102 protein-coding genes (1 of these 102 running past the window's edge) are annotated in these 115,343 nt (G+C 44.3%); 28 read left to right on the top strand and 74 right to left on the bottom strand.

From position 1 onward, the window contains the following. The 10 genes from AC23P2_RS12760 to AC23P2_RS12715 all read right to left on the bottom strand — a co-directional run. A protein-coding gene (locus AC23P2_RS12760; protein WP_487773555.1) for a TonB-dependent receptor crosses the window boundary here: on the bottom strand, nt 1-2,613 show its 5' portion. It extends 159 nt beyond the left edge of the window; the window shows 2,613 of its 2,772 coding nt (coding positions 1-2,613); it begins with the start codon at nt 2,611-2,613; its stop codon lies beyond the left edge, outside the window. Nucleotides 2,614-2,644: 31 nt separating this feature from the next. Next, nucleotides 2,645-3,202: a carboxymuconolactone decarboxylase family protein gene (locus tag AC23P2_RS12755; RefSeq protein WP_487773554.1), complete on the bottom strand. Its 558-nt coding sequence runs from the start codon at nt 3,200-3,202 to the stop codon at nt 2,645-2,647. A gap of 96 nt (nt 3,203-3,298) precedes the next feature. After that, nucleotides 3,299-3,799, bottom strand: coding sequence for a hypothetical protein (locus tag AC23P2_RS12750; RefSeq protein WP_487773553.1), 501 nt, complete (start codon nt 3,797-3,799; stop codon nt 3,299-3,301). A gap of 70 nt (nt 3,800-3,869) precedes the next feature. Next, entirely contained in the window at nt 3,870-4,313 is a 444-nt protein-coding gene (locus AC23P2_RS12745) for an SgcJ/EcaC family oxidoreductase (protein ID WP_487773552.1), read from the bottom strand. Between the two features lie 171 nt (nt 4,314-4,484). After that, nucleotides 4,485-6,032 carry a vanadium-dependent haloperoxidase gene (locus tag AC23P2_RS12740; protein WP_487773551.1) on the bottom strand — a complete coding sequence of 516 codons (1,548 nt, stop codon included), beginning with the start codon at nt 6,030-6,032 and terminating at the stop codon, nt 4,485-4,487. A gap of 8 nt (nt 6,033-6,040) precedes the next feature. Then, a complete protein-coding gene (locus AC23P2_RS12735) occupies nt 6,041-6,934 on the bottom strand; it encodes a hypothetical protein (RefSeq protein WP_487773550.1) in 894 nt (297 codons plus the stop codon). Between the two features lie 62 nt (nt 6,935-6,996). Beyond that, nucleotides 6,997-8,100 carry a hypothetical protein gene (locus AC23P2_RS12730; protein ID WP_487773549.1) on the bottom strand — a complete coding sequence of 368 codons (1,104 nt, stop codon included), beginning with the start codon at nt 8,098-8,100 and terminating at the stop codon, nt 6,997-6,999. Nucleotides 8,101-8,259: 159 nt separating this feature from the next. Continuing rightward, nucleotides 8,260-8,484: a hypothetical protein gene (locus AC23P2_RS12725; RefSeq protein ID WP_472488110.1), complete on the bottom strand. Its 225-nt coding sequence runs from the start codon at nt 8,482-8,484 to the stop codon at nt 8,260-8,262. Between the two features lie 95 nt (nt 8,485-8,579). Beyond that, a complete protein-coding gene (locus AC23P2_RS12720) occupies nt 8,580-9,128 on the bottom strand; it encodes a hypothetical protein (protein ID WP_487773548.1) in 549 nt (182 codons plus the stop codon). Nucleotides 9,129-9,211: 83 nt separating this feature from the next. After that, nucleotides 9,212-9,976, bottom strand: coding sequence for a DUF2490 domain-containing protein (locus AC23P2_RS12715; protein WP_487773547.1), 765 nt, complete (start codon nt 9,974-9,976; stop codon nt 9,212-9,214). Between the two features lie 84 nt (nt 9,977-10,060). Here AC23P2_RS12715 and AC23P2_RS12710 point away from each other — a divergent pair, with 84 nt between their 5' ends. Beyond that, complete coding sequence (locus tag AC23P2_RS12710; RefSeq protein WP_487773546.1) at nt 10,061-11,209, top strand: glycosyltransferase; 1,149 nt, start codon at nt 10,061-10,063, stop codon at nt 11,207-11,209. 36 nt (nt 11,210-11,245) lie between these two features. On the opposite strand, the gene AC23P2_RS12705 is transcribed toward AC23P2_RS12710, so the two are convergent. The 9 genes from AC23P2_RS12705 to AC23P2_RS12665 all read right to left on the bottom strand — a co-directional run bounded on the left by AC23P2_RS12705 (nt 11,246) and on the right by AC23P2_RS12665 (nt 19,754). Next, nucleotides 11,246-11,662, bottom strand: coding sequence for a hypothetical protein (locus AC23P2_RS12705; RefSeq protein WP_487773545.1), 417 nt, complete (start codon nt 11,660-11,662; stop codon nt 11,246-11,248). 105 nt (nt 11,663-11,767) lie between these two features. Further along, nucleotides 11,768-12,430, bottom strand: coding sequence for a hypothetical protein (locus AC23P2_RS12700; RefSeq protein ID WP_487773544.1), 663 nt, complete (start codon nt 12,428-12,430; stop codon nt 11,768-11,770). After that, nucleotides 12,430-15,132, bottom strand: coding sequence for a M4 family metallopeptidase (locus AC23P2_RS12695; RefSeq protein WP_487773543.1), 2,703 nt, complete (start codon nt 15,130-15,132; stop codon nt 12,430-12,432). Before AC23P2_RS12695 ends, AC23P2_RS12700 begins: the two co-directional genes overlap by 1 nt. Before the next feature lie 18 nt (nt 15,133-15,150). Then, nucleotides 15,151-15,630: a hypothetical protein gene (locus tag AC23P2_RS12690; protein WP_487773542.1), complete on the bottom strand. Its 480-nt coding sequence runs from the start codon at nt 15,628-15,630 to the stop codon at nt 15,151-15,153. 36 nt (nt 15,631-15,666) lie between these two features. Then, entirely contained in the window at nt 15,667-16,356 is a 690-nt protein-coding gene (locus tag AC23P2_RS12685; RefSeq protein ID WP_487773541.1) for a TapB family protein, read from the bottom strand. A 15-nt stretch (nt 16,357-16,371) separates the two neighbouring features. Beyond that, complete coding sequence (locus tag AC23P2_RS12680; RefSeq protein WP_487773540.1) at nt 16,372-17,124, bottom strand: hypothetical protein; 753 nt, start codon at nt 17,122-17,124, stop codon at nt 16,372-16,374. A 4-nt stretch (nt 17,125-17,128) separates the two neighbouring features. Further along, on the bottom strand, nt 17,129-17,392 hold the full coding sequence (locus tag AC23P2_RS12675; RefSeq protein WP_487773539.1) for a hypothetical protein: 264 nt from the start codon (nt 17,390-17,392) through the stop codon (nt 17,129-17,131). Nucleotides 17,393-17,424: 32 nt separating this feature from the next. Next, nucleotides 17,425-18,288 (bottom strand): hypothetical protein, encoded by an 864-nt coding sequence (locus tag AC23P2_RS12670; RefSeq protein WP_487773538.1) that lies wholly within the window; start codon nt 18,286-18,288, stop codon nt 17,425-17,427. A gap of 71 nt (nt 18,289-18,359) precedes the next feature. Next, entirely contained in the window at nt 18,360-19,754 is a 1,395-nt protein-coding gene (locus AC23P2_RS12665; protein ID WP_487773537.1) for an OmpA family protein, read from the bottom strand. Between the two features lie 253 nt (nt 19,755-20,007). Here AC23P2_RS12665 and AC23P2_RS12660 point away from each other — a divergent pair, with 253 nt between their 5' ends. Both AC23P2_RS12660 and AC23P2_RS12655 read left to right on the top strand, forming a co-directional pair. Then, nucleotides 20,008-21,975 (top strand): histidine kinase, encoded by a 1,968-nt coding sequence (locus AC23P2_RS12660; RefSeq protein ID WP_487773536.1) that lies wholly within the window; start codon nt 20,008-20,010, stop codon nt 21,973-21,975. Nucleotides 21,976-21,987: 12 nt separating this feature from the next. Then, nucleotides 21,988-22,743, top strand: a complete 756-nt coding sequence (locus AC23P2_RS12655; RefSeq protein ID WP_487773535.1) for a LytR/AlgR family response regulator transcription factor — start codon at nt 21,988-21,990, stop codon at nt 22,741-22,743. 21 nt (nt 22,744-22,764) lie between these two features. Here AC23P2_RS12655 and AC23P2_RS12650 read toward each other — a convergent pair whose 3' ends face one another. Continuing rightward, the gene (locus AC23P2_RS12650) at nt 22,765-23,325 is read right to left on the bottom strand and encodes a Uma2 family endonuclease (RefSeq protein ID WP_487773534.1); all 561 of its coding nucleotides are present in this window, start codon (nt 23,323-23,325) and stop codon (nt 22,765-22,767) included. Nucleotides 23,326-23,418: 93 nt separating this feature from the next. Here AC23P2_RS12650 and guaA point away from each other — a divergent pair, with 93 nt between their 5' ends. Together guaA and AC23P2_RS12640 are read left to right on the top strand one after the other, a co-directional pair. Beyond that, nucleotides 23,419-24,945: a glutamine-hydrolyzing GMP synthase gene (gene guaA, locus AC23P2_RS12645; RefSeq protein WP_487773533.1), complete on the top strand. Its 1,527-nt coding sequence runs from the start codon at nt 23,419-23,421 to the stop codon at nt 24,943-24,945. A 91-nt stretch (nt 24,946-25,036) separates the two neighbouring features. Continuing rightward, on the top strand, nt 25,037-26,467 hold the full coding sequence (locus AC23P2_RS12640; RefSeq protein ID WP_487773532.1) for a hypothetical protein: 1,431 nt from the start codon (nt 25,037-25,039) through the stop codon (nt 26,465-26,467). Between the two features lie 161 nt (nt 26,468-26,628). On the opposite strand, the gene AC23P2_RS12635 is transcribed toward AC23P2_RS12640, so the two are convergent. The 10 genes from AC23P2_RS12635 to AC23P2_RS12590 all read right to left on the bottom strand — a co-directional run bounded on the left by AC23P2_RS12635 (nt 26,629) and on the right by AC23P2_RS12590 (nt 38,049). Then, nucleotides 26,629-28,011 carry an L-serine ammonia-lyase gene (locus AC23P2_RS12635; RefSeq protein ID WP_487773531.1) on the bottom strand — a complete coding sequence of 461 codons (1,383 nt, stop codon included), beginning with the start codon at nt 28,009-28,011 and terminating at the stop codon, nt 26,629-26,631. 109 nt (nt 28,012-28,120) lie between these two features. Next, nucleotides 28,121-28,576, bottom strand: coding sequence for a transposase family protein (locus AC23P2_RS12630; protein WP_084332128.1), 456 nt, complete (start codon nt 28,574-28,576; stop codon nt 28,121-28,123). Nucleotides 28,577-28,644: 68 nt separating this feature from the next. Then, nucleotides 28,645-29,628: a helix-turn-helix domain-containing protein gene (locus tag AC23P2_RS12625; RefSeq protein ID WP_487773530.1), complete on the bottom strand. Its 984-nt coding sequence runs from the start codon at nt 29,626-29,628 to the stop codon at nt 28,645-28,647. Nucleotides 29,629-29,747: 119 nt separating this feature from the next. Then, on the bottom strand, nt 29,748-30,836 hold the full coding sequence (locus tag AC23P2_RS12620; protein ID WP_487773529.1) for a helix-turn-helix domain-containing protein: 1,089 nt from the start codon (nt 30,834-30,836) through the stop codon (nt 29,748-29,750). A 204-nt stretch (nt 30,837-31,040) separates the two neighbouring features. Then, nucleotides 31,041-31,871, bottom strand: a complete 831-nt coding sequence (locus AC23P2_RS12615; RefSeq protein WP_487773528.1) for a carboxypeptidase-like regulatory domain-containing protein — start codon at nt 31,869-31,871, stop codon at nt 31,041-31,043. Nucleotides 31,872-31,917: 46 nt separating this feature from the next. Then, nucleotides 31,918-32,931, bottom strand: a complete 1,014-nt coding sequence (locus tag AC23P2_RS12610) for a S41 family peptidase (RefSeq protein WP_487773527.1) — start codon at nt 32,929-32,931, stop codon at nt 31,918-31,920. Nucleotides 32,932-32,940: 9 nt separating this feature from the next. Next, the gene (locus AC23P2_RS12605) at nt 32,941-34,287 is read right to left on the bottom strand and encodes a hypothetical protein (RefSeq protein ID WP_487773526.1); all 1,347 of its coding nucleotides are present in this window, start codon (nt 34,285-34,287) and stop codon (nt 32,941-32,943) included. 89 nt (nt 34,288-34,376) lie between these two features. Further along, nucleotides 34,377-35,024: a response regulator gene (locus AC23P2_RS12600; RefSeq protein WP_472488088.1), complete on the bottom strand. Its 648-nt coding sequence runs from the start codon at nt 35,022-35,024 to the stop codon at nt 34,377-34,379. Next, on the bottom strand, nt 35,014-36,846 hold the full coding sequence (locus AC23P2_RS12595; protein ID WP_487773525.1) for a sensor histidine kinase: 1,833 nt from the start codon (nt 36,844-36,846) through the stop codon (nt 35,014-35,016). The genes AC23P2_RS12600 and AC23P2_RS12595 overlap by 11 nt, the downstream gene beginning before the upstream one ends. Nucleotides 36,847-36,882: 36 nt before the next feature. Next, the gene (locus tag AC23P2_RS12590) at nt 36,883-38,049 is read right to left on the bottom strand and encodes a serine hydrolase domain-containing protein (RefSeq protein ID WP_487773524.1); all 1,167 of its coding nucleotides are present in this window, start codon (nt 38,047-38,049) and stop codon (nt 36,883-36,885) included. A 203-nt stretch (nt 38,050-38,252) separates the two neighbouring features. Here AC23P2_RS12590 and AC23P2_RS12585 point away from each other — a divergent pair, with 203 nt between their 5' ends. The 4 genes from AC23P2_RS12585 to AC23P2_RS12570 all read left to right on the top strand — a co-directional run bounded on the left by AC23P2_RS12585 (nt 38,253) and on the right by AC23P2_RS12570 (nt 42,174). Further along, nucleotides 38,253-38,855 carry a TetR/AcrR family transcriptional regulator gene (locus AC23P2_RS12585; protein ID WP_487773523.1) on the top strand — a complete coding sequence of 201 codons (603 nt, stop codon included), beginning with the start codon at nt 38,253-38,255 and terminating at the stop codon, nt 38,853-38,855. A gap of 142 nt (nt 38,856-38,997) precedes the next feature. Then, nucleotides 38,998-39,696, top strand: coding sequence for an aspartate/glutamate racemase family protein (locus AC23P2_RS12580; RefSeq protein ID WP_487773522.1), 699 nt, complete (start codon nt 38,998-39,000; stop codon nt 39,694-39,696). A 16-nt stretch (nt 39,697-39,712) separates the two neighbouring features. After that, nucleotides 39,713-41,179 carry an APC family permease gene (locus AC23P2_RS12575; RefSeq protein ID WP_487773521.1) on the top strand — a complete coding sequence of 489 codons (1,467 nt, stop codon included), beginning with the start codon at nt 39,713-39,715 and terminating at the stop codon, nt 41,177-41,179. Between the two features lie 56 nt (nt 41,180-41,235). Beyond that, nucleotides 41,236-42,174: a ketopantoate reductase family protein gene (locus AC23P2_RS12570; protein WP_487773520.1), complete on the top strand. Its 939-nt coding sequence runs from the start codon at nt 41,236-41,238 to the stop codon at nt 42,172-42,174. Between the two features lie 178 nt (nt 42,175-42,352). On the opposite strand, the gene AC23P2_RS12565 is transcribed toward AC23P2_RS12570, so the two are convergent. The 15 genes from AC23P2_RS12565 to AC23P2_RS12495 form a co-directional block, all read right to left on the bottom strand. After that, on the bottom strand, nt 42,353-43,675 hold the full coding sequence (locus tag AC23P2_RS12565) for an ammonium transporter (protein WP_487773519.1): 1,323 nt from the start codon (nt 43,673-43,675) through the stop codon (nt 42,353-42,355). Nucleotides 43,676-43,769: 94 nt separating this feature from the next. Further along, nucleotides 43,770-45,017 (bottom strand): porin, encoded by a 1,248-nt coding sequence (locus tag AC23P2_RS12560; protein ID WP_487773518.1) that lies wholly within the window; start codon nt 45,015-45,017, stop codon nt 43,770-43,772. A 376-nt stretch (nt 45,018-45,393) separates the two neighbouring features. After that, nucleotides 45,394-47,109 (bottom strand): GMC oxidoreductase, encoded by a 1,716-nt coding sequence (locus AC23P2_RS12555; protein ID WP_487773517.1) that lies wholly within the window; start codon nt 47,107-47,109, stop codon nt 45,394-45,396. 36 nt (nt 47,110-47,145) lie between these two features. Continuing rightward, nucleotides 47,146-47,778: a gluconate 2-dehydrogenase subunit 3 family protein gene (locus AC23P2_RS12550; RefSeq protein ID WP_487757320.1), complete on the bottom strand. Its 633-nt coding sequence runs from the start codon at nt 47,776-47,778 to the stop codon at nt 47,146-47,148. Nucleotides 47,779-47,950: 172 nt separating this feature from the next. Then, nucleotides 47,951-48,742, bottom strand: a complete 792-nt coding sequence (locus AC23P2_RS12545) for a cupin domain-containing protein (protein ID WP_487773516.1) — start codon at nt 48,740-48,742, stop codon at nt 47,951-47,953. 54 nt (nt 48,743-48,796) lie between these two features. Beyond that, nucleotides 48,797-49,582, bottom strand: a complete 786-nt coding sequence (locus AC23P2_RS12540) for a polysaccharide deacetylase family protein (RefSeq protein WP_487773515.1) — start codon at nt 49,580-49,582, stop codon at nt 48,797-48,799. Between the two features lie 165 nt (nt 49,583-49,747). Continuing rightward, complete coding sequence (locus tag AC23P2_RS12535; protein WP_487773514.1) at nt 49,748-51,688, bottom strand: sialate O-acetylesterase; 1,941 nt, start codon at nt 51,686-51,688, stop codon at nt 49,748-49,750. Nucleotides 51,689-51,770: 82 nt separating this feature from the next. After that, the gene (locus AC23P2_RS12530; RefSeq protein ID WP_487773513.1) at nt 51,771-52,805 is read right to left on the bottom strand and encodes a glycoside hydrolase family 43 protein; all 1,035 of its coding nucleotides are present in this window, start codon (nt 52,803-52,805) and stop codon (nt 51,771-51,773) included. A 17-nt stretch (nt 52,806-52,822) separates the two neighbouring features. Continuing rightward, a complete protein-coding gene (locus tag AC23P2_RS12525) occupies nt 52,823-54,100 on the bottom strand; it encodes a TlpA family protein disulfide reductase (RefSeq protein WP_487773512.1) in 1,278 nt (425 codons plus the stop codon). A 72-nt stretch (nt 54,101-54,172) separates the two neighbouring features. Then, nucleotides 54,173-54,931, bottom strand: coding sequence for an SDR family NAD(P)-dependent oxidoreductase (locus tag AC23P2_RS12520; RefSeq protein WP_487773511.1), 759 nt, complete (start codon nt 54,929-54,931; stop codon nt 54,173-54,175). A 96-nt stretch (nt 54,932-55,027) separates the two neighbouring features. Further along, entirely contained in the window at nt 55,028-57,130 is a 2,103-nt protein-coding gene (locus tag AC23P2_RS12515) for an alpha-glucuronidase family glycosyl hydrolase (RefSeq protein WP_487773510.1), read from the bottom strand. Between the two features lie 150 nt (nt 57,131-57,280). Further along, entirely contained in the window at nt 57,281-58,555 is a 1,275-nt protein-coding gene (gene uxuA, locus AC23P2_RS12510; RefSeq protein WP_487773509.1) for a mannonate dehydratase, read from the bottom strand. Nucleotides 58,556-58,859: 304 nt separating this feature from the next. Continuing rightward, nucleotides 58,860-59,759, bottom strand: coding sequence for a DUF6807 domain-containing protein (locus AC23P2_RS12505; RefSeq protein ID WP_487773508.1), 900 nt, complete (start codon nt 59,757-59,759; stop codon nt 58,860-58,862). A 72-nt stretch (nt 59,760-59,831) separates the two neighbouring features. After that, the gene (locus AC23P2_RS12500) at nt 59,832-60,998 is read right to left on the bottom strand and encodes a Gfo/Idh/MocA family protein (RefSeq protein WP_487773507.1); all 1,167 of its coding nucleotides are present in this window, start codon (nt 60,996-60,998) and stop codon (nt 59,832-59,834) included. Between the two features lie 50 nt (nt 60,999-61,048). Then, complete coding sequence (locus AC23P2_RS12495; protein ID WP_487773506.1) at nt 61,049-62,455, bottom strand: Gfo/Idh/MocA family protein; 1,407 nt, start codon at nt 62,453-62,455, stop codon at nt 61,049-61,051. A gap of 339 nt (nt 62,456-62,794) precedes the next feature. On the opposite strand from AC23P2_RS12495, the gene AC23P2_RS12490 reads away from it, so the two are divergent. Beyond that, nucleotides 62,795-63,946 carry a LacI family DNA-binding transcriptional regulator gene (locus AC23P2_RS12490; protein ID WP_487773505.1) on the top strand — a complete coding sequence of 384 codons (1,152 nt, stop codon included), beginning with the start codon at nt 62,795-62,797 and terminating at the stop codon, nt 63,944-63,946. 66 nt (nt 63,947-64,012) lie between these two features. Here AC23P2_RS12490 and AC23P2_RS12485 read toward each other — a convergent pair whose 3' ends face one another. The 4 genes from AC23P2_RS12485 to AC23P2_RS12470 form a co-directional block, all read right to left on the bottom strand. After that, entirely contained in the window at nt 64,013-64,438 is a 426-nt protein-coding gene (locus AC23P2_RS12485; RefSeq protein ID WP_487773504.1) for a putative toxin-antitoxin system toxin component, PIN family, read from the bottom strand. Then, nucleotides 64,422-64,625, bottom strand: a complete 204-nt coding sequence (locus AC23P2_RS12480) for a hypothetical protein (protein WP_487773503.1) — start codon at nt 64,623-64,625, stop codon at nt 64,422-64,424. The genes AC23P2_RS12485 and AC23P2_RS12480 overlap by 17 nt, the downstream gene beginning before the upstream one ends. A 68-nt stretch (nt 64,626-64,693) precedes the next feature. Next, a complete protein-coding gene (locus AC23P2_RS12475; RefSeq protein WP_487773502.1) occupies nt 64,694-66,268 on the bottom strand; it encodes an NFACT RNA binding domain-containing protein in 1,575 nt (524 codons plus the stop codon). Nucleotides 66,269-66,396: 128 nt separating this feature from the next. Further along, on the bottom strand, nt 66,397-67,071 hold the full coding sequence (locus AC23P2_RS12470; RefSeq protein ID WP_487773501.1) for a ClpP family protease: 675 nt from the start codon (nt 67,069-67,071) through the stop codon (nt 66,397-66,399). Nucleotides 67,072-67,211: 140 nt separating this feature from the next. Between AC23P2_RS12470 and AC23P2_RS12465 the strand changes: the two genes are divergently transcribed. From AC23P2_RS12465 to porV, 3 genes are all read left to right on the top strand, one after another. Then, complete coding sequence (locus tag AC23P2_RS12465) at nt 67,212-67,805, top strand: sprT domain-containing protein (RefSeq protein ID WP_487773500.1); 594 nt, start codon at nt 67,212-67,214, stop codon at nt 67,803-67,805. A 40-nt stretch (nt 67,806-67,845) separates the two neighbouring features. Continuing rightward, nucleotides 67,846-71,313 (top strand): type IX secretion system sortase PorU, encoded by a 3,468-nt coding sequence (gene porU, locus AC23P2_RS12460; protein WP_487773499.1) that lies wholly within the window; start codon nt 67,846-67,848, stop codon nt 71,311-71,313. A gap of 84 nt (nt 71,314-71,397) precedes the next feature. Next, entirely contained in the window at nt 71,398-72,600 is a 1,203-nt protein-coding gene (gene porV, locus AC23P2_RS12455; protein ID WP_487773498.1) for a type IX secretion system outer membrane channel protein PorV, read from the top strand. A 133-nt stretch (nt 72,601-72,733) separates the two neighbouring features. Here porV and AC23P2_RS12450 read toward each other — a convergent pair whose 3' ends face one another. Further along, nucleotides 72,734-74,617 carry a heparinase II/III family protein gene (locus tag AC23P2_RS12450; protein WP_487773497.1) on the bottom strand — a complete coding sequence of 628 codons (1,884 nt, stop codon included), beginning with the start codon at nt 74,615-74,617 and terminating at the stop codon, nt 72,734-72,736. Between the two features lie 64 nt (nt 74,618-74,681). Further along, nucleotides 74,682-75,131, bottom strand: a complete 450-nt coding sequence (locus AC23P2_RS12445; RefSeq protein ID WP_487773496.1) for a DUF5606 family protein — start codon at nt 75,129-75,131, stop codon at nt 74,682-74,684. Between the two features lie 113 nt (nt 75,132-75,244). On the opposite strand from AC23P2_RS12445, the gene moeB reads away from it, so the two are divergent. The 4 genes from moeB (at nt 75,245) to mnmC2 (ending at nt 77,774) form a co-directional block, all read left to right on the top strand. Then, nucleotides 75,245-76,324, top strand: a complete 1,080-nt coding sequence (moeB, locus tag AC23P2_RS12440; protein WP_487773495.1) for a molybdopterin-synthase adenylyltransferase MoeB — start codon at nt 75,245-75,247, stop codon at nt 76,322-76,324. A gap of 61 nt (nt 76,325-76,385) precedes the next feature. Further along, nucleotides 76,386-76,622, top strand: a complete 237-nt coding sequence (locus AC23P2_RS12435; RefSeq protein ID WP_487773494.1) for a UPF0175 family protein — start codon at nt 76,386-76,388, stop codon at nt 76,620-76,622. Continuing rightward, the gene (locus AC23P2_RS12430) at nt 76,622-77,098 is read left to right on the top strand and encodes a PIN domain-containing protein (protein WP_487773493.1); all 477 of its coding nucleotides are present in this window, start codon (nt 76,622-76,624) and stop codon (nt 77,096-77,098) included. Before AC23P2_RS12435 ends, AC23P2_RS12430 begins: the two co-directional genes overlap by 1 nt. 4 nt (nt 77,099-77,102) lie before the next feature. Further along, nucleotides 77,103-77,774, top strand: a complete 672-nt coding sequence (mnmC2, locus tag AC23P2_RS12425) for a tRNA (5-methylaminomethyl-2-thiouridine)(34)-methyltransferase MnmC2 (RefSeq protein ID WP_487773492.1) — start codon at nt 77,103-77,105, stop codon at nt 77,772-77,774. Nucleotides 77,775-77,827: 53 nt separating this feature from the next. On the opposite strand, the gene AC23P2_RS12420 is transcribed toward mnmC2, so the two are convergent. The 19 genes from AC23P2_RS12420 to AC23P2_RS12330 all read right to left on the bottom strand — a co-directional run bounded on the left by AC23P2_RS12420 (nt 77,828) and on the right by AC23P2_RS12330 (nt 100,427). Next, nucleotides 77,828-79,036 carry an NAD(P)/FAD-dependent oxidoreductase gene (locus AC23P2_RS12420; protein ID WP_487773491.1) on the bottom strand — a complete coding sequence of 403 codons (1,209 nt, stop codon included), beginning with the start codon at nt 79,034-79,036 and terminating at the stop codon, nt 77,828-77,830. A 154-nt stretch (nt 79,037-79,190) separates the two neighbouring features. Then, the gene (locus AC23P2_RS12415; RefSeq protein ID WP_487773490.1) at nt 79,191-79,589 is read right to left on the bottom strand and encodes a DUF983 domain-containing protein; all 399 of its coding nucleotides are present in this window, start codon (nt 79,587-79,589) and stop codon (nt 79,191-79,193) included. A gap of 99 nt (nt 79,590-79,688) precedes the next feature. Continuing rightward, a complete protein-coding gene (locus AC23P2_RS12410; RefSeq protein ID WP_487773489.1) occupies nt 79,689-80,192 on the bottom strand; it encodes a DUF6691 family protein in 504 nt (167 codons plus the stop codon). Nucleotides 80,193-80,210: 18 nt separating this feature from the next. Further along, a complete protein-coding gene (locus tag AC23P2_RS12405) occupies nt 80,211-80,783 on the bottom strand; it encodes a YeeE/YedE family protein (RefSeq protein ID WP_487773488.1) in 573 nt (190 codons plus the stop codon). Between the two features lie 43 nt (nt 80,784-80,826). Next, entirely contained in the window at nt 80,827-82,242 is a 1,416-nt protein-coding gene (locus tag AC23P2_RS12400) for an OprD family outer membrane porin (protein ID WP_487773487.1), read from the bottom strand. Nucleotides 82,243-82,311: 69 nt separating this feature from the next. Further along, the gene (locus AC23P2_RS12395) at nt 82,312-83,973 is read right to left on the bottom strand and encodes a bifunctional metallophosphatase/5'-nucleotidase (protein ID WP_487773486.1); all 1,662 of its coding nucleotides are present in this window, start codon (nt 83,971-83,973) and stop codon (nt 82,312-82,314) included. 10 nt (nt 83,974-83,983) lie between these two features. Then, nucleotides 83,984-84,412 (bottom strand): GxxExxY protein, encoded by a 429-nt coding sequence (locus tag AC23P2_RS12390; RefSeq protein ID WP_487773485.1) that lies wholly within the window; start codon nt 84,410-84,412, stop codon nt 83,984-83,986. Between the two features lie 96 nt (nt 84,413-84,508). Then, a complete protein-coding gene (locus tag AC23P2_RS12385; protein WP_487773484.1) occupies nt 84,509-85,555 on the bottom strand; it encodes a c-type cytochrome in 1,047 nt (348 codons plus the stop codon). 140 nt (nt 85,556-85,695) lie between these two features. Continuing rightward, the gene (locus tag AC23P2_RS12380) at nt 85,696-87,375 is read right to left on the bottom strand and encodes a RagB/SusD family nutrient uptake outer membrane protein (RefSeq protein WP_487773483.1); all 1,680 of its coding nucleotides are present in this window, start codon (nt 87,373-87,375) and stop codon (nt 85,696-85,698) included. A gap of 4 nt (nt 87,376-87,379) precedes the next feature. Then, nucleotides 87,380-90,340: a SusC/RagA family TonB-linked outer membrane protein gene (locus tag AC23P2_RS12375; protein WP_487773754.1), complete on the bottom strand. Its 2,961-nt coding sequence runs from the start codon at nt 90,338-90,340 to the stop codon at nt 87,380-87,382. A 501-nt stretch (nt 90,341-90,841) separates the two neighbouring features. Continuing rightward, entirely contained in the window at nt 90,842-92,260 is a 1,419-nt protein-coding gene (locus AC23P2_RS12370) for an MBL fold metallo-hydrolase (RefSeq protein ID WP_487773482.1), read from the bottom strand. An 86-nt stretch (nt 92,261-92,346) separates the two neighbouring features. Next, complete coding sequence (locus AC23P2_RS12365; protein WP_487773481.1) at nt 92,347-93,153, bottom strand: sulfite exporter TauE/SafE family protein; 807 nt, start codon at nt 93,151-93,153, stop codon at nt 92,347-92,349. A gap of 86 nt (nt 93,154-93,239) precedes the next feature. Beyond that, complete coding sequence (locus AC23P2_RS12360; RefSeq protein WP_487773480.1) at nt 93,240-93,875, bottom strand: Crp/Fnr family transcriptional regulator; 636 nt, start codon at nt 93,873-93,875, stop codon at nt 93,240-93,242. A gap of 178 nt (nt 93,876-94,053) precedes the next feature. Beyond that, a complete protein-coding gene (locus AC23P2_RS12355; RefSeq protein ID WP_487773479.1) occupies nt 94,054-95,715 on the bottom strand; it encodes a hypothetical protein in 1,662 nt (553 codons plus the stop codon). An 18-nt stretch (nt 95,716-95,733) separates the two neighbouring features. Further along, nucleotides 95,734-96,963, bottom strand: a complete 1,230-nt coding sequence (locus tag AC23P2_RS12350; protein WP_487773478.1) for a hypothetical protein — start codon at nt 96,961-96,963, stop codon at nt 95,734-95,736. A 96-nt stretch (nt 96,964-97,059) separates the two neighbouring features. Further along, the gene (locus tag AC23P2_RS12345) at nt 97,060-97,839 is read right to left on the bottom strand and encodes a LytR/AlgR family response regulator transcription factor (RefSeq protein WP_487773477.1); all 780 of its coding nucleotides are present in this window, start codon (nt 97,837-97,839) and stop codon (nt 97,060-97,062) included. A gap of 12 nt (nt 97,840-97,851) precedes the next feature. Continuing rightward, nucleotides 97,852-98,916 carry a sensor histidine kinase gene (locus tag AC23P2_RS12340; protein ID WP_487773476.1) on the bottom strand — a complete coding sequence of 355 codons (1,065 nt, stop codon included), beginning with the start codon at nt 98,914-98,916 and terminating at the stop codon, nt 97,852-97,854. 114 nt (nt 98,917-99,030) lie between these two features. Further along, nucleotides 99,031-99,240, bottom strand: a complete 210-nt coding sequence (locus AC23P2_RS12335; RefSeq protein ID WP_028525213.1) for a hypothetical protein — start codon at nt 99,238-99,240, stop codon at nt 99,031-99,033. 137 nt (nt 99,241-99,377) lie between these two features. Next, the gene (locus AC23P2_RS12330; protein WP_487773475.1) at nt 99,378-100,427 is read right to left on the bottom strand and encodes a serine hydrolase domain-containing protein; all 1,050 of its coding nucleotides are present in this window, start codon (nt 100,425-100,427) and stop codon (nt 99,378-99,380) included. Nucleotides 100,428-100,574: 147 nt separating this feature from the next. Here AC23P2_RS12330 and AC23P2_RS12325 point away from each other — a divergent pair, with 147 nt between their 5' ends. Then, nucleotides 100,575-101,897 carry a spinster family MFS transporter gene (locus AC23P2_RS12325; protein ID WP_487773474.1) on the top strand — a complete coding sequence of 441 codons (1,323 nt, stop codon included), beginning with the start codon at nt 100,575-100,577 and terminating at the stop codon, nt 101,895-101,897. Here the strand turns inward: AC23P2_RS12325 and AC23P2_RS12320 are convergent. Further along, nucleotides 101,894-102,466: a DUF6962 family protein gene (locus AC23P2_RS12320; RefSeq protein WP_028525216.1), complete on the bottom strand. Its 573-nt coding sequence runs from the start codon at nt 102,464-102,466 to the stop codon at nt 101,894-101,896. The genes AC23P2_RS12325 and AC23P2_RS12320 overlap by 4 nt on opposite strands. A gap of 280 nt (nt 102,467-102,746) precedes the next feature. Here AC23P2_RS12320 and sucD point away from each other — a divergent pair, with 280 nt between their 5' ends. The 8 genes from sucD (at nt 102,747) to porN (ending at nt 112,013) form a co-directional block, all read left to right on the top strand. Next, nucleotides 102,747-103,622, top strand: a complete 876-nt coding sequence (gene sucD, locus AC23P2_RS12315) for a succinate--CoA ligase subunit alpha (protein WP_122931681.1) — start codon at nt 102,747-102,749, stop codon at nt 103,620-103,622. 224 nt (nt 103,623-103,846) lie between these two features. Beyond that, the gene (locus AC23P2_RS12310) at nt 103,847-104,959 is read left to right on the top strand and encodes a DUF4271 domain-containing protein (protein WP_487773473.1); all 1,113 of its coding nucleotides are present in this window, start codon (nt 103,847-103,849) and stop codon (nt 104,957-104,959) included. An 11-nt stretch (nt 104,960-104,970) separates the two neighbouring features. Beyond that, a complete protein-coding gene (locus AC23P2_RS12305) occupies nt 104,971-105,753 on the top strand; it encodes a uroporphyrinogen-III synthase (RefSeq protein ID WP_183973783.1) in 783 nt (260 codons plus the stop codon). A gap of 160 nt (nt 105,754-105,913) precedes the next feature. Further along, nucleotides 105,914-106,873 carry a PorP/SprF family type IX secretion system membrane protein gene (locus AC23P2_RS12300; protein ID WP_487773472.1) on the top strand — a complete coding sequence of 320 codons (960 nt, stop codon included), beginning with the start codon at nt 105,914-105,916 and terminating at the stop codon, nt 106,871-106,873. A gap of 276 nt (nt 106,874-107,149) precedes the next feature. Beyond that, on the top strand, nt 107,150-108,265 hold the full coding sequence (porK, locus tag AC23P2_RS12295) for a T9SS ring complex lipoprotein PorK/GldK (protein ID WP_028525221.1): 1,116 nt from the start codon (nt 107,150-107,152) through the stop codon (nt 108,263-108,265). A gap of 124 nt (nt 108,266-108,389) precedes the next feature. Further along, entirely contained in the window at nt 108,390-109,196 is an 807-nt protein-coding gene (gene porL / locus AC23P2_RS12290; protein WP_028525222.1) for a type IX secretion system motor protein PorL/GldL, read from the top strand. Between the two features lie 71 nt (nt 109,197-109,267). Continuing rightward, nucleotides 109,268-110,863 (top strand): type IX secretion system motor protein PorM/GldM, encoded by a 1,596-nt coding sequence (porM, locus tag AC23P2_RS12285; protein WP_487773471.1) that lies wholly within the window; start codon nt 109,268-109,270, stop codon nt 110,861-110,863. A gap of 76 nt (nt 110,864-110,939) precedes the next feature. Further along, nucleotides 110,940-112,013, top strand: coding sequence for a type IX secretion system ring subunit PorN/GldN (gene porN, locus AC23P2_RS12280; RefSeq protein WP_487773470.1), 1,074 nt, complete (start codon nt 110,940-110,942; stop codon nt 112,011-112,013). Nucleotides 112,014-112,077: 64 nt separating this feature from the next. On the opposite strand, the gene AC23P2_RS12275 is transcribed toward porN, so the two are convergent. Further along, nucleotides 112,078-113,088 (bottom strand): glycosyltransferase family 2 protein, encoded by a 1,011-nt coding sequence (locus AC23P2_RS12275; protein WP_487773469.1) that lies wholly within the window; start codon nt 113,086-113,088, stop codon nt 112,078-112,080. Nucleotides 113,089-113,154: 66 nt separating this feature from the next. Between AC23P2_RS12275 and radC the strand changes: the two genes are divergently transcribed. After that, on the top strand, nt 113,155-113,865 hold the full coding sequence (gene radC / locus AC23P2_RS12270; protein ID WP_487773468.1) for a RadC family protein: 711 nt from the start codon (nt 113,155-113,157) through the stop codon (nt 113,863-113,865). A gap of 86 nt (nt 113,866-113,951) precedes the next feature. After that, nucleotides 113,952-114,257 carry a transposase gene (locus AC23P2_RS12265; RefSeq protein WP_487773467.1) on the top strand — a complete coding sequence of 102 codons (306 nt, stop codon included), beginning with the start codon at nt 113,952-113,954 and terminating at the stop codon, nt 114,255-114,257. A 150-nt stretch (nt 114,258-114,407) separates the two neighbouring features. On the opposite strand, the gene AC23P2_RS12260 is transcribed toward AC23P2_RS12265, so the two are convergent. Next, entirely contained in the window at nt 114,408-115,016 is a 609-nt protein-coding gene (locus AC23P2_RS12260; RefSeq protein WP_487773753.1) for an IS5 family transposase, read from the bottom strand. Then, nucleotides 114,928-115,170, bottom strand: coding sequence for a transposase (locus AC23P2_RS12255; RefSeq protein WP_487773752.1), 243 nt, complete (start codon nt 115,168-115,170; stop codon nt 114,928-114,930). Before AC23P2_RS12255 ends, AC23P2_RS12260 begins: the two co-directional genes overlap by 89 nt. Nucleotides 115,171-115,343 lie beyond the last annotated feature (173 nt).

Raw genomic sequence — 115,343 nt, 5'->3', positions numbered from 1 at the left:
GGCAGGAACGGGGCCTGGACGGTTTTCGGTAAATGTGCCGTACCACAAAAAGGCGTCTTGCCAGTGCCACGCTACGCTGAAGCCTACTTTGTCGGTCAAGCGAGCATTGCTAAACGTGACGTTGGTTTTCCATTTTGGCGTATTAAAAGCGGGAACGTTGTTGGGGTTCGCATCCAAAATATTGAACTGCGCCCAAGTTGCGTTGGCAGCCAAGCGGTAGCCTTTGTCCAACAACACCGTCACTCCTCCGCTGGCACCGTCGGTCGATACTTTATCGGCGGCATTGGTATATAATTGGAAGGTCTGACGTGTAGTCGTACTCAAAATCTCTTGGGCTGCGGCAGGATTGATGCTTCCATCGGCCGACAACACCGCCGCTGAGTTGGGACGAATCACCACTTGGTTAATCAGGAAGTTGGTATATTTTCCGTGATAATAACTTACATCAAACAACAAACGGTTGTTAATCACCCCTTTGTACCCAATTTCAAACGCCTGCATTTGCTCAGGACGAATGTAGGGAACAGCCGATTTCACCAACTTGTCTTTGTGCTTCGCAATGGCTTGGGCAAACGATGTCCCCGCCGCTGTTTCTTGCCCAAATGCTGCTCCAAACGCTCCCACCGAAGCCGCCGTAAATGAATTTTCGTAAGCATTCAAGCCTGCTGAATTTGATGGTGCTCCACCCAACAAAATCAGAGGACCGACATTAAGTTTAATGTACTGGTCAACGACCGTTGGGTTACGAAAACCCGTTTGGTAACTTACCCGAAAATTGTGGTTGGTATTGGGCGAAAACACCGCCGAAGCTCTTGGCGTAAAGTTTCCTGCAAAGCTTTGGTTTTTATCATAACGACCTGAAACCGTTAGCTTTAATTTATCTTCAAAAAGCGTTTTTGACGCTTGTACAAATGCCCCGTATTCTTTGACCCGAACTTTATTGGTTTTATCGTCAAACAACGTCCCGTTCGTATTCATGTCGTAGTAGCGCAAGTTTCCACCCGCCTGAATGCTCAACCACTCAAAGTGCGGCGTAAAATCGTACAAGCCTTCGACGTGGTACATTTTGCACAAACTCAGCACCCCAGCCCCTTCCAAACCGTACAAGTGGCTGTACTTGTCTTTGGCCGCGTCAAAAGCAGGTGTGCCTGGCAAAATCCGCCCTTCGTCAGCAAATGCCCGTGCCGCCGTGTGGTTTTGTGACGTAATACCGTTAACTTTTCCGTTGTAAGCAGCCCCGTAGCGTTCAAACCAAGTAGCATCTGCTTTGCCGATAGGTACTACATTGCCGCTCAAATCTTTTACCCACGTCCGATTGATAAATTGCCCTAACGAACGGGTATTGTACGCATTTTGAGAGTTTTCGGCCACCGAATAGGCTCGAATAAAAAAGTTGGCCCCTTTCAACTCCAAACGCTGTTGCGTAAAGCGAAAATCGCGCAACATGTTACGGCTACTGCTGGTATAATTGGCCGTTCCTTGGTTGACGTTGATTTGGTAAATGGCCTCAATTTTGTCCGAAATACGGTAGTGTAGCGCGGCATTGGCTTTTAGGCTATATACATCGTAAGTGGTTACGTCTTTTTCCAAATAACCCGTACGTGACACCCGCCCGATACCTGGCAAGGTCGAAGCAACTTCGTCTCCGTAAATGTTCAATCCGTTTTTTCCTGGGTTGTTGTTTCCTCTATTTTCAACGGGTGTATTGGGATCAATGTCACTATAATCCGTTGCATACCAGTCAGTTCCTTTGATGTACGAAGCATTCAATTTAAACGCCAAACGATTGTTAAAGGCTTTGGCATAGCGAATTGCTGTTTCAGAAAATGGCTTTGCTCCTCCTCCACTTGGGTCATTGACGTGATTGACACCTATTTTTTGCTGTACCGTAAGTCCCTGAAAATCAAATGGGCTCTTGGTTTTTGTCATCAACAAGCCGTTAAATGCCGTTGGGCCATACAGCGCCGAAGCTGCTCCAGGAATGAGCTCAATCGACTCTACATCTAGGTCAGAAACGCCGAAAAAACTACCCGCCGCAAAACCCAAACCCGCCGATTGGTTATCGACGCCGTCGGTAAGCTGCAAAAAACGGCTATTTCCGATGTTGTTAAACCCACGGGTATTGATTTGGCGCAAGGTCAAACCGCTCGTTACCATGTCCACCCCTTTCAAGCTGTTTAAGGCTTCAAACGCTGTGGCAGCGGGTGCTTGTTGAATGGCGCGGGCTTCCATTTTCTCAATGGTTACGGGCGTCCTTAAACTACTTTCTTCCACCCTTGATGCCGATACAATCACCTGATTCAGCTCGGCCACATCCGATTTTAACGCAATCGCCAAAAACTGATTTTCTTTCACCACTACTTCTTGACGTTCGTAGCCTACCATCGAAATCACCAAGGTAGCTGGCGTGGCCGTAGCCAATTCAAAACGCCCTTTGGCATCGGTCACAGTCCCGATTACTTTTCCTTTCACCACCACCGAAACCCCCACCAAAGGCTGTTGCGTTTCAGGGTCAGAAACGGCACCTGTTAGACGCGTTTGCTGGGCTAATAATAAATTGGTAGCCAATCCAATACAGCTAAAAAAAACTAAAAATGGTATATATTTTTTCATTGTTAAAAACGATTTTGACACAGAGGATACGTTATTTAGGAGCCACAAAACCACCTGGTGGGCGGGTATAACCGCGTCCCACAATCCGTTCGCCCAACGTCTGATAAAACGCTGGATCAGACGGCGCGACCGTTGCCAATCCATCCACGTACTTGTTGTAAAGGCAAAACAAAGCCGTAATCAACACCGTATCGTGAATTTCAAGGTCAGTAGCACCCGCCAAGCGAGCACGTTCAACCGCTTCGGATGTTACGGCTTTTCCATTGATTTGAGCCAAGGCGGCAATGTTCAGCAAGGCTTTCATTTTGTCGCTCACGGGAGCGGTTTCAAAATTTTGCTTTACCAAACGCGCCGTTTCCGATTCACCCAACAGCAAATCAGCGGCTTTGGTGTGCGCTGCTTCGCAAAAGTTGGTGCAGTTTCGGGAGGAAACCAGCGTCGCAATCAGCTCGCGCTCACCCTGTGTCAAGGTAGATTCTCCGCGCAACAAAATTTGGGTCAAATCTCGGATTGGTAATGCCGTATCTAAACGGTATTCGAGCAGCCCTGTAATACCAGGCAGATGCTCAGGAAGAGGAATATGTGGCATGAGTTAAAGTCATTGATTTTTAGGAAATAGACAATACTCCACCCAATACCCTACAGAGGGCAAAGGGAAACGAGCAAAACCAATAAAAGCTAAAAATCACGCTAACTCAGGGGGCGGAGAAACGACTCGCATTGTGCGAGACAAGAAGGAAGACAAGGAAGTTGTTAACGGTGTGGAGTCGGTCAGCCATTCTACTACGTAAAATACGTGTAAACGTTGAAACGAAACGTATTCTTTTAGCCACTGCCCAGCCCAAGCCTTTGACGGCGTTGGAAGTTCAGTAGTCTGATTTTTAATGTGTTGATCAATGTGTTCTGACAACGCCTCAAAATTGGCGCGGGCATCACGGTTAGGTTTACATTTGATAAAAAGTGTATCGTTGAGCATGATTTGCTCCACCATTTCATAAAATTCATTCCCTGCTTGTATGGTACCTTGGACAGGTTCGGGGGCTGTCCAATCGGTTTGGTACGGCAGTGAAACGGGTACTTTTACGGTGACAAAATCCCCTTCTTGTACGGCAGCAAGAGGTTCGTCTTTTTGTACCTCAAGCGCCACATTCCCCCCCAACCAATAGACTACCGAGTAGCCTACCATGTTGTAGAGTAAGAGCCCAAAAAGTAGTATAGAGACGAACCTTTTCACTTTATTAGTGCCTTGTTTTTACTTATTTTTTCTCAGGAAAGGCCGAAACGTGTTGTTCGATAATGAGCCATTTTCCTCCTCTTTTTTCATATACAAATAAATAGCGGACGGGCTTTTTTTCGCGGCTACCGTCGGCGGCATTTACGTCAAACATCCACGTTCCTGAGCTTGTGGCTACATCCCCAAAGATGCGTATCCGTTGGTCATTATTAACAGTCGCTACGGGCTTTTTGGCAATCAAGGTTGTCAAGAATGCTTTACGCGCTTCGGGGGTGTTGGCACTATTGATAAACGTCGGAAAAAAGACCGCGTCGCTCGCATACATTGCATTCACTCCTTCCAAGTCTCCTTTTACCAAGCCATTGTGCCAATTGGTCAATAATTGTGAAATTTCTGAAGGTGTGGTTTGGGCTGTTACAAACGTATAACTAGCCACTGTCAAAAGTAAAGTAACGATTAGTTTCATTGTTTCTAATATGACATCGCTCAATGAAGCGATTGTTTTAAATGAGTATTAAGGTGAGTTTGTCACACAAAGCCACTAAGTCGCAAAGTAATTGAGGTCACTTTGCAACTTAGCGTCTTTGCCTGCATTTTGTTCTTTTTAAGAGTTTTTCATAGAAAGTTAAGCAAGCCTTTACAAGCCAGAACCGTCGGCCTTACCGCGAGCAATGGCGTAGTCGCCAATCACTTTACCGTGCTTTAGACCTAACTCACAGTCGATACGGTAGTGAATCAAGCCGTAAATACGTGAAACCGAGGCTTCCTGTGCTTGGGCGTTAAATTTCTCTGCTTGGTTTGGGAAAATATAGCCCAATACTGTCGCTGCGGCGGCCGAAAACGTAGAGTGACCCGATGTATAAGACGGAAAATTAGGCAAACCCACCGACGTCTTCAACCCAAACTGCTGTGGGCGCGGCGTATAGTAATAATATTTTGTTTCCCAACACGCAATACCCGCATCCATTTCGGCCGTTCCGAGCAAGGCCAGCGTACGCGCCATTCTGATTTCACTAAACCTTGCCTCGTGCGCAGCATTGGCAGCGGCACGGTGCCAGTGTCCTGGAGGCGTGTAGCTACCTGCGCCGTCGGCCCAGTAGTTGGCGATGCGAGCTTGTTCGCGCGTTTGTTTATTTTGGATACTCTTCAACTCATCCAATTCTTTTTGCCATTCGGCCGAACCTACCACGTAAGGAATCACAGGACGAATTTGTTCCAACGTTTTACGGTCAAAATTCCACGTTTGAACCGCGCCGAAGTTCGGTAACATAGCAGGACGAGCAGGTGCTTCTTGGCTTACCCACGGCTCTTTTATGCCACGACTTTTGGCGGCCTCAATCATACCTGCGGTCAAAGTTTGGTTGTTAGCAGCGCTCATTCCGTCGGTTCTAGCTCGGCCCATTACTTTAGCCGCTACAGCATTACCGAGGTTGGTACCCGCTGTCAAATCAGAGGTAACGTTCATCCCTGCCCACTGACGACTCGCCAAATGTTCTTTTAATTTTGCATCCAAATAGGGCACTTCACCTGGAAACATCGCCTTTAAAATCGTCACCGAAGCTGCCGCTACCACCGCATCTTCGGAAGGATAACTTGGTAGAGTCGATACAGGTAACGCTGCTGGAATACTTGCGTCCACTTTTGAGGGAGCAGAACGCTTAAATTTGTACTTATAATTCCAAGCTGACACCAACGCATCGTACTGCGCCACTGACAAATACGCCAACGCACGCGACGTATAAGGCGGGTTGGCAAACGGAAACTTAGGATCGGCCAACGGATTAGCGGCATCGGGAACGGGATACTTTCCATCAGCCGTAGAAGCAGGCGGAATGTTGTAACGAGCCGCTAACTCACGGGCGATTTCGTTCCAACGATATACGGCGCCAGCTCCCCAATATACAACTGCTTCTTTTTGCTCTTGGCTCAGATTACTGGCCAAACCTTTCAAAGCGCTTAATTCGGCCACATAATCCGACGATGTCACTGCTGTTGGAGCAGGTACGCTGATTTCCTCAGCAGAAGCCAACAAGTAAGTTTTCCACGCCCCTGCTTTTTCATCGACACTAGCTGGGGTATAGCCTACCCGTTGTGGTTCTTCGATGGTTTTGTCGCAGGCAAACACGCTCACTAAAATTGTCAGCGTAATGCCGCTATACTTCAAATACGGTATATATTTCTTCATGGCCATTATTACTTTTTGAAATTAAACAGATACAATACCCCCACCATTATGCTCGTACTTTGCCCCATGTTAAGGCCGTTGGTTACGTAGCTTACGCGGGCGTTCATTCCCAAGGCTTTGGGCTGAAGTTTTCCGTACCAGCCCACAGTAGTGGCTTCCATGTTGTTGGTTGGGAAAGGCATGTCATTGCGGCGAATGTTGTCCCCGTTTACACAAGAGAAATTCTCCACAAACACTTCCGTCTGCCATTTTCTTTTTAAAATCCCTACCCTTGCGCCCCAATCTGTTGCGTTAGGAACACTTACTTCTGTGGTATTATACACACGGTCGTCGGCCTGATACGCATCACGATCTACGTGAATATTACTGCGCCATGAATACGTCCAATGCCCCGTTATATACGCCCCTGATTTGTGCTGATAGCTTGGCAAAATACGCGCTGATACCGTACGGCATTGAAGCCCAATCGACATGGGTAAAAAGTCGGGCACGTACTTACTCACTGGGATAGAAGCACCTAACAATCCATTGAGGGTAAAGCCTTTAACGTTTACCATTTTCCACTTGAGCCAGCCCGACAAATCTTGTAAACCTTTCTGCCCCATCAAGTTACCTGCCGATGTTTGTGTCCAAACATAAGGCAAAGCCAACATCACGTTTAGGCGATTGCTCACCCCAATGGCAGGCATTACCATCACACTCTGCGTGGTATGTGTCCCAATGTTAAGGTTTTCGCGCTTGAGGGTATTTTCCCAATATTCTTTCCAAGAACTATTGGTGTACATGGTAGCTACACACACTTGGCCTTTCGACATGTAAATCGCGTCGTTGGGCATTTGAGCCATGGCCGACAATGAGAAACAGATAGCTACTATCGTCGATAAAAGAGATAATTTTTTCATTCAATAATCTATTGATAGGTAATTGTAATTCATGAAGAAAAAGATAACGCTTTCTCTATACGTTAGAACCAACGACTAATGTTTACCGAAACCAAGTAGTCGGCAAAAGCTGCATCTCCGTGACGTACTCCAAGTGGGTCGAGGCGGTCAGAATAGCTTCTAATACGGTTGCGATAAAGTGCATAAGGCACCGTAGCGGCAGCCGAAAATTTACCCTTCATAAAAGCAACCCCAGGCTCTACCGAAATAATGTAGCCTGGGCGACGGAAACCGCTGCTTCCACCGATGGCATCAATGGCAGGAACTCCCTCAGCACGCCCACCCAACATCACCGAGAAATATTTGGCAAACGTTTGGCTCACGCCCGCACGCGCCGCAAATTGGTCAGCAACTGAAAATGTACCCGTGACTAAATCAATGGTAGTAGCTTCTGGACTACGTACAATGCCATTGGTTTCTTTGGGATTAAACAAATAAAATCCGTTGAAATAAGCCGTTGTTGTTTTAGCGATTTGCCAATACCCTTGCGTTTCGAGGCTAAAACCTACGCCACCATCACCCAGCTGAATCGACTGGTCAACGGGTTTGACGATGGTATAATCTTGTTTTTCTTTATTGAGTTTGTGAAACGCGTCTGTGACGTGGTAGTTACCCGTTGGCAATTTAAGACCACCACCGATGGCAAAATTAAACTTTGGTAGTTTGTAAGGGTTTATCATCCAATACGTTGCCGAGATACGCACATCCCCAATGCCTTGTGATTTTGTATGAAAACGTTTTTGGTCAGGATTGGCACTTACGGCATTTCCATAATGTTCGTAAAGCGAAGAACGGTCGTTGTACTGAATGGGCAAATTAACCCCCAAAGACAAGCGGGCGTTGGGTTGGTAGCTGATTCCCAAATCTAGTGCGTGCGACAAGTTGATTACTTCTGTTCCCTGTTCAACGCGGTGTTTTTGCTCTTCATCGCCCACAAAGTGTTTGTACGAACGAAAATAGCGGTAGCCCATGTTGACCTGCCACTGGGCATTTTTTTGTTTAAAATATTCGGAAGATGTCAGCGAATTAGTCGCTGCACAGCTCATGTGACGAACCGCTACGCAACCTTGCGAAAAGCTTTCATTGGCTAAAAATAAGCCGATTAATGAGTATATAATTTTTTTCATCTGGTTATGATAATCTTGAGCTTCCGTGCACAGACAAATAGCTACGTCAGAAAGCAATTTGCTCAATAACGATGGGCTTTCGTAAGCTGGCGAAAGGGGGTTGTTGAAAATGTTTGTTTTCAACCCAGCATTAACATAGATGAATTTGTTACAGGAGCATTATTGTACTACCTTTTCTAGCTGCGCCATTGGCAAAGCACACCCCACTGGCGGTATGTCTTTTACCGATGCTTCGCTAGTTGTTGGAAGGCAAAACGTACGAACTTCGTTCGGACCAGTACATAATTGCGCGCTTTTACTAGACCACTTTTTAGCTGCCTGTGTATCTCTACAGGTAAGCAGAGCCGTAGCCAATAGTAATAGTACCCCTATAAGTGTCTTCATTATGAGCTTGGGTTAATGAAAAATGGTTGTCAATAGGCGATAAATAGCCTATTTGAATGAGCTACCCTTGAGGCAGTCTTCACCCATAGATTTCATTAAACTTGCTCTGGAGGCGGACAATGAAGCAATAAGACAGCTTGAAGTAAGGAGTTTGTAGGAGTGGCGTAGTTTTCCTGACTCAACGATTCAATCACCTGAGCAGTAGGCCATTCCATGATAGAAGTGGGAAGATAAACTTTCAATAAATCGGACAAGAGCTTCACCGCTTTCCCCATTGGGCTATCGGGCGACTGCGCCGTTTGGTCGGTCATCTCTTGAATTTGATCGGCCAACTCAAAAAAGCGATCACGCGCTGTTTGGTTGGTTTTCATCGTGACGTACAGGGTGTCGTTTTCGTGGCGCTGTTCGGTCACGTTATAAAACTCATCCCCATGCCTGATTAGTCCTTCCTGCCCTTCTGCATTTTCCCAAGTTGTATTGTAAGGAAGCGTAGGAAGGTGCATTTTGAGGGTTTGCCACTCGTCGTTTTCGGCGGTCGGCGATGCTGTTCTAAAATCCTTGTCAAAAAGCAAAACGGTAACTGTCAGCCCAAACATATTGTAGAGCAGCAGCAGTAGGAGTCCGATTGCAGTTAATTTTTTCAAGGAATAATGAAACTTTACCCCAAAGGTATAGAAAACTTTAAAATACTATCACACAAACAATAACAATTTTCGTGCCTAACTTCTTACAAATACCACCAATATTGGATATCGTTCCAATTAATGGTATGATAAATATTCAGTTGCAACAAATTAAAGAAGCGATAATTCTGCGCTTTGTTTCGTACAAGGGCTTGAAAACAATACCCCATTTCCGCACGAGTGCTACCAAAATTATACCCCCCTCCCAAGTGTATCCAGTTTTCTGAAATTAAGGAACCATTGCGGGAGCTCACGGGGCCGTTTGTGGCTCCTTTGAAGTATAAAAATGCTTCATTGGAGGCCGACAGGAAAAATCCTTGTTTTTCTTTTTTGATATCGTATAAAGGCAATGTTGCCCAGACCTGATAGCGTCCAATAGACGCTTGAGAAACGATATGTGTCTGTAAATTAGTCGGTTGACGCCATTCATAGCGACCACGATGGGTAATAATAAAATTCCCTAGTTTGTGTTGGTACGTTGCTTGCGCTACCAAGCGGTGCTCGTTTTCACGGAGTCCAAAAATATTATGTCGCCCATAGGCATAGCCTGCCGCAATCGTTAGCGGTTTTGAAAGCTGATAGGTTGCCAAGCCGTGTAAAACAAGGTGTGTATGCCCACTCGGAAAGCGTTTTCCATCGACGGTTTGGCTAAAGGCATTCACTACAGAAGAGACGTTTACGTTATACCCTAGCTTTTTGGTGAATTTCCCAGCTTGGGAGTAACTAGGCGAAATTCCGTACAGCATTAAATCTTGGGCTTGCGCAGTCATGGTCAATGCACAGCCTAACACTAGGAGTAGCTTTTTCATCAAATAATGGGTCTTTGTATGGTATAAAAACCCCTCACAAAGAGTGTGCCAAAAAACTCCGCGATTCGTTTGTATCTTTGCCGCATGAGAATCTTGAATATTTGCGCTTATACTTGGGCGATTGGTGGCCCTGCCCGAATCATTTACGACCATACCACGGTGGTACTCAAACTTGGTCACGAAGTGGATATTTTAAGCCCGATTACCCCAGGCGACAAGGTTTATCCTGCTCCCGAGGGTGCTCGCGTCATTGTCTGTAAACGTACGACGCCCATCAGCAGATTTTTTCCCGAATTCTCACTTGAAGCTTGGGACTACCTTCGCAAACACATCCACGAATACGATGTCGTGCATTGCCACGGAATTTGGCATTTTGGGAGTGTCGCGCCGTTTTTGTTTAAAAACAATACGCCCAAAGCCATTACCATCCACGGGTTGCTCGACAAGTGGGCAATAAATCACGGCTATTGGAAAAAGAAGTTATTTGGAATCCTGTTCCAAAAACGTTTTTTGAAAAAAGCACAATTGATTCAGATTAACAACCACGACGAACTCAACGACCTGCACCAGTTCTTAGGTTTTCAGCATCCCAACGTCGCCATTATCCCCAACGGTATGCAGTTGGATGAATTGGCACAATTGCCCCCAAAGGGAACGTTCCGAAACCAATTTAACTTACCAGCTGATAAAAAATTGGTTTTGTTTATGGGGCGCTTGAACATCAAAAAAGGCTTGGATTTGTTACTACCTGCATTTAAAAAATATACCGAAAAACATAACGATGCCTTACTGATTTTAGCAGGCCCCGACGATGGTTATCAGGCCGAAACGGAGCGATTTATTGCCGAAAATCAGCTACAGGACAAAATGATTATGGTGGGCATGTTGACGGGAGAAACCAAAAAAGCAGCCCTGGCCGATGCCGACATTTTTACGCTTCCCTCCTACTCCGAAGGCTTTTCAATAGCGGCTTTAGAAGCCATGACGGCGGGGGTACCTTCGCTTGTTTCAGACCGCATTGGGTTTGACGGAACTGTAAACAAATATAATGCTGCCCACGAAGCCCCCCTCACCGTTGAAGATGTTCATTACGGATTAGAAACAATGCTCCAAACCCCTAAATATTGTCAAATACTAGCCAAAAACGCCAAAGAAATGGTATGGGAGCTTTACGACATCAACATTGTGGCGGGAAACCTGGTCAAAGAATTTGAGAAAATTCGTAGAAAGTAAACTAACCTTCGGGAAGCTTGGAACTTCCCGAAGGTTTTATACGTGTAACACCCCGTCGAGACCAAGCTCGGGAATCGGTCGGAGATTTTCTTCAATAATGCTGTCGGGAACGAAGATGAATTTTTTGTCAAAAATCTTACTTCCTACGTAAAAACTCACCCAATATTCATTATTGAGATGAAAAACATCGGGCATAATGGTCTCTACTTGCACCCATTGCCCCGCCCCGATTTCCGTAAAAAAATGGCGTAAGGTAGAGGTACGCTCTTGGTCAGCTTTCGATTTGGCATCGTCCCCCGAATACCCTCTTGAGGTTACAAAAACGTTGGTGATGGTGGTTTCATTCTGATTTATCAAATATACGCCCCATTCAGCTTCATTTAGCTCGTTGATACGGCGGGCAATGGTCACCACAACTCCCTCAACTGGAGTAAATTCAATGTCTTTTTTCATATTCTTGGATAAATAAAGCCCCAAAATTAACCCTTTTTGAAGCTACATTCCAAAATGAAGAGATGAGATGAGTGATAAGTGATGAGAGAAAAGTGATGAAATCTTCTATTTTTTGGTAGGTATCGTCTTGTACTGTTTCAAATCAATAAAGTATTCGGTGGGCGAAAGACTTACCAACTTGAAAGCCCCGTCGGAGGTAATCAATTGATTTTTTGGCAAATAACTTGGATAGTCTATCTGATTAAAAATGGGCAAATAATGCTCAATTCCTAACAAAAAATTGTAGGCATAGAGCGGACGGCAGTCAAACGGCACCGTGGATAAAAACACTTCTTGGGTCATTCGGCCTGCATTGATTTGGTAGAGTTGCGCTTTGAGCGTAGGCCAGCCGTAGTTGTTTTGACCAAAGACTTGGGTTTTCCCCAATGTTTTTCCACTGACTTTCGGTATGTTTTTTCGGGCAAGTGGCGCGTCGAACGTTTGACAAAATTTTTGATTAACATCGTCTATGCCACACACAAGGTACTTCCCATTGGGATAGGCGACGACAAACTCTATCCCATCGGCTACGCCATCAAAACTATCCGCATTGGTAAAGAGCCAAGTAGAAGTTTTGCGGTCAAGGTAAACGCTGAACTCTTTCTTTTGCCCCTCTTTTTGGTAAGAATAAGTGAGTTGCTCGGTAAATTTCAACGTTTTTTGGGCAAAAGCTGCGCAAGTAACTCCAAGTAACAAGAACAGAAAAAAAGAGAAATATGAGGTTTTCATCAGTTAAAAACGGGGCTTGAAGAAAAAAGGGCGTTAAAATTGGTAGGGATAGTTTCTTTGATATTTCGGACGCTTACTCCACTGAACATCTTTAGCGGAAAACCTCGCATGAAATAATCGACTCCCATTCGCAATTGTCCCGTACCGAGCGGCACAAATAACCCTAAATCTGATAAATGAAGCGGTATTTCGGTGGTGGATTCCCAGCTAATCCCTCCATTGAGTACATAGCGTTTTGCCAAATATTTCCCTTGGTATAGATAACTACCTTTGATGTTTTCTTTGTCAAATTCTCGCTTTCCTTTTCGCCCTCCCCAAAACGCCTTTTCGCTGGTCAGGTGCGTTCCATCGCTCAATTCTTTGAGATTTTTCTTGGTTTCGTTGGCCGTTTTGCGGCCTTCTGCTAGGTGTTTTTCTAAGTCAGGAAGTATTTTACTAAGTTCTGCCTTTCTATCCGCTGGGGTGGAAGGATCACGAAGTTGTGCTTTGATGCCCTCTATGGCATCTTCCGCTGCTTTTTCACCCAAAGGCCCATATTCCTCCAGCATGTTATGAACAGTCCCTGCCCAATTTTTAGGTACAGTAAGGTTTTTTACCCCCTCTTCGTCTTTAGAAACAATGTGCATAAACGCGCTATGTCGCTCACTGTACGTCTTCACCCAACCTTCTTCCGTTCGCGCCACCGATACGATGCTATCGCCCTTTACATAAAATCGAATGGCTTTGTCAGGTTCGGGATCATACGTCCAGTCAAACGTAAGATTCATACAGCGAGCGGGGGCATCCTCAAACACGCCCACGGCATACCACGCGTGCTTGACGCTGTGCGTTTCGTTGGCACATTTCCCAAACATCTGCTCGGCCGTTTTGACGGTAGCTTCCGCAAAACGCTCAAAATTGGTGTAGGGAGTCAGGCTAAAAAGAGTTTGATAGACCAATTTAGCCGCTTTTTGGATGCCAATACCTTTTTGGATGTTGTAAGGCTGATTGTGGTCGTTGGTGCCTTTTCCACCTTCCGACAACAAATAAAACCAGTGCGAAGCAACCGTGCTGTTGTTATGAACCCAACAATTACCGTTCTTTTTTTCTGCTACACAACCATTCGTATCTTGCCAATACTTCCCTTCGTAAGTATCAGGATGCGGAAGAGAAGTTCTAGTTTGGAAGGTTGATTTTGGCCATTTTAGGTTTCGGATACCGTTAGGTAAGACATACGGCGCAATCACCCAATCAGGCGTAGCGGGATATCCCCAATGTTTTATGGCAATACCCAACATATCGGCGACGGCCTCATTGAGTGAGCCAGGCTCTCCTTCTCCTACAAAATCTGCCATTCCCGAGCGTACAACTCCATGGGTAAATTCATGTCCAATCACCTCCAACGTGACCAAGGGTTTATCACCATAATTGCCAAAACCAATACGTTTTTTTTCAACTTCCCAAAAAGCCCCTTCCTTTAAGTTACCATCTTCATCGTAAGCCCGACGTATTACAAGCATCGAACCTTGGTCGTCAAAACTGTTACGTCCTAACTGTGTTTTGTAGTAGTCGATCGTCTTTTTTCCCACAAAAGCCGCATCCGCAAGCCCTTCTTTGGTGAGGCGCGGATCAATCCATTTGGTAGTAGGGTAATTGACAACCCATTTGGCCGTATCATAAACCGACACAAACGGTTCCTTGTGTGATACTAAAATGTATTTAGCCGAATCGTTATTGACGTGAATTTCGATGTTTTGAGGTCCATAATGGTACGTTTGCATTGTCGTAATCGTCGGCTTTTTTTCTTCTTTACGAGTAATCTTGTGTGAATCAAAGCATTCTAAAATGAGCGACTCACTACGTACAATATCCCCTCGATACGCATCTAAATAGTACCTTGTTTTACCTGAAATAATTTGGTGTGCAAGACGCAACTTTTGGCTAGCTACGTTCAAGTGCTGAGGAACAATGATTAAATTTTCGTAGATAGGAGCAGTGATTTTAGCCTCTTTGGGTAACTTTTGAAAAATTTGATTTTCATCAATAATTTTCCCCAAAAATTCAGGCCAACGCGATTTATCAAAAGCATCGCCTGAAGCCGCAAGGGCTTTTCCGTTTGTCTCGTGTCTTACTTTAAAATAAGCCCCAAAAACGGGATATTCTCCGACAAACTGCTGAAAAGTCGTAATTTTTAAGCCTGTTGGCAACGCAATTGTCTGTTGCTTTTGCAACTGGACACCGTACTTTTTTTGCATAAACTCCGCAAAGGTTTCAACCGTCACCTCACTCTCCCGATAAAACTGAAACGACGAAGGGACTTTTGAATACGGACTTTCTACTTCGTCAAAGTTGGTAGGCACAGGCTGTTCTTCTGACTTGGGGGTAATCGGAGCTGTTTCGGTTGGTTCGTTGGGTTCTTCGGGTTGAGAAGGGGCAGCTACACCGCCCCCTTTGGCCATTTTAAGCATTTCAGCCCGCGCTTTTTCAAATTCTCTCAACAACTCAGGCGTGGCTTGTCCCTTCGCTTTGAGTTCTTTGATTTGGTCATCGAACATCTTATTGATATAGGCAGGGTCTTTGAGCTTGGCCATTTCGGCTTCGGCTTCTTTTATTGCTTTATCAAGTTCGGCCTGCTGTTGCTTTGACGGTTTTTGCTGCGCCAAAGCCTCAACATACAATCCCAAAAACACGACCAATAACCAAACGAGCTGCTTTGCGTTCATGGCTTATCCGAATTTGAATTATAAATTAATCACAAACGTACCCGACTGTATCTCGGCGTTGGCATTGACAAAATCACTCACTTGGGCGTCAAATGTTCCTTCTATTTTTTTATTTGTAAAAGTGGTAAATCGTACTTTTCCACTTTTAGCAAACAAGGGACTATTTTGCCTTTTATAAAGTAGATTAGCATTTTTGTTGGTTTCATTGGCGGGAATCTCAAACAAATAATCCACCCCAGTTTGGATGTCTTTGCCCACCATCTGAATCGAAATTTCGTTGGCATCATCTATTTTTCCTACAATCGTCAGCAGACCGCCAACCACAGCCACTCCGCCGCTTGCGGTATTGGCTTTCCAACTTTTACCATCGACGGTTGCCGTAAAGGCATTCGTACCCGATGGCGTTGGATCATTTTTATCAGAAGTAGTTGATTTACAGGCACTAAATAAAGCCACAATCGCCAAAAGCGAGAGCATAATCAAGGAATTTGTTTTCATAATGAATGGTTGTTAGATAACGTTTCGTCTTCGATATTACTTTTCCAACTTAGTGAGCATCATAGAGGATTGTTTTTTGCCTTTTTCGTCAAATTGCTCCTGTTTTACCACCCCAACTCCCTTCGCTAAGTACTCAGTGCAGATCATCGACTTACTTCCGAGGAGCTTCATTTTGGTATTCATAGCGTACGTAATTTTCAGACAGTCAAACTTTCCAGCGGGTGTTTCCACGGTTTCAAGGCTTTCTACTTTTCGATTGGCAATTGTTGCACTGATACTCATTAGGTTCATACCGCTTGCCAGTGTGGAAGTAATATTTATGGCCGCATCGGGGAGCTTATCCCCTACTTTCATGCCTGCAGGATACACCATTTTATCGCCGTCAATATTTACTTTTATATCGGCAGCCTTTGGAATCATATCACTGCTGATATTGCGCACATCTGTGATATAATCGCCTTTATTGCATTTGCCAGAAGCTTGCCCTTTTGCCAAAAGTCGTCCTTTGGTATCAAATGTTTGAGAGTCTAACACTAGCAACATACCGCCATTGACAGGCTTCATATCTACTACTTCCGTTTTCACGGTAGCAACGGGCTTGTCTTTTTTGTCATAACTAACCATTTCAATTTTCATCCCTTTCGAGAGTTTGAAATATTCCGAACACTCTTGAGCTAGAAGCTGATATGAGCAAAAGAAAATAAGTAAGAAAAGGATTTTTTTCATTGGACAAACGTTTTTTTATTTACACTTAGCAAGCACTTCGGCGGCCAGTTTTTTGGCTAACTCGATGTTTTCATCATCATTATTGCTCACTTCTACACTCACTTGAAAAGTGATTTTACCGACCAAGACCGTGAGTTCTTTTTCTTTGATACGCCAAGAGGCCGCATCGCCTACCCCAGTGATGTCCTTAAACGTGATGTCGTCGCCCGACAAGTCTTTGGCCATATTGGTAGCAGTTTCGGTGGTTTTGGCATCATAACCTTTTTCTTTCATCGACTCGCCTGCTTTTTTGAAAGCAGCTTCTTTTTCAGCGGCGGTCGTATTTCGATAAAAAGCCTTAAAGCTCTCCAGTGGAGTGGGTTTTCCCATGATTGTAAACAAGTCACTTCCTACCCATCTGAGTCCTATTCGATTCGACGAAGGATATTCCACTTCTCGGCCCGCTATTTTCATTTTACGAACCCTATCACTATCCCAAGTGTATTCGTAGGTGTCTTTGTCGTGCTTTTTTGCCTCAGCACGGTAGCTATACTTTTGCTTTGCCTGCGCAGGAACGTTGTAATGTTTTTTAATGACATTAAGCGGAAGGAGCTGGTCGAGCGTCCCTTTATCAGCGTGTGATTTGAGGCAATCAGCATTTCCAGCAGTAGCAATGGCCTCAGTTTTTGGCGCTTCACTGGCACTTTTTTCAGTATTGTTAGCCGTCGTATTGTTGCAGGCTGTCATGGCAAAAGCCACCATAACAGGCAGAATGATTGTTTTTTTCATGGCTTTAGTCGCAATCAATGTCTTTGATTTGATCTTCATATACTTTGCGCTGGGCAGCTGTATAAACGCTACACGACTGAATAATGTCGGTCAACGATTTTTTGACAGCTTCACATTTTGCTTTGTTATTGATGTCTTGCGACCAAGCTGTGATTACTTTTTCATATTCAGCCGAAGCTTTTTCGCAGGTAGTACCCGTTGGGTCTAAAGCCCCTTTTTTACAGGACAGCACTGCCAACAAACAGAAGAAAACAATGAGTTTTTTCATAAAATTTTAAGTTGTGTTAGTATAGAAATGGTTTATCGGTGCTGGTAAGTCACGACAAAGCTGTGAAACTTGAGGGTCTCGCCCGTCCAGTTTCCAACCGACGAGATATTGACATAATAGGAGTTATTCTGGTTGTCCACCGTTTCTGTCACCGATGCGGTCACGCTTCCTATCGAGGCCACATTCGTAGAGGTCTGGGCCGAGGCGATGGTCGTAAACACGTTGGTCGTGTGCGTGTTTTTATTAAATACAAAAGAGATATTAGAGGCCGAATTGTCCCAAACGTACATTCTCACGTTGGTAATCACCACGCCATCGGGGAGGTTTAGTGGCAAATACATGGTTTTACCCGAAGTAGTCGAATTAAACCACGCATAGCCACTCCCCTTGCGAAGTTGGTCGTCCCAATCTTGCGCCTGAACGCTGCTAAAATTGTAACTTTGGTAGTAATTTGACGTATTGGAAACCCTCAAAATACCATCTTTATCCGCAAAAACAGGCCGCCGTTCGCTGTCAGTTGTTTGGTTAAAATCCAATTCTCTGGAACGGATTGTCCCGATACCATTGGTACCCTCGACGTCCAGTGCGGCTTTGGCTTTACCAAATTCTCCCACAAAGAAGCGCCCAAATTCAAAATGAGCGGCTGAAATATCGTCAAGTTGAAACTCTAAGCCTTGGTATCCCCAAATTTTCAGCAATTTATCTTTCCCATACATCCCTCCAACAAACGTGTTGTTTTTGGTAAAAAGTGGTAACATGATAAAACTCTGATCACTTTGTAGGGTCAAAGGCACGGAGCTTTTTCCACGAATGACGACCGAATCCGTAAGGCTATTTTGTAAAAACGTGCTATTGGAAGGACTAATGACCACACTTTGAGCATGTATTTTCTGCATTCCCAAAGCGAGTAATATACCCCAGCAGGCAGACTGAATTTTAAAGAGATTTTTCATTAACATTCAGCCTGTTACAGTTTGACAAACTCCACGCGGCGGTTGTTTGCTTTTCCTTCAGCAGTTGTGTTTGGCGCTACGGGCTGCGCCTCACCTTTGCCGTCGGTTTCCATGCGCGATGCCTCAATGCCAAATTCACTTTGAAGGGCATTTTTCACCGATGCTGCTCGGCGTTTCGACAAGTCTAAGTTTTTGGCATCTTCGCCGTCGGAATCGGTATGCCCAATGATGCGGACTTTGACGGTGGCGTTTTCTTTTAGTACCGTTCCTAATTCTTTTAAAACACCGTACGATTCGGGCTTGATTTTGTCAGAATTGACGTCAAACAATATCCCCGTCGTGCTAAATTTACCTTCAGTAATGAGCTTGGAACGGGTATCAGGCGCACCTACTGCCACGCGTAGGTTGCTCAAATACACTGTACCTTCAAAAATACTGGTCGCAAAAAGCATTGAGTACTTGAGGGAAGCGTCAAAGGCTTTGGGTAAGTCCCAAATCTTAGTTTCGTTTACGTAAATGCGCAAACGGGTTTTCTGTTTCCAGATCGACACGCGGTTGGCCACATTGGTTTTCCAAGTCAAGCGATTGGTATTTTCTACAATTTTCTCACTGTTTTTGTCGAATACCCAAACACTGCTACTGCTGCTTTCTTCGCTGGCAGTAGGGTGAATATCAATCCCTGCTTGGGCTGATGAGTTAAAATTTTGGTCGAAGGTCAGTTTTCGTTCATTTAACACGGGGAAGAAAACCTTCAGACCCGACATATTGACGCTCAAGTCTTCGGAAGCCAGCATGTCAAACTCCATCGTAAAGTTTTCGGGGAGTTCTTTCACAAACTCAGGGTAATAAATGCCGCTTTTGGCAAACTGCAAAAATTTCGTCCCTTCCATCGTTACTACTTCCCCACTGGCATTGGTATTCCATTTGGCGGGAAAGTCGCCTACGGCATCTTGCGAAAAATCTTCAGTAGCGACTATTTTTTCACCTGGCACAAAATCAAATTTAGAGTACGCCTTCATCGCCAGCCCCCCTGCCCCCGATGGGGGAGTTTGTTTAGAGGTTTTTTGAACGCCTTTTTCTGATTGTTCGTCAGATTGAGTATCTTTTGCATCGCCGCTATCTTCTTGCTGCTGCTCGTCGTTGCCTTTTGAGGTCTTTCCTTTGGTTTTTTGGTCTTTTTCTCCTTTGTTTTTCTTTTTGAAGATGTTACCAATCCCCTCTTCAACTTTATCGAGACCTTTATTAATACCTTGGTCAATGCGGCTATTTACTCGTCCTTCTACACTCCGTTCAGCTGTTTTTTTTGGGTCTTCCACACGAATTTGCGCCGTGGCCGAAACCGCCAGCATCATACCCAAGAAAATGCTCAGGCTTATTCCTCGAACTTTGAAAACTACGTTGATTACCATAGTGTGTACGTGTTTGAATAGAAATCTGATGAGCCCAAAGTTGGGCAATCTCCTTTATACCCTTTCGCTTCATTTCATACACCACGTTTTTCGCTTTATCAAACCGCCATTTCAATCAATAATTTCCGTTTTCAAAGCCCATTGATTCAGACCGAGGCTTAATCAACTCAAATCCTACCTATATAGAGTAATAAAAGGAGATTGGAGAAAATTTGTCTTTCTTTGAAGGTATCAATTGATTCGCTCTGCCACTATGTATCGTCGGTTCGTATTTTGGGTGTTGTTTGTTATGGGCTTGCCACTTTGGGGCAAATCCGACACCCTCTATGTCAGCCACATCGCTGACCGTACGATGCTGTATGACATCGCTTACTGCACGACCAGTTCGCTCAACAGCGGCAAAGATTCTCTTCAACTTTTGCTACAACAGCCTCAACGTTGGCAACGGCTTACGGCTCAAACACCTACCTTTGCCCAACGCTCGCATTGGCTTCGCTTTTTTTTGACCAACGATACCGACACCACGCAGACGTTTTACGTTTATCTCACCAATGCCAACCAACGGGTGACGCTTTTTTATGCCCAACACGAGCAGTGGCATTCTACCACAAGCGGCTCCATGATACGCACCTCAGCGTGGGCTGTACCTTATTCGGACACCTATGTTTTGTTCAATATTCCTGCTCGTACCACATTTACGGTCGTGAGCCGCATCGCCCATGAACAGGCAGCACTGCCTTTTTGGACTGACTTTACTACACCCAAACCCTCGTGGGGGCTACAACTCCAAAAGCCCGAATACCATGCCGAACGCGTCCTCAACGAATACCGCCGCAATATGCCCGAGTTTCAGTACCGAAGCTGGATCCAAGGCGCACTGGCACTGGTTACGCTTTTTTTAGCCTTGCTTTATTATCAATACCGCCACCGAATTTATGCCTATTACGGCGCTTACGTCTTGTGCAGCTTTATTTTTTCTCTGCTCAAAACGCGCGCTTACACCCCGCTAGGTCAGTCGCTTGGCGAGTGGCCGTTGCTCAAAACCCACCTAATGGAATCGCTCTTATGGTGGGGAATTGGGGCATATCTTTTTTTTATGACAGAGCTACTTGACTTGTCCAAAAATCACCCCACTATGAAAAAGTGGTTTTTGAGACTGGCTTTTGTCTTAAAAGGCTACGGCGTATTATACTTGGTGGTGATGCTCCTCACCAACGACCTTGGTTTTCAGCAAATTTCGTTTTGGGGTGGGCGCTTTGTGGCTTTCCCCATTTATATCCTTACCCTTTTTTGGATAAGGCGGAGTGTTCGTTCGCCCATGGTTCCATACGTCATTTGGGCCAATGTCGTTTTAGGATTTTTTGGTTTATTGGCTTGGTTGCGGGCGGGGCGCGTTATTTTAGAAGGAATTAAACTACCCGCCAGTGTCGATGATTTGTTGACGCTTTCGTTTGCTGTAGTCATGGAAATCTTGGTACTTTCGTTGGCTATTGCACACCGTTTTCGTTTAAATGAAAAAGAAAAAACTGAAAGTCAACGCGCTTATTTTCAAGAACTTCAAACCAAGGCTGCCAACGAAAAACGCATTGCTGAAACCGAAATGCTAGCTTTACGGTCACAGATGAATCCACATTTTTTGTTTAATAGCCTCAATTCGTTGGAGTACCTGATTGTGGCCAACGACGAACAAAAAGCCACTCAATACCTTTCTAAATTTTCTAAATTACTTAGGATGATTTTGTCGCACTCGCGGGAAGAAGCCATTTCACTCGAAGAAGAATTGAATGCCCTCAGTTATTATTTAGAAATTGAGGCCACCCGCTTGGGAGAAGATTTTACATATCGTTTAGAAATTGCCTCCAGCATCGACACATCGTCGGTGATGATTCCGCCGTTGTTGTTACAACCGTTTGTTGAAAATGCCATTTGGCACGGGCTCATGCCCAGCGATGAACCCGAGAAAAAATTGGCGATTCGGATTACCCAAAAAAGCGAACAACGGCTTGAGTTTGAAATTGAAGACAACGGTATTGGTCTAAAAAAAGCGACCGAAATCCGAAACCGTTCTACGATGCGTCGGAAGTCGCACGGGATGGAAATCACCCAACGCCGCATTGAGTTATTTAACCGAAATTACCCCAACCAACTCGCCATCGAAGTAGTTGATTTGAAGAAAAATACACACACTGGAACGTTGGTGAAGATTGGGTATAATTTATAATTAATGTCAACCATGATACGCGCCATTCTCATTGACGACGAAAAACCCGCAACGGAATTGTTGGAGCTAAAACTCAAACGACTCAACATGGGCGTGCAGGTCATCGCCAAATTTAACCAACCTGAAGCCGCCGTGGAGTTTATTCGGATGACACCGTTTGACGTGCTCTTTCTCGACATTGAAATGCCCCGCCTCAATGGCTTCGACTTACTCGCGCAGTTTGCTGATTTCCATTTTGATGTGATTTTTACGACGGCTTACGACCAATACGCCATTCGGGCTTTTCGGGTCAGTGCGTTGAGTTATTTATTAAAGCCCATTGAAGAACACGACTTGCGTGAAGCCTTGGGACGTTGGCAGCAAAAACGCATCAAACAACTTCAACCACCTCAAATACAGCTTTTTCACGAACACTCAGCGCCCAAACAAGCGCCGCAAAAAATAGCCCTCCCGACCAACGAAGGCCACGAAATCATCGAGATTGCCAACATCATTCGTTGCATGGCCGATGCCAGTTACACGCATTTTTACATGAACGATGGCCAAAAAGTGATGATTTGTCGGACATTGAAAGAGGTGGAACAGGCATTGGAAGCCAATAGTTTTGTACGGGTTCACCAATCGCACCTCATCAATCCTCAGTTTTTAAAGAAAATTGTCAAACAAGAAGGCGGCTACTTACTTATGAGCGATGGCGCGCAGGTACCCGTAACCAAACAAAAACGAGATTGGCTCGTGGAGCAATTTCATAGCTTGAGCCGTGGTTAGGTATTTTGGGGAAGTGGAAGCCTAAAATACCTTTTCAAATACTTCTTTTAACGCTACTGAGCAAGCCACTGAGTGAAAGATAACCTCCTTATCTAAGCCATGAATGGTTTCAATAGTCCATTCGCCTGCATCGTTTTTGCGAAAAACCTCTATCTGAGGCAATTCTGTAGAAACTACCACGTATTCTTTCAAGGTCTCAATAGTCCGATAAGCAATAAATTTGTCGGTTTTATCAAAAACAGCGGTAGAAGGCGAAGCCACTTCTATGACCAAAATAGGGTTCGTCAAGTTATCATTTTCTAAGGTCTGTGCCTCGCCATCACTTACGACAATATCTGGATAAAAATAGCTACCATTTTGAGGGTTAAATACCCGCATGTCGCTACCCAAAATCTCAAATTTGGACGAGCGCAAATAATTTCCAACCAATAAAAATAAATTTTTAACAATTCGATTGTGTTCTAAAGTAGCACCAGCCATTTCGATAAGTGTATTAAAAAGATATTCGTGCCGCGTTGTGCTTGCTCGTTCCAAAGCAAGGTACTCAGCAGAGGATAATGGTATTGAAGTGGTAACAGGCATTTGTAGTACATTTTTAACGAAATTACAAAGAAATATGCTCTCATAGGGCAATTTATTAGGTTTTTTTTACCTTTGCACCTTAGAAACACGTCTATGACCGAACAGATCCTAATTCTTGATTTTGGTTCGCAATATACCCAACTCATCGCTCGACGCGTCCGCGAACTAAACATTTACTGTGAAATTCACCCCTTCAACAAAATCCCCGAAATTACGCCTGCTATCAAAGGAGTCATTCTTTCTGGTAGTCCCTGCTCCGTGCGCGACGTCGATTCGCCGCGCGTTGATTTGGATTTATTTCGGAATAAGCTACCGTTGTTGGGCGTTTGCTACGGTGCCCAGCTTATGGCGCATACCCTTGGAGGCGAAGTAAATGCCTCTAAGCACCGCGAATACGGCCGTGCCATTCTCAACCATCCCGAGCATTCACTTTTGTTGGATTCGGTATCACCCACGACCCAAGTTTGGATGTCGCACGGAGATACTATTACCAAAATACCCGATAATTTTGAATTGATTGGCTCCACCGATTCGGTAAAAGTAGCTGCTTTCAAACTTACGGGCGAACAAACCTACGGCATTCAGTTTCACCCAGAAGTAACGCACTCTACAGAAGGTAAAACGATTTTGAAAAATTTCGTGGTGGACATCTGTGGATGTACGCAAAACTGGACGTCTGAGTCGTTTGTAGAAAGCACCATCCGTGACCTCAAAGAAAAACTTGGCGACGATAAAGTTGTGATGGCTTTGTCGGGCGGGGTTGACTCTACGGTGGCAGCGTCTCTGGTTCACCATGCCATCGGCAAAAACCTCTACTGTATTTTTGTTGATAATGGGCTGTTGCGCAAAGACGAGTTTGAAAGTGTCTTGCACTCCTACCAAGACATGGGGCTCAACATCAAGGGGGTTAACTCGAAAGACCATTTTTACGGTCTGCTAGAAGGTTTGACCGACCCTGAAGCCAAGCGCAAAGCGATTGGGAAAGCATTCATTGATATTTTTGACCAAGAAGCCCACCTCATCGAAGATGTAAAATGGCTTGGTCAAGGAACGATTTACCCCGACGTGATTGAGTCGGTTTCGGTCAAAGGCCCTTCGGCAACCATCAAGTCGCACCACAACGTGGGTGGTCTGCCCGATTTTATGAAACTTAAAATCGTGGAGCCACTCAATACGCTCTTCAAAGACGAGGTTCGTAACGTTGGGCGTACTCTCGGAATCTCCGACAACATTCTCAAGCGCCACCCATTCCCTGGCCCTGGTCTTGCGATTCGTATTTTAGGTGATATTACTCCCGAAAAGGTAGCCATTTTGCAAGAAGTCGATGCCATCTTTATCAATGGTCTCAAAACGCGCGGCCTTTACGACCAAGTTTGGCAAGCAGGCGCCATGCTCCTACCCGTACAAAGCGTGGGTGTCATGGGCGACGAACGTACCTACGAGCGCGTGGTAGCGCTTCGGGCCGTTACGTCAGTCGATGGTATGACCGCCGACTGGGCACACTTACCGTACGATTTCTTGGCAGATATTTCCAACGAAATCATCAACCGTGTCAAAGGCGTTAACCGCGTTGTTTACGATATTTCGTCAAAACCACCCGCAACGATTGAGTGGGAATAAAGTATGAAGTCCACGGTCGATGGTCGATAGTCCATGGTTTTAAACTATAGACTATCGTCCATCTACTATCGACCATCTACTATCGACTCCAATGTTAAGTTTCTTTCGCGTTAATGCTCCTTATCAAATCTTGAGTTTCATCGTTGTGTTGATGATACTACAAGTTCCTTTGTACATCAGTTCGCCCGATTTGCTGATTCCAGAACTACAATGGATGCTTGTCGGCGAAAAAATGTCACAAGGGTTTATGCTTTATCGCGATGTGTGGGACAATTTGAGCCCGTTGTCGGCAGCAGTTTATTGGGGAATGGATGAACTCTTTGGCCGCTCTCCCTTGGCACATCGAACGGTTGCCAATGTCCTCATTCTTTTTCAGGCAGTCTATTTCAATTACATTTCCAGCGAACGGCAGCTTTTTACCGAACGCAACTACGTTCCAGGAGTTCTCTACGTTTTATTCTTAAACGTCTCTTTCGATTGCAGTACGTTGTCGCCTGCCCTGATGGGTACGACCTTTATTTTGCTGGCTTTTGGCACGCTCATCCGCCAAATGCAGCGCGAAGGGGTCACCGACGAGGTTTTTGAAATGGGCTTTTACCTGAGTGTAGCTACCCTATTTTATTTGCCCATGGGGCTTTTTGCACTTTGGACATTTGCTTCCATGCTTTTATATACGGGCGCTACTTTTCGTCGGCATACCTTGGCATTTTTTGGATATATTTTCCCTTTAGCACTTATATTGCTCTTCTACTTTTTTCGTAATGCACTGGATGATTTAAGCCAGAATTTACTTACTTCGGCTTTTCGGACGCGGCGCTATAATTTCAACGATTTTGTTGGTGTGCTTGGCGTGTTGGGAGGGGTATTTTTGATAGCTGGCTTGGGCTTTTTTCAAACATTAAGCTACCCTCGTTTCATCAACTATCAAACGCGTATTCACCAAATCATGATGTTGTGGACAATCACTGCCGTGATTTCGATTGGCTTAATGCCCTTTATCGCTCCGATGCAGTTTTGTGTGTTTATACCGCCCTTGGTCATGTTTTCGGTCAACTTTTTTATGCTCATGAAACGTCGCTGGATGGCAGAAGTTCTTTTTTTGGGTCTTTTTGTCATACTATTTTTCTTTCGCTATCAGTCAACATTTCTTGATAACGCATTCAGTATCAACGAATCTACACGTTTGGAAAATCTAAAAATTCAGCCGTCATTGTTGCCTGAACAAATTCGTCAGCAAAAGATTTTGGTGATTGGTGAAGATGAGGGCGAATACAAAGATAATTTTCCTGCAACGGCGTACCTCAACTGGGAGCTTGCCCGCTACGATTTTGATAACTTAGACAGCTACGAAAGCGTTATTAGCATTTTTGATAATTTCCAAGCCGACCCACCCACCTACGTCATCGACAAAGAAAAGCTTTTGCCCGTTTTATTCAAACGCCTTCCTGAGTTGGGCGAGTTGTACCAACCCACCCAATGGAAAGGAATCTATCAACGCAAATCGGCGAATTCGGCAAAATAAAACGCAATTAAACTCACCTTATTCGCGGCAACGTCAGGTTGTGAGCAACCTGACGCACGGCGTAAGCAACCTGACGCACGGCAATTGTGCCTGAGGTTACTCATAACCTCAGTATGCGCCCACATTCGCAGAAACGTCAGGTTGTGAGCAACCTGACGCACCTAGCATTCCGTCATACTCAGAGCCAAGCCAGCTTCAGAGGTTTCTTTGTATTTTTTGGACATGTCACGCCCCGTAGCACGCATGACTTTAATGACGCTATCAAACGAAATTTTTTGCATTTCGGGGTCAATCGTCATGGCCAGCAAATAGGCATTGTAGGCTTTGGCAGCGCCCATCGCATTGCGCTCAATACACGGAATTTGCACATAACCACCAATGGGGTCACAAGTCATTCCAAGGTGGTGCTCAATGCCAATCTCTGCTGCTGCTTCGACCTGACCCATTGTTCCGCCGTAGGCATACATCAGCATCGCCGCTCCCATGGCCGATGCCGTCCCGATTTCACCCATGCAGCCCATTTCAGCTCCCGAAATACTGGCATTGTGTTTGACCAAAAAACCAATAGCCGCCGCCGCCAGCATCCCTTCTCGCATCTTTTGAGGCGAGTAATGAAAATGGTTCTTCATCAAATACGTCAACCCTGGAAATACCCCAGATGCCCCCGAAGTCGGCGCCGTCACGACAATACTTCCAGCGGCATTTTCTTCCGAAGCCGCCAAACAATAGGCGTTTAAAAACATCAAAAAGCTATCGGTTGTGGCGGCATGGAGTTTGGCTTTTTCGTATAATAAAGCTGCTTTCCGCTGCAAGCGAATACTGCCAGGCAACAGCCCTTTGGCCCGAATTCCGCGTTTGACAGCCTTGTGCATAAACTCTAAAATCTGGTCGATTTTCCTTATTATTTCTTTTTCTGATACCCCCGTAATGGCCTGTTCGTTTTGAATCATCAACTGCGCCAGCGTCAGTTGGTGTGTTTTCAAATGTTTTTTTAATTCATCCATCGTACTGTAGGGGTACTTGGGCTCGCCTTGTGATGCTCCTTCGGGCAATTGCCCTTTTTGTTGGATAAATCCCCCTCCTACCGAGTAATATTCCCCTTCCAACAACACCTCTCCTTCCGCGCTACACAACCGCAAAATCATGGTATTTGGGTGCGGGAAATTGGCTTTACCTTTATGATAAACAATACTCTGCGCCGAAATAGGTACTTCTACACCTTGAAAAGTAACGTAGTAAAGTTCGGATTCTTTTTTCATCAAGTCACTCAGACTTTTGGGGTCGCAGGTGTGCGGTTGCCAGCCCAAAAGCCCTCCTACAATGGCTCGGTCGGTACCGTGGCCTTTGCCCGTGGCGCTTAGGGAGCCGTACAAATGGATTTCGAGCGAGGTAGCACGCTCCGCCATTTTGGTGGGGAGCAAGGCGAGGTCTTGTAAAAAACGATACGCAGCTTTCATTGGGCCAATGGTATGTGAGCTCGACGGCCCAGGGCCCACTTTAAATAAATCGAACAGCGAGGTGGTGATGGTATTTTTGGAAGACATATAGTAGTTTGTAAAATGAAGTGCGAGATTGTTGCCAAAAATACAAGAAAAAACGCGAACAAATCAGCTAGATTCGTTCGCGTTTTAAAGTATTAGATGCCTTATTTTTCTACTCTTCCATTCCTTCTTCGTAGGTACTTGTGCGTGAAAATATAGCATCTCTTAGTTTTTTTTGCTTCCATTTAGGAATAATGTTCGGGTTTTTGAAAATCACTTGCAACAATAATTTTTGCGTAATCGTCAAATATCGGCTTACTTTTGGTTGGTCCATCCCAAAGGTTTCGGCCAATTCCTCTTGTAAAACACCTCCTTTGAGGTACGTCAACACGAACAAAAGTGCATCTCTCGAATCACTAAAAATGCTGTTTTTACGGACAGAAATTTGCTTTCTTTGGCGCTGCTGCCCCGTAAATGTGAAAAAATAGAAATACAATTGCCATTCTTCGCGAAAAGCATAATACAAAGCCAAAAACTCTTCGTTTTTAAGCCCCGTTAGTCTCCTAAGACCTTGTTCATCGGCCTCAAGCTCGTTGTAGCGCCTTACTGGCATAAAGTTCATTGTCATGATGATGTAAAATTGAGAATGGGTGTGTTTAATTAACTTTTGAAAATGGGTTGATTATGAAATATAGGTTAGCTTGCGTTTCGTAGCATCGTTGACGGGTTGACCATAAACCTTTTTTTGAAAGCCTTGTCAAAATTGGCCGTACTGGTATAGCCCAACTGCGACGCTATTTCTGAAATTGTCCACTTTTTTTCCAACAATTGATTTTTTGCTTCGTCTAGTTTCAGGTTCAAGTAGTACTCATACGGGGATGCACCAAAACGAATCTTGAAACATTTCTTGAATTTTGAGACACTCATACCCGCCTCTTTTGCCAAGAAATCAATGGAGGGCAAAATCATGTTTAGTCCAAAAAATTGGGCTTCAATAGCCTCAATTTTCTGTAAATCTTGCCCATTCAACTGGCAGACAACCGACTTTTTTCCTTTCAACTGCGAACTTAAATCCGCAATTAACTGCAAACACTTTGCCTGCAACATCAATTTCCAGTTGAATGCCCCTACGTGTTCAACCAAATCGTCAATCCAATCGGGATAGCTACTAATGCACAAAAAACTCGCCGATTCTGACCTCAATAACTCCCGTAACTTAACTTCATCAGGTTCAACCGACTCGTTAATCCCCAGTTGCTCACACAGCCAATCTCTGTGTAAGTTTACCGACAGTACAGTAGTTTGTTGGTTAGCTTCTAGCTCCAAATCGACTATCATACTTGAACTAAAAAACACGCCAGAGGTATATGATTCAAATAACCTTACTTCTCCTGATTCGTTTCTTAATTCCAACTTGTGTTTTCGAGACGACTTGATTAATTGGAGTGTCCAATACTCATTTGTCCCAAAATTCTCCTTACAAAAACCCAGTGGTTGCTGAGTCACCAACTTTCCAACAAACGGAACGAAGTTTTTGTTATAAGGCACCGTGTTGACCCTTAAAAAAGAGTCTTCATAACGCATTGTAAATGTTGTCGCAGTTTCGGGAGTTGTACCTAACTGCCTCGCGAGATCATCCAGCCATTTTTCGGATGGTTGGATGTTAAAATTAATTTTCATTTTAGTACATACTTATGGCGTGTGAAACAAATGTGCTTTAGGGCATAAATTTTCGGCCAAAGGTCGGGTAAAGCATGTAGTACAAATGAACATACAAATGCGCAACAAACACTCTAAAATTATAATTCTGAAGTAGATTTTATGGAATCTTTGAATTTTTTGGGAGAAAGACCCGTGTTTCTTTTGAAAACTGTGTAGAACGACGACTCCGAATTAAAGCCTGAGTCAATCGCAATGGCAAACATAGTAGCTGTTTCGTTGCCAGGTTCTAACAACAACTGCTTGGCACGGTTGATGCGATATACATTTAGAAGTTCATTAAAATTAAGCTCCCATTCGCGGTTAATGATGTAGGATAAGTGGTGCGGATTCATGCCAATTTCTTTGGCAAATTCGCTAAGGGACAACTTAACATTTAGATATAATTCTTTGGTTTCAAGGGCTTCTTTTACGCGCTGTACGTATTCTTCTCTCAACTCTGGCGCTAATTCTTTTTTCGGACTAAGGGTATTGGTCGCACTTGCAATGCGAACGGCGTGTAAGCGCTCGTCTTTAACTTTAATCGGCAGCGAGACTGCAGGAACGCCCGCTTGAAACCATTCCATTGTCACGGCCAAAATAGTCAGTGCGCTGATTAAACCTACCACAGTTAAAGAGACATATTGGGGTACAACAAAAAAGACCTCAACTCCCATGATTAAAATACATGTCAATATACCACCAATCAACCCTTGGATACTATAAAAAAGTTTGTCTTTGGTAGCTATTTCGTAATGTTGAAATACCAAAGTCTCAAGGTATATGGCCGTACCGACGTTAAACAGAAAAGCACCTCCGAGTGCCGTAAAGAAGAACGTGCTTTGGTAAAAATTATCCTGTTGAACCATTCCAGCAGCATACATGTAAGAAAACGCCTTCACATACAAGCCCGCTGGCACCAGCAACCACTTGGCCGAAAACGCTTCTGTATGCCCCAAAGCCGTCCGAACCGACTGTACAAGGGCCACAGGAATCAATAATAACAGCGTTTCGGGAATCCAGCGCATAAAGCCCTTCATCATACCGATTGGGAGCAATGAAAACGCTTGGTGAATGCCTAAAATCACAAAAATAGCCCCTAAATAGTAAGGGTAGCTGTCTTTTTTAAAGCGAAAGCAAAGCACACTCGCCCACAAGCACAGTCCGATATTAATGATGATTGCTCCCATTACGATTGCTACATTTAGCTATTTTGGATATAAAAAAAAACGACTTTACAATGTTTATATTCCAAAATAAACACATTTTAATCAAATTTTCATGTTTTAATTTCATTTTTTGACTTGTTAGGCTATTCATTTCGGTATTATTCAAAAAATAAAGCCCTCCAAGCGGAAGGCTCTTTCTGAGTTTATTATCGACACTCTACTTATCTATTTACTCATCAGATAAAAATAGTATTCATTGGGGGAGATTAAGCCATTTTCATAAGACCCCGAGCCTCCTTCAGACTTAAAGTAATACTCCGCACTGGCCAAAAACTCATCCGAACTCCCGCTTGCGACATGAACCGTTTTCTTGACTCCGTTTTTAAGGCTTGAAATCGTGATTTTATATTTTGTAGCGGGAATATCATTTAGATAATACGCCTGGCCAACCCCTGAGGCGATGGTAAATTTACGCTCAATGGTTTTTCCCACCGCCGATGTTCCGTCAAGGTATTTTGCTTCTGCGACGGGGGTAAACAAGACCGAAACTTCAGTTCCTGCGGGCATCTCATCGGTAAAGGCGTTGTAATTGATAAATTTTATGGTACCGCCAAAATATCCCGTACCGTTTTCTTTGCTTGCAACCCTGTCAGGAATCCGTCCACTCAATTTCCAAACAAAATCTTTCGTTGTACCGCTTGCGGGGACATTAAACGCGTCATAATCGCTTTCATTGGCCATTCCCAATCTGATTTGATAGACTTGATCTTCAAACACCGATTCTTTCCAAGCGTATATTTTGTACCCTCCAATAGCGCTTACCGTCACACTGTACTTGCCCGCCTCGTTGGTAGTGGCTGTATAATGTATATTGTTTCCATTGGGGTTTTCGACTCTAATCCTTGCTCCTCTTATTGGATTGCCAACGGCATCCTTCACCGTACCGCTAATCGTGTAAGGTTGTGCATTGTCGGGATTCATAGGGGTAACCTCGCAGGACATGAGCAATAAACCTGCGAAGAAAAAAAAGAATGCTGTTAATCTTGACGTTGTCATGGTATATCAATGTTTTAAAGTTTTGTAAATACGGTTGAGCGATTGTTCATTGCCTCAACCAGTCTATGGCTGTTTTTACTATTTCATCCTGCGTCACCGCTTGGAAAGCCTCTTGACCGTGGATACGTATCTCGGGTTGGATAGTCTCTGGAAAGGCGGCTTTTGACGCATCGGCAATACGAGCCGTCGAAACAAGAAAATAAGTCTTGTTGTCGTTGAAAACAAATCCATTGGTAGCATTCGCTAGGCCAGCGGTAGGCTCCCCAATAAGTAGAGTGTTGGTGCGTTTGCTAAAAACGGCGGCGGTTATTTCACCCGAACTAGCCGTGCCTGGCCCTATCAACACGGCTACTTTGGCAGCTGGAAATTGGGCAATCTTGTCTTTGATTGTCGCCTGTACTTGACCATCAATCAAAAAATCACCGTTTTTAATTGATGCTTCGTCACTAGATTCTCCATTTTTACCAATATAGTAGCTGATGACGCCCTCCCTAAAAAACGGAGCCAAACCTGCCAGCATAGGCCGAATATTCCCTCCGCTGTTTAGACGGAGGTCTATAATCCATCCTTTGGGGTGTTGTTTGTGAAGTTTTACAACTTCCTCATACAACCAGTTGGCATACCAGTCAATCTGCTTTTGCCCCTTTGCACCCATATAGGGTACTACAAAATAGGCAAACCCATCAATCATTCGGGGGGCAATCTGCGGGCCGCGCTTCCATGCTGCTTTGAGTGAATCCGAATACCTTTCCAGCAGTGCTGTATTCTCTAGCCTAAACGACTTATCCTCATGGTAAAAAGCCGCGTGCATGTCCCCGAGTGATGTAAAAACTACTTTCAGCGCTTCAAAGGCTTCGGCCTTTGTTTTGGCCCTTGCTCGAACCTCTGCTTTTTTTTCCTCCCAATTGACACGATGAGCATACAAGGCGTTGTTTTTCAGTACAGTCAGACAGGTATCAAGGTACCTTTGAACCGAATCAGACATCTGAGCTTTTGCTGAGTATGTAAAAGTAGTTAGTAGTAATACCGTCGTCATCAAACGGTTGTATTTGCTTCGCATACCGCCTGATTAAATGGTCTTTTTAAATCTAAATTTGCCAGAAAGATTTTTACTTGAAGGTTTTTCGCAATACCCATGCCCAAAAAGTGTGACAGTAAACTCCCCCTCAAAATACTCTCCTTTTCTGTTTGGAACCGCTTTCATGTTTAGAGCTCCAGGTGAGAAATAGAGTTCGGTATCTTTACTTCCACAGTCTTTGGGGCGCATTACCATCATGCCACCTTTTCCCTCACTTTGTGTCAACTCAATGACCGCAGCCCCTGGCGTACCGTGAAGATTGTATTGAAACCCTCCCACGCTTCCGTCATAGGTATATAAAGAAAGATTATAACCATTAGGAAATTTAGCGACAAGCTGCGAACCAACTAGCTGTATAAATTCGCCCGAAAAATCAAGCGCTGACATTTCACTCCCGTTTTCGCTTATTATAAAATACCCATCTGGATTAATAACCACGGGCTGTCTTATCTGCATTTGCTGCACGATATTTCCGAGGTTATCTTTCCCAAGATTGCCATTGATGGTGACGTTGATATAAACGCGTTCCACCTTATCTACTTTTGCGGGAGCTTCATAAACAATAGAGCCCTCCCCTGCATTAACAATCAATTTGCCTATTTTGGGACTATAATCCCAGACTGTTTTCTTAATTACGTTGCCATAATTTACCTCTGGAAGCTGTATCTGACTGTATTCCCCTTCAAAGTTATCTTGAGGAGTTGCTTTCAATTCGATGGCGATTTCCTCTCCCTGCACAAGGCTTATTTCGCCGTTCAGGAGTTTGTTTTCTGAGTACAAATCATATTGCGAATAAAAAGTCCAATCGCTGAAGTGCGACGTTTGTACCGTCAATGTTTTATCTTGACGATTTCCTTTGGTTTTATTTGCCCAATAAAAATTCCCCTCTTTATCTTGGTAGGCCAAAAACAACATATCGGGATTGGCCCCCTCCATTGAGATTTTATCGTAATGATAGATGAGGGTTACAGGCTTTTTGAAGTCCACATTCTCAGGCAGCAACCTGAAAGACTTGCTTCTCGATTTGAGAACATTTTCAACTTCTTGTACGCTAAAAGTCGTAGCGGCATCGACAGCACCAGCGGGAACCTCCATCGTTATGGTTCCATCTTTGCTGGTCAGCGTGCCTCCCTCTTTACCTATCTGTGCCGTGGCAATTTCACCAATAGGTTGACCATGTGGCAACTGCAACGGAGGGCTAGGTGTGTCTGGGTTTCGAGTTTGGATGTTGTTTCTCTCACAGGAAAAACAAAGCAGCAGTATGCCTAAAGCACTGAATGAAAGGGAGAAAGCGCGCCATACACTGGGCTTTCGGGGAGTTGTTTTCATGGATTTCATACCTATTTTTTTTTGTACAAAATTATGCCCATTGCCACTCAGCAGCAATGGGCATATCCCCTCAAATGTATAGGTAGTAATGCTTATAATTAGGCACTTATGTGCTCAATAGCAAAGCGAAGTAGGCTATTTTTACCGCTAAGGTCTAATTTTTTGGCAATATTCATTCGGTGGTTGGAAACCGTTTTTTCACTGATAAACAACTCTTCGGCTATTTCTTTGGTGGACTTATACTGAGCCACTTTTTCCAAGATATTCATTTCGGAGGGAGTGAGTGATTCTAGTCGGAAAGAGACATCGTTTCGATTGCGGTTTTTGTGTTTCAACAAAAACGACGACATTTCTGGACTGATATACGACTGGTAACGATTGACGGCTGCGATGGCATTGATGATGTCCACCACGGCGTTTTCTTTCAACACATAGCCCGACACCCCTATTTCTAGTGCCTTCAAAAAACCATCCCTTGCTTTGTGCATAGTAAGCAAAATAATAGCTACCCCAGGTTTTTTGGCCAGAATCTGTTCAGCTACTTGCAATCCATTAGCCCCAGGCATATCTATATCTAAGATAGCCATATCAATGTCATAAATTAGTGCCAAACGAATCGCCTCCGTACCATTGTCTGCTTTACAAACCACCTCTAAGTGCGATTTGTCTTCAATCACTTCTTGCAAACCTTTTAAAAAAATCGGGTGGTCGTCCGCTATCAGTATTTTAATTTTTTCATTGTCCATACGTCGTATCAGTTAACAGAGGAATGACAAATTCAAACAGTGTACCTTTAGGCTGGTGGGTAGTCACGGTCATCTTTCCCTCCAAAATTTGTAAGCGTTCTTTTATCCCTTTCAATCCGAAGCCTGCGTGGTTGAGTTGATGATTAAAACCAACCCCATCATCGCTAATAATGATTTTAACTTGGTCACTTTCACGTTTTATGTGTACATATACTTGAGCCGCCGCCGCATGTTTCACAATGTTGTTGACACACTCTTGTATAATTCTGTAAATATTAATCTGCGCGTTATTATCAAAAAGCTGATCAACATTGTCTAAATGAATTTGATAGTCTATCTGCGCAGCGTCAAGGGTCTCTTCAACCAAACTTTTGATAGAACTACTCAGCCCCAGTAAATCAAGCTGGTAAGGTCTCAATCCGTACGAAATATCCCGAACTTCCTGTATTGCCTCAGCGACATTTTGCGATAACGCCTCCCCCGACAAGTGAATAGAAGCCGCTGCCCCTGGCTGCGCCGCTCGTAATATTTTATTCTTAATCAGGATTAGCTTTTGCCCTAGTCCATCGTGCAGTTCAGAAGCGATTCTTTTTCGTTCAGCTTCCTGCATACTGATCAGTTCCCGAGCAAAACGAGTGGTTTGGCGGTAGGCTTCTTCCTGCAAACGCTCCTTTTCTTTTTTGTAAAAATTGAATTTATCAGCAAGCGCAAAAGAAAGAATGACGGCCTCTATGGCTGCGCCAATGAAAAGGGCAGAGTCTGTCCAGTAGCTTTCTTCCAACCAACCTTTCATTTTCAATTCAAACACCACACTCATCAGTACCAACGCACCAAAACCAATGATGTAGAAAATGGCGGGTGCAAAACCCTTACTATACACCCAAATACCCGCAATAAGCCAATAAATAAAGAGGATAAAGATAAAAATAGCTGCCAAAAGGATGGCCAATCGGTAGCCCTCAAACGCATAAAATACCAGCGGTAGGAGGCAGAGCACAATCAGAGGCCAGCGGATTTTATGAATGAAAGGAGCGTACGTTTGGGTTTGTAAGAACGAGTTGGTGAACAAAATACTAAAGAAGGAAATAACGGGAAGTATCGTGGTTGTATTCAACACATCAAGCCAAGGCAAAAACAATTGTACATGGCCTGCTACTAAGTTGGTGTGTAAAATAGCGGTAGATATATACCCAATGTAATAGAGATAGACTTTCTCGCGCAAAGAAAAATAAACAAACAAGTTGTACAACAACAAAGCAACCGCGACGGCCGTAAAAAAGCCATCTCCGTAGGAAATGCGGATATTGTCTTCGTACAACTTCTGCATTGTGTTCAAACTCATGGAAGTCCGAATGAGCGTTTTACTGGTAGCCCGCACGTAAATTTTCAATTTTTCGCCAGAAGCCACGGAAATTGGAAAAACGAGGTTATTTGAAAACACGGGCCTCGACCGAAAATCGTCATCGCCACTTAGCTTTAATGCCCGAAAAGTGCCCGTTTTATGTTGCTGATAGACGGTCAGATGGTGCATAAACCCTCCCTTGATTTCAAGGTACCAATCGTCGGTCCGACTTTGGTTTACCACGTCAAATTTATACCATATCGCTTCCGAAAAATTCCCAAGAAAATCAGGAACTTTGTCTTTAGACTTCACAAACGCTACTTTTTCAACCTGTCCAACCGTGAAAGAAGCATCAGGATCTTCGAGGTAAGAAGGGTAAGAGATGGTATATTTTTGAATGGTATCCGACAACGTAATCACCTGCGCAACAAGGCGCAGGCTACTTACCAGAAACAATATAAATAAGGCGGACACTCTCATAGTTTCAAATATAACAAGTATTGTACCTGAGAGCGATTAATTGGCCAGTTTAGTGGCAATTTCTTCCATCATCGCCGCAATGTTTTCCAACACAGGTCCTCCGAGTTCAGCGCCCGCATTGACGCCAATAAAGAAGCTAACGTCTGTTTTGGGATTGTAGAGTAAGAGCGTCCTTCCCCCAAAACTACTACCAGCATACCCATACATTTTGGAGCCATTTTTTTCGTAAAACTCTAATCCTAAACCATATACATCCGCACTGGTATCGCCTGTATATTCTTTTTTCATTTCTGTGAAATAGGGTGCATTAAGTAGTTTACCATGCGAGAGACCATGGATGAAATCCACAAAATCTTTGGGTGTTGCAAAAATGCTATTGGATCCTGATTCGTTGCGAAATTGCACGTAAGACAAATCCGTAAAGTCGATTAGCCTACCCGCCCCTTCGACATCGGCATACAAACGTGGTGTATCTATTAGCAGGTTTGTAGGCAATTCTTTATAGAAAGTATCCGAAAGTTCAAGTGGATTATAAATGTATTTAAGAAAGGATATTTCGTGCCTCTGATTGGTGATGTGGTCGATAATGAGCGACAAAATAAGGTAGTTGGTGTTGGAATAATAAACATCGGTTCCTGGCTCAAAAAAGCGTCTCTTACCTGCCTCCAAGTAATCGCTCACCTCGTAGGTGCGGGCGGGATTTTCCACGTAACCATCCACATACTCAGCATTATGCCAATAATCTTCAATTCCAGAACTGTGATTCAGCAGCATTCGGATGGTTATTTTGTTAGCATCAGGAATTTTGGAGAGCAAATTGGCTGGTAAGCAAGTATTGATTTTTTGATCAAGCGAAATTTGCCCAAGTTCAGCGAGCTTTAAAATAACGGTGGCTGTGTACATTTTAGTGATGCTGTAGCCAGGCCATACTAGGCACGGTCTCATTGACTTCTTTGAATCTTTGTTGAGCATCCCACTGTTGTACTGCCAATATTTATCCCCTTTACGTGCCAGAAATGTAATCCCTGGGAGTTGTTCGGAGGTATAAGAATCAATAATGGCTTTCACAGCCGAAGCAGGAATAATTCCCTCATTAATTGCATTTTCTCCGAGACATGTCGTAGTCGGATTAGGATCTACATTGTCTTTTTTGCAACCAGTCAAAAGTAGAACTGGTAAGATAATCATCAAATAACGTTTCATAGTTTGTATTGCTGTAAAAATTATGAATGCAAAATTACTTGATGCCAAAACCCTAAAACATAGGCAGAAATAGTCAATTTTATAGGTAGTACTGCCCAAATAGCCGACAGCAGCTACTGGTTTTACTTTAAATCCATGGTCAAAATAAATTTTTACGCAAAAAATACCGTTCGGTATTTTTTGCGTATTATATTTGCATCATTATGAATGAGACACTATCCAAAGCAGAGAGAACTAGGCAATTTATTATTGAAAAAACGGCCCCTATTTTTAATGAAAAAGGATACGCTGGGACATCCATCAATGACCTTATCCAAGCGACAGGATTAACGAAGGGTAGCATTTATGGCAATTTTGAAAATAAAGACGAGGTTGCGCTAGCGGTTTTTGATTATAACCATACTAAAGTCAATGAATACATCAAAGAGAAATTAATGGCAACCGACAATTCCATCGAACGATTACTTGTTTATCCAGCTGTATATCGTAATTATTTAAAAATACCTTTTTTACGACCTGGTTGCCCCATTTTGAATACGGCAACCGAAGCAGACGACACTCATCCCCTTTTGAAAGAAAAAGTTACCAATGCTCTTTCTTTTTGGAAAGTATCGGTAGAAAATCAGGTCAAACGAGGAATAGCCCGAGGGGAAATAAAACCAGATACCGACCCTGCTGAAGTTGCCGTTATTCTAATATCGTTGATCGAAGGGGCATTCATGCAAGCCAAAGTAACTGGTAGCTTAACCGAACTTAAGATTGCGATGAATTTTCTGGAAAAAATAATCGTGAATTTGAAGCATTAATTTTTTTAACCAAAAATATACCGTTCGGTATATTTTGTGTTTTATTTTTCTAGTAAAGTTCCTGATACCTACTAACAGCCATCCATTATTAATCAAACGAGTGTATTCACTGAATTTACCATAAAACTTTCTGAGCAAAAAGATGAAAAAGATAGGGATTGTAGGCGGCATAAGTTGGACTTCAACGCTGGATTATTACCGATTTATCAATGAAGAAACCAATAGAAAATTAGGTAGCCTGAATTTTGCTGAATGTATAATTTACTCGGTAAATTTTGAAAACTTCAGCTCATACAACGCTGATTATAACTGGGAGGCCACTTTCGAGTTGTTGTCTAACGCTGCATCAAAATTAAAAGATGCGGGAGCTGAAGTTATCCTACTTGGGGCAAATACGGCTCATATTGTTGCAGAACGAGTTGCCCAAAAAGTAGGTTTACCTCTTATCGACATCAGAGTCGCTACGGCCAATGCTATTCATAAGCGACAGTTAAAAAAAATCGGCTTGCTGGGTACAGTTTATACCATGGAATTGGATTTCTACAAAAAGAAGCTTACCGAAGAAGGATTGGAAGTAATCATACCTGCTACTAAAGCAGAAATAGATTTTATTGAACAAACTCTTTTGCACGAATTGGGTAAGGGGACTCTTCTTCAAAGTACAAAACAAGAATACATTGCCATCATAAATAGGCTCATTGAACAAGGTGCAGAAGGTATCGTTCTAGGATGTACCGAAATCCCCTTACTCATTTCTCAGGAAGACATTGCTGTCCCTGTTTTCAATACTACCCTCATTCATGCACAGGCAGCCGTTGAGTTTGCTTTAACTACTTTCTAACCTTATTCCGATAAAAATGAAAAAACTTTTCCGAAAAAAACCACTTGAAGCCTATCAAAACGACCTTAAAATTAGTCAGTTAACAAGGACACTCGGCAAATGGGAGCTTACCGCTATTGGGGTCGGGGCTGTCATTGGCGGCGGAATTTTTGTGCTGACAGGCGTTGCGGCCAACCAATACGCTGGGCCCGCCTTAGCATTATCATTTGTATTGGCAGGCATAGGCTGTCTGCTTGCTGCGTTTTGTTATGCCGAATTTGCAAGTATATTACCCGTATCTGGTTCGGCCTATGCCTACTCTTATGGCACCATCGGTGAATTCTTTGCTTGGTTTATCGGGTGGAACCTTATCTTAGAATACATGATGGGCGCTACCACTGTTGCGGTTAGTTGGTCAAAGTACTTCACAAAACTTTTGCTCCTTTCAGGAATTCATACTATACCCGCTTGGTTAATCAATGACCCTATTACGGCCAAAGAAGAAGCCATCAGATTAGGGTACAATCCGCCAGGGTTCTCCATCAACCTTCCCGCAGCGCTCATTATTTGGGTTGTTACGTATATACTTGTTCGTGGTATCAAAGAATCAGCCAAAACCAACAATATTATTGTTTCCATCAAAGTAGCGGCAGTACTGTTTGTTGTCGTAGCAGGTTTTTTATACATCAATCCTGCAAACTGGCAGCCGTTCATTCCCGAGAAATTAATTGATAGTTCAGGAGTAAGTCATTATGGAATTTCGGGCGTAATCACTGCGGCGGGTCTTGTTTTCTTTGCATTTATCGGTTTTGATGCCGTTTCCACCCAATCGCAAGAAGCCATCAACCCAACCAAAGATATTCCATTTGCCATTATAGCTTCACTGATTATCTGTACAACGCTGTACATACTCGTTTCATTGACCCTAACTGGCATGACCAAATATACCGACTTAGACTTAGGTGCTCCTGTAGCATCGGCCTTCAGTGCGGTTGGTCTGCAATGGGCATCATTACTGATTACCATTGCTGCCGTTATTGGATTGATTTCTGTCATGCTGGTAATGCTACTTTCACAAACAAGAATATTTATGAACATGGCTCTTGACGGGTTATTGCCACCAAAAATTTTTGCAACCATTCACCCTCGATTTAAGACACCGTGGAAAAGTACCATTTTGTTGGGATTCATATCTTCGTTGATAGCAGCTTCTACCCCAATAGAAAAAGCAACAAAAATGACAAGCATTGGCACTTTGTTTGCGTTTTCTATGATTTGCATTGCGGTACTCGTTCTTAGAAAAACCCAACCAGCGCTTCATAGGCCGTACAAAGTAAAAAATTTACCGCTGGTTGCTGGGGCGGGGTTTCTCTTTAACCTACTCCTTATGTTTAGCCTCGATGCGTCCACTTGGTTAAGATTAGTACTATGGAGCCTAGCAGGGATTGCTGTTTATTTTCTTTACGGTGCAAAACACAGCAATCTAAACACGAAGGTCAAATAATAGAGGGTCAGTAATACCCAATAGATTTTATAGGCTCATATACGCTTTGACAAATTATGAACAACAAGACCATTTTCATCATTGGAGCAGGCGCCATTGGCAAAGCCCTCGCAGCTTTTTTACAACATGAAGGAAAAGAAGTTGTTTTACTTCGCGGACACCTCGACGACCATTCGGCTTACACGGAACACATTGAAGTTTTCTTAAAAAATCGCGAAGTTGTAAAGGCAAAAGTACTCGTAAGCACGATAAGCAATTACTCAGAACTGAATGGCCTTGTTGTTTTAACCAATAAGTCGTACGGAAATGCCGCAATTGCCCAAAAGCTACAAGCCAAAATCAATGATACTCCAATCTTAATTTTACAGAATGGGCTAAACGTGGAAAAACCATTTATCGAAAATAATTTTCCACAAATCTACCGCTGTGTTCTTTTTGCAACGTCCCAGCCTCTGTCAGAAAACCAATTACAGTTTATGCCAGTATCAGATTCTTCGGTCGGGATCATTGATGGAAGCCCTGAGGGTTTACAGGCGATTGTTGATGAAATAAATACGCCGAATTTCAGGTTTAAAACGGAGCCGAATATCCATGCTAAAGTATGGTCAAAAACCATCGTCAATTGTGTCTTTAATTCAGTTTGTCCGCTATTAGAGATTGATAATGGGATTTTCTATCGTAATCCAGCGGCACTGAGTATCGCCAAGAGAATCATTAACGAATGTATCGCGGTGGCCGCAACCCAAGGCATCTCATTGAGGACGGAAGAGGTACTAAATAGCCTTTTGCTAATCAGCCAGCATTCTGACGGTCAGTTGATTTCTACTTACCAAGATATAATTAACAAACGCAAAACGGAGATTGAAACGTTAAACGTTGCCATTGCTAGTATTGCACATCACTTACAAGAAAAGGAACTAGCCAAAGAAACGAGTCTTCTGGGCGAATTGATACAGATTAAGTCCCAAATAGCTCTATCTTCTATCTCCTCTTGACTCCACCCACAAAAAAATAGAGCCCTCCAAACGGAAGAGCCTATTGTAGCTTTACCCTATTCTAGGCTACAAAAAAAATGAAGCTACCAGCAATGCCAGTAGCTTCAACGAGTACAACAAAACCACAGTCAGTAGGGCATGCCCTCTGTGGTCTCGTTGTAACTTTTCTATTTGGTTTTTAAGCTTCTACCAAGAATTCATCGTGTTGGCTAATATCCAACCCAACTTTCTCGTCTTCTTCTGATACACGAAGTGGCTCGATGAAGTCTGTAATCATTAAAATAACATAAGACATTACAAAAGCGAATACCGACACCAACACAAGGGCAATCATGTGGTTTTTGAAGAGGGTAAATGTTCCGTAAGCTAATCCTTCGTCCACAACGGCTGCGTTTACTCCTTTTGAAGCAAAGATACCCGTCATAACCATACCCATCATACCACCTACACCGTGGCAAGGGAATACGTCAAGCGTATCGTCCAAAGTAGTTTTGGTACGAAGGTGTGCCAAGTAGTTTGATACCATTGATGAAATAGTACCGATGAAGATTGATTGTGGAATAGTAACAAATCCGCAAGCAGGTGTAATCGCAACCAAACCTACAACGGCTCCAATTGAGAAACCAAGGGCCGATGGTTTTTTACCTTTTGCTGTATCAAACAATACCCACGCCAAACCTGCAGCAGCAGCGGCTGTGTTGGTAGCTGCCAAGGCTGAAACTGCCAATGGACCTGCACCTACGGCCGAACCTGCGTTAAATCCAAACCATCCGAACCACAACAAACCTGTTCCTAACAATACGTAAGGGATATTGGCTGGTGGCAAAAAGTTTGCTTCTTCGTGTGAGCGACGACGCTTCAAGTACAACGCACCCGCCAACGCTGCCCAACCTGCCGACATGTGTACTACAGTACCACCCGCAAAGTCAAGTACACCAAGCTTAAACAAGAAACCTTCTGGGTGCCATGTCCAGTGTGCCAAAGGAGCATATACGAAAATGCTGAACAACACCATGAACAAAATATACGAACGGAATTTAATACGCTCTGCCAACGAACCTGTAACAAGCGCAGGCGTGATTACCGCAAATTTCAATTGAAAGAATGCAAACAATGCCAATGGAATAGTAGGCGCCAATGACCAAGGCTTTCCGTCTAATACACCATTGAACATAAAGAATGTCATAGGGTTTCCTACCCAGCCACCGATTGAATCACCGAAAGCCAAACTAAAACCAACTACAACCCAAACGATACTGATTACGCCCATTGCAATAAAGCTCTGAAGCATTGTTGAGATAACGTTTTTGTGGTTTACCATACCTCCGTAGAAGTAGGCCAAGCCAGGTGTCATCAACAATACGAACGCCGTAGCAACAAGCATCCAGGCCATGTCGCCTGAATTTAACCCTTCGGTTACAATTTGGGTTGGGATAGCTGGCATTAAGACTCCTAAGAGGCTAACTACCAGCAAAATCACGAGTGGGATTAAATTTTTCATAGATTTACTTGACTGGTTTTGGTTGTACTTTAAATAGTTATCAAGGATTTTAAGTGGAGGCGTTGAAGGCTCCACTTAAAATAGGAATCAATTATTAGAACTTGTAAATGAGTGCTAAACCAAGCGTTGACTGTGCGTTTTTAGTGAAAGCACCTTTTGAATCTTCAAATTGTTGTTGTCCACTTTCACCAGCACCTGTCAATTTTTTGTATGAATCCATGCGGAACTCAGGCTTGATCAACAAGTGGCCATCAGCTACGGTAAAGTTTCCAGTAAGGGTCAATGAATTTACCGATGTTCCGTTGCCAAGACGGTTAAGAAGCGCACGAGCACCTGCCGTGTTGTCGAAGTATTCGTAACGCGCACCAATGCTAAACAAATCAGTAGCGGCGTAGCTCAAGTAACCCGCTGCACCACCCCAAGGGGTTGACTCTGTCAAGACAGCGCCACCTTGGTAAGAGCCTTTTTGTGAACCAAAGGCTGCGTTTGCTCCAATCAAAAGTTTGTCTGTCGCCTGAAGTGTTGTCACCAAATCTAATACGCGGTAGTGAGCATCTGGTGTATTTCCTTGGTCATCAGTGCTTGCTTCGTTGCTGTTGATGAAGTTCAAATACACATTCCATCCTTTAGCAGGATTCACAAACAACTGAGAAATAAAGCCTTTTTTGCGGTTGTTATCATTCAAGTTATCTACGTTGTTTACCAAACCAAGCATCAAAGACACTTTGTCAGAGAAAGCATACGTACCTTTTACCCCAACGTGATAGAATGGGCCGTTGTTGAAGAGGTTTGACAATGAATAGTTGAAGTTTACTGGGGCATCAATTACTTCATAACCGATGTGGGTACCAAACTGACCCGCCGTGAATGTCAATTTGCTAGATGCTTTCCAGTTAAAGTACGCTTGTTTGATGGCCAATGATGTACCTCCTGAACCTAGTGGCCCGAGCAAGTTTCCGTAGTTACCAAGGTCAGCGTTTGGACCGAAAGCCAAATCAATCACTACATCTGACTTTTCGTTGCTGTATTGCATTTTTGTTTGTACCAAACCCAACGAAATTTGTCCTGACTTCTGATCAAACACGCGAGCATAGTATGCACCCAAGTTTGAACGTGAAGCTGGTTTGTTGAAATTGGCGCTATAATAAGAGTCGATATATCCCGAAAATGTAAACGACCCCTTCTTCTCTTCTTCTCCTTCGGTTTTAGCCTCCGTTTTAGCTTCTACTTTAGCTTCGGTCTTAGTTTCTGTTTTGGCGTCTGACTTTTTCTCCTCAATTCCCTTAGGAAAAGCCAAAAAAGTTGAAAACAAACATAAAACAAGTAATTGTAGCTTTTGCATAATATTATTTTGTTTAAGGTGGGCAATACGTGGTTTTGTTTTCCGATACAAACATGGAGCTATTTTTGTAAACATCCAAATTTTTAGTATAATTTTTGAGTATTTATTAGTAAAAAACTGCAAATTTTTGATTTTTAAGTTTGTTTACGTTGAATTATTTAAGAATATATTAAAATTATTATATTTTTTATTTTATTCTGTTTTTAATCACTTTATCAAAATTTTCTTTCTCAATACAATAGCCATAAAATCAACAAAACATTCAAATAGTTATATTTTACCCACACTAAATACATAAGAGATAGATATACCAAAACACAAAAAAGCCCAGCTACCGAAGTAACTGGGCTCCTAAAAGCGGTAAAACGCTCGAAAACTAGAGGTTTTTCTTCTTCAACTCATCTACCGCAAACTTAGAAGCACGTGCCGTAAATGCCATGTAAGTCAACGATGGGTTCACACAAGACGCTGAAGTCATGAATGCACCGTCGGTCATGAAGACGTTTTTGCAATCGTGCAACTGGTTATTTTTGTTCAACACCGACGTCTTAGGATCTTTACCCATACGTGCCGTTCCCATTTCGTGGATACCGATTCCGAGGTTTTTGCTGGTGTCATCGTACGAACGAACGTTTTTAAGACCTGCCGCTTCGAGCATTTCTGCTGCGTCGTTGGCCATGTCTTTACGCATCTTGCGTTCGTTTTCACCGTAAGCGGCGTCAAATACCACAATTGGCATTCCCCATTTGTCTTTTTTGGTTGGGTGTAAGGTAAAGCGGTTGTTTTCATTTGGCAATACTTCACCAAAACCACCAATACCCATCGACCAGCCGCCAACTTTGCTCAAATCATCTTTGAACGACGCGCCAAAGCCTTCCATACCTACGCCACGTCCCCAACCGCTACGGCTTGCACCACCTTGGTAACCAAATCCGCGTAAGTAATCGCGCTTGTCGTTACCCCAGTTGCGGTAGCGAGGGATATAAACCCCGTTTGGACGACGCCCGAAGTAGTATTGATCTTGGAAACCATCAAACTCACCCGAAGCACCTACTCCAAGATGGTGGTCCATGATGTTGCGTCCTACTTGATCGCTGTCGTTACCCAAACCATTGGGGAAGCGGCTTGATTTAGAATTAAGCAGAATAGACGCCGACGGAATCGCCGAAGCGTTCAAGAAAATAATTTTTGCGTAGTATTCTTTTACTTCGAGGGTATTTTGGTCGATGGTACGAACGCCCGTAGCACGGCCTTTTTTCTCGTCATAAATTACTTCGGATACAATCTTGTTATTGACCAACGTCAAACGCTTGGTTTTCATCGCCGCTGGCAGCGTCGCCGCTTGCGTACTGAAATAAGCCCCAAACGGACAGCCGCGCATACACATGTTACGGTACTGACAAGCAGCACGTCCAAGGGCGGTATGCCAGCTTTGTGGTTTTGAAAGGTGAGCCACTCGTCCAATCGTAATTGTACGACCCATTTTCTTCATTACTTCCGACTTCACGTGTTTTTCGAGACAGTTAAGCTCCATTGCTGGCAAAAACTGTCCGTCTGGAAGTACCGAAAGGCCATCTTTCGAACCACTGATACCTGCAAAACGCTCAGCGTAGTCGTACCAAGGAGCAATTTCTTTGTAACGTACTGGCCAATCAACCCCAACACCTTCTTTTCCGTTGGCCATGAAATCTTCTTCGTTGAAACGGTAGCTTTGACGTCCCCACAATAACGAACGACCTCCTGTGTGGTAGGCGCGAATCCAGTCAAACGGACGGGTTTCGAGGTAAGGGTTTTTGCTATCGTTTTCAAACAAGTATCGGTGTTCTTCATTGGCTGTGTAGCCCGTACGCATTCCTGCCCAATACTCTTCAGCCGCCATATTATCAGGACGTCCACGGTGAGCAAACTCCCAGGGCGCTTTCATGGCCGTTTCGTAACCTTCGACGTGCTTGATGTCGCGACCGCGCTCAATACAAAGTACGCGCAAGCCACGCTCAGTTAATTCTTTGGCAGCCCAGCCGCCACTTATTCCTGATCCTACGACGATCGCATCGTAGGTCAACTCTTTTTGTGCATCTATATTCAAATACATTGGACTCTTGAATTGAAATTTGGAGAATTTAAAAAATTAAAGCGCGTAGGCTTTTTGGCCTGGTTTGAGCGGAATACAGGCATCATAACGCCCAGGAATAGGCACATATTCAAGGGCTTGCGTCGCACCTTGCTCGGATGTAAAGTAGCCAAATAGCGTCAATTCTTTCAACAAACGCCAAAACGGTGTTCCTTTGAGCTTTTTAGAACTTACCACTTCCTTATCCACGTTGTCGCCTACTTTTACTTGCTGTACGTTGGCGCTCTTCATCAATTCAATCGTATCTTTTTCGACTTGCTTCAAAATAGCGACTTGCTCGGCCGACGAGGTTTCCAAAAATTTCTTACTGTGGGCTTTGGTTGCTCTTTCGTCGAGGTCTGCTAAACCGTCCAAAAAGTTTTGTTGCTCTTGCGGTTTGTAACAATCCGCCAACATCATTTCAATAAAAGGTCCTACGCCTGCTTCTTTGGCCCCTGGAGTACTGGTTTTTGGAATAATGTGCTCTGCGATTTCGGCAACGAGGGTTTTCTGCGCACTCGTTAGGCTAAAAGCAGCGCCTACCGCCTGTTTTGCGGGGGTTCCTTCGCCAAAAGCCATCAACGAAGGCGCCGAAAGAGTTCCTCCCATGAGAAGGGCCACCCGCGCGATTGCGTCTCTGCGATTCATCATAGTTTTTAAGGTTAGTTGTTACACGTTTAATTATTGGGCAGATGTAAAATTACATCCGAAATGTACAATTTTTACGCATAACAAACGGTTTTTTCTCACAGTTAGTACAACCGTATGTTTCTAATTTTTTGGGAATGAGTAGATTGCCATGGCAAATAGCCTCTGCTTAAACCTACTCAAACTGAAACGCAAAGTAAGTACACGAACCTTTACTCGTATTTTGAAGACCGTGTGGAACGTTTGAATTAAGGAAAATGATATCTCCCACTTTTGATTCATGCCAAACTCCATCAATGGTTTCTTTGGCTTGGCTATCTGCTTCTCCTTCTTGGCTATTGACCAACAATAAAATCTCAGCAGCGGGATGACGGTGAGCAGGATGGCTCATCCAGTTCCCAGAAAGAGTTGTTACGTGCATTTCAAATCGCTTGCTCATACTTGTCGGGCGATCAAAAAAGTTTCGTCGTCCACCTTTATCATGGCCTTTAAATTCAGTCTCATCCCAATTGAGCAGCAGTGAGCCACCCGCTTTTCTTCCTCGTTCAATGTCAAGCGGTTCAACCGAATTGAGCTGAAATACATAGTACGTAACGGGTTGGTCGCTGTTGTTGACTAGGCTTCTCTTATCGCCCGACATCAACAAGGCAATTCCTCTAGGCTTTAACTCTTTCGTCTTTCCTTCGACCGTTACCGTCAATACTCCTTCTTTGACAATAATCAATTCTTCGTTTTCTTGGGTGTATTCTGTATCACGCATACGGCTCTTGGGATTGACCGTTGTAGCGTGTACTTTAAATAACTTGAAGTGGGGAGTAGTACCTTCCAAAATACTACGAAACTCTCCTTTGGGTCTTTGTTTTACCTCTAAAGCCGACCATTGATATACCTTAGAAGCAACGGGTTCGAGAGTTTGAGCCAGAATAACTCGGCTAACAAAAAATAACGGAAGTAGCAGCTTTACCATGGGTATATTCTTTAGAGGTTGTTTTATTTATTTAAAGCAATCTACCGTTTCACATTACTTTCTGACTGACTTGATATATTCAGCGACCCCAAGCAGTGTATCTACCCAAATATCTTTTTCGTGTTGTTTCAAAAAGTGAACCAACTCTCGGTGTGCAGCCAACGAAACATCCAGCGAATGCTCTCCTCCCACCCCGTGGAATACAAAAACGAGTAAGGTATTGGTTTCAATGGCCTTTTTGACTAACGCTATCATCTTTTCCCCTGAATCGTTGTTGACAATATAACCATCGGTGTTATACAAATCAATCTGATCCACAGAGTGCATTTCGCCCCGTACACCACGCGCCGCCATCAGTTCTCCCTTGAGGCCATCCATAAAAAACTGTGTTCCCACCTTGGCATCGCCGCAGGTGTACGCAAACGTCCGACTTTTTTTCCCATCCACGGCTTCTAAAAGTACGTTGGTCACTTTGATTTCTTCGGTGATGCGTTTGAGCGTGTATTTACTCAAATCGTTTTCAGGGTTAACCCACTGACGCCCAGGCAATGAGGCATCGCAGGGGTGATACAAGGTATGGTTTCCCAACTCATGACCGCGTTGAGCCGCTTTTCGCCAATCTTGCAAGCGCTGGGTAAAGCCTGGAAATGAGCCCGAAATATAAAATGTACCTTTAAAACCCGCCGAATCTAAGGCGGGAATGGCATTATTGAGGTGAACGTTCAGGGCATCGTCATAGGTAAGCACTACAGCGCATTTTTTCCCGTTCCAAGGTTGCTTTTGAGCAAAACTCGCAAGGGACACGCCTAAAAAAAGACAAAGTAAGCGGATTGAATTCATGATTATTAGTGATGAATATTCTTAGTGATGAGTTATGAGAGTTAAGTGATGAGGTGTGGGGAGGGTTGCTCAAAGCCCGACCGTGCAAAGGGTTTCTCAAAACCTGCATCGCCGTATTTTGTGAAGACTTGGCAAGTTTTGAAAACTTGCAAAGTCTCGCCTACATTAGCGTCTTGCAGGTTCGTCGGTTCGGAAGGGCGAAGCGGGTAAACCTTCTTTGTTGTAAAAGTTGACATTTTCGGGGTTATCTGCCCACGCATAACGTACGTACAAAGGTGCAGAAATAGCGTCATTCCAAACGACAATTTCGTTTTTCCCTTCAATTCGCGCTTGCGCCCACACAAACTTTTTATCAGCGCCCGCTACGGCAAACCAGCGCAGTTCTTCGTCGTCTTTGGAAATAATGCCACTGCCTGTTTGGTCAAAACGCAGTCGAATTTTACCATTTTCGGGCGTGGCTGAGGCCAAAAGTGGCCCCGAATGTACCACGTTTTGGTCACCGTAGGCTAGTTTTTGGGCAGCCAATGATAAGCGATACCCAATGTCTTTTTTGTTCAATGGATGAATATCGTTCCATTCACCGAGGTCAATCGTGACCGCCAAAGCTGTATTGGGAACCGATAATAGTTTTAACTGTCCCTCGCGTAAAACAGCCCATTGACTTTCAGACGGCAAGTAATCGACCTCCATAAAATTGGCCAATTGTACCCCAAAGAAAGGTAAGTCACCCTGCCCCCAACGACTGCGCCAATCTTGCACCAACGCAGGAAGTAAATCGCGGTAAGGCCCAGGATTTCCCGTATTGGACTCGCCTTGGTACCATAAAAAACCTTTGGCAGCGGTCGATACCAGCGGCGCTATCATGGCATTGAATAAGGATGAAGGTTGGTTTTGAGCCGAGAAATTCACTCCATTGTCTTTTGTAGGAAGAAAAACCTCACCTACTTTACACCACCAATCCCCCTTAATATCAAGCACTTGCTCGTTGGCTACCAATGAATAGTTTTTATCAGGGACAAATCCCCCTTTGCCCGCTTGGTTGACCACCCGCACGACGAGGATATTTTTTCCTTCTTTCAATACTCCCGCTGGAATTTCGTAACGGCGGGGTGGGTATTGATAGGTAACGTTTCCCACTTGCTTGCCGTTAATGTAGGCAATATCAGCGTCCACAATTCGCCCCAAAAACAATTTAGCCGAAATGCCCGTCATCGAAGCAGGGACGTCGATTTCTTTGCGGTACCACACTACCCCGTTCAAGTCTTTGATGCCTTGGTCTTCCCAGTAGCCAGGCACGTTCATTCGCCGCCAGCCCTTCGGAACGTAGTCTGCTGAATACCAAGGAACTGTTTCACGCATGCCTTTGTCTCGCGATTTTCGGGGGGTATTGGTCGCGGCCATTTGTTTCAGCAATGACTTTATGTAAAGGCTATCTTTATTTTTCTGTAAAGTAGCGGTCAGTTCTGGAAACTTCGTCAGTCCCTCCTCGCCAATCCACGCTTCGATGGGAGTTCCGCCTACGCTAGAATTTATCAAACCAATGGGAACGTGGTATTTTTCGTACAGATTTCGGGCAAAAAAATACGCAACAGCCGAAAATTGAAGCACGTCTTTGGGATTGGCCACTTTCCAGCTTCCCGACGGAAAATCGTCCCGTTTTTTTTGCAAATCAGTCAAAGTAGCTACAAAAAACAATCGAATTTCGGGGTAATTGGCCGACGCAATGTCTTCGGGGTATTTTTCTTTTACGCGTTCCATCGGCAACACCATGTTTGACTGCCCCGCACAAATCCAAACGTCACCAAAAAGTACATTGCTGACTTTCACTTCGTTTTGTCCCCGAAAAAGCAAATCAAAAGGACCTCCTGCGGGTTGGGCGGGTAGCTTAATTTCCCATTTACCCGTGGCATCGGCTTGGGTTTTGTATTGCTTATTTTTAAACAAAAGGCTCACTTTTTCTTGGGGTGATGCCCAGCCCCACAGCCGCAGCGATTGGTCACGCTGAAGCACCATGCCGTCGCTAATGAGGCGTGGCAAACGAAGTTGAGCCACACACAGGGCATGGCTCAACAGCAAAATTCCAAGGACAGTTTTTAAAATCCTCATGATTTGAATAGTACAATAGCCTCTCGCAAGTTGATGACTTGCAAAAGGCCGTTAACGATAGGTTAAAGAAACGAAAGCAAAGTTATTTATAAGGTTCAATCGTCTGAATAGAGCCATCCGAATTGTGCTTTAATTCAGTGACTTTGATGTTGCGCAGGTGTGTTTTTCCCGTAAGTTGCACATCGTGATAAAACAGGTACCACTTTCCTCTAAATTCCACAATCGAATGGTGATTTGTCCAACCTTGCACGGGTTTTAGGACAATTCCTTTGTACGTAAAAGGGCCATAAGGATTATCTCCAACGGCATAAGCAATGTTGTGCGTGTCGCCCGTAGAATACGAGAAGTAGTATTTACCGTTGTACTTATGTACCCAAGCTGCCTCAAAAAATCGTTTATCTTTATCGTCTTCCATGAGCAGTTTGCCATTTTCGTCCAAAATTTTCACCTCTTTTACTTCTTCAACAAAGCTCTTCATATCGGCCGATAGCTTGGCAACTCGCGGCAGTAAAGCTACTTCTCCTTTTTTGGGATAGTCCGTTTTTCCCAAATACGTGTTTCCTTTCCAGCGTTGAAGTTGGCCGCCCCAAATTCCGCCAAAATAGAGGTAATAACTACCGTTTGTATCCTTAAAAACCGACGGGTCGATGCTATAACTTCCTTTGATTGGCTCTTTTTCAGCTACAAAAGGCCCTTCAGGCTTTTTGCTCGTCGCTACACCGATACGAAAAATATCCTCTTTATCTTTGGCAGGAAAATAGAGGTAGTACGTCCCGTTTTTAAACTCAGCATCAGGCGCCCAAAGCTGACGACTCACCCACGGAACATCTTTAATATCAAGCGCTACGCCGTGGTCTGTTACCTTGCCGTCGATGGCATCCATGGAAAAAACGTGGTAGTCTTTCATGTCAAAATGCCCACCATCGTCATCGCGTTTGGTATCAGATTCAATATCGTGCGACGGGTAAATGTAAATTTTACCGTTAAAAACGTGAGCAGATGGGTCTGCCGTAAAAATATGCGACACCAATGGTTGCGAAATCGGCGTTTTTTTCTGTGCTTGTCCAGTAAGAGCGGCCGCCAAAAGCAGCAAAATTCCAACGTACTTGAATTGCATTATTTATAGTAAAAGGGTTAGTTGTCAATCAATTTCAACAATTCGTTCAGGGTATCAGGTGAACTCGGGCGTGGCGCATCGGGGGCAATTATTTTACCATTTTTATCAATAATCACGTAGCGAGGAATGCTCGTCACCATCAATTTACGCAACATTGCGGCGTTATCAGCGGGTTTTACGTGACCATTTTCACCCTGTAATTGAAGTTGTTCCAATGCTTTTTTCCAAGCCTCTTCTTTTTCGTCAATGGAGGCATAAAGAAACACGATTTTCTTTTTCTGCTTATCGGTCAACTTCTCTTGCATGGCTTTGGAATGAGGGAATTCGGCACGACACGGCCCGCACCAACTCGCCCAAAAATCAAGATAAACGACCTTCCCTTTGAAGTCTGACAAACGAAACGTTTTTCCTTCGGCATTTTGCATGATAAGTTCATCTTCCTTCCCTGCCTTTGAAGCCACCTCGGCGGGTTTCTTTTCCTCTTTACGCGTAAGGACTTCGTTGCATTTCTCGGTCGCCAAACGGGTGTACTTTTCCGATTGCGGCGTCGTTTTCAACAAATCCAACGTGCTCACTACGGCATCTTTTGGCGTATTAGCACATGTTTCGCGCATGAGTCGGCACAAATAATAGGACAATGCCTGCGAGCCCCCAAGGTATTTTTTGGCAAAAGCCGATTTATCGTTCATGGCCGCTCCCATGTCGGCATATTTATTAAAGGCATGGTCACGCGAGTTGAAATACGTCACAAAAACCACCAAAAAATCACGGTACGAAGCCGTTAGGAAGGCTTCTTCGTTCACGATTTTTTTAGGTTCCAATGCTTCGGTCATGACGGCAGGCAACGACGACATTTTCAAGTTTTTGGTATCGGCATTACTCCGTGCCACGGCGTGGTTGAGCACCCAATACCAGTAGTTCCAACGGATCGTGTTTTCGACATATCGTTTGAACGGTTCTGAAAGCTTGGCCGCGTCAGGGTAATTTTTTAGAAACTCTTGCTGCTTGCGGCGTTGGTTGAAAAGGTCGATTTCTCGAACGTCGATGTTTTGGGAAAAGAGTAATTCGTATTGTTTTTTGGCATCAAAATCTGCCGCAAATTTCTGTTGAAACTCGTTCCAAAATGACTTATGAGCGGCATCGTTCCAAAGCGCGTTGTACGCCTCCAAGACCGACGCAGGCGCGCCTTCTTTAAAAATATCCAACGAATCTTTGGCCGCAACGGCTACCGTAGCTTGCGCCAAAAGCGTTTGCGCCCACAATAACAAAACCGATAGTAATAATCCAATTCTCATGTGATGGTAAATGGTTGTAAAAGTGACTTTAACCACCTAAACGCATTTTTCGTACCAGAAGTGCGGATGCGCCTAAAAACCAATCGAATTGCCTCCATCTACAGGGAGTGAAACGCCTGTCACGTACTTGGCTGCCTCCGACGACAAATAGACTGCTGCCCAGCCGATGTCTTCGGGCTTACCAAAATAACCCATTGGAGTACGGTCGAGGGCTTTATTCATACGGTCAGGGTCGCTGCTCATGGCGGTTTTCATCATGGCGGTTTCGATAAACCCAGGGGCAATAGCATTGACGCGAACGTTGAACTTAGAAAATTCGGAGGTAAGTACCTGTACCATCCCTTCTACGCCCGACTTAGAAGCTCCATAGGCAACCACGCGGTCGATACCGTAATAGGCAGCCATGGATGAAATCATTAATATAGACCCACTTTGGCGCGCCACCATGCGTTTGGCACAAGCACGAGTGAGGGAAAATACGGCACTTAGGTTGGTATGAATGATTCGGTGGAAATCTTCGTCTGAAACCTCCAGTGCAGGTTTTTTCATGTTGATACCCGCATTGTTGACCAACACGTCAATGGGGCCAATCGTGGTTTCGATGTGTTCTACCAACGCCTCCAATTGCAATAAATCAGTAACGTCGTTTACCACATAATGTGCCTTCTCGCCCAGCTCTGCCACGGCTTCTTGAAGCGGGGTTTCGCGGCGACCAGTTATTACGACGGTTCCTCCTGCGGCAATCATACATTTTGCGATGGCGTTGCCAATACCACTACCACCGCCAGTAATGAGGGCGATTTTGCCCTCTAACGAAAAAATCGGATTCATTTATTTGGTAATTTTTTGGATTGCTTCTTTTTCACACAGATTGCCAATCTCGTCTCGACATCTTGTCGGGACGGGTATGGTTTAACGTCTCTGACGTTACCGTAAATGATAAATCTCCGTCAATTTCTTCACCTCATCTAAGGTTCGAGTAGGAGGCACAAGCGGTTTTGGAATCGGTAATTTTGAAAATTCACCAAAATACAGCACGCAAGCATCACGCCACCACAACGCCTCTTTTTCTTGGATTTGCAAACGCCCTTTCACGTCCTCAAACGTCTCTTTATCAATATCTGACTTCACACTTTCCCAAGCCGATTGCAGCTTCCCAACTTGCCCGACACCATCATAATAACGGTGGCAAAGCTCATCCCAAAGGCTACGTCCAGTGCTTAGTTTTTGGGTCCAAGGTACGTGATGAAACCAAAGCAAGTAGTCGAGTGGGCATTTTTCAGGACTCCCCCAAAGTTGGTGAACTTCAGGGCTGTACAACTGAAGTGCATTACTCACTTTTCCAGTTCGGTCAAAGCCCAAACCAATCGAATCGGCACGGTGATAATAAATCGAAGTCCAGTCGGGGCGAGCGGCTTTGGTAAGCCACGGTTCAGGCCCATAGTGGTGCCCCTCTCCCATCATGTGCGACGTCCCCAACGGATACGTGTAACTCACGTAAATCGGGTGTGACTTGAGCATGATGTCTGTAATTTTTTGTACCGATTGCGACTTTTGGGTCAACGTCATGCGGGCCCATTCTTCCGCGATTTGTTCCGACGAAAGTGTATAGTCCCACGCCAAACGGCCAAATGCGTACCAGTTGCTTTGGTTAAACGGATGGCCACACCAGTTGGCGTCCGAACCTGTGTTGGCAACCCCCGCCATGAGCGAAAGTGAATGGTTTTCCGCGCTTCCATCTACAATTTTAGCTACGGTCGTTCCTTTTCCTTTAACGTAAGTATCCGTGTCCAAACATTCCTTAAACATGGGGGCGAGGTAGGTCAAGTGCGTTGACTGCCCCAAATATTCTTGTGTAATCTGAAACTCCATGCCCAAGGTTGTTTTTGGAAAAGCACCAAACATTGGGTGGAAAGGCTCACGCGGCATAAAATCAATAGGGCCATTTTTGACTTGCACAATCACTTTGGGGTCAAATGTGCCATCCAACGGCTTAAATTGGGCATAACCTTCTTTAAAACGGTCGCCTTTTGGATCGGCATTATAGACAAACGCCCGCCAAATAACAATTCCGCTAAACGGCCGCATGGCTTCGGCCAACATATTGGCACCGTCAGCATGGGTACGTCCATAATCCTGCGGACCTGGCTCTCCTTCGGAGTTGGCTTTGACCAAATAGCCCCCAAAATCAGGGATATAGCGATGAATTTCTTTGGTTTTCTCGTTCCACCATTTACGCACTTCAGGATCGAGTGGGTCAGAGGTTTTAAGCCCTCCTAAGGTGCGAGGCGAACGGAAGTTGACCGAAATAAACACTTTGATGCCATAGGGGCGAAGTACATCGGCCACGGCTTTGATTTTTTCGAGGTATTCTTCGGTCAAAAAGCGCGAACTGGCATTGACATTATTGATTGACGTAGCATTAATCCCCAACGAAGCATTGGCGCGGGCGTAAGTAATGTAACGCGGATCAATCCGAAACGGAAGTTCAGTCCATTTCCACATCGACGAACCCGCGTAGCCGCGCTCGACGGTTCCGTTGGCATTGTCCCAGTGATTCAGCATCCGTAATTTTATTTTAGGGCTGCTTTTCACCGAAAGGCTTGTCAACGATTTCCCCGTTTGAAGGTACCGAAGTAGCTCAAACGCACCGTATAATACACCTGCTTCTGATTTAGACGAAATAACGATATTGCCTTTTTCCGAAAACAACTCAAAACCATCTTGGGGTAAGTTGGATGGAGAATTGGGGGCAACGTTCAAGATAATTCCACCCGATTTCGTAGCGGTTTGTAGAAGAGCGGGAGCTTTTCCCAACAAACCTTTTAACCCCATTTCTAGCTCTTGTACCGCCACTTTAATGGTCGGATGCGATGAATTGACCGCCACAAATTGCGTCATTTTTGTATAAGCTTCCCGTTGCTGGGCATCAGGTAGCAAGTCGTACTTGAGCCAAAGCCGCGAACCATCATCGGCGAAGACTGCCGATGCTAGAAACAAAAATGAGAGTATAAAAAATATTTTTTTCATTGGATGATTTCTATTTAGAAACAGATTAAACGCATGAAAATCAAAAGCTCCTAAGTTTTGCTCCAGAGGAGCTATATCTTAGTAGAAAAGATGAATTAGGTTCACTAGCAAGCCCCAGCGGGGTGGCATCTTTTACCCAACATCGGTCGCTTAAATGGGATTTGGTAAAGATGTTTGACTGCTTTTTTTAGCCTTGCCTCTTTCTTGATAGCTTCTCTCAATCGCCATCTCCAAGCCCCTTAACTCCGCCAACCCTTTCAAGCGTCCAATTGCCGAGTAGCCTGGGTATGATTTATCTTTCCCTGTTTTATTCAAATCATCCAACATTTGATGCCCATGATCGGGGCGCATCGGAATGTGGACATCAGGCCATCCTAGTTCATTTCGTTTTTTGCTTTCCAACACAAATGCTTTCACCACAGCATACATATCTACATCTCCTGTGAGGTGGTCGGCTTCGTGAAAAATCAATTGATTATCAAGCGATTCTTCACGTTTTGTAGCCCGCAAATGCACAAAATGGATTCGGTGTCCAAACCGCTCAGCGATTCCTGCTAGGTCATTATCGGCACGCACTCCCAAAGAGCCTGTACAAAATGTAATCCCATTGGCCTGAACATCACACGCATTCATAAGTTGCGCCAAATCACTTTCGGTACTCACTACACGCGGCAACCCAAGCAATGGCATCGGGGGGTCGTCGGGATGAATGCAGAGATTGACGCCCACTTCCTGCGCTACGGGGGCTACTTGCTGGATGAAATAGTAGAGATTTTGGCGTAACTCTTTGTCACCTATGTGTTTGTAATTGTTTAACAACCCTTGAAAAGTAGCCAACTCAAAGGCTTCGTTCGAGCCTGGCAAGCCCAAAAGTACCGTATTTTGAAGCGTCGCGATTTCTTCTGGACTCATTTTGGCAAACTTAGCATGGGCTTTGGCCTGAATTTCTTCCGAATAATCGGCTTCGGAATTGGGTCGTTTTAGAATACATAAATCAAAAGCCGCAAAATCTTCCCATACAAAACGCAATGCCAATGAACCGTCAGGCATCTGATAATTCAAATTTGTTCGCGACCAGTCGAGTACTGGCATAAAATTGTAACACACCGTTTTAATGCCGCAAGCGGCCAAATTACGCAGCGAGATTTTGTAGTTTTCGATGTACTTTTCTCGACTGAGCAGCCCTTTTTTGATGTCTTCGTGAACAGGCAAACTTTCTACTACGTCCCACGTAAGACGGGTATAGCGATGATTATCTGCTTCAATGAGTTGAATACGTTGCTTAATTTCTTCCACACTCCACACTTCTCCAACGGGGATTTGGTGAAGTGCCGACACCACACCCGTACACCCTGCCTGCCGAATATCCATCAACGAAACGGGGTCGTTGGGGCCAAACCAACGCATAGTTTGAATAAATGCCATAAGTATTGTATTTGCTCGGGTCAGACGATAGTCAGACCCAAAAGATTACTTTGTTGTGGTCTGACTGTCGTCTGACCAATTTGATTTGCTCGGGTCAGACGATAATCAGACCCAAAAGATTACTTTGTTGTGGTCTGACTGTCGTCTGACCAATTTGATTTGCTCGGGTCAGACGATAGTCAGGCCCAAAAGATTACTTTGTTGTGGTCTGACTGTCGTCTGACCAATTTGATTTGCTCGGGTCAGACGATAGTCAGACCCAAAAGATTACTTTGTTGTGGTCTGACTGTCGTCTGACCAAGGTTTATTCACTTTTATATTTTTCAAATAACTGAGCGACGTTGGCCGCCTTATGGTCGCCAGCGTGCACCAAAACGCGGTAACGCAACGATAGCTTTTCACCTTTTTTCAACACCGTAGCTTTGTCATCTTGCGGCCAATACATGGGTGTTGGTGAAAAAAAACCATAGTCACGCGTAAACCAAGGCGACGGATACCAAGGATTAGAGGGATGCTGCATAATAGTCATTCCTTCTAGTTTGTCACCGCGTTTGCCAGAACAATCAATCCACGGTGATTTCACGCCGAATGTCCCCTTTTCTCCCGTATTACCTTCAGCATTCACCATCGTTCCGCCATTGATGACGGCCAAATCTGGGTCCATTCGTCCGCTAAAGAGCGAGTGATTGGTTTTCAAAATCGTCACATCCATGAGCATTTCCATCGTCACATCGAAATCAATTTGGTATAAATCTTTCGACGGCGCTGTAATGGTGATAGTCCTAAAGTCTTTTACGGGCGCATTAGCATTAGGACGTCGCCAGATACATTCATTTTCAATCACTACTTTTTCTCCACCCGACTGCACGATGTCGGTGCGAAGAGCGATGATTTGTCCTTTCTCTAACCCTTCTTGCCAATAATTACCATCATTGACTCGGTCGCACCCAAAAAACAAAGAGCTATGGTGCGGATAATTTCCATTTCTCATCGACGTCACACTGGCATTTGAAGGGCCGTTGACGGGAAAGAAAAAGGGGTATTTTTCGTCCTGAGAAAAAATATAGCTCGTGAAAAAGTTATTATTAATCGTAACGTCAATCTTCGAATTGTACTTTGTAGCCACGATTTTTGTTTGGGCAAACGATACGCTACTGACTAGCAAAAACGCTATTAACAGGAGAGAGAGAAAGGTGTTTTTCATTGGATAGAGGCAAGTACAAACCTATAAGGTTTTAGAAACCTCATAGGTTTACGGGACTTGGGTTAGTTGAACTTACTTCTTTAGGGTAATTTTTTGGGCATTTTTCTGCGCTTTGATGGCCAACTCCATCGCTAGAAGGCAATGCGCCTGCGGCATGGCCGTTTCAGTACGGTTCAGGACGTCGTCCACCAACAAACGACCGTAGGGTAAATCTTGCTGCGTACAGTCAATGTAACGGGTTTCCTTTTGATCTACTAAAAACAGGTGATTTCCTCCCGAACGACCACCAATGTCTGTATTCTTACGAATCTCAATAAAGCCTTCCGTTCCTAAAATCGTCAAGCGGCCATCTCCCCAAGTATTGAGCCCGTCGGGAGTAAACCAGTCCACGCGGATGTAGCCCATACCGCCATTACCGCGTAACATCACATCGCCGAAATCCTCAAAATTAGGATATTGAGGGTGGTTTGTATTTCCAATTTGCGAAGCAACAATTTCGCCCTGTGTAGAATCCGTAAAAAATAAAAACTGGTCAAACTGATGAGACGCAATGTCACAAATAATACCGCCAAACTGTTCTTTGTTAAAGAACCACTCTGGGCGCGTTTTTGGATTCATGCGGTGTGGCCCCATGCCAATGGTTTGAATGACTTTGCCGATTGCCCCTGCTTTTACCAGTTCTCCTGCTTTTACGGTTGCTCGATTTTCGAGACGTTCGCTGTACATAATAGAATAAATACGACCCGTTTGCTTCTGTACTTTGCGCACTTCAGCCAGTTGTTCAAGCGTCGTTATTCCAGGCTTATCCGACATATAATCTTTTCCGCTTTTCATCACCCGAATCCCCAACGGAGCGCGTTCGTTGGCAATGATTGAACTCAGTACCAACTGAATAGATTTATCGTCCAAAATTTCTTTTTCGCTAGACGCCAGTTTTGCCTTGGGAAAACGTTTCGCAAACGCCGCTACCAAATCAGGTTCTTTGGCATAAAACGAAACCAATTCTCCGCCTCCACGAACTACCGCCTCCACTTGACCATAAATATGACCATGGTTCATTCCAATGACCGAAAACTTGATGCGAGGTGTATCGTATTGAGGAACAACGATGGGAGCAACCGTCTCGGTGATTATGTTCCCATAAGCCATCGAAGGAAGCATTGGTAAGGCCATCATTCCTGCGGCTGAGGCAATCGACTCCTTCAAAAAGGTACGGCGTTGATTAGGTTTCTTTTTCATCTTTTTTATTCTTAAAAGGTCGGGTTTTAAGAAACCCGACACACATTACATTACATTTTGATATTTGTAGTTCCGTATGGTTTGCGCTGAGGACGGCTCAACATCGCATTGGCTTCCTTGTCGTTCACAAAACGTTCGATTTTAGGATCCCACTGCAATTTACGTGGCAATTTCATCGCAATGTGGCTAATGAGGCACACCGAACAAGCACGGTGGCCAATTTCTACGGGCGAAATAGGAGCCTTGCGCGTTTTGATACATTCGAGCCAGTTGCCGTGTTGCTCATCGCTTTTGTAGAGGTGGATTTCATTTTCACCAATGACCGACGTAAGAATTTTCGGATCGCTGGCATCCAACGCTTTACTACTCTTCTCTTTCGATACAGGATCACTCGCGGAAGCCACATAGTCACCGCGTGACACCCAAATCCAACCTTCAGTTCCCTCATAACGAATGCCATTTGGGAAGCCTCCGCTGGTGTACATCGTGATACCGTTGGCGTATTCGGCTTTCACCATAAAATCTCCGTGAACGTTCCACAAGCCCGATTTTGGAAACTCCGCCACGGCTTGTACCGAAATTGGCCCTGTGAGTTCGGTGTCCATTCCCCACGCCGCCGAGTCGAAGTGATGCTGTCCCCAGCCCGTAATCATTCCCGCACCATACTGCTCAAGGCGCAACCAACCTGGACGTCCGTAGCCTTTTTGGGGATGCACCCCTATTTCGGTGTAGGGGACTTCGGGAGTAGAACCTAGCCACATGTCATAATTGAAGCCCGTAGGCACAGGCATCGCAGGTGCTGCTGGCCCCGATGGGTCGCCTGGAAGTCCCACTTTTACGGTGTGAAGCTTTCCGATACGACCATTCCGAACCAACTCCGCCGCAATCCGAAACTGTGGAGACGAACGTTGTTGCGTACCCACCTGAAGCACGGTACCTTTTTTCTGAATAATATCGCTCAACATTCGTCCTTCCGCAATGGTCAACGAGGTCGGTTTTTGCAAATACACATCTTTTCCAGCCAAAGCCGCCTCAATCGCAGGTTGCGAGTGCCAGTGGTCGGGCGTACTGATAATCACCGCATCAATGTCTTTGTTGAGCAACATTTCACGGTAATCGTCGTACATTTTGGCATCCACGTAATTGGCATTACCCGTTTTTTTGGCATAATAACTTTCAACCAATTTTTTACCATCCACCAAACGGTTTTTATCCAAATCGCACACCGCAATCATCCGTGCGGCATCGTGCTGCATCGTGCCGACCATGTCGTGGTCACGGCCGATACGCCCACAACCAATTTGGCCAATGTTGATTTTGTTACTTGGGGCATTTTTACCAAAAACCGAAGCAGGTACAATCGTTGGCACGCCAATGACCGTTGATGCTGCCGCTCCTTTGGCAGTCAGTTCAAGAAATTTTCTTCTTGAAACAGAGGGTTGAGATGTGGTTGACATAAAAAGGCTTGGGATAAAAGGTATTTTCTAAATCGACTTCCTAAAAAAGTACAATTCTATACAGAAAAGCACTGAGAGAGAAACACTTATTACAAATTGTTCTCGTTTAATTCTAAGCTAATGTTACTACAACAAGCCCATTTCACCAAGTTATTTACTGTGTTGTTTTAAAAAAAAGCCTAAAATACCTATCGAAAACGTTTCCGAAAACGCCACCGATAGGTATTTTTTTATTACTAAATTTATATATTTTTGTGCAATTAAAGTATTCTCTTCTAATCTCAATGATAATGCAGTCGCTAGGCTCGCTTTGGAGCTAACTTAAAAAAAGACAATTATATGGTGGAGTGTAAACAATGCCAATCGACTTCAGAAGTAGTGAAAGCTGGCTTTTTGAGAGGGCGTCAGCGATTTTATTGCAAAACCTGTCAAGTACATTTTACGGTGGAATTACCAGCAGCTTTGCCACAAAAAACGGCTCGCCAAACCACCATTATCGACATTGCAAAGTCGCTCGGAGTAGCTCCTTCTACTGTATCGCGGGCTTTGAATGGTAGCACCGACATCAATTCTTTGACGCGACAAGAGATTTTACGGGTTGCCAATGAAATGGATTACCGACCTAATCTACTGGCACAGAGCCTTCACCGTGGCGAAACCCACACGATTGGGGTGGTGATTCCCAACATCGAACGGCCTTTTTTTGCGGGAGTGTTGGCAGGGATTCAAAACGTAGCGACGGAAGCAGGCTATCGCGTGATGATTTGTCAGTCAAACGAATCACATTCGACCGAAACCCTCAACGTACAAGCCTTAATCGCCAGTCGGGTGGATGGTTTGTTGATCAGTCATTCCAAAGAAACGACCTCGTTTGAACACATTCGTTTACAACTCAAAAAAGGGCTTCCGATTGTCCACTTCGACCGCGTTTGCAACGAAGTAGAAACGGCCAAAGTGGTTCAAGAAGATTTTGAAGGAAGTTTTGCGTTGGTGGAGCACCTCATCCAGCAGGGTTGTCGCCGAATTGCCGTTTGCGCAGGACCGCCCCAATTATTAATTAGCCAAACACGTTTGGAAGGCTACAAAGCCGCACTGCACCACTATGGGCTTCCTCTCGATGACACCCTGATTTATCACACTGAATTTAAGCAAAGCGAGTCGTTGGCGGCGCTTAACCATTGGCTTTCACTTCCAGAACCTCCCGACGGGATTTTTGCCGTTCATTACGGCAATGCCATTGAGCTTTTGGTAGAACTCAAACATCGTAAAATTCAAATTCCCGCCGAAATCGCCGTTGTAGGTTTCGGGGATGAACTCATCGCCGAGCTGATTGAGCCTTCACTGACGGTCTTTCACCTTTTTCCGTTTGAAATGGGCGAAACCGCTGCTTCCCTGCTGATTGATAATATCATTCACCGAGACACATTTAGCCCCATTACCAAAAAAATGCGAGGAGAGTTACGGATTAGACAATCGTCGATGCGGTTATAAACCACGCAATGGCACAAAATATAGGCGGTTGATTGTATTGATGCTCAACTTACAAGTAACGAATAGTCAAAGTATGGCTAAGAGCTTAATAAATTGACCCATAGTAACAATCGTAGTGTTTTGATAGGTCTCCAAACTCAGTAAATCCTCATCTCCTGTTACCAAAAAATGAGCATCACACGCCTCACATATTCCTAATAAATAGTCGTCATTTGCATCCCTCACTACAGAAGGAATTGAGGTAATCTTTACTTCTTTTAGAAACAACGTTGCCAGAGAGATAAATCTGATTACTTGATTTGGTAGAATAATTTTTGAAAATTTCTTTCGAGAAATAACCCCTTCAAACTCACGCAGTAGTTCTTTAGAATAATACACCTGAAGATGTGAGTTTTTAAAAACCCTGTAATACAGCGTTTTACGAGAATTTCTACTGATACAAGCCGAAATATACCAGTTAGCATCAACTACAATCCTAATCTTTTTTCGCATTACGGAATGCTTTTATCTCCTTTTGAATCTCAGCTGTCGAAATATCCAAATCAGGCAAATCGGCATCTAGTTCTTCAAACAACTCATCTGCCATTTGCAACTGGATTTTTTTGGCAATCGCCAATCTTTCTTTCGCAGAGAAAGCATTAAATGTTTGTATAAATTCAACTTGTGTCATTACCTTCATTTCTTTCTACGTTGTGTGATACCTAAACAAAAATATCATTTTCTACTCCAATTATCAAGCCATCGAAGTTACAAACCACGCGGCTCTACCATCACAACTTCCTCTTTGTCAAGCACGACTTCGCCTTCTGGCAGCCCTTTGGGCTTACGCACAAATTTTTTAGGAGTAACTATCACAGGACAAAGCGTTTCGTTGCGGCGTTTGGAATACCAAGCCGCGATTTGAGCAGCCCGTTCGATGACGCTGTTCGGAATTTTACGACCCGCCTTGTACTTGATGACTACGTGCGAGCCCGATACATCGCGGGCGTGCAGCCATAAGTCTTCTTTATAGGCGTATTTTTTAGTGAGAAGGTCGTTGTTTTTGGCATTTTTTCCAATCAAAATCACGTACCCTTCGTATTCGGTATGTTTGAATAACTGGGTTGGAGAAAGGATGGGAGCATCGGTCAGCAGACTGTTGTTTTTCAAATATTTACGCAACAACTTCAACGATTCAAACGCCTCTATTTCTTGCAAGTGGTTCTTTAAGTCTTCCAACTCACCCTCACGCAGCGCAATGTTTTCTTGCAGTTTATCTATTTCAATCCGTTCGTTTTTTGCCTTTCGGTAATACGTTTCGGCGTTTCGTTGGGGAGAAAGATCAGACTTGAGTTTGATCTCAATATCTCGATCTCGATAAAAATCAAATAAGGTAACTCGTTCGGCACGCTCGGGAATTTGGTGCAGGTTTGCCATCAAAATATGCCCAATTTCCTCATTTTTCACATCGCCATCCACCGTTACCAGTTTTTGAAAGGCTTCTTCCAAATAATTTTCAGTGCGTTGAATTCGCTTTTGAAGCACCCGAACTGCCTCCGATTTCTCTTTGGAAATGACCCCAATCCGATTGTAAGTAGTATAAAAATCGTTTAGGGCTTCAATCGGATTGGTATGACTGCGAATGACCTCACCCAGCGGCACCAGCGAAAACGTAATTTGGTACTGCCACGTAGAAATATAATACGTTGGCTGCTCCAGCTTTTGAAGTACCTCTTGAATTACTTGCCAAGCCAATTTCCCCGTTGGGGTCGAATCCTCGCAGGGCAAGGGGGTTAAATACGCATTTACTTCCTTTCCAAAAGTAGGGAAGAGCTTCCGATGATCGTACCCTGCCGCTTCAAATGCCTCCCAAGATTGGTCGAGTTCGCGGTCGAGTTTTGCTAGTTGCAAGGTATTATCTGACACGAGTTTGTTATGAAATACATCAATCACAGTTTCTTCCTCGAACAACACCGCATTGGAGCGATTACCAAAGAGTTTAAAAACCAAGGTGTAATTATTCTCCAACACCAACCCAAACGCGCGCTCATTCTGAAATTGACGCACATCAACCACTTCCAAATCATACAATGTCTCAAACAAGTCAACGCTATTGTGGCGAGCGCGGCTAAAATCTTCGGGAAAATGCAAGCAAGCAAAATCAGGGCGAAGGGTAGCACGGAGAAAAAACGGACGATAATAATTGTTTTTGCCTCGGGCGTGTGCCAAGACAATCACCAACTCGTCTTTCTCTTGGCTGAAACATTCCATGAACTTCAACCCAACTACCAACGGCCGCAACGCCTGGCTTAACTGCCGCAAAAAATGATAATTCTGATACATGCTGCAAAGGTAATGAGGAGTTAGCAGTTTACAGCCAAAGGGCCAACTTAGGCAACGGTGTTTTGGTCAGAAAACAACAAACGCCAGTAGGTTCATAACCCACTGGCGCTCATTACAAAGCTGATAGCTTATTTCTCTCTTACCAAAACTTCGTCGATAAGACCGTAAGCTTTGGCTTCTTCGGCACGCATCCACTTGTCGCGATCAGAGTCTCTTTCGATTGTTTCCATCGTCTGACCTGTGTGGTTTGCCAAAATTTCGTACAACTCTCCACGCAATTTCACGATTTCGCGGGCTGTGATTTCAATGTCAACCGATTGGCCTTGTGCCCCACCCGACGGCTGGTGAATCATGATACGAGCGTGTGGAAGTGCCGCACGCTTGCCAGCAGCACCACCCGCCAACAGTACCGCTCCCATCGACGCCGCCAAGCTTGTACATACCGTGGCTACGTCGGGACGCACGTACTGCATCGTGTCATAAATACCCAAACCTGCATATACCGACCCACCTGGGCTGTTGATATACATCAAAATATCTTTCTTAGGATCAGCCGATTCTAAAAACAACAACTGCGCCACAACGATATTCGCGATTTGGTCATCAACAGGCATACCAAAGAAAATGATACGGTCGGCCATCAAACGCGAAAATACATCTACTTCACGGAAGTTCATGGGGCGCTCTTCGATGATAGCGCGGGTCATATTTTCAACGGTGTGGTTCACATATCCATCTACCGTGAGGCCATTCATGCCAAGGTGTTTTACTGCGTACTTTCTAAATTCTTGTCCGTGATTCATGGTAACTTAACTTTATATGTTTATTTTGTGTTTACAGAACATAAAACGCAAACGCTTGGTTCGACAGGCAAAAATGCAGAATTTAGCGTTTGTTTGTTGTCAGTTAAACCAACAAATTATCGGTGGAAGCGAGATTAGCGATGTGGAACATCCTGGAACGCCACGTTCCAACCCCTTCAGTAGCCTATTGCTACGACCTATGGGAACGTTATCAGTTTGATTTTGTGGTGACTCGTCCTCGCCATACGCGTCTGGGCGATTTTACGGCAAAACCCAATCAACGTGAGCGAATTACAGTCAATAACAACCTCAATCCTTACAATTTCCTCATCACTTACCTGCACGAAATCGCCCACCTTGAAGTGTATCGTTCGTACAAACGCCGCCAACCTCCGCACGGAAAAGCATGGAAAACGCATTTTCGTGCTTTATTGCTGCCTACCCTGAACGAACAAACGTTTCCCGCGTCGATTTTGTCCCCGCTTATGCTATATTCCCACAATCCAACCGCATCTACGGGGACTTTCTTACCACTCATGCAGGCCATCAAAAACGTGGATGCGCCGCATTCAGATTTGGTCATGGTAAGTGAGTTGTCGGAAGGGCAAGCATTTCGATTACAGCAAAAAGTCTTTATCCGAGGCACGCAGCGCCGCACTCGCATCGTTTGTATAGAGAAAACCTCGCAAAAAAAATACTTGGTCGCCGCCCATGCTTGGGTAGAACGACTGTAGTTATCTTTGAGAAACGATATACAAAAGCAGCATCTTATTCGTGAAATTTTTACGCACATATCGCTTTATTGGAAAGGTGCTGGGTTACTCCTGTCGTCGGAGTGACAAGGGGAAAATTTGGAATAATAGCCCTCTAAACTCCAAACCCAAAACGCCAAACTTCAAACCCAAAACCCTAAAACACCTCCTATTTTTACTTTTACTGGCTACTGCCAGTTGGGGGCAAAATCAGAATTCGGCCCTTGCTACTGGAAAGTGGTTTAAAATTGGTGTGACACAAACAGGCGTGTATCGAATTGACGCGCCATTTCTCAAAAAACTGGGGATTGCCACTAGCGATATTAACCCAAAAAACCTTCGTCTATTTGGAAACGGTGGCTATATGCTTCCACAATCAAATGCCCAAAACAGGGCCAATGATTTAACCGAAAATGCGGTTTATGTCAAAGGGGAAAACGATGGCAAATTTGACGAAGGTGATGCCCTTTGGTTTTGGGGACAAAGTCCGCACGAAATTCGCTACAACACAACCGAAAAACGCCTTGAACACCAACTCAATCTGTATAGCGACACTACCTTTTACTTTTTACAAATAGACGCTACGCAAGCGGGGCTTCGCCTTCCAACTTACCCTTCTGGCAATTCGGGAACAATACAAACAGCTTTTGACGATTATATTTTCCGAGAAAGTGAAATATACAACCGCGTTCAGTCGGGAAGAGAATGGTGGGGTGAGTATTTTGGCAATCAAACACGCCAAGATTTTTCGGCCGATGTAGAAGGTTTACTTCCCAACAGCCCCGTTAAAGTGACGGTCGCCAGCGTAGCCGCCGCGCAAGTCACTACCAAATTTGTAGTGGGAGTCAATGGACAAACCTTAGGCGAACAAACCATGGGAACCGTTACGAACTACCGTTATGATTCCAAAGGTTTGCGCACCCAAAAAACCTATGACGGTCAACTCTCCAACGCAACCACGCGGGTTACTACCTCCCTGACCTTCGACAAAGCAGGGCAAGCCAATGCTGAAGGGTATTTAGATTTTTTTGGATTGCAAATTCAGCGTAGCCTTCGTTTATACACCCAACCCACTATTTTTCAATCTCTTGCTTCGTTAACCCAAGATTCGGTTCGCTATCAAATAGGGCAAGCCACTGCCCAAATGCAGCTTTGGGATGTTACCGACCCACAACGACCTGCGGCTCAGTCATTTCGATTATCGGGAACAGAGGCATTGTTCGGGACTTCGGGGAGAGTACTTCGTCGGTTCGTGGCCTTTTCCGAAACTCAGTTATTGACACCCATTTCGAGTCAACCCATTTCAAATCAAAATCTCCATGCCGTCGCCACGCCTAATTTGCTGGTCATCACGTCGCCTATCTGGCTTAAACAGGCACAACGACTTGCCACTTTTCGCCGCCAAAATGATGGATTAGACGTCATCGTCGTCACCACAAACCAAGTCTATAACGAGTTTGCGTCAGGACAAGCTGACCCAACGGCTATTCGTGATTATGCCAAGTTTTTGAACAACCGCCAACCCAATACCCTCAAGTATTTGTTGCTTTTTGGTGATGCAACTTATGATTATAAAAACAACCTCAAGGCATTTTCTCCGCTTGAGATGACCTATTTTGTGCCGTCCTACGAAAGCCGCGAGTCGGGGCATCCTGTGCTGAGCTTTACGTCTGACGACTATTTTGGCTTTCTTAAACCTACTGATGGAGAATGGATTGAGGATTTTAGTGGGAATCATTTACTCGACATTGGCGTGGGTCGGTTGCCCGTCAAAACTACTGCCGAAGCCGAAACTGTGGTGAATAAATTAATCCGTTATGTAGCCAAACGCGGGCGTGGAAAGTGGCGGCAAAAAATTGCTTTTGTGGCCGACGACGGCGATGCCAATTTGCACCAACAAGACGCCGAAAACTTATCGACGCAAATTGCCTCGACGACGGCCTCTTACGAACTTCAAAAGGTCTATGTCGATGCTTTTCCCCAAATTGGCAACCCCATTCACGCCCCCGAAGCAAGCAAGGCCATCGACCGATTAGTGGACGAAGGCGTATTGATTATGAACTACACAGGGCACGGCGGCATTTCCATTTGGGCTGATGAACAGATTGTTACGCTTCAAAATATTCTAAATTGGCGAAATCTCGATAATTTACCGTTGATGATTACAGCCACTTGTGAATTTGGGCGGTATGATAACCCAGGAGAAGTTTCGGGAGCCGAATTGGCCGTTTTGAGTCCAAGAGGCGGCGCTATTGCCATGCTGACCACCGCACGACCAGTCTATGCCAGTACCAATTTTTTACTCAATGAAGCTTTTTACGAAAGTGCGCTCGAACGTACCAGCGGGGACGTACCGCGCTTAGGTGATTTGATGCGAATGACCAAAAACAAAAGCTTTAGCGGGATTTTTAACCGAAATTTCACCCTTCTCGGCGACCCTTCTTTACGCCTCAATTACCCCGATTTTAACGTAGAACTCGCCACTCAGGATACCCTAAAAGCGGGTGGAAAGGCGCGCATTAGCGGTCAAATTAAACTTGGGAATCTCCTCGTGAACGATTTCAATGGAGTTGCAAACATCAGTGTTTATGACAAAGAAAATCAACTCATGACACTCGGCAACGAAGACCCAAAAATGCCTTATAAGCAATTTAAAAGCAAGATTTTTGAAGGACAAGTAAGCGTTAAAAACGGCTTGTTTGTCGTCGATTTTATTGTCCCCAAAAACATTGATACAAAACTTGGGAATGGGCTAATACAAGTCTATGCCGTCAAAGCCGACACTAGCGCCGATGCCTTGGGAGGTACCAACCAAGTGTGGGTTGGTGGCACTGCACTTTCTAACCCCGACACCAAGCCGCCCGTGGTCCAGCTTTACCTCAACGACCAAAATTTTGCAGAAGGAAGCCAAGTAGATGATAGTCCGTTACTAATTGCCAACCTGAGTGACGAAAGCGGTATCAATTTGCTTCAACCCATAAGTCTAACCCTCAACGATACTTTGACACTACTGGTAAACGACTATTTCACAGCAAATCAAGACAGTTATCAAAGTGGCAGGATTAATTATTTACTCAAAAAACTCCCTGCGGGCGACTATGTAGTTCGCTTAAAAGTTGCGGATATATATAATAATTGGAGTGAGGGAACGTTAAAGTTTAAGGTAGGCAAAGAATCGGCCATTGTGAAAAACGTCATTGCCTATCCTAATCCGTTTGTAGAACAAGCCACCCTACAAGTAGAGTTGGTCAATGAAGGAGAAGATGTCGAAGTAACAACAACAATTTTCGACATCAGTGGGAATTTGGTACGGAGCGAAACACAGACCATTTACAATTCGGACGCTATCCTAACCACCATGACTTGGAACGCCGCTACGCAACACCGCCAACCTGTACCTGCTGGCGTATATGTGTTTCGAATTGCTGTGAAATCTCTTACTCGCCAACAGACTCAAACCGTGGGTGGTAAGTTAATAAAACCAAAATAGATTTTGAAAATAGGAATTACTATCTTTGTGTGTTTTAAAATAAATGTACGTCTCTTGACACATTCACATTTCTTCCATTTCCTTATGCTAAGAAAAACCTCTCCCGTCTTTCTTGTGATGGGTCTTTGCACTTCTTTCATATCTTTCTCTCAAGTTATAACTGGCCAAGATACAACTGGCGGCCCTGTAATTGCTTCGGTTCCCTTCGCTGCTTTTACCCCTGATGCCCGTAGCGCCGCGTTGGGAGATGCAGGTGCTGCCCTAAGTCCAGATGCAAATGCTATGTACTGGGGTGCAGCTAAATTAGCCCAAGCAACCAAAAACTACGGAGTCTCTTTTTCATATACGCCATGGCTTCGCAACGTAACTGAAGATATGTATTTTGCATATCTGTCTGGCTTCAAAAAAATTGGCAAAAACCAAGCCGTAGGTGTCAGCCTTATGTATTTTGACCATGGTATGTTCCAAGCGCGTAACACCTTTGGTACACTGCTTGGGAATTATTATTCCAACGAATTTTTTGCTTCAGTAGCTTACTCACGCAAGCTTACCGATAAATTTTCGATGGGGTTGAACCTTAAATACATCAACTCGAACCTCGGAGGAGGAGTTCAGGTAATGGGTAACTCAGCCCTCAAGCCTGGTACAACTGCGGCGGGGGATTTGAGTGCCTTTTACCAAACTGAAAATATCGACGAAGGGACTGGCACAGGCTGGGGTTATTCGTTCGGCTTGATGCTTCAGAACATTGGGGGGAAAGTAAACTATGGCGGTACTGACAGTGGCTTTATTCCTACCACATTTAAGTTTGGTGGAGCGGCGACTCGCCACATCGACCCTTACAATAAGATTACGTTTACCATGGACTTGAACAAGCTGATGATTCCAACGCCTCCAATTCGTGATGCATCAGACAATATTGTTAAGGGCAAAGACCCTAACCGTAGCAGTATAGCGGCGATGTTCAGTTCGTTTTCGGATGCACCAGGTGGCGCAAGCGAAGAACTTCGTGAATTCATGATTTCGGCAGGGGCGGAGTATTGGTACAACGAAGTATTTGCCGTACGTGCAGGTTATTTCAATGAAGCTAGAATCAAAGGAAACCGTAAGTACTTTACCGTTGGTTTCGGAGCACGTATCCAACAACGTTACGGTATCGACTTCGCCTATTTGATGCCACAAACGCAAGGTAGCCCATTGGCAAATACCTTCCGCGTATCACTCATCGTAGATATGTTCAAAAAAGCCGCCGATATGGCGATTGATAACAACGAAAGCGAAAATTAATCATCCTCGTTTTCCACAAAAAAGCCGCTTGCGAAATCGTAAGCGGCTTTTTTATTTCGGGTTGTGAGCCACTTTCGGCGTAGAATTCGGGTTGTAAGCAACCCTCAACACGGGGCTTTTTTATTTGGGTTGCTCAAAACCCGCTCTCGACGAAAATCTCTGTCTTGATGTAATGCTCCGAATGACTTATTACCCAGCGTTTACACGCTTCTTTCTTTCCGTAAAGGCTAGAATACCAACCCTCTTCCTCCAAAATGCTCAATGGATTCCCCTGTTTGTCAAAAGCAGCCAACTCAACGCTATTCTCGGCTATCTCCGACGGATGCCAAATTTGGTGCATGGGTAGGTCAGTAGGTGCATTTTCTAGCCAGTCTTCGACTACCCAAACCAATTCACCTTGCTTTTTCTGCACCTTTCTACGGTGAATAATACCTTTGCCTACCTGCGCAAAAGCTTCAATTTGCCCCTCAAAAATCCATGTTTTGTCTTGTTGTTTCCAAGAGGCTGTGGCTTCTTTCACCCAATTATACCACACAAAGCGAGGCCCTTTTTGCATTTGGTCGTAGGTTCCGAGCATCACGGTATTATGAGAAGCCGTTCCAGCAAAATAACGCGTCCATTTTTCATCGGTATTGTACAAGTAAGAGCCCGCATCTCGCAACAGGTTTTGACCGTTAACCCACACATCTAAGTGCAAGTTATCTGCTTGAAAAGGGCGGTCTTTGTACGCTCCACATCGAACAAACGTCACACTCTCATCCACATCACGTACGACGTAGTAGCCCCCTTTTTCAAATGAAAAAGTACCTGTAAATGGTTTTTGAGTGGGTTGAGAAATCGTTGTTGTTCCAAACCAAAAACAGTCTTCCGTCATTTGAGTTGGAACGCCTAATGCTGCCTCCAGCGCCGACAATTGCGGGCGGTAGTCGCGGTAGTGCGCCGAATTGAGAGGAAAAAACAACGCGCCATCGTTGTTGCCATAATTGGGCAGCCAGCCCGTTTGGGTATCTTGGCACACGCGTAGAAACTCCAGCGACGCTTTGGCACGGTGATATACCCGTTCCGAAAACGATTCTCCATTAAGTTCACTCAAACGAATTGCCCACGTAAGCAACTGAATCACAACGCGATGATAATTCATCGAAAACTGTAAAAACGTCCCATCTTCGTAGATTTGGTAAGCGATTTCTTCTTCAAACCATTTTTTCCCACGTTGTTTCCAGCGCGGAGCATCGGGAAAAGACGGATACAGAAGACCTACGAGGTACAACGCCAAGGTTTCAGTAATGGCGTGGTTATTGCGTACAGCAATGCGTGAAAAATCAATATTTTCTTCTACATGCCGCATTTGCCAGTACAGCACGTGCATGAGTTTCTCAAAACGCGCCTCCGTCAGGGCTGACGAATTTTTGTAATAGTGCAGCGCAAAAGTCCAGTTCAACACCCGCAGCGAAATTTCTTGGCTACAACGCCAATTGGGACCACAATTGATGGGATTTGCGTCTATCCAGCTTTCTATTTCTTGAAAGACAATTTCGGCATTGTTTTCTCCCAAATAAAAATCACCGCGAATCAACGGATACAAAAACGCGAATCGTGATTTTTCCCACACGTATTTAATGTCTCCCGCTACAGGCGATAAATCAGGAATGTCTGTCCAGTGTTTAGTGGCGTCGTAGCGGTAGCCGTTAGAGGGGTTGGTTAGCCAATCAGCCACTTCGTAGTACGTGGCGCTAAACATCAAAAGGCGACCTTGTCGGTATTCGTTGAGTTGGTCAATCAATTTCTGTCGTTCCTCCTCCGCAAGCCTCATGCCCTCCGCTAAGCTTTCTTTCGCCTCAAAAAAGAACCGCACGTCCAATTTTTTCCACGCAGCTAATGACGAGTACGTTTTCAACGGGGGCTGCGTAGGAAAAGCCGCTTTGAGTAGGCCCGTTCGGCGGCGGGCTTCGTACCACAGACGAAAGGCCACGTATCGCGGCCCCATGTTGGTTAATATATTGAGTACTTTTTTCATAAAAATTCCTCAAAAGAAAAAGCCGTGATGGATGTCACGGCTTCTACGTTTTTTCTCAAGTCGCTTACTTAGCTTCTTCTTCGGCTGTTTCGGCGGCTGGTTGTTCTTCGGCTGCTTGCTCAAACACTTGAGGTAATTGAACCAAAAGAATGTTGTACCAAGAAATAATTTTACGAACATCCGACAAATACACGCGCTCAGTGTCATACCCTGGCAATACCGACGTCATAAAGTCCACCAATTGGTAATCTGACATGGCTTTAGGGTCAAGACTTTCCCCTTGGTATTTGCTGTGAATATTTTCAAAAACAGTAGCAAGTGGCGTCGCTTGGTCTGTATCTGCCATAAAGATGGAAATATCTTTCAAAACAGAAACACGCGCTGAAGCACCAATCATTGATTTTTCACGCTTTGCGTCCAAACTTTCTACGATTACCCCTCCGCGTCCTGGTTTAAGGATGCGATACAACCCTGACTTACCCGAGAAATTGGCAATCTCTTTCAACAATTCCATATCTTACAAATGATTTTTGCGTAGTTATTTTTCAGAATTAGGGCACAAAAGTAATGCTTTTTCATGGAACTTTTGTTTGGGGGTTTAACATTTGTTACTATAATTCCATCATTATGCTCACTCCCGAAGAACTAAGGCGTTACAGCCGACATTTGCTCATTCCTGACCTCGGAATCGAAGGCCAACAAAAGCTAAAAGCGGCCCGCGTTTTGGTCATTGGGTGCGGTGGGCTGGGGAGTCCCATTTTACTGTACTTAGCGGCGGCAGGCGTAGGTACATTGGGTATTGTGGATGGCGACCGAGTGGATGATAGCAACCTGCAACGCCAAGTTATGTACGGCAGCGAGTCGGTAGGAAAACCCAAGGTGGAAGAAACCCAAAAGCGGTTACAGTCGCTCAATTCGTTTGTGCAAGTAAACCCCTATTTTGAAAACCTCACTTCCCAAAATTCACTTTCCATCATTGAGCCGTACGATTTTGTGGTGGATGGTTCTGACAACTTTCCCACGCGGTATTTGGTCAACGATGCCTGTTTACTCCTTAATAAACCCTTGATTTACGGTGCTATTTACCGTTTTGAAGGACAAGTAGCCGTTTTTAATTACCAGAATGGCCCCAACTACCGCGATTTATTCCCGACTCCTCCCCCACCCGAACTCGCCCCCAATTGCGCAGAAGCAGGGGTCTTGGGCGTGTTACCTGGCATTATCGGCTGCCTGCAAGCCAACGAAGCTTTGAAGCTAATCACGGGAATAGGAGACGTTCTTTCGGGAAAATTATTCGTCATGGATGCCCTCTCGATGGTTAGTCGCACGATTCGGATTCCCAAGCTTCCCGAACGGCCAATCGTTACGCAACTGATTGATTACGAAGCTTTTTGTGGAATTACAAACGATATAGAAAACGATATTTCCCCTGAAGAATTTCAGGAATTGATTAATAATAGCACTGATTTTCAATTGATTGATGTCCGTGAACCCCACGAATATGAACTAGACAACCTCGGTGGTGAGCTTATGCCACTTTCCCGATTGGAAGAATTTGTGCCGTTGATTCAGCGCAACAAGCGGGTCATTGTGCATTGTCAAAGTGGAATGAGAAGTCAGAAAGCAATCGCTTTACTGAAAGAAAAATTCGGTTTCACTCAGCTTTCCAACCTAACTGGAGGAATTGTGGCCTATCGGAAATTGTAATTGATTTTAATGTATTCGATTTCTGTAAGAAAAGTTTATTTTTGTACAAACAATCACTATTATGACTCTTGTTATTCCTGACGAAATCCTACTAGAAGCACGCTTATCTCCTTCTGAATTAAGGGTAGAATTGGCTGTGTTTCTCTATGAGAAAAAACGGATAAGTATTGGCAAAGCTCGTAAAATGGCTGGTTTGAGTTTGATTGAGTTTCAAAAATCACTTGCCCAACGCAATGTTTATATTCATTACGATTTGGAGGAACTAGAGACTGATTTGAAAAATCTTAGCTTGATGTAATGCTAGTTGTTAGTGATACCTCCCCAATTACCAATCTTATTCAAATTGATTTACTTCCAATTTTGAAAGACATTTATGGAGAAATCATTATTCCTGAGTCGGTTTACCAAGAACTCTGCGAAATTGAAAATCAACAAGCAGTGATTGATCAAATGTCTTGGATTCAAGTAATTACTCCTCACGATTTTAATTTAATCAAACAACTTAAACAGGAACTAGACCAAGGAGAGTCCGAATCTCTTGCACTTGCTATTGAACTAAATGCCGATTTTGTTATTATTGACGAACTTAAAGGGCGTCAAAAAGCACAGGCTATGGGTATCAAAGTCATTGGCCTTTTAGGTACACTTTTAAAAGCGAAACAACTTGGTTTCATTCCTTTCATAAAACCTGTCATTAACCAACTCATTGAAGAGGCAGGCTTTCACATAAACCCTCAACTTAAAGCACATATATTCAATCTGGCTTCAGAGTAACAAAATGCCCACTCAACTTGTCCTTACACGCGACGGCTCGCATACCCTACATAACGAAGCCTTGCAGGTTTATTATCACTCCATCAATGGTGCACTGCAAGAGTCTCTTCATATCTATATCAATTTAGGACTAAAAGAAATCATTCGTCAACGGCGCGAAACCAATTCAGAAGCTCCTATACACCTTTTTGAAATGGGATTTGGCACTGGACTCAACGCTTCACTTACGTGGCTCGAAGCCGACAAAAACCGACTTCCTGTGCATTATGTAACGATTGACGCCTTTCCCATAGCCCCCGAACAAGCTCTTCTGCTCAATTATGATGGCTTACTAAACACCCAGCAGCTCTCCCAATTACACCATGCCCCTTGGGGCGAAACAACCGAGCTCTCACCTTATTTTCGGCTAGAAAAACACCAGATTCCCCTCCAAGAATTTGAAACGTCGCACCAATTTGACGCTATTTATTATGATGCCTTCGCTCCTACAGCCCAGCCTGAGCTTTGGACAGAAGATATTTTTCGGAAGTTGGCAGGATGGCTTAATGTCGGCGGGAATCTAACCACCTATTGTTCAAAAAGTTACATTCAGCGAAACATAAAAGCAGCAAGTTTACGCATTGAAAAACACCCTGGTCCAAAATACAAACGTGAAGTGATTCGAGCGATAAAATAGCCCTAAAACAAAACCTCCCGAAAGTTTTAGAACTTTCGGGAGGTTGGTGTATCTTACGCTTTACCCGTCAGGATTCGATTCCAATACAACCACGGTAACACGTATTTTTTCAGCACCCACATACTCCATCTCGGTACTGTTTGGTCAAAAGGGAAGGTCATTTTGGGGGTATTCGTATAATCAAATTCTGCCAGCATCAGTTTGCCATATTGCGTCGGAATCGGACACGCGCTGTAGCCGTCGTATTGTTCTTTGAGACTTTGCTGTTTGAGGTACGAAAGCAAATTGCTCACTACTACGGGTACTTGCTTACGAATCGCCGCACCCGTTTTACTGCAAGGAGCATTGGTACAATCCCCGCACGCAAAGATGTTGGGAAAGCGGCTATGCTGCATCGTATTTTTATTGATTTCTACGTAACCAAACGGGTTTTGGGGATCGGCAAGTGGGCTATTCTTGATAAAATCGGGGGCCGATTGTGGTGGCACGGTATGGCACAAATCAAACTTTATTTCCTTACGAACCGTTTCGCCATGTTCGTTTTTGGTTTCATAATATAACGTTTGGTTTTCTCCGTCAACCTCCACCGTATTACTCAAAAAATGAGGCTTAATATTATTACGATTTACCACGCCTGTCAGGGTTGCGGCGTACTCTTTAACGGCAAAAATAGCCCCTACGCCCGAAATATAATGGACATCACATTTGTCCAAAATTCCTTTTTTGCGCCAATAATCGCAGGCTAAGTACATGATTTTGTGAGGAGCGCCACCGCACTTAATGGGGCTGGAAGGATTGGTAAAAACGGCCGTTCCCCCCTCGAAATTTTTAATTAACTCCCAAGTATAGGGAGCAGCATCGAACGAGTAGTTACACGAAACGTTGTTCTTCCCGAGGGTATCTTTTAAGCCTTTGATTTTGCCCCAATCCACCTGAATCCCTGGTGCCACAATCAGGGTATCGTAGGTATATTTTGCGCCACTTCGGCAGGTAACTTGGTTTTGTTCGGGTTCAAAGGTTGCTACGGCGTCTTTGAGCCACGTAGTTCCTTTGGGAATAAAATCGGCTTCGTCTTTTTCGGTGTCTTTAATATCAAACTCGCCCGCGCCAACAAGCGTCCATGCGGGTTGATAGTAATGTTTTTCGGAAGGTTCAATGATACCAATTTTCAGCGATGGGTTTTTGATTAACAACTGAGAAGCTGCTGATAATCCTGCATTGCCGCCACCAACGATAAGGGTTTGAAAGTGTGTAGTAGTCATGGGAAAAAGAGGAAGGTTGTTATTGAGCTCAAAAATCGCTTTTTCCCATTCTTTTCTTTGTAACAAATATCACACAAGCAAGAAATTTCATTTATTTTCCAAGAAAAAAACATCCCAAAAGCTTTAAAACTTTCGGGATGTTTGGGTATCGACCCTATTCGGGTTGCGAGCAACCCTCAACACGATGAGGAGATTTGTACTTCACAAAAATATTTATCCAGATGCGCCGCCCTATTCGGAAATACAACGGCATCAACAAAATAAGTCCTGGAATCAAAAAGGCCAAGAGTCGTAGTTCATCTCCGCCGAGGAATACCACGTAGCCCAAAAATGACGTCACGATGGTCGCCACATATAGCCCATAGCTGGTGTACATAGCTCCGAAATAAAAACCTGGTTCGCGCTCAAAATCTTCGTTGCAATGCGAGCAACGTTTGTGCATTTTGTCAAAATTTTTGAGGTCGTAAGCGGTTTTTGTTTCAAAAAAATCCCCTTCGTGGCAGCGTGGGCACTTGTTGAAGAGAATACTGTATAGTTTGGTTCCTTTTAGCATAATTGTACCAATGGTTTTTGGGTATTCCTTAGGGTGTGAGCACCCTAAGGAATCGGGGTATGAGTACCCTGATACACAGATGAGTACCCTGATGCACGTTTAGTTTGGCAATCTGTCTTTTAAAAGCCCGTATGTCCAAGTTCCTGCAATCGCGCTGAGGAGGGTTACAATAACTGCCACATATCCGCTTCCAATTTGGGCAAACAACGGCCCAGGACAAGCTCCTGTGATTCCCCAACCCAATCCAAAAAGAAGGCCGCCGTAAATCTGTCCCCGCATAAACTTCTTAGGGTGAAATTGTACAGTTTCGCCAGAAAGGGTTTTGATGTTGAATTTTTTAATCAAAAAAACCGAAATCATCCCTACCACTACCGCCGAGCCAATCACGCCGTACATTTGAAAACTGTGTAAGCGGAACATCTCTTGAATACGAAACCACGAAATGATTTCGGCTTTGACGAACACAATGCCAAACATCACCCCAACTACCAAATACTTGAGGTTGCCGAGGGTACTTTCGCGCTTCACCATGTCGTTGGGCGCATCGCATACTAAATGTTCTGGAAAAGAAACCGTATTTGTATTTGTTTGATTCGTTGCCATAAGATTCTTCGTTGAAGGTTAAAAAAGTTTGAAAATAACAGGAAGAAGGACTTGCACCATCACAAAACCCCCAATCATAAAACAACAAGTGGCAATCAGCGACGGGAGTTGCAAGGTTGAAAGCCCCATAATTGCGTGCCCTGACGTACAGCCGCCCGCCCAGCGTGTACCAAAACCTACCAAAAAGCCGCCAAAAACGAAGAAAATGAAGCCTTTGAGCGATAAAATATTCTCAAGAGCGAACAAATCGGCGGGCATCAAACCTGCAAAATCACGAATACCAAGTTCTTGCAAAGCCGCAATGGTTTTTTCCGAAATCACAATTTGATTGGGATTTTCGAGAAACTGCGTAGCTAAAAAACCGCCAATCAGCACACCTGCCACGAAGAACAAATTCCAGACTTCTTTTTTCCAATCGTATTTGAAAAAGGAAATATTGGCAGGAAAACAAGCCGCACAGATATGGCGCAACGACGACGAAATCCCGAATGATTTATTGCCAATGAGCAACAATGTCGGTACTGTTAGACCAATCAACGGCCCTGCAACGTACCAAGGCCACGGTTTTTTGATGAGTTCGATTAATTCCATAAGTCAGAGAATGAGTTACGTAGGTGTATAAATGATGATTAGATTAATAATGATAATTGAGAATAAAATTGAAATGAGACATGTTTACTTTGTTGAACACGTAGCGGTCGTTGTCGTAAGTCGCTCCTACATTGTCTTTCCGAACCACCAGAAGTTGTGCATCGAGTCCTTCAAAAAAGCCCTTAAATTGGTAGCTCATGCCTACATTTAGCTGCGTATAAGCTGGTATTCCGTATTTATTCAATAACACATTTTTGACATCGGAAAGTTTATAGTAGCCCCAACTAACCTCCCATTTCAACTGAGTTCGAGGTTTATAAAACGCATTGACCGAAAACGCATTGACGTCCCCCATCCCTTCGTTCCGCTCGCGTGGCATAAAAGTATAAAATGGCTCTCGTCCCCACTCTCTAGGCATCAAATAACGCCCTTCGGCTGTAATGCGCGTCGCGTTTAGGTTGAAGTCATACTTAGGTGAACGATACCCAACTCTTCCCGAAAAAACCGCCGATTTTCCACCTTGAGCATAGTAGGCTTTTAGTGCATCGTGATTTCCTCCGTGGGCTATTGATTGCTGCCGAATTGCCTGCAACCCCGCGACCCAGCCTCGTTTGCTTTTTAGGTTCGATTTCCAATCAAGCTGCAAGAAAGCCGTATTAAACACATTGTCCACATACGTATCCCATACTTGCAAACTCACTGACCCAATCACTTGCGTGATTCCTCCTATTAAAATCCCCTTTGATTCAATATGTCCTGCATACGATGACGGTTTTCCATCCAACCCTACTCCCACGGGGTAAACTCCTATACTTTCTCCGACCCGAAACCATTCAACAGTCGAACGGGGCGAAATTCGGAAGACGTATTCTAACTGAACTTTGGTATTTTTCCATTCATTAAGCTCTAAAACCGCCGCTTCCGTCAGTGTTGGGCGCATCCGTCCGTCTTGAGGATTGATAAAAGGTGTTTTGGGCACTTGACGGCCAACGGTTATTTTCGACTTTTTTCCAAAATGGTATCGAAGATATAATTCTTCCAAACGGTCTAAATCTTCGTGGTCATTGGGTCGGCGAATATCAAATAATCCTACTTCATAACGGTTGCTTTGTCCCGTTTTAGCATCAGGTTTTGATAGGTCAGAGGACATCAGATTGAACATAAAAAAACCGCTAAGTCCTACTTGAAAATGTTTTAAAATACGCGGAGTTTCATATCCAATACCTGCTCCCACCCCCCAAGCATAAAAATCACTCAAGCCACTTGCGTTGTCGGTTCCCATCCAATAAGAGCGAGCATGTCCGTGGAAATTACCTTTGGCAAAAAAATGACTCAGGTCTTGTATAGAGTCGGAAGGCGTCGATTTGTGTTTATACTGTTGGTCGCTGTGTACCTGCGCCACTGCACTACTAACACACCACCAAATACCCATCAACGGAAGTAAAAACGGCACTTTCATACAAATTGCGAGAATTTTATACAAAAGTACTGCCCCCCACGTCCCTAGTCCGTGACAATTGTTACACTCCTACAAAAATTGATAATCGACGCCGTGAACCTGCGATAAAAGCGTTTGGGGGGCGTCTAGCACCTTCGCGGCTTGTCGTAATTTAGGACTAACGGGCGAAAATTCTTTTAAATATTCTTTCATCACACTATGAAGCGTGTACGAAGTGTTGGATGCTTCTTTGACTCCCTTCATCCGACACAACATATCGGCAGGGTCGCCGTCGCGTTCGCAGGCAGCGATGGTATAGGTCTTTTCTAGTTCAAGCGGCTTATCGCCAATCATGACTTTTTTGACCCGTTGCCCCACCCGTTCAAACGCCTTAAACTCCACTTCCATCCCCTTGAAACGCACCACCCAACCGCCAAAACGCTTGGTGGCATCTTGGGCAAAAACGTTTTGAAGTTCTTTTTCAAGCCAATCTACCAATTGTTGACCTGTAGCTTTGCCAACGCGTACCGTCGCATCCACAGGCAGCATGTCGAAGAGGTAGCCCTCTGTAATCGCCACTTTCCCCGAAGCATCTGGTACGCGCGGGGGACAAAATCGAAAACCGTTTGATAACACTACTTCGGTATTTACTTTCCACTTGAGGGCATCCACAATGAGGGTATCAATCGTGTTTTCAACCACCAAGTTTCGGTACAGAGGCTCGGTACTGTAGCCCACTACTTGGTTGATTTGGTCGTGGTATGGCTTTTCTATTTCCTCCACCAGCTTTTTTATTTCGGGCTTAGCGGGGTATTTTTTGGGGTTTACTTCAATCAATTCGTAGTCTTCTCCCATAATTTTTCCGTCTTTCACTTGCAAATCAAGACGCCCCACAAACGACCCAAATGCGCCTGGTTCTACCACTTTGGCGTATTCGCCCTGAATCGGCTTACGGACTCGTTCGTGGGTATCGGCGCCAAAAACATAGTCCACGCCTTTGGCATCGGGGTGGTTAGCCAACGCAATTTGTTGCGATAACCCTATGTGTGCCAACACAATCACAAAATCGCACTGCTCTTGCTGTTTTAGCACTTCCACCCAGTATTTGATGTTGTCTTCAGGTTTGGTGTAGATGATGCCTTTGCTGTAATATGGCGACTGACGGACTGGTACTAGGTGGTCGGTATAGCCTAAGAAACCAATCTTCACGCCCAATTTGTGAATGATATGGTACGGCTGAAAAACCAGTTCTCCTTTTTTCCCTTCGCCTAAGTCATGATACATATTGGTGCAAATCTTGGGAGCCATCAAACCTCCCATTAGCTTTTGCATATTTTGTTTGTAATACACCACTTCCCAATTACCAGGTAAATATAAATCATAGCCCATGGCATTGAGCAGTGGTACAAACGCCTGCCCCGAGGTTTTGACCGACAGCATACTCCCTTGAAACATATCACCCGTGTCCATCACAAAGGTGTTATCAGGGTTTTGTTTACGGATTAGGTCGATGGCCGTGGCAAGATGAGCGTATCCGCCTGCTTTACGGAATGTAAGCTGCTTGTTTTCCCAAAAAAGCTCATCGTGCGCGTGAAGCTGGCAATGAACGTCCGTCGTTTGAAGTAAAGTGATGATACCATTTTGAGTTGGAATGGATGGCGCTTCGTGCTTTGCTTCAGGCAAAACCGTAGAATTTTCTGCCACTAATCCTGCCAATAGGCTTGCTTGAATGAATTGACGTCTTGAGTGCATAGTTGATAGGTTATTGAACACGGATTAAATGGATTGGACACCGATTTTCAGGATTTCTTTGTGTTTTTTTGATTTCATTATCGTACACTTTACGACGTATCTCTGGCTTCTTTCCAAAATTGAGCAACAGCCCAACTTCTATCGCCGTACCACGTAGGTAGTTAAGTAGTTGCGCTTCATGCTCTTCAATGAGACACTCCGCTGCTTTTAGCTCAATAATGACACAATTATTCACAATCAAATCAGGGAAATATTCCCCAATCTCGAAGCCCCTAAACCAAACTTTAACTTTCCTTTGAGCCTCAACCTCAAGCCCTTCTTGTTTAAGTGCTAGGTACATAGCATTTTGGTACACACGTTCCAAAAAACCATAACCTAGTTCATTGTACACTTGATAAAATACTTTAATAATTTTTTGAGATAGCTCTTCGTATTTCATAAAAACAAAATTTTTTTACAAGAAAAATACATGGTATCCGTGTCAAATCCCAAAAATCCGTGTGCCATCACGCTTTCCCTCAAAACCCTACTTTGTTTACGATTTTTTCTTGTACTTTTCCTTCCATTCCTTGATAGGCTTAAATGGCCCGTACTTATGTTGCCGCTCCGAAAATGGATCCGCATAAGGGCCAAAAGGATGATCGAAAGGTTTGCCTGCGATATTAGGCCAGTCTTTACTTAAATCTTTGGAAGGACGAGGCATGGAATTTACAAAGGCAGCCAAATCCCAAGATTCTTCATCTGATAGCTGGGGGCGCTCATAAGTAGCCCCAAAAGGCATGTTATACTTCACGTAGCCTGCAAAATTGGAAAGTCGGTATAACCCCGCGCCGATGTTGTAACTATGGTCGCCCCACAAAGGCGGATACGTGTAGGTTCGGCCATCTTCGGCCAACACTCCTTCGCCGTTGGCTTGGTGACAACTTTGGCATTTTTGCTCATACACAGCTTTTCCCTTGTCGGGGTCAGCCGCCCGCGACAACGATTTGAGTTTATAAATCCCTGAACCTCTGGGAGTATGTTTTTTAGGAACATCACTACCCACCCACTTGATGTACGCCAAAATGGCCTGCATTTCGCGACTGGTAGAGTCAAGGGCTTTCCCGTTAAGGCTACGTTCAAAGCAATCGTTTACTCGTTTTATTTGGTTTTCTACCGTCCCCGAACGTTCGCGGAATTTGGGATAATTGGCTTGTACGGCAAAGTAGTTATTTCCCCAAGGCTGAGTGCCCGCGTTAAGGTGGCAGTTTTGGCAATTCATCCCGTTGGAGCTTGCCCTTACTTTTCCTTTAGGTCCAAAATATTCGGCGGTGTGCGCAATCAGCTCACGGCCATAGTCGATTTTGAGTCGCTGCTCGGGTGTGAGTTTCTCCAAACGCCAATCGGCGGGTTGTGTCCAAAGCGCGTGGAAGTTGGTATCATAAGGAGCAACCGCGACGGTATCGGCCGTTGCGGAGGAAGCAGTATAATTTTTGAGCCAATCTGACGCGCCCAAAATATACGAGCCAATAAGACCTAACGCATATAAAGCGACAACAATAATTAGCACGGTAAGCACGCGCACAACGTTAAGTAATTTCATACGGACGAATGAGGTTGTAATCCAGAACGCTAAATTCTATATAATTTTTTCATTGAAATGTGACATTTGTTACAGTCAACAAAAAAGGTGGCCTCTGCTAGAGAGACCACCTTCTAAAATAGTGATTTACTTGCTATTTATTAGTAGCTATCGTTTTGTTTAAGATAACCTACTAGGTTCGAGGCTCCGTCGATGGCCGTTTGAGGAATCGGGAAAATACGTTTTTTAGGATCGTTGTTGGTCTTTTCAGTCCACGTTCCTTCGTATTTACCGAAGCGAATCATGTCCGTACGGCGTTGGGCTTCCCAATAAAACTCAAACCCACGTTCACGGAAAAGAATATCCAAAGTCATGCTAGTCAAAGCAGGAGCAGGTGTTCCTACTGCCGTACGAGAGGCACGTACCAAGTTGACATCAGCCAAAGCGCCCGCAGCATCATTACTCTTACGAAGTTTGGCTTCGGCACGCATCAAATACGCATCTGCCAAACGGAAAATCACGAGGTCAGCATCGCCAAGGTTACGACCAGAAGATGATTTTTTGCTAAATTCATACTTCAACACGCGATAACCTGTGTTGTAGTCGCTACCTGCTACGGTAAAGTTTACTTGTTCCGTAAAGTTCACGGCCAATGTTGGGCGGTTACGCGTTACGTTGAAAAGTTTTCCTACTCGGTAGTTGTTTCCACAACGGACAAAAGCACCATTGACACGGATTAAACCGTACTGCGTTCCGCGCAAAATTCCACGGTTCATTTCAAACTTATCAGCCGCAATACACGAGTCAGCAGGCATCGTCCAGTTTTGTTTAAAGAAACGAGGGTCAATGCCCGCAGGATCTTTCCCTCCGTTTGCCTGCACCCAAGACTGGTAAAAATCAGGCGTAATAGCGGGACCATCCGTTCCGTTGGCAGCGGGGAACGCTGGCAGCGGGAATTGATCACCCGACAACGAGAAATACGCCATACGGTTGTGGCCGTTGAGTTCAGCGCGCTGTTCACCCACAAAAATTAGCTCTTTGTTGGTATTGTTATTTGAGTTGAAGAGCGAGAAATAATCAGCCGACAAGCTATACTGACCTGAGTTGATGATTTTGTCGGTGTATTCCACCACTTTGTCCATGTCCTCAGGTTTAAACTGGAAGCTGGTAGCGTAGCGATCACGATAGACAGCGGCGTTGAGGTGCAAACGTGCTAACAATCCCCATACAGCACCTTTGGTAAGGCGACCAGGCCCAACGGTTGTCAACAAACTAGGTTCAACGGCCAAAAATTCCGCTTTCAAGTATTCAACCGCTTGCTCGCCGCGCAAAATCACCGAAAGACCATTGGCGTCTTCTTTTGAGAAAACCAAACCAAACAAATCGAGCAACAACAAATTATAGTAAGCACGCATCCCACGGGCTTCGGCGATGTAGGTCTTGGCGTTGGTGTCGTTGATATTTGGCAACGCACTCATGGCCGTCACGGCGCGCGAAATCCCCTGCGTAAGTAACAACCACGTGTTACGTAAGTTAGGATCGGTACTTGTATGTGTGTGTTGGTGCATGGCCAAATAAATCCCGTTGTCACCCCAGTCGGTACCACCTCGGTAAGGCAAGATAGCTTCGTCTGAAGAAATCTCTTGGATGGCGAAGTAGTTGGTATGCAAGAAAATATTGGGCAACTGTGCATACACAGGAGCAAGGCTACCGTCGGCCGCTTGCTTATCGGTCAGGCCCGTTGCCGATGATTCATCCAATACATTTTCAACCAAATCAGTACAGCTGTTGAGGGTTAAAAGTGCACAAGAAATGAAGGATATGATGAGTGTTTTTTTCATGGTCTTAGAATGTTAAATTCAGGCTAAAAATAAACGAACGGGCTTTTGGATAGCTCAAATAGTCAATACCAAACGACGAAATACCATTTACCGTCCGATCAGTATTTACTTCTGGGTCGTAGCCATTGTATTTCGTAATGAGCCACAAGTTCTGACCAGTAATTGAGAATCTCGCCGCAGAAATCCAGTTGTTGATGCCGATTTTCTTGGTGTCGAGGTTATAGCCCAACGTCAAGTTGTTAAGACGGAAAAACGAGCCATCTTTCAAAAAGCGTGTCGAAACTGGCGCGGCGTTGTTGATAGATTCGTTGGGTTCACCCGCCGATTCTGCAATACCGTTCAAGTTTTTAACCAAACGTGCTTTGTAGAAATAGGCGTTTGCTGTGTTGTCGTAGATTTTATTACCCGACACCCCGTTAAAGTTTGCCCCTAAATCAAAGCCTTTGTAAGCGATACTGGCGTTGATGTTAAACTGACGCGTTGGCAATGCGCTACCCGCTGCGATACGGTCTTTGTCGGTACCACCTGTTCCGTCACCGTCGATGTCAGCGTATTTGCTCACGCCTTTATCATCAATTCCGATGTACTGACGCAAGTAGAATGTACCGATAGGCTGTCCATTTACATAACCGTTCACGGTAGCAGATGTCAAACCTGGCCCTGTTGCCGAGCCCGAAGTAATCACGGTGTAAGGCGAGTTGTTTACTACGTTTTTGATAAAGGTGATGTTACCACCAATGTCGAAACGCAAACCACTTTGGGCAATGTGGCGATAGTTAACATCCAATTCCACCCCTTGGTTGGTGATGGTCATGTCAGGAACGTTTGTCCAGTAAGTCGAAGCAGGCTGAATAGGGTCAGCAGGGATTACTTCTAACAAAATTTTGCTTGATACCTTACGGAAATAGTCAACCGAACCCGTCAATGCACCTTTGAACAACCCAAAATCAAGTCCCAAGTCCATTTGCGATGACACTTCCCACTGAATATCTGGATTGGCTAGGCGCACGAAGGTTGTTCCTGCTGGATAGCTCGTTGAAGCATCCAACGGATAACTTGTTGTAGCCGAAGCACTTGAAGTAAAGAGCGCTTGGGTAATTTTCGACGGAATCTCTTGATTACCCGTTTGTCCCCAACCTGCACGAAGTTTCAAATCCGTGAAAGGGCTTGATTGCATAAACGACTCTTCTGACAAACGCCATCCTGCTGAGAACGACGGGAATATCCCGTATTTGTTATTGGCACCAAATTTACTTGAACCATCGGCACGCACGGTGGCAGTAAACAAGTAGCGATCTTTGAAGGTATAATTCAAACGAGAGAAAAACGACTGCAACTCATTGATGACCGCAAAACCGCCTGGGCGGTTGGTCGCCAGCGTAAGTTCTTGACCTAAGCTTGGGTTATTGGCTGGTTCAATCGGAGAAACTGCAAATTTGTTAATGCTCCAGTTGCGGCCTGCCAACGTAAATTTCTGGTAAGAGTGCCCCGCCAAGGCATTGATGCTGTGGTCGCCGAAGCTTTCATTAAATGTGAAATAGTTCTCGACCAATACGTTGCGGTTGTCCAAGTAAGTTGCTTCCAAACGGCCATCTTGCTGCGGCACTGTGCTTGGGAACACCTGTACGTCACGCGTAGAGCTTGAGTTGTCCACCCCAAGGTTTAGTTTGTAAGTCAAGTTTTTCAAGATTTTGAACGAAGGCGAGATACTTCCTACGATACGATTAATGGTCGTGATGTCTTTGTTCAAATCAAGTGCCAATACGGGGTTAGTGAATGCCTGATAACGCGCCAATTGACCGTTGGCATCCCGTACAGGATAGGTCGGATTGGCCGAAAGAGCCGAACCAAGTACCGCTTCCACTGGAGGACGGTTGTTGATGGTCTGGCTTGCAGTCAAGTTCATATCCACCACCAAGCGCCCGTCCATCATTTTCTGTGAAGCATTAAAACGGCCTGTGTAACGCTTGAGTGAGCTATTTTTCATCACCCCTTCTTGGTTTTGAGCACCCACAGAACCATAGTAAGTGAGTTTGTCGGTACCGCCACCAAACGACAAGTTGTGGTCTTGGGTAATGGCCTGGCGCGTAATTTCTTTTTGCCAATCAGTATTTGCCTTGAGGTCATCGAGCGTACCGCCCACAGCCACTACTTGCTTGCGGAATTCATCGGCAGTAAACAAAGGCAAAGCTCTTGCGACATTAGACACCCCGATGTTTGACGAAACCGAAATGTTGGCCGTTCCTGCTTTCCCTTTTTTGGTAGTAATCAACACCACCCCGTTGGCACCACGCGCACCATAAATGGCCGTTGCTGATGCGTCTTTCAAAACGTCAATGGCTTCGATGTCTTGCGGGTTAAGGAAGTTCATGGGGTTGGTTGCTCCACCCGTGCTTGAGTTGTCGAGCGGGATACCATCCAATACAAACAAAGGCGTACTTCCCGTACGAACTCCACCAGGGCCACGAATGGTAATCGACTGACGACCACCTGGTTCGCCACTTGCCGAAGTAACGTTCACCCCTGCTACTCGACCTTGAAGAAGTTGCTCAGGAGAGTTGACAATACCACGGTTGAAGTCAGTGCTTTTGAGGGTTTTAAGCGCCCCCGTTGCGTCTTTTTTGGTGGTAGTTCCGTACCCAATTACCACGACTTGCGAAAGTTCCGACGCCGACGATTTGAGGGCTACCTCTACGTTGGTACGACTTCCTACGGTAATTTCTTGTTTTTCATAGCCAATAAATCCAATGACAAGCACTGCTTTCTCGTCCGAGACTACAATGCTAAAATTTCCGTTTGCGTCGGTATTGGTTCCTTTTTGAGTACCTTTTACCACCACGTTACATCCCACAAGCGGCTCTTTAGTGTCCGCATCCATCACACGGCCTTTGACAGTAATGTCTGCCACGGAGCGCGGTGCTGCTACGGGCATGTTGGCCTGCACATTGGTAGAAAAAAGCCCCATACATCCTAGCATAAGAATGCAGAACAGGAGCTTTAAAGGAGGAGAATCGAAAAAGTGTTGCATAAAAAAAGGGTTGTTTGAAGTGTTGAATAAGATAAAATAAAAACTTCGCCCATTTGAGGCCGCAAAAGTGGGCAATATTACCCACTGAGACTATCCTTGAGATGTTATGAAATCTTTAAATTATGGTTTATGGATGACAACTGGCTCAATGTCAACCCATGCCAATACGGGCATGGCGAAGTGCGTTCAAAGTAGGTAATCACAGGGTCGTTTTTGGTTAAATCAGGCACAATGATATAATAATATTTTTTATACGAAAAGCAACATCGTCTTATCTCAAGATGCAAACGTTTGCAATTTTTATTCTTTGACAAATTGGCATACAGTACCTAAAGCACAAAACCCCAGTACTACTGCCCATGCGGCTAGTAATACTGGGGAGTAACTAATTGTTCCCTAAAACCTTACTTTCTAGCTATTCTTTATCCCTTTATATTTCTACGACTTCTTCAAAGTACTTGGGCACACGTAATCAGTCAACGTAAAACGACCCGATTTTGAAATCGCTGCGAAACCGCCAGCAATGTCAATAAGGTTGTCATACCCACGCGATTTGAGAATCGACGAGGCAATCATCGAACGATACCCACCCGCACAGTGAATGTACATAGTTTGCTCTTTGGGAAATTCCGCCATCAACTCACTGATGTAGTCCAGCGGTAGGCTTTTAGCGCCATCAATGTGCTCTGCCGAAAACTCGCTTGGGCGACGAACGTCAATGACCAACACTTTTTCCTCCGCCATTTTATCCGCAAGTTCATCGGGCGTAATCGACGTTATCGTGTCCACTTCTTGTCCAGAAGCCACCCACGTTTCGATGCCTCCTTCGAGATAACCAATCACGTTGTCGTAGCCAACCCGTGCCAAACGCAAAATGGCTTCCTCTTCTTGGCCTATTTCGGTTACTAGCAAAATTTCCTGCTTCACATCGGGCACCAATGCCCCCACCCACGGAGCAAAATCACCTTTAAGGCCAATATTAATAGCATTTGGAATAAACCCTTTGTTGAACACTTGGGCGCCGCGTGTATCGAGAATCACCGCTCCCGTTTCGTTGGCGGCAGCTTCAAACGCCGCTGCACTCAATGCCTGCGCACCACGCTCCATCACGACGTCGATACTTTCGTAGCCTTCCTTGTTCATCTTCACGTTTTGAGGGAAGTATTGAGGTGGTTTTGCCAAACCGTTTGTTACTTCCGCAATAAACTCCTCTTTCGTCATATTAGCCCGAAGTGCGTAATTAAACTTCTTCTGGTTTCCTAGCAGGTCGGTTGTTTCCTTGCTCATGTTTTTACCGCAAGCTGAGCCTGCACCGTGCGCTGGATAAACCACCACGTCGTCGGGCAAGGTCATTACTTTGTTCCGAAGCGAATCGTACAAATGACCTGCTAAATCGTTGATGGTCAAATCTGATTTTTGTGCTAAATCAGGACGACCTACATCCCCAATGAAAAGGGTATCTCCGCTGAACAACGCTTTTTCTTGGCCATTTTCATCAATCAACAAATAACAAGTTGACTCCATGGTATGACCAGGGGTATGCAACACTTTAAACTTCACGTTTCCCAGTGGAAACTCTTCGCCATCGGTAGCAATGTGCGCATCAAAACCTGTTTTGGCATTGGGGCCATAGACGATTGGCGCTCCCGTTTTTTTCGACAAATCCAAGTGGCCAGACACAAAATCAGCGTGAAAGTGAGTCTCGAAAACATATTTAATGGTTGCGCCGTCTTTGGCTGCACGTTCAATATACGGCGTCACTTCGCGAAGTGGGTCAATTACGGCTACTTCGCCTTCACTTTCAATGTAATAAGCTCCTTGGGCTAAACAACCCGTATAAATTTGTTCGATTTTCATGCGCTTCTGAGAATGTTATTGTTTGTGATGTAAAATTCCAACTTTTATTCGTCTCGTACCGTGACATTGGTCACACAAGTGTTTTTTTAACTGAACATGAGTTCTTTAGCAATGATATACATACCCATTACCAATACAAACCATCCAAAGGACTTTTTAAGTTTCTCGCCAGGAATGTATTTTGACATATAAGTCCCGACAAAGATTCCTACCACCGACAAGGCGGTAAATTCGAGCAAAAAGGGCCAATCAACTTGCATATTGGACATATCACCCACAAAACCAATGAGTGATTTGGCGGCGATGATAAGCAGAGACGTCCCTACGGCCATTTTCATCGGTAAGCGTGCCAATAACACCAAAGCAGGAATAATCAAAAAGCCTCCTCCAGCACCTACGATTCCTGTTAATATCCCCACCACACCGCCTTCGAGGGCAATCAAGGGGTAATTAAATTTCAGTTCTTCCGAATCATTTCCTTTGGCCTCTTTTTTATCTTTAATCATCGAATAAGAAGCACCCAACATCACAAGGGCAAAAAAGACCATGATGGCAATGTTTTTGGTCACTTCAAAGCCGCCTACCGTAAACAATGAGCTTGGAATCGAAGGCACCAAATACTTCCGCGTAAGATAGACCGCAATGAACGATGGAATCGCAAAAACAATCGCCGCTTGGTAATTAACCAACTCCTTACGCATGTAGGTAAACGAACCAACCAAAGACGTAGAACCCACAATAAACAGCGAATAGGCCGTTGAGGTAACTGGGTTAAGATGAAGAAGATACACTAAAACAGGCAGCGTCAGAATACTACCGCCACCGCCAATAAGCCCGAGGCTAACGCCAATCAAAATAGAGGCTCCAAAACCGAAAATTTCTAACGTGCTCATACGCTTGCAGAAGGATTGAATGATGCTGCAAAAGTAGAGCGACGCTTACGGGCAGTAAGTGATAATTATCACAGAGCCTCTTTTTTTTACATTAATTCAATTTTATTGCGTGAAAGCTTTACTCGTCCTAGTTTTTCGAGTTGTTTGAGCAAACGCGAAATCACCTCGCGCGACGTGGCCAATTCGCCCGCGATTTCTTCGTGCGTTACCGTAAATACGCTACATCCGCATTGTTTTGATTTGCGTTGCAACAAGCTCAAAAGGCGTTCATCAAGTTTTCGGAAGGCAATTTGGTCGATAGCTCCCAACAAATCATCGAATCGTTTTTGATAAGTGGCAAACACAAATTGTTTCCACGAGGAATACTTCGACACCCATTCTTCGACTTTCTCGACGGGCACAGAAATCAGTTTTGTTTTTTCTTCCGCTATGGCTGTAATTTCACTTTTACGACGGTTTAAACAACAAGTTAATGACATTGCACACGAATCCATCCCTCCTAAATAGTACAGCAAAGCCTCTCGACCATCGGTGTCGGAGCGCAAGATTTTGATAGAGCCGCTCAAAATAATGGGTACACTACGAATATAAGCTCCTGGGCGCATCAGTACGTGCCCTTCTTCAATTTCCATGTAGGTACCTATTTGCGCTAATTCTTTAAGCAAGTTTAGCTCAAACAAACCATTAAAACGTGAGTGAAGAAATTCTATGTCTATTTCCATGAAGTTTGCGATTGGGGTATTTTTTATCAATAACGCCGTTCGCAAAATAATTAACTTTTTTTGATTTGAGTTCCAAAGACAGCCTTAAAGCGTCCGATTTTCTTTTCCGACTACTCGTCTCGGTCTGACTATCGTCTGACCGAGACGAGGTCAGACGATAGTCAGACCGCCCCACTCACTACATCGCAGGAGCTTTCACAACGGCATCAAAAATCCCTGTCAAAACCTGCCCATTTCGCTTAATTTGCAAGAAAATACGGTATTGTCCTTCTTTGGGAAAAGCATACGGAAACAGGATTCGGTTTTCGTGTTTCATGCTGCCCATGGCGTGCGAGTTCATGCCCGTCATGGTTTGCATCAACAATCGGTCACGCTCCGAAGGTGTCATTGCCTTCAGACTTGCCACGTAGCGGTCAATGCTATCTCGGAATATCTTGGGAGAAGTTGTCAGGCGATAAATTTTGGTGGTATCCGCAATTCGGCTCTGCATACTTTGTTGGGCGGCCATCGAATACGTCCCCACAGGATGCAAATGGATATACACTTTACCGTCCGATTTCACGATAGCCGCGTGACCGTTCATGCCCAAATACGGCTCTAAAACCGCAGGTTTTCCGCTAGGGTCAAACACTTCAAATGCCAGTTGGTAGGGTTTTCCTGCTTCAAACGCGACGTTCGATTTGCCCTCCCAAACGACCGTAGAGCCATCTTTTAGCTTGGTGCTTGTTCCAGGTTTTCCGCATATCACCACGTTTTCATCCACAGGAATCCGCTTGGGATTGTTCAGCGGATCCGACACCACATAAGTATCTTCGGGGTCTGTTTTGGGAAAAATGTTTCCTTGTATGGCAGGAATTTCGACTGTATCGGTGATGGTTTCCGTAAATCCCGAGCGTTGCACAATATCAGCATAGACGAGATACTTACCTGCGGGGAGTTTTGGCAAATACGCCTCAAACGTAGCAGTATCTCGTCGCTCGGGATGAAGATGGGCAAAGCCATCTAACGTGTGTTGACGTACCAAAAACAAATGCATCAATTTCCCGTGATCGGGTATCAAAAAACTCAGCGTATTTCGCTGCCTTGTTTTGAGAAGGTGTGTCGTATCTATCTTGAGTTGAAAAAGGCGTTCACTGCTTTGGTTAATTACTCCTGCTTTTCCTTCTAAGGGTTTGTATAAGTGCTGTTTATAGTCATCAGCCCAGCTACTCCACCAGCTACTTCCGCCGTACAAAATGAGCGTACACGCCACCACCGCAACCCCCATATTCACTAAGCGAGCGCGTTTTTGCTTAGTCGTCAACGACTCTCCTGCTTTCAATAACCCATCGCTGGCACTGGCACCAATGGTTGTTACTAGCAATACCACCAATAACAATCCCAACACACTCAACAGCACCCCCAAACCCGCAGGCATTTTGCGTTGGGCGGTGGAAATAGCCGCAATCGGCACCACCAATTCGCTTTTTCCTTTATCGCCTTCGATGGTGATTTGGACACTTGATGCACCTCCTGCCATTAACCATACAACACCCTGAAATTGACCAACTTGACCAACAACAGGCAAAAGTTCATCGGCCGAAGGAGCGCCTTCATCTCCCGTTCGGAAATAAATCGGGCGCGCCATTACTTTTTTGGCATTTCCTTCCTCGACATATACCGTCACGTTCGCCGTTCCTGGAATCACATCGGGTGGCATCAAACTCACCAGCACCCGATACCCGCCTGCTTGTCCTTGGTACAACACGCCCGAACTGCCTACGTGAGCATGTAATCGCAGCACAAGGCATACACTTAGACTGAGGAGAAAAGCGATTTTTTTATACTTAACTAACTGCATGATTGTTTCCTCCTCTGGTTATCGTTGAATAGTTCGCATCCATTTCCCCCACGCCAAGCCAATCCGAGACGATACGTAGCCGAAGCCCAGCGCATATACCATTCCCAGCGCAAACTGTGAAGTTGTTTGCAACGTCCAAGGGGCAAATTTGTAGCGGTATTCCCAGTTGGGGTCGTTGCCAAAATAATAATAGTGTGTTCCAAAAATCCAGTTACGAGAATAGGGAGACTCGCGCAAAAAACTCCCAAAAGGCCATTGTACCAACAACAAAACAAGTACAAAGGCCAAACTCATGAGGGCGGCCAACTTCCAATCTTTTAGGTACGCAAAGCGGTGCATTAGCCAGTCCATCGCTAAAGCAGGCAGTAACAACAAAATCGGGAAGGCGAATCCTTGGTAATGATCAAAGTGATTCCAAATGGGGCCTAATTTAGGTTCAGCAGGAAACAATGGAATAATCCAGAGTGTCAAACACATCAAAGCAGTATAAACGGCCGTCACAGAAGTTATTGCCCAACGTCCGCCATTGCCGCGCCCCATTGCCAACAAAAAGATAGGAAACGCCATAGCCGACAATTTGTAAAAACTCGCGTTGTGCATTTCCCAGCTGCCAAGTTCTTCCGACAACAAGGTGTACCACATTGTCATCAAAAAACCACCCGATAACGCAAACATCAGGTTGAGGCGTTTGAGCCGACGTTGTGAAAAATCCGTGTCTATTTTCGCGGTTTTCATTTGATTTTTAACCGACATCACGCTCACAATTGCCCCAAATTGAACCCCAATAATTCCCAAAGCCAATACTGTATGCGGTGGGGACAGAATCTGAACATCAAGGCCGTAGGTACTGTGCCACCAATCGTCGAAAGGAGCCGATGTAAGCATCATCATAGCCCCCCAAATGCAAAACAATGCCCCCAATGAGCTGTAGAAAAAGCCCCAAATTTTGACGCTTTTGGCTTTTTCGGCCGCATTTCCTTTAAAAGTAGTGTATAGAACTTGGTAGCCAGAGAACAAGCCCGAAACCACCGCTCCCACGTAAATAACCACGTGCGGAGGCGATAGCAGTCCATCGCGGCCAATGCTCATGTGCCAACAAATGTCCCAAATAAGCCCCGTAATCACACAGAGCGACGAGAACACTACGGCATATAAATAAGGTGGAATGTCAAGAAAAAAATCTCGGCTCGAAGCAGAAGATTCATAACGGGAAGATTCGCCTACGGCAGGCGACAAAGAACTCTCCATAACTGCAAGGGTTGTTGTTGGGTTTTATTGATGAATACTGGCACTAAATAAAATTAGGCCATGAAACTACGAAAAACCTACGACAACTCTGTACGGTTATTCCCCCATCCAAAGACGAAATTCTCCCGATTTATCTCGGCTGATAAACACTTCTTCGGGAGTAGCAGGTTTTAAGTCAAGTTTTAGGCGGCTATTAAAATGTAGGTGTACTTTATCCACGGCTTTGGCACAAAGAATTATTTGGCGGTTGGCACGAAAAAAACAACTAGGATTGAGGATACACTCTAATTCATCCAAAGTATAATCAATCACGTACGAACGTTCGTCCCAAGTTTTAACAAATGTCAGCCGTTCTTGGCTATAAAAATAGGCAATGTCTTCGACCGCAATGGGAACCAAACGAGAGCCTTGTTTCAACAAAAAACGTTCGCGATAGTCGGTTTGAGGAGGCTTTGTTTGTTTAATCGCGTTCACTAGCTCATTGATGCTCAACGAATTATCAGACGTAGTTCCGTAGAGTTTTTTTAGCTCCTTAAATTTCTGCAAACTGCGTTGAAGGGCTTTTTCATCAATGGGTTTGAGCAGGTAATCAATGCTATTGACCCGAAATGCCTGAATCGCGTATTCGTTGTAGGCTGTCGTAAAAATGACGGGACTTTTCACCTCTATCTGGTTGAAAATCTCAAAACTTTGCCCATCTACCAGTTCAATGTCCATCAACAACAAGTCGGGACTTTCGTTGGCCTGCAACCACGCCACCGATGCCTCGACACTATCAAGCAAGGTCACAACTTCGATACTTTCGTCGCATTCTTGTACCATGGCTTTCAGTTGTCGAGCCGCCAAGGCTTCGTCTTCAATAATAATTACTTTCATAGTCGGTTACACTCAATAAACGGCCCCCGCTGGCACAGCTACGTCGATGAGGGGGAGTTTCACTTCAAACATATCTTCTTTCTTGTAGATTTGAACCTGAGGTTGGCGCAGGAGACTGTACTTAGAAGTAATGTTTACCAACCCTTTTTGGCTCGATGGCATAGAATTGTTGGGTTTGCACTGCAAGTTATTTTGCACCACCAACTCCCCTATATTATTTGTAAATATCTTGATATGCAATGGCTTAGAAACAGAGACAATATTGTGTTTTACGGCATTTTCAACCAAAAGTTGCAGCGTCAAAGGTGGAATGTGCGCGTAGCGAAAAGCAGGGTCAATATTGACATCCAACGAAATACCGTCTTCAAAACGAGTTTTTAATAACCCAAAATACGCGTGGGTAAATTCCAGCTCTTTTTCGAGCGAAATCAGCTGTTGTTCATTACTTTGTAACAAATACCGATACACCTGCGATAAGTCTCCAATAAACTTCACCGCCGTTTTATTTTCGTTGGACTTCACCAACGCTTGAAGCGTATTGAGGCTATTGAACAAAAAATGTGGTTGCACTTGATTTTTAAGGGAATCAAGCTGCATTTCTAAATTGGCGCGGCTCAATTCTTCGGTTTCTCGCTTGCTAATCAGCCACTCACTGAAGAAATAACGGCTTTCATAGACGGCAAAAATAATGGCTAAATAAAACAGATTAAGCCCCACCATAAAGAGGGTTTCGGAGTGAAACCAATCGAACTTGGGATAATTGCTATAGACAAAATAATCGAAGAAAAGCAAACGCTGAATCACCAAAATAACCACCGCAGGAATGCACAAAAAGCCCAGCGCAATCAGGCGTTGTTTGACTTTTTCTAGCCCTGGATTTCGGTGTCGCACTGCCACAATGAGCCAGCGGCCCATAAACCACGAAAAATAAACCGAAGCAAGGCTCGCCATCAAAAACTTTGCGGCAGTCCAATTGTCTTTACAAAGGGTAGGTAAATTAAAAAAAACCGTCGCCACTGCCCACAATACCAAGGGGCCGAGAAACAAGAGTTTTCTATCGTTTAAGCGGGTTCTCATGCGCGTGAATCAACGGTCATTAACAAAAATAAACACTTGCGTTCGCAAGTCTCATCATTTGCGTACGAAAGTGCTAATTTAGAAACTGAACCGTCGTAAATACTAAACCAATGGTTAGATGATGGGTCGAGTACGGGGACAACGTTCGGGTGTCTTTTTACAACAAACAAAGTCTCCTTCTTTGCATTTAGGCGTTGACGATTTGATAGCCGACTGATGCAAGATTTCTTTGAGCGAAACCGATTCGGAACTAATACTACAGCTACTAATGAAAAGTACGCCGATGAATAGCCAACTTTTTTTCCAAGGTAGTTTTTGAGCCATGGACGTATCGTTTTGGGTTGTAAGAATCTTATATATGAACGTACGCTTTACGCACAAAAGTACATCATTACTTCAATTTAAAATAACAAGCTACTATTTATTGCGCCAGAGAAACAACACCTTTCTGAAGAAATGAATTAGTTGGTTAAATTCACCATGTTTAAAAAATCAAATGAAGTATCATAGACGTTGTGTTTTTTGACAAGCGAAATCAACTCTTTCTCAATACCATGATTATCGGCAATATTAGAAAAATATAAAAACAAATATTTTCGACTAGGAACGATGAGCACACCATTGCTAAAACCACACGTACTTCCTGTATGGTACAAGGCCAAGGCTTCGGTTTTATTTTCCTGAAAAAACCAACCCAACCCATATTGTCCTTGTGATGGGCTTGGCAGCTGGACAGTTACTTTTTTCAATTCTGCTCCCAAAGAAACCAACTTGTTATTTATCAAACTTTTACACCATTTATAATAATCTTCTAGCGAGGTATAAACACAACCATCCCCTTTGGTCGCGCTGGTAATACTCTGGTCAGAAGCGATGAGTTCTCCTTGTTTATTTTTGGCATAACCCATGGCTCGGTGCGGGATACTCGTCCCCGCTTCGTAAACTCGGGTGGAGGACATGCCAAGTGGCTTAAAAATGTGTTTTGTTATAAAATCTACGTACGACATCCCTGACGCTTTTTCGACAATTTGTTCCAACACACAAAAACCCGAATTGCTGTAACGAAACTTTGTCCCAGGGTCAAAATACGTTCGGGTTTCTTTGCCCAACATTGCCACTACTTCGGCATCCAAAATTTGGACAGTACGCTCCTCGGGCAGGCTATTTTCATAATCCCATATCCCCGACGAATGCGTCAGCAAATGCCTTACTTTGATTTTTTTTCCTACAGTTGGCTCAAAATCAGGAAAAAACCGAAGTAAATTATCGTCATAAGAAAGCCGATTTTGCTTGGCCAACAACATGATGCACATGGCCGTAAACTGCTTAGACACCGACGCCATCCGAAAGTTAGACTGTGAACTGAGCGGTTCTTTTGTGTCCACATTGGCCATTCCTACTCCTTTTTTATAAAGCACTTTGCCCTCCTTAACCACCATTACCGCTATACCCGCTTGGTTCTTGTCAAACCGCTGGTGCAAGAGTTGGTCAAGGTCTTTTTCAAGGTTCATTTGGGCGAAAAGTATATTATCTACGAATAACAACAAAAAAAAGAGGATTTTTCGCATTTCTGTGGCCTTTAATAGCTTCCTATTAGTATATTGTGAAAGTACAAAAGTAAGCCGACGCATACTCATCTCCTAAACCTTTCCGACTTCATGAATTCATCTCCCAACCTCCGCTACGCGTGGTACGTAGTAGCGGTGCTCATGCTTGCCTACATTTCGTCGTTTATCGACCGCCAAGTACTCACCTTACTTGTTAAACCCCTCAAACGAGATTTTAACGTTACCGACACCCAAGTAGGACTGCTCATTGGGTTTAGCTTTGCCATTTTTTACACCTTTCTTGGCATTCCCATTGGCCGCATGGCCGACCGAAAAAACCGCAAACGCATTATTGTTTGGGGTATTACTATCTGGAGCATCATGACTGCCCTTTGCGGAGTCACGGGCAGTTACAATCAGCTGTTCGTTGCACGGGTGGGCGTAGGCATCGGCGAAGCTGCCCTTTCTCCCGCCGCTTATTCACTCATTACCGACTTATTTCCGCGCCAAAAACTGGGTACGGCCCTTGGTATCTATAACATCGGTGTTTACTTAGGCTCAGGTTTGTCCATTTTATTGGTAGCCCTCATCCTAAAACTGGTGAGCGTTGAAGGGACTTGGAGCATACCTTTCTTTGGGGATATTTATCCGTGGCAAAGCGTGTTTTTCATTGTGGGTATCCCTGGGCTACTTATTGTTGCCCTTATTGCTTTTACCATCAAAGAACCCGAACGCCAAAACGCTTCCAAAGCCGCCGTTTCAACCCAAGAAGTTAAACGGTATTTTGCCGCCAATCGTCCCGCTATTTTATGTTTGTTTTTCGGCATTGCCTTTATGGCTTTTGGCTCGTACGCTACCACCTCTTGGACACCTACTTTGCTCGTTCGCCACTACGGCCTCACCGAAGCCCAAGCGGGGTTGTTACTTGGTAGTATCGTTACCGTCTTTTCCACGGGAGGCGTTATTGTAGGTGGCCGTTACAGCGACCGACTCACCCAACAAGGCAAGGCCGATGCCAAAATGCGGGTAGGTTTCATCGGGATGTCCATTGGGCTATTTTTAGCGTTGGTTGTCCTTATTTTTTTCACCCTTACGCCTGCTCCCATTCAAGGTTTTGTGGTGTTATTGGCGCTTTGCTGTTTTGCCACCTCCATGCCCTATGGCGCAGCTACGGCGGCGGTTCAGGAAATGATACCTGCGCCTATGCGGGCTACTTTCTCCGCTTTGTTTTTGTTTGTGGTCAATTTACTTGGCTTGGGGGGAGGGCCACTCATGGTCGGGCTTCTCAACGATAAACTATTCCATGACCCCAATCAAGTGCATTTGTCTTTCGCCATCACGTTGGTCATGGCTACTGGACTTTCGTGCTTCCTTTTATATACAGGGCTAAAACCTTTTGTTCAAAGTATCGAAAATGCCAAAGCCGAAGGCTAAACGGCTTTACCAAAACAAACAACCATCGCCGCCAACGCATAGTGATAGACATCCGTGGGATTGAAGGGGAGGTGATTGTTAGCTACTTTTGTTGCTAACCCAATAATCATCACCCCTACCACAATCCAAACCGCTTTTTGGTATTTTTTCATTAGCCCAAAAACAGCGATGAGCATGACCAAAAGCATAGAAAACGCCTGTATAACCGAACCAAACACTTCGTAAGCGGGGTCGAGTAACGTCACAAAAATCAACAACCCCACTCCTACCGAGCTTACCACCACCCACTTCGACATACTTTGGCGCATCACCAACGCCCAAATCGCTACTACCACTGCCACCAACCCCACACTTCCTGCCAAGGTAGAAAGCGAACGATGCGTAGCCGTCAAATCTTTGACGCCCAAATACCTAAAAACACCCGCCGCCGCTGCCAGTGCCGTCGTGACCAAAAAAATGCCCCACAAAATTCGATTATAAAAAGGTTGCCGAGCAAAAAAGCGAAAAAAAGCAACAATACAGACAAGCGCTAAAACGGCGTCGGAAATGGCATTGGAAAGATGTAGCATGAAAAAAGTAAGTTTAGGCTAGGTTCAAAAACCGTTTAATACAAGGCTCTGACGTAAAAAAACTACCCAAAATCCCTGTCTCAAGGGCTTTAACAAGGTAGGGGATATTCTCCATTTTCGTCGCTAATTGGGGCGTTTTTTTTTGAATTTAAAATTTTTCTTGACGAATAACTTTTGTACTTTCTTCATTTAAACCTACTTTTACTGGAAAATTTTAGACTCCTGTCTTGAATAAAATAAAGTTAACATCTTGAATCACGCAATTTTACACTAACCACCAATGAGCGTATTAGTCAATAAAAATTCCAAGATAATTGTACAGGGATTTACAGGTTCGGAAGGAACCTTCCATGCTCAACAAATGATTGAGTACGGTACGAATGTTGTCGGAGGCGTTACTCCAGGTAAAGGAGGACAATCTCACCTTGAGCGTCCTGTGTTCAACACAGTCGCTGATGCTGTTGCAACAACCGGCGCTGATGTCTCAATTATTTTCGTTCCACCTGCATTTGCAGGCGACGCTATCATGGAAGCGGCTGATGCGGGTATCAAGGTGATTGTTTGTATTACCGAAGGTATTCCAACCAAAGACATGATGATGGCCAAAGAGTACATCCGTACCAAAGAATGCCGCCTCATCGGACCTAACTGCCCAGGTGTTATGACTGCCGACGAATGTAAAGTAGGTATCATGCCTGGCTTTATTTTCAAGAAAGGGACGATTGGGATTGTGTCTAAATCAGGTACGTTGACTTACGAAGCCGTGGATCAGTTGAGCCGTGTGGGCCTTGGCCAAACTACTGCCATCGGTATCGGTGGTGACCCAATCATTGGTACAACTACCAAAGAAGCGGTTGAATTACTTATGAATGACCCTGAAACAGAAGGTATCGTCATGATTGGTGAAATCGGTGGAAGCATGGAAGCTGACGCTGCTCATTGGATCAAAGAAAACGGAACAAAACCTGTCGTTGGTTTCATCGCAGGCCAAACAGCGCCAAAAGGACGCCGTATGGGGCACGCGGGTGCCATCATCGGTGGAGCAGACGACACTGCCGAAGCAAAAATGCGTATCATGCGTGAGTGTGGCATCCACGTGGTAGAATCTCCTGCACTTCTTGGCGAAACGATGTTGAAAGCATTGGGCAAAGCCTAATAAATACCGTCAAAATGTATAATTTTGCAGGCAATTATCGCAAACGATAGTTGCCTGTTTTTTTATTGTCTGATTATATCATCGACAAAAGCCGCACAAACACGTTGATTTTCTTAACACATAGTACTTCCAACTATTCTAGCTTAGGAACGTTTTCTTCCTTGGCCAAATCGCGTGTTTTTTACCCAAAACGCTGCTTTTCCCTGTTTTTTGTTCTTTTTTCATTGACTGCTAAGGCCGAGGTAGGTCCCAACAAACAGTACTTTTTGGTCAAAGATTTGACCCAAGATTGGCTAGTGTATGACCAACGCGAAAAAGAATACGTGCCTTACGTGGCCGAGCAGCACAACACCCAACTTTCCATCAATACCATTGTTGACATTGAGAGTAATCGGCATTATGAATTATTAATTTATGTCGATAAAAACAATTATTTGTTTTTGAATAGCTCCTTGAGGCAAAACCTGAAAGGTGGACAGTGGTATGTAATGAGCATTGATAGTTTGTACAAAGTGTATCGCCGTCCGCAGCTAATGCTTACACTTTACGGCACTCCAGGGCAAGTTGGCAAGACGATACTCATTGGGCATAAAAAAGCCGCTATCGAAAAACTCATCACCATCGAAGAAGAATCGTTCTTAAATCTTCTTCCCAAAGAAGATGCCCGCATTTCCAATTTTTTCATTCTTGGACTATTGTTTTTACTCTCCTTTGCTGCTTTTCTCTTCAACGGTTATCCCCGCGCCTTCGAGCGGCTTTATAGCCTCCCCGATTTGTTTCAGGTAGATGTACGCGACGAATCGTTTTTAATCAATAAGCCTTTTAGTAGGGTCAACCTGCTGTTTGTCGTACTCTTGTGTTTGGAGCTCGGCTATTTGTACATTTTTACCCAAGACAAACAATATAATTTATTCTCGTCCAAAGAACTCATTCTATCTGGTCAATCGCTTTTTGATACTTGGGTTGACTACATCAAGGTCATCTTTATTTGCTTGGGCTTGTTGTTTGCAAAATACGCGGGACTGTATATTCTTGGCTCTTTGTACAACTTAGAAGGAGTGGCTAATATCCATTTTTTCAAAATCCTGCAATCCTCACTACTATTTTACAGCAGTCTGCTTCTTTTGGCGGCTTTAACGTCGTTTTATATTGTTGATTGGACTGTTTTGGTGCGGTCTATGCTGCTTATACCAGGCGTAATTTTCTACGTTTTGAGGATAATTCTTATCTTCTTTACAATTAGCAGGAGCACAACTGTTAAAAGTTTATATTTAATTTCGTACCTTTGCATCGTCGAATTAATCCCCCTCATCATCGGGGTTAGGTATGCCCTGTAGGAAGTTCTGATATGAGTGAAACGATTTTGATGCAACAAGACCGATTGAATAAAGTAGAGAGTATTCTTGTCTCACAAGCTCGTCCAAGTGACGAAAAATCCCCTTACTTCGAGTTAGCGCGCCGGTACAACCTCAAGGTTGATTTCCGCCCGTTTATAGAAATACAAGGGATATCATACAAAGATTTTCGTAAACAGAAAATCAACATTATGGACCATACGGCTATCATCTTTACGAGCCGTAATGCTGTTGACCACTTCTTCCGAATCTGTAAGGAGGCCAAGCTCGAAATGCCCGCTGAAATGAAATATTTTTGCGTGACCGAGCAAACCGCCAATTATTTGCAGAAATATATTCAGATTCGGAAACGCAAAATTTTTGCGGGTCAAAAAACAGCAGCCGATTTGCTTGATCTTATCAAAAAGCACAAAAACGAAAAGTTTTTATTCCCGTGCTCTGATAAGCGTCGCAATGATATTCCTGAGTTTATGGGCAACCATGAATTACACCTGACGGAAGCAGTCATGTACGAAACCGTGTCAGCCGATTTATCCGACCTGACCGATGTATATTACGACATTTTGTGCTTTTTTAGCCCATCTGGAATTACGTCTTTGTTCCGTAACTTCCCTGATTTTGAGCAGAATAAAACTCGTATTGCTGCCTTTGGCCCAACAACCGCCAAAGCTGTCACGGATGCAGGTTTGATTTTGGACATTGAAGCACCAATGCCCAATGCTCCTTCCATGACAGGGGCACTCGAAATTTACATTAAAAAGGCCAATAACCTTTAAAAGTAAAGCAACGAAACACCATTCCAATGAACTCTTGGAGGTTGTTGCAACATTAGAATCATTTTATGCGTTAAGATAAGGGTTGAGTCTTCAACCCTTTTTTTATATCAAATTTTTTTCCCTAATTGTCGTTTGTATTGAAAATACCCCCTTTTTCTATATGAAATACCCACGGCTACTTCTATTGAGTATTATAAGTTGGTTAGGACATTCTGCCATCTCGCACGCCCAGCAGGACGCACAGTTTACGCTTTTTCCTTTCAGCCAGCTTTATTTTAACCCAGCTACGGCAGGGGAAGACGGTACTACGCGTTTTCAGCTTATCAACCGTATGCAATGGCAAGGTTATCAAACCTCCAGCGGCGAAGGTGGCGCCCCCAATACCCTGATGTTTACGGGAAGCGTGCCGCTTAATTTTATTAAAAGCGCCATTGGGGTCAATTATGTAAACGACCGACTTGGTGCCATGGGTAGCCAAGAAGTTCAGTTGTCGTATGCTTATAAGATGAACATCAACGATAATACCTTAGCGCTTGGTGCTCGCGTTGGATTTCAGAACCGTTACATTGATTTTAATAAATTAATCTCGCGTGACCCGGGTGATCCACTGATCCCAACTGGGCGACTGGGACAAAGCCAGCCCGACATTGCCTTGGGGGCTTTTTACGATGCTACCACCTTTTACGTGGGCGCGAGTATCAATCACCTCAACCGTCCGAAGTTTAGTTTGAGTGGAGATGCTCAAAATGCCTTAGAACCCAACGCTTATCTAACCGCAGGTTATCGTTTTGAGCCTATTTATGGTCTGATTATTCAACCAATGGTACTTGTAAAAACGCCCGTTAATTTCAGTACCAAAACCCTTTCTATCGAAGGAGGTGCCATGGCAACTTGGAATGACTGGATTTTTGGAGGCATTACCTACCGCTTACAGGAATCTGTTAATTTACTTGCTGGGGTCAATTGGCAATCATTTCGATTGGGTGGTGCGGTCGATTTAACAGGTTTTGGTAGAACAACCAAAGCCCCTGCATCGTTTGAGATGATGTTATCGTATGCCTTACCACCATTTGTTAAGCGTAAAGCTATGCCCGTTCGTACACCACGATTTAGATATTAGAAACAAGCGCAATTACCCTATTTATCAACTGTATTCTACTATTTGCTGAAACTTTTTTACTACGACAAGCCATTTGGCAGAATTATTGTTAGACCACCAGTACAGGTTTGATAAAAAGTTATCGCTTTTTTAGTAATTTTGGGCTGTTTTTAGAATTTTTAGGGCTCAGTAGCGAACTAATTGCGATAATAAACAACAGAAATTTAAAAACAAGCACACAATAAACTCATAGAACTTCGTTTCTATACTGAAATTTTGAATCTAACGGGAATAACCATGAACAAAAGGGGATTTTTCGGCTATGCCACCAAAGGAGCTTGGATTGTGATGGTAGCAGTCATGCTACAAAGCTGCGGTTTTGTCAAAGACAAATTTGGCGGTAAAAACAGCAAAGGAGGAAGTAAAGGTGGCAAAAAAGGAGCCAAACAAGAGGTCGGTGTTCGGAATGGGGAAGTCATTGCAGCTGGTCGTAAAGATTACAAGCAAGATACACCCTATGGTATGGTCTTGATTCCTTCAGGCTCGTTCATGATGGGACAAGCTGATGAAGACGTAGCAGCAACGCAGGTAAACTTCAACCGCCGCGTGACAATTACTTCTTTCTACATGGACGATACTGAAATCACCAACCACGAGTACCGTCAATTCGTCACTGCTTTGATGACCGACTCACTGTCTGTGCTAGGTGAAGAAGAAATCATGGCAAAGTATCACCCAGACACAACAGTATGGCGGAAAGACTTCACCTATCACAACGGTGACCCAATGACCGAATACTACTTTTCTCACCCAGCCTTCGACACTTACCCTGTCGTAGGTGTTAGCTGGAAAGCCGCTCGCTATTTCTCAACTTGGCGCTCTAATCTGTACAACGATTACCGTTCAAAAGAAGGGAAATACAGCTCACCTAAGTTCCGTCTTCCTACCGAAGCAGAATGGGAATGGGCAGCACGTGGTGGTCGTGCTTCGGCCAAATACCCTTGGGGTAACCCTTACGTGGCCAACGGCAAAGGTTGTTTCCTTGCGAACTTTAAACCACAACGTGGTAACTACGATGCCGACGGCTACCCTTACACTGCTCCTGCCAATGCCTACAACGCCAACGATTATGGCCTTTATAACATGGCAGGTAACGTAGCCGAATGGACACTAGATGCCTTTGCCGACAATGCGACCGTTGTTAACTGGGATATGAACCCAATGAATGATAATCCTGACGAACCACGTAAAATTATCCGTGGTGGTTCATGGAAAGACGTCGCTTACTTCCTCGAAACAGGAACACGTAGCTGGGAATATGAAGACAACAAACGTGCTTTCATCGGTTTCCGTTGCGTGGTCGAAAACCTAGCAGGACGTGCCGCAACTGCTCGCGGAGGACGTAAAAGATAATCCATCAAAATGATTTTACTGAATTGGGGTGCTGCCCATAAAGCGGCACCCCAATTTTTGTCCCTTTCTATATTAAAACAAATAATTTCTAACTGATCTCATAACCAATTTTTTTGATTAAATCATGGCAGCACAAAAGCAAGGTATTTTCTGGAGTAAAATAGTCCCTACTGCTTATGCGCTCGGTGCAGCGGTTGTTATCATCGGTGCCTGGGCAAAAATTACTCACGTCGAAGGTGGCGGTGAGATTCTAACAGTTGGTCTTTTGACTGAAGCTTTCATTTTCGTATTATATGCAGTTCAAAGTTTTCTATATCCTGCTGCCGACGAATACGCTTGGGAAAAAGTATATCCTGAATTATTAGACGACTCGGCACCAGTAGCCGCCCCTCGCAAAGAAGAGAAAAAAGGAACAGGCTTAACAGCCAACATGGATAAAATGCTTGCTGAAGCAAATATCACTCCTGAGATTTTCCAAAATTTGGGTAAAAGCTTTAAGAGCTTGACGGATAATGTTTCAAAAATCGGCGATCTGACGGACGCAACCGTGGCTACGAACGATTACGCTAAAAATGTAAAAACAGCATCTGGCGCAATCAACGAAATGAACAAGTCGTACGGAGTAGCTATCAACGCCATGTCATCAATGGCGGATGCGACCAAAGACGCACAACAATACCGTGAGCAGTTTCAGCTCATTACTAAAAACATGGGCGCCCTTAATGCAGTTTACGAACTAGAATTGCAAGATACGACGAAGCATTTGAAAGCGATGAACGCTTTCTACGGTAATTTGACGACTGCCATGTCAAACATGGCTGATGCGACGAAAGAATCACAGCAGTTCAAAGCCGAAATGTCTAAGTTGACTACCAACATCACGTCGCTTAACAATGTGTATGGTAACATGCTTGCTGCCATGCGTGGCTAAAACGTGTTCTTAGGTCTCGTACCAAGAGCAAGTATCTGTAATACCGTAAACTAAAACTGTAATCTACAAAAATGGCAGGAGGAAAAGAGTCACCCCGGCAGAAGATGATCGGGATGATGTATCTAGTACTAACAGCGATGTTGGCCTTGCAAGTGAGTTCGGCGTTATTGGAAAAATTCCAATTGTTGAACACAAGTATGGAAGGTTCGGCAAATGCTGCCAATAAAATAAATCAAAGAACGGTTGAAAGCATCCGCGACAAAGTGGAAAAGTCTGGAAACCGTGCGTTTGAAGTCGCTATCGTAAAACAAGCCGAAGATGTGCGCAAAATCGCCAGCGGGATTGTATCAGAGATAGATGCCATCAAAACAAAACTTATCGACGAAGCGGGTGGTGGAATTGACCCCGAAACGGGCAAAGTGAAAAACCCCAACGAAGAAGATAAAGTGGCTATCTACATGATTGGTCCTGGTAAAAATGGGAAAGCGTATGAGCTTAAAAGCAAGTTGAACGGGTTTGTTGACCAAATGAACAAGCTTGCTGGTACGAACTTTGCTCCGTTGGCACTCGACGGCAAAGACGATCCTCTCGCTAAACGTGATGCTGATCAGCGCAACAAAGATTTTGCAGCTATCAACTTTGAACAAACGCCCGTTCCAGCAGCGTTGGCGGTATTGAGCCAGCGCCAATCGGAAATCCGTCGTTTGGAAGCAGAGGTGTTGGATGCCCTCGCCGCAAAAGTAGGAGCAAAAGACATCAAGTTTGACAAAATTTTGGCCATGATTAGTGCCGAGTCGAAGGTGGTTGTGGCTGGGACGAAGTTCAAAGGCGAAATGTTCATTGCCGCTTCTTCTAGTGCGCTTACCCCACGCATGAGCTTGGGTGGTTCTCCAGTACGGGTTCAAGATGGTAAAGGTATTATCGAGTTTACGGCACAAGGTGGTGCATACGACAAAGATGGTTTGGCCACAAAAGTATTGCAAGGAGTTATTTCATTCCCAACCCCAAGTGGCCGCGATACGTCTATTTCAATGAAGTATGAGTACAAAGTAGCTCGTCCGACGTACCAAATTGAAACAGGAACATTGCCGCCGCTTTACCTTGGTTGTAAAAACGTGTTGAGCGTACAAAGTGCCGCACTTGGTGCCTTGTGGAATCCATCATTTGGTGGCGATGGTGCCGAATTTATCAACAACGGTAAAGGAAAAGTAATCATCGTACCCAACAGCCGAAACGTAACCCTCAGCATTTCAAACCAAGGAAATGTAATGGGTAATGAGCCATTCCGCGTTACACCAGTTCCTCGTCCAAGTCTTGAGTATTACATCAATGGAGCTTTGGCAGATGAGCGTAAAGGTGTTCAGGCAAGTATGGCACGTAACATCCGCGTGGATGCTGTTGCAGACCCAAGCTTTAAAGCTTTCTCGCCTGAAGACGCAAGTTTCCGTGTTTCAGAAATGACCGTTCGACTTGTACGCAACAACCGCCCTGTTGGTCAGCCCGTAGTTATTAGTGGTCCTAGTGGTTCAATTGCACCATTGGCATCACAAGCTCAGGCTGGTGACCGTCTGTTTATTGAGGTTTCGGGCGTTCAACGTAAAAACTTTAAAGGAAGCGTAAATGATGCGGGTTTACCTACTCAGTTGAGAAACATTCCTTTGAACTAATATTTTTGCAGGAAACAAGCATATCGTTTGTAACAAATTGTTCGTTAATACCCTAGCGAATTAAATACAAAATAAAATGAACAGAGTCAAAACCTTATTGGGATGCGTAGCATTAGCTACTGTGAGCTTAGGAGCGTTGGCGCAGGAGAAAGATAACCGTGGGGTTAATCCGCTCTCAGTACATGAATTCAATGATGCAGACATCATGATGAAACGTACACTGTGGCGTCGGTTGGATTTGAAGGAAAAGCAAAACCAGCCCATGTTTTCAAAAGGTAACGAAATCACCAAGTACATCATGGACGCCGTGAAAGCGGGGCTTTTGGATGCTTACGTTGACCAAGATATGACCAAGAAAATGACGATGGACGAGTTTGTAAAAAAACTCCAAATCCCTAATCAAGGTCAAGTACTAACGGAAGAAGAAAAGAAAGCTGGCTTTGGGCTTGACAACGCTACTACAGGTACAGACGGCTGGGGAGACACCAAAAAGGATGACAAAAAAACAGCTGCCAAACCTGCTGACGATGGCTGGGGTAGTACTCCTAAGAAAGAAACCCAGCCCGTTGATGATGGTTGGGGTACTCCGACTAAAAAGAAAACCACAAAAGGTAAAAAAGGAGCTGTTGTAGCGAAAGTTCAACCTCCAAAAGTGGATTCTACAGAAATCAAGAAGAAGATGGCCGAAGAAGCTGCTGCTAAAGCCGCTGCAGAAGCCACTGCACTTGCTGAGAACATGTACTTCCCTGATCAGTTGTCAGTATTGGAAATTAAAGAAGACTGGGTGTTTGACCGTAAGCGTTCACGCCAATACTATGACATTCAGACGGTTACAATCTATATCCCTGCCGATGTACACCCCGCTGGCCTTGAAATGCCTGTGGCTACAATTAAGTACAAAGACTTGGATAAGCTTTTCCGTAGTGACCCGAAAAAATTCATTTGGTTTAACGAATATAATACCGCTCAACACAAAAACCTAGCCGATGCGTTCGACTTGCGTTTGTTCAACGGTCGTATTACAAAACTTTCAAATCCAATGGATCGCGACCTTATCAGTATCTATGGTAGCGAAAAATCAGCTCTTTGGAAATCAATTCAAGTAGAAAACGAATTGATGGAACTAGAGCACGGTTTGTGGGAATACTAATCCAATGACACTACAAAAAAGGCGGCCCGAGGGTCGCCTTTTTTATGTTCCAGCTTTTTGTTTCCTAAGAAGGATACTCTATATGAGCTCCCGTTTCGCGGTGGGTTTTGGCTTCAAATAATCGCGTCCACCCTTCTTGAATAAAACCAAATCCATAACCAAACAACTGCACAAATGCCGCAATAACGCTCAAAAAACCAACCTTTACACTTTTAGACTGACGGGTAGCATCCATAAAAAGGAGCGTGATGTAAAGACAAAGAAAACCCGCACCCAAATAAAATAGCCACGGATGAATCAACCCTAAAAAAGGAATACTCAGGCAACCCAGCGTAAATAACAGAGGAAAAGTATGTACTAATTTCAACTCAGTAGGATAAAACCTCCCAATATTGATACGAGCCCGACCAAAAAAACGTAATTGTCTAAAGAAAGCTCCAAAGCCAGTCCTTCGCTTATGGTATATAAAAGTTTCAGGAATGAGCGCTGACTTGAAGCCCAATCGAAGCGCTGAAATACTGAAAATAATGTCCTCTCCCATTCGGCTGATTTGAAAGCCACCCGTTTTCTCCCACACTTTTCTCGACAGCCCCATATTAAAACTTCTTGGGTGAAACGTACCTCCTAGATTGCTTTTTTTACCCCGAATCCCCCCTGTTGTAAAAAACGATGTCATCGAATAGCTAATCGCCTTTTGAATGGCCGTAAAACTTGGATGATCGGTGTCAGGACCACCATACAAATCCACATAATCGGTATTCAAACGATTGTCAACTACTGCTAAATAATTGGGTTCTAAAAGTGCATCTGAGTCCAAAAGAATAAAATAGTCTCCTTTGGCACGTTCAAAGCCATAGTTTCTGGCAAACCCCTGTCCTCCGTTCTCTTTGTAGTAGTAAGCAATGTCTAACTGTGACTTAAAAGCGTCCACAACGTCTTTACATTTGATTTTGGAGCCATCTTCCACGACCACTACCTCAAAGTTTTTGAAGGTCTGTTGGGCAAGACACTCCAGCAATTCCCCTAATTCATCGGGGCGATTATAAACAGGTATGATAATACTATAATTGCGCATATCGCATGATTTTCCACGGCAAGTTACTATAATTTTCAGCAAGATTGAGCAACCTCGCATTTGAATATGGCTTTTGAAGAAACAGAGTACAGCACTTCACGGCGGATTTTAAGTTGGGCAGAAGAAGACCGTCCCCGCGAAAAGTTATTGTTAAAAGGGAAAGGGGCATTGTCTGATGCCGAACTCATCGCCATTTTGATTGGTTCGGGCACGCGAGAATTATCAGCCGTTGATTTGTCAAAAATTATTCTTCAAAAAGCAAGCAACAACCTCAATGAGTTAGCAAAAATTAGCCTCAAAGATTTAATGAAGATCAAAGGAATCGGCGAAGCAAAAGCGATTTCTATCGCCGCAGCCTTGGAATTAGGAAGGCGTAGAAAAGACAGCGAGGTAGTGCGCCGCCCCAAAATAACCTCTTCTAAAGATGCTTATGAACAAATCAGATCGTATTTGATGGATCTACCCCACGAAGAGTTTTGGATTTTGCTTCTCACTCGTTCCAATGAAGTCATACGCCCAGTTCAAATTAGCCAAGGAGGAATCTCGGGCACCGTTGCCGACCCCAAAATCATTTTTAAATCAGCCTTAGAACACCTTGCGAGTTCGATGATTTTGGTACATAATCATCCTTCTGGCAATTTGAAACCAAGTGAAGCCGACAAGGAGCTTACCCGTCGACTGGTTACTTCTGGCAAACTGCTTGACATTCCTGTTTTAGACCATTTGATTGTCTCTGAGCTTGGCTACCTAAGTTTTGCTGATGAAGGAATGTTGTAAAAAATGTCGAAGGTCGAATGCAGAGTGTCGAATATGCTGTTGTCCTTTGTCCTTGCCTAAAATAGGTTGCCTTCAAAACGCAACAAATGATGGCAAATTCAAAATTAAAAACTAGTAAAAGTACAAAATACGAGATTCGTAAAAGTCGTATTTTCAGTGAGGCGTTCAAACGTGAGAAAATAGCAGACATTCTCAACAAAAGGATTCGTATTATTGAATTTTGTAAATTGTGGGGAGTGAGTACAACGACGGTTTATCGTTGGATTTATGAGTATTCACCAAACCACACAAGAGGTACGACTATGGTTGTTCAACAAGATTCCGAAGCGGTTAAGACGCAAGAACTACTCAAACGAGTAGCTGAATTAGAGCGTATGAATCTAGCCCGCTAAAAAGTTGGACACAAATTAGGGTATAACTTTTAAATTTGTGATTCAATGGGAAAGCATCAAAAATCATGGAGTCAGGAGGAAAAACTGACCATAGTGAATTACTACAAAGAACACGGAGCTGCTAAGACATCTAAGAGTATGTTTTGGAAACTAATTTGGCAACCTATTGAGCAGTATGGTTGTATAGGCAATTTGTAGCATGGCCTCAGAAGATTCAACGGTTTTCTCGTAATCCTTTGCCAATCGGCGTCTGAAATTGAGCCATCCGAACCACCTTTCGACCTGCCAGCGGTTTTTCTGTGGCACGAATCCTTGAGCCGATTCTGGTTTTTGTACAATTTCTACCTTCCAGCTATACTCTTTACAGGCATGTTGGATGAAAGTCGTCTTATAACCATGGTCTCCGATGATTGCCTGCAAGCGAGGTACCTTACCTTTTAAGCTTTCAAGTGCTCTAATACCAGCTTGGTTATCAGATACCCCAGCAGAAGTCACTTTGACGCACCACGGGATGCCTAAGGTATCTACTAAAATCGTCCTCTTTCGTCCATTTATTTTTTTATTCCCGTCAATTCCTATTTCTGTACTGACGAATTGAACTGACTTAATACTTTGACTATCAATAGCAAGTAAACTAGGTGTGGCCTGTCTTTCTTGTCGTTTACGTTCTTCAATGGCAAGGCAGTCCAGCAATTCCTCCCAAATACCGCGCAGCTTGAACTTTCGAAAATGATACGGGGCTGGCCATCCAGTAAACAGTCTGCCATGGAGGGTACTTACTTTCCATATTTCGCCATTGGGAACCCGTGTTGTTAATCCAAAATATGGCGTTCACTATCGTTCGCAGCGAATGATGGCGGGCTCTTTGGTTATCAATTATTTTTTCGACAACTTGCCACTGAGAGTCAGTCATTTCAGAGAATTTCTCTTTCATTTAGCTTGTTTGAGGTGAGATTCAACAAGTTAACGACTGACTCTTTTTATTCGTTTTATACAATCCAAAACATACTCTAAGGAGTTTAACGTCTCGAGTGCAAACATATATAACTGGGTTTCCCAGTACGAAAAAGGAGGTTTTTCAAGCCC

This window comes from Runella sp. R0.1_18, assembly GCF_057652155.1.
This window is presented reverse-complemented; position numbering and strand designations above follow the sequence as displayed.

Excerpts from the sequence above, each read along its gene's own strand:
- AC23P2_RS12755 (WP_487773554.1), bottom strand. The coding sequence starts at position 3,202 with ATGCCACATATTCCTCTTCCTGAGCATCTGCCTGGTATTACAGGGCTG.
- AC23P2_RS12750 (WP_487773553.1), bottom strand. The coding sequence starts at position 3,799 with ATGGTAGGCTACTCGGTAGTCTATTGGTTGGGGGGGAATGTGGCGCTT.
- AC23P2_RS12745 (WP_487773552.1), bottom strand. The coding sequence starts at position 4,313 with ATGAAACTAATCGTTACTTTACTTTTGACAGTGGCTAGTTATACGTTT.
- AC23P2_RS12740 (WP_487773551.1), bottom strand. The coding sequence starts at position 6,032 with ATGAAGAAATATATACCGTATTTGAAGTATAGCGGCATTACGCTGACA.
- AC23P2_RS12735 (WP_487773550.1), bottom strand. The coding sequence starts at position 6,934 with ATGAAAAAATTATCTCTTTTATCGACGATAGTAGCTATCTGTTTCTCA.
- AC23P2_RS12730 (WP_487773549.1), bottom strand. The coding sequence starts at position 8,100 with ATGAAAAAAATTATATACTCATTAATCGGCTTATTTTTAGCCAATGAA.
- AC23P2_RS12725 (WP_472488110.1), bottom strand. The coding sequence starts at position 8,484 with ATGAAGACACTTATAGGGGTACTATTACTATTGGCTACGGCTCTGCTT.
- AC23P2_RS12715 (WP_487773547.1), bottom strand. The coding sequence starts at position 9,976 with ATGAAAAAGCTACTCCTAGTGTTAGGCTGTGCATTGACCATGACTGCG.
- AC23P2_RS12710 (WP_487773546.1), top strand. The coding sequence starts at position 10,061 with ATGAGAATCTTGAATATTTGCGCTTATACTTGGGCGATTGGTGGCCCT.
- AC23P2_RS12705 (WP_487773545.1), bottom strand. The coding sequence starts at position 11,662 with ATGAAAAAAGACATTGAATTTACTCCAGTTGAGGGAGTTGTGGTGACC.
- AC23P2_RS12700 (WP_487773544.1), bottom strand. The coding sequence starts at position 12,430 with ATGAAAACCTCATATTTCTCTTTTTTTCTGTTCTTGTTACTTGGAGTT.
- AC23P2_RS12695 (WP_487773543.1), bottom strand. The coding sequence starts at position 15,132 with ATGAACGCAAAGCAGCTCGTTTGGTTATTGGTCGTGTTTTTGGGATTG.
- AC23P2_RS12690 (WP_487773542.1), bottom strand. The coding sequence starts at position 15,630 with ATGAAAACAAATTCCTTGATTATGCTCTCGCTTTTGGCGATTGTGGCT.
- AC23P2_RS12685 (WP_487773541.1), bottom strand. The coding sequence starts at position 16,356 with ATGAAAAAAATCCTTTTCTTACTTATTTTCTTTTGCTCATATCAGCTT.
- AC23P2_RS12680 (WP_487773540.1), bottom strand. The coding sequence starts at position 17,124 with ATGAAAAAAACAATCATTCTGCCTGTTATGGTGGCTTTTGCCATGACA.
- AC23P2_RS12675 (WP_487773539.1), bottom strand. The coding sequence starts at position 17,392 with ATGAAAAAACTCATTGTTTTCTTCTGTTTGTTGGCAGTGCTGTCCTGT.
- AC23P2_RS12670 (WP_487773538.1), bottom strand. The coding sequence starts at position 18,288 with ATGCAGAAAATACATGCTCAAAGTGTGGTCATTAGTCCTTCCAATAGC.
- AC23P2_RS12665 (WP_487773537.1), bottom strand. The coding sequence starts at position 19,754 with ATGGTAATCAACGTAGTTTTCAAAGTTCGAGGAATAAGCCTGAGCATT.
- AC23P2_RS12660 (WP_487773536.1), top strand. The coding sequence starts at position 20,008 with ATGTATCGTCGGTTCGTATTTTGGGTGTTGTTTGTTATGGGCTTGCCA.
- AC23P2_RS12655 (WP_487773535.1), top strand. The coding sequence starts at position 21,988 with ATGATACGCGCCATTCTCATTGACGACGAAAAACCCGCAACGGAATTG.
- AC23P2_RS12650 (WP_487773534.1), bottom strand. The coding sequence starts at position 23,325 with ATGCCTGTTACCACTTCAATACCATTATCCTCTGCTGAGTACCTTGCT.
- guaA (WP_487773533.1), top strand. The coding sequence starts at position 23,419 with ATGACCGAACAGATCCTAATTCTTGATTTTGGTTCGCAATATACCCAA.
- AC23P2_RS12640 (WP_487773532.1), top strand. The coding sequence starts at position 25,037 with ATGTTAAGTTTCTTTCGCGTTAATGCTCCTTATCAAATCTTGAGTTTC.
- AC23P2_RS12635 (WP_487773531.1), bottom strand. The coding sequence starts at position 28,011 with ATGTCTTCCAAAAATACCATCACCACCTCGCTGTTCGATTTATTTAAA.
- AC23P2_RS12630 (WP_084332128.1), bottom strand. The coding sequence starts at position 28,576 with ATGACAATGAACTTTATGCCAGTAAGGCGCTACAACGAGCTTGAGGCC.
- AC23P2_RS12625 (WP_487773530.1), bottom strand. The coding sequence starts at position 29,628 with ATGAAAATTAATTTTAACATCCAACCATCCGAAAAATGGCTGGATGAT.
- AC23P2_RS12620 (WP_487773529.1), bottom strand. The coding sequence starts at position 30,836 with ATGGGAGCAATCATCATTAATATCGGACTGTGCTTGTGGGCGAGTGTG.
- AC23P2_RS12615 (WP_487773528.1), bottom strand. The coding sequence starts at position 31,871 with ATGACAACGTCAAGATTAACAGCATTCTTTTTTTTCTTCGCAGGTTTA.
- AC23P2_RS12610 (WP_487773527.1), bottom strand. The coding sequence starts at position 32,931 with ATGCGAAGCAAATACAACCGTTTGATGACGACGGTATTACTACTAACT.
- AC23P2_RS12605 (WP_487773526.1), bottom strand. The coding sequence starts at position 34,287 with ATGAAATCCATGAAAACAACTCCCCGAAAGCCCAGTGTATGGCGCGCT.
- AC23P2_RS12600 (WP_472488088.1), bottom strand. The coding sequence starts at position 35,024 with ATGGACAATGAAAAAATTAAAATACTGATAGCGGACGACCACCCGATT.
- AC23P2_RS12595 (WP_487773525.1), bottom strand. The coding sequence starts at position 36,846 with ATGAGAGTGTCCGCCTTATTTATATTGTTTCTGGTAAGTAGCCTGCGC.
- AC23P2_RS12590 (WP_487773524.1), bottom strand. The coding sequence starts at position 38,049 with ATGAAACGTTATTTGATGATTATCTTACCAGTTCTACTTTTGACTGGT.
- AC23P2_RS12585 (WP_487773523.1), top strand. The coding sequence starts at position 38,253 with ATGAATGAGACACTATCCAAAGCAGAGAGAACTAGGCAATTTATTATT.
- AC23P2_RS12580 (WP_487773522.1), top strand. The coding sequence starts at position 38,998 with ATGAAAAAGATAGGGATTGTAGGCGGCATAAGTTGGACTTCAACGCTG.
- AC23P2_RS12575 (WP_487773521.1), top strand. The coding sequence starts at position 39,713 with ATGAAAAAACTTTTCCGAAAAAAACCACTTGAAGCCTATCAAAACGAC.
- AC23P2_RS12570 (WP_487773520.1), top strand. The coding sequence starts at position 41,236 with ATGAACAACAAGACCATTTTCATCATTGGAGCAGGCGCCATTGGCAAA.
- AC23P2_RS12565 (WP_487773519.1), bottom strand. The coding sequence starts at position 43,675 with ATGAAAAATTTAATCCCACTCGTGATTTTGCTGGTAGTTAGCCTCTTA.
- AC23P2_RS12560 (WP_487773518.1), bottom strand. The coding sequence starts at position 45,017 with ATGCAAAAGCTACAATTACTTGTTTTATGTTTGTTTTCAACTTTTTTG.
- AC23P2_RS12555 (WP_487773517.1), bottom strand. The coding sequence starts at position 47,109 with ATGTATTTGAATATAGATGCACAAAAAGAGTTGACCTACGATGCGATC.
- AC23P2_RS12550 (WP_487757320.1), bottom strand. The coding sequence starts at position 47,778 with ATGATGAATCGCAGAGACGCAATCGCGCGGGTGGCCCTTCTCATGGGA.
- AC23P2_RS12545 (WP_487773516.1), bottom strand. The coding sequence starts at position 48,742 with ATGGTAAAGCTGCTACTTCCGTTATTTTTTGTTAGCCGAGTTATTCTG.
- AC23P2_RS12540 (WP_487773515.1), bottom strand. The coding sequence starts at position 49,582 with ATGAATTCAATCCGCTTACTTTGTCTTTTTTTAGGCGTGTCCCTTGCG.
- AC23P2_RS12535 (WP_487773514.1), bottom strand. The coding sequence starts at position 51,688 with ATGAGGATTTTAAAAACTGTCCTTGGAATTTTGCTGTTGAGCCATGCC.
- AC23P2_RS12530 (WP_487773513.1), bottom strand. The coding sequence starts at position 52,805 with ATGCAATTCAAGTACGTTGGAATTTTGCTGCTTTTGGCGGCCGCTCTT.
- AC23P2_RS12525 (WP_487773512.1), bottom strand. The coding sequence starts at position 54,100 with ATGAGAATTGGATTATTACTATCGGTTTTGTTATTGTGGGCGCAAACG.
- AC23P2_RS12520 (WP_487773511.1), bottom strand. The coding sequence starts at position 54,931 with ATGAATCCGATTTTTTCGTTAGAGGGCAAAATCGCCCTCATTACTGGC.
- AC23P2_RS12515 (WP_487773510.1), bottom strand. The coding sequence starts at position 57,130 with ATGAAAAAAATATTTTTTATACTCTCATTTTTGTTTCTAGCATCGGCA.
- uxuA (WP_487773509.1), bottom strand. The coding sequence starts at position 58,555 with ATGGCATTTATTCAAACTATGCGTTGGTTTGGCCCCAACGACCCCGTT.
- AC23P2_RS12505 (WP_487773508.1), bottom strand. The coding sequence starts at position 59,759 with ATGAAAAACACCTTTCTCTCTCTCCTGTTAATAGCGTTTTTGCTAGTC.
- AC23P2_RS12500 (WP_487773507.1), bottom strand. The coding sequence starts at position 60,998 with ATGAAAAAGAAACCTAATCAACGCCGTACCTTTTTGAAGGAGTCGATT.
- AC23P2_RS12495 (WP_487773506.1), bottom strand. The coding sequence starts at position 62,455 with ATGTCAACCACATCTCAACCCTCTGTTTCAAGAAGAAAATTTCTTGAA.
- AC23P2_RS12490 (WP_487773505.1), top strand. The coding sequence starts at position 62,795 with ATGGTGGAGTGTAAACAATGCCAATCGACTTCAGAAGTAGTGAAAGCT.
- AC23P2_RS12485 (WP_487773504.1), bottom strand. The coding sequence starts at position 64,438 with ATGCGAAAAAAGATTAGGATTGTAGTTGATGCTAACTGGTATATTTCG.
- AC23P2_RS12480 (WP_487773503.1), bottom strand. The coding sequence starts at position 64,625 with ATGAAGGTAATGACACAAGTTGAATTTATACAAACATTTAATGCTTTC.
- AC23P2_RS12475 (WP_487773502.1), bottom strand. The coding sequence starts at position 66,268 with ATGTATCAGAATTATCATTTTTTGCGGCAGTTAAGCCAGGCGTTGCGG.
- AC23P2_RS12470 (WP_487773501.1), bottom strand. The coding sequence starts at position 67,071 with ATGAATCACGGACAAGAATTTAGAAAGTACGCAGTAAAACACCTTGGC.
- AC23P2_RS12465 (WP_487773500.1), top strand. The coding sequence starts at position 67,212 with ATGTGGAACATCCTGGAACGCCACGTTCCAACCCCTTCAGTAGCCTAT.
- porV (WP_487773498.1), top strand. The coding sequence starts at position 71,398 with ATGCTAAGAAAAACCTCTCCCGTCTTTCTTGTGATGGGTCTTTGCACT.
- AC23P2_RS12450 (WP_487773497.1), bottom strand. The coding sequence starts at position 74,617 with ATGAAAAAAGTACTCAATATATTAACCAACATGGGGCCGCGATACGTG.
- AC23P2_RS12445 (WP_487773496.1), bottom strand. The coding sequence starts at position 75,131 with ATGGAATTGTTGAAAGAGATTGCCAATTTCTCGGGTAAGTCAGGGTTG.
- moeB (WP_487773495.1), top strand. The coding sequence starts at position 75,245 with ATGCTCACTCCCGAAGAACTAAGGCGTTACAGCCGACATTTGCTCATT.
- AC23P2_RS12435 (WP_487773494.1), top strand. The coding sequence starts at position 76,386 with ATGACTCTTGTTATTCCTGACGAAATCCTACTAGAAGCACGCTTATCT.
- AC23P2_RS12430 (WP_487773493.1), top strand. The coding sequence starts at position 76,622 with ATGCTAGTTGTTAGTGATACCTCCCCAATTACCAATCTTATTCAAATT.
- mnmC2 (WP_487773492.1), top strand. The coding sequence starts at position 77,103 with ATGCCCACTCAACTTGTCCTTACACGCGACGGCTCGCATACCCTACAT.
- AC23P2_RS12420 (WP_487773491.1), bottom strand. The coding sequence starts at position 79,036 with ATGACTACTACACACTTTCAAACCCTTATCGTTGGTGGCGGCAATGCA.
- AC23P2_RS12415 (WP_487773490.1), bottom strand. The coding sequence starts at position 79,589 with ATGCTAAAAGGAACCAAACTATACAGTATTCTCTTCAACAAGTGCCCA.
- AC23P2_RS12410 (WP_487773489.1), bottom strand. The coding sequence starts at position 80,192 with ATGGCAACGAATCAAACAAATACAAATACGGTTTCTTTTCCAGAACAT.
- AC23P2_RS12405 (WP_487773488.1), bottom strand. The coding sequence starts at position 80,783 with ATGGAATTAATCGAACTCATCAAAAAACCGTGGCCTTGGTACGTTGCA.
- AC23P2_RS12400 (WP_487773487.1), bottom strand. The coding sequence starts at position 82,242 with ATGAAAGTGCCGTTTTTACTTCCGTTGATGGGTATTTGGTGGTGTGTT.
- AC23P2_RS12395 (WP_487773486.1), bottom strand. The coding sequence starts at position 83,973 with ATGCACTCAAGACGTCAATTCATTCAAGCAAGCCTATTGGCAGGATTA.
- AC23P2_RS12390 (WP_487773485.1), bottom strand. The coding sequence starts at position 84,412 with ATGAAATACGAAGAGCTATCTCAAAAAATTATTAAAGTATTTTATCAA.
- AC23P2_RS12385 (WP_487773484.1), bottom strand. The coding sequence starts at position 85,555 with ATGAAATTACTTAACGTTGTGCGCGTGCTTACCGTGCTAATTATTGTT.
- AC23P2_RS12380 (WP_487773483.1), bottom strand. The coding sequence starts at position 87,375 with ATGAAAAAAACACTCATCATATCCTTCATTTCTTGTGCACTTTTAACC.
- AC23P2_RS12375 (WP_487773754.1), bottom strand. The coding sequence starts at position 90,340 with ATGGGGCTTTTTTCTACCAATGTGCAGGCCAACATGCCCGTAGCAGCA.
- AC23P2_RS12370 (WP_487773482.1), bottom strand. The coding sequence starts at position 92,260 with ATGAAAATCGAACAAATTTATACGGGTTGTTTAGCCCAAGGAGCTTAT.
- AC23P2_RS12365 (WP_487773481.1), bottom strand. The coding sequence starts at position 93,153 with ATGAGCACGTTAGAAATTTTCGGTTTTGGAGCCTCTATTTTGATTGGC.
- AC23P2_RS12360 (WP_487773480.1), bottom strand. The coding sequence starts at position 93,875 with ATGGAAATAGACATAGAATTTCTTCACTCACGTTTTAATGGTTTGTTT.
- AC23P2_RS12355 (WP_487773479.1), bottom strand. The coding sequence starts at position 95,715 with ATGCAGTTAGTTAAGTATAAAAAAATCGCTTTTCTCCTCAGTCTAAGT.
- AC23P2_RS12350 (WP_487773478.1), bottom strand. The coding sequence starts at position 96,963 with ATGGAGAGTTCTTTGTCGCCTGCCGTAGGCGAATCTTCCCGTTATGAA.
- AC23P2_RS12345 (WP_487773477.1), bottom strand. The coding sequence starts at position 97,839 with ATGAAAGTAATTATTATTGAAGACGAAGCCTTGGCGGCTCGACAACTG.
- AC23P2_RS12340 (WP_487773476.1), bottom strand. The coding sequence starts at position 98,916 with ATGAGAACCCGCTTAAACGATAGAAAACTCTTGTTTCTCGGCCCCTTG.
- AC23P2_RS12335 (WP_028525213.1), bottom strand. The coding sequence starts at position 99,240 with ATGGCTCAAAAACTACCTTGGAAAAAAAGTTGGCTATTCATCGGCGTA.
- AC23P2_RS12330 (WP_487773475.1), bottom strand. The coding sequence starts at position 100,427 with ATGAACCTTGAAAAAGACCTTGACCAACTCTTGCACCAGCGGTTTGAC.
- AC23P2_RS12325 (WP_487773474.1), top strand. The coding sequence starts at position 100,575 with ATGAATTCATCTCCCAACCTCCGCTACGCGTGGTACGTAGTAGCGGTG.
- AC23P2_RS12320 (WP_028525216.1), bottom strand. The coding sequence starts at position 102,466 with ATGCTACATCTTTCCAATGCCATTTCCGACGCCGTTTTAGCGCTTGTC.
- sucD (WP_122931681.1), top strand. The coding sequence starts at position 102,747 with ATGAGCGTATTAGTCAATAAAAATTCCAAGATAATTGTACAGGGATTT.
- AC23P2_RS12305 (WP_183973783.1), top strand. The coding sequence starts at position 104,971 with ATGAGTGAAACGATTTTGATGCAACAAGACCGATTGAATAAAGTAGAG.
- AC23P2_RS12300 (WP_487773472.1), top strand. The coding sequence starts at position 105,914 with ATGAAATACCCACGGCTACTTCTATTGAGTATTATAAGTTGGTTAGGA.
- porK (WP_028525221.1), top strand. The coding sequence starts at position 107,150 with ATGAACAAAAGGGGATTTTTCGGCTATGCCACCAAAGGAGCTTGGATT.
- porL (WP_028525222.1), top strand. The coding sequence starts at position 108,390 with ATGGCAGCACAAAAGCAAGGTATTTTCTGGAGTAAAATAGTCCCTACT.
- porM (WP_487773471.1), top strand. The coding sequence starts at position 109,268 with ATGGCAGGAGGAAAAGAGTCACCCCGGCAGAAGATGATCGGGATGATG.
- porN (WP_487773470.1), top strand. The coding sequence starts at position 110,940 with ATGAACAGAGTCAAAACCTTATTGGGATGCGTAGCATTAGCTACTGTG.
- AC23P2_RS12275 (WP_487773469.1), bottom strand. The coding sequence starts at position 113,088 with ATGCGCAATTATAGTATTATCATACCTGTTTATAATCGCCCCGATGAA.
- radC (WP_487773468.1), top strand. The coding sequence starts at position 113,155 with ATGGCTTTTGAAGAAACAGAGTACAGCACTTCACGGCGGATTTTAAGT.
- AC23P2_RS12265 (WP_487773467.1), top strand. The coding sequence starts at position 113,952 with ATGATGGCAAATTCAAAATTAAAAACTAGTAAAAGTACAAAATACGAG.
- AC23P2_RS12255 (WP_487773752.1), bottom strand. The coding sequence starts at position 115,170 with ATGACTGACTCTCAGTGGCAAGTTGTCGAAAAAATAATTGATAACCAA.